109 protein-coding genes and 2 pseudogenes (2 of these 111 cut by a window edge) are annotated in these 112,743 nt (G+C 58.4%); 54 read left to right on the top strand and 57 right to left on the bottom strand.

Going from position 1 to position 112,743, the window contains the following annotated elements; translation table 11 throughout:
* The 6 genes in view from ACA043_RS21140 to ACA043_RS21115 are tightly spaced (at most 12 nt apart) and all read right to left on the bottom strand, a layout consistent with a single transcriptional unit that may run on beyond the window.
* Positions 1-351: the 5' end (the start) of a glycosyltransferase family 4 protein gene (locus ACA043_RS21140; RefSeq protein WP_497657863.1), read on the bottom strand. The gene continues 684 nt to the left of window position 1, outside the view; the window shows 351 of its 1,035 coding nt (coding positions 1-351); its start codon is at positions 349-351; the stop codon falls past the left edge of the window.
* Entirely contained in the window at positions 351-1,454 is a 1,104-nt protein-coding gene (locus ACA043_RS21135; protein ID WP_489879053.1) for a DegT/DnrJ/EryC1/StrS family aminotransferase, read from the bottom strand. The genes ACA043_RS21140 and ACA043_RS21135 overlap by 1 nt, the downstream gene beginning before the upstream one ends.
* Before the next feature lie 10 nt (positions 1,455-1,464).
* A complete protein-coding gene (locus ACA043_RS21130) occupies positions 1,465-2,094 on the bottom strand; it encodes an acetyltransferase (protein ID WP_489879054.1) in 630 nt (209 codons plus the stop codon).
* Positions 2,091-3,389 (bottom strand): FkbM family methyltransferase, encoded by a 1,299-nt coding sequence (locus ACA043_RS21125; protein ID WP_497657862.1) that lies wholly within the window; start codon positions 3,387-3,389, stop codon positions 2,091-2,093. The genes ACA043_RS21130 and ACA043_RS21125 overlap by 4 nt, the downstream gene beginning before the upstream one ends.
* 5 nt (positions 3,390-3,394) lie before the next feature.
* Positions 3,395-4,138 (bottom strand): ABC transporter ATP-binding protein, encoded by a 744-nt coding sequence (locus ACA043_RS21120; RefSeq protein WP_489879056.1) that lies wholly within the window; start codon positions 4,136-4,138, stop codon positions 3,395-3,397.
* A 12-nt stretch (positions 4,139-4,150) separates the two neighbouring features.
* A complete protein-coding gene (locus tag ACA043_RS21115) occupies positions 4,151-4,975 on the bottom strand; it encodes an ABC transporter permease (protein WP_497657861.1) in 825 nt (274 codons plus the stop codon).
* Between the two features lie 322 nt (positions 4,976-5,297).
* On the opposite strand from ACA043_RS21115, the gene gmd reads away from it, so the two are divergent.
* The 5 genes from gmd to ACA043_RS21090 all read left to right on the top strand — a co-directional run bounded on the left by gmd (position 5,298) and on the right by ACA043_RS21090 (position 11,654).
* A complete protein-coding gene (gene gmd, locus ACA043_RS21110) occupies positions 5,298-6,329 on the top strand; it encodes a GDP-mannose 4,6-dehydratase (protein ID WP_489879058.1) in 1,032 nt (343 codons plus the stop codon).
* Positions 6,329-7,225 (top strand): GDP-mannose 4,6-dehydratase, encoded by an 897-nt coding sequence (locus ACA043_RS21105; protein WP_497615088.1) that lies wholly within the window; start codon positions 6,329-6,331, stop codon positions 7,223-7,225. Before gmd ends, ACA043_RS21105 begins: the two co-directional genes overlap by 1 nt.
* Entirely contained in the window at positions 7,226-8,371 is a 1,146-nt protein-coding gene (locus ACA043_RS21100; protein ID WP_497657860.1) for a glycosyltransferase family 4 protein, read from the top strand.
* Positions 8,368-9,486 carry a glycosyltransferase family 4 protein gene (locus tag ACA043_RS21095; protein ID WP_497657859.1) on the top strand — a complete coding sequence of 373 codons (1,119 nt, stop codon included), beginning with the start codon at positions 8,368-8,370 and terminating at the stop codon, positions 9,484-9,486. The genes ACA043_RS21100 and ACA043_RS21095 overlap by 4 nt, the downstream gene beginning before the upstream one ends.
* A gap of 143 nt (positions 9,487-9,629) precedes the next feature.
* Complete coding sequence (locus ACA043_RS21090; RefSeq protein WP_497657858.1) at positions 9,630-11,654, top strand: acyltransferase family protein; 2,025 nt, start codon at positions 9,630-9,632, stop codon at positions 11,652-11,654.
* Between the two features lie 132 nt (positions 11,655-11,786).
* Here the strand turns inward: ACA043_RS21090 and ACA043_RS21085 are convergent, their stop codons facing one another.
* The 6 genes from ACA043_RS21085 to ACA043_RS21060 all read right to left on the bottom strand — a co-directional run bounded on the left by ACA043_RS21085 (position 11,787) and on the right by ACA043_RS21060 (position 19,855).
* Entirely contained in the window at positions 11,787-13,895 is a 2,109-nt protein-coding gene (locus ACA043_RS21085; RefSeq protein WP_497657857.1) for a hypothetical protein, read from the bottom strand.
* 256 nt (positions 13,896-14,151) lie between these two features.
* Complete coding sequence (locus ACA043_RS21080) at positions 14,152-16,353, bottom strand: hypothetical protein (RefSeq protein ID WP_497657856.1); 2,202 nt, start codon at positions 16,351-16,353, stop codon at positions 14,152-14,154.
* Entirely contained in the window at positions 16,350-16,775 is a 426-nt protein-coding gene (locus ACA043_RS21075; RefSeq protein ID WP_497657855.1) for a GtrA family protein, read from the bottom strand. Before ACA043_RS21075 ends, ACA043_RS21080 begins: the two co-directional genes overlap by 4 nt.
* The gene (locus ACA043_RS21070) at positions 16,772-17,728 is read right to left on the bottom strand and encodes a WxcM-like domain-containing protein (protein WP_489879065.1); all 957 of its coding nucleotides are present in this window, start codon (positions 17,726-17,728) and stop codon (positions 16,772-16,774) included. Before ACA043_RS21070 ends, ACA043_RS21075 begins: the two co-directional genes overlap by 4 nt.
* On the bottom strand, positions 17,721-18,665 hold the full coding sequence (locus tag ACA043_RS21065; protein ID WP_497615084.1) for a glycosyltransferase family 2 protein: 945 nt from the start codon (positions 18,663-18,665) through the stop codon (positions 17,721-17,723). Before ACA043_RS21065 ends, ACA043_RS21070 begins: the two co-directional genes overlap by 8 nt.
* Positions 18,662-19,855: a DegT/DnrJ/EryC1/StrS family aminotransferase gene (locus ACA043_RS21060; protein ID WP_497657854.1), complete on the bottom strand. Its 1,194-nt coding sequence runs from the start codon at positions 19,853-19,855 to the stop codon at positions 18,662-18,664. Before ACA043_RS21060 ends, ACA043_RS21065 begins: the two co-directional genes overlap by 4 nt.
* 338 nt (positions 19,856-20,193) lie before the next feature.
* On the opposite strand from ACA043_RS21060, the gene ACA043_RS21055 reads away from it, so the two are divergent.
* The 6 genes from ACA043_RS21055 (at position 20,194) to fabF (ending at position 27,038) form a co-directional block, all read left to right on the top strand.
* On the top strand, positions 20,194-21,162 hold the full coding sequence (locus tag ACA043_RS21055) for a UDP-glucose 4-epimerase family protein (RefSeq protein WP_497657853.1): 969 nt from the start codon (positions 20,194-20,196) through the stop codon (positions 21,160-21,162).
* On the top strand, positions 21,159-22,181 hold the full coding sequence (locus tag ACA043_RS21050; protein WP_489879068.1) for an MraY family glycosyltransferase: 1,023 nt from the start codon (positions 21,159-21,161) through the stop codon (positions 22,179-22,181). Before ACA043_RS21055 ends, ACA043_RS21050 begins: the two co-directional genes overlap by 4 nt.
* Positions 22,182-22,285: 104 nt before the next feature.
* Positions 22,286-24,280, top strand: a complete 1,995-nt coding sequence (locus ACA043_RS21045; protein WP_497659670.1) for a polysaccharide biosynthesis protein — start codon at positions 22,286-22,288, stop codon at positions 24,278-24,280.
* 110 nt (positions 24,281-24,390) lie between these two features.
* Complete coding sequence (locus ACA043_RS21040) at positions 24,391-24,726, top strand: ComEA family DNA-binding protein (protein WP_489879069.1); 336 nt, start codon at positions 24,391-24,393, stop codon at positions 24,724-24,726.
* A gap of 210 nt (positions 24,727-24,936) precedes the next feature.
* Positions 24,937-25,731: an SDR family NAD(P)-dependent oxidoreductase gene (locus ACA043_RS21035; protein WP_497657852.1), complete on the top strand. Its 795-nt coding sequence runs from the start codon at positions 24,937-24,939 to the stop codon at positions 25,729-25,731.
* A 32-nt stretch (positions 25,732-25,763) separates the two neighbouring features.
* A complete protein-coding gene (gene fabF, locus ACA043_RS21030; protein WP_497657851.1) occupies positions 25,764-27,038 on the top strand; it encodes a beta-ketoacyl-ACP synthase II in 1,275 nt (424 codons plus the stop codon).
* Here the strand turns inward: fabF and ACA043_RS21025 are convergent.
* The 3 genes from ACA043_RS21025 to eat form a co-directional block, all read right to left on the bottom strand.
* Entirely contained in the window at positions 27,035-27,592 is a 558-nt protein-coding gene (locus ACA043_RS21025; RefSeq protein WP_497657850.1) for a TetR/AcrR family transcriptional regulator, read from the bottom strand. The genes fabF and ACA043_RS21025 overlap by 4 nt on opposite strands.
* 136 nt (positions 27,593-27,728) lie before the next feature.
* On the bottom strand, positions 27,729-27,896 hold the full coding sequence (locus tag ACA043_RS21020) for a DUF2897 family protein (RefSeq protein ID WP_103305695.1): 168 nt from the start codon (positions 27,894-27,896) through the stop codon (positions 27,729-27,731).
* 129 nt (positions 27,897-28,025) lie between these two features.
* Positions 28,026-29,390: an ethanolamine permease gene (gene eat / locus ACA043_RS21015; protein WP_497615079.1), complete on the bottom strand. Its 1,365-nt coding sequence runs from the start codon at positions 29,388-29,390 to the stop codon at positions 28,026-28,028.
* Positions 29,391-29,790: 400 nt separating this feature from the next.
* On the opposite strand from eat, the gene kdpF reads away from it, so the two are divergent.
* The 6 genes from kdpF (at position 29,791) to ACA043_RS20985 (ending at position 37,969) form a co-directional block, all read left to right on the top strand.
* Positions 29,791-29,880: a K(+)-transporting ATPase subunit F gene (gene kdpF / locus ACA043_RS21010; RefSeq protein ID WP_007899818.1), complete on the top strand. Its 90-nt coding sequence runs from the start codon at positions 29,791-29,793 to the stop codon at positions 29,878-29,880.
* Positions 29,881-29,888: 8 nt separating this feature from the next.
* Positions 29,889-31,583 carry a potassium-transporting ATPase subunit KdpA gene (gene kdpA, locus ACA043_RS21005; protein WP_401269561.1) on the top strand — a complete coding sequence of 565 codons (1,695 nt, stop codon included), beginning with the start codon at positions 29,889-29,891 and terminating at the stop codon, positions 31,581-31,583.
* Positions 31,584-31,607: 24 nt separating this feature from the next.
* Positions 31,608-33,665 (top strand): potassium-transporting ATPase subunit KdpB, encoded by a 2,058-nt coding sequence (gene kdpB / locus ACA043_RS21000; RefSeq protein ID WP_187677700.1) that lies wholly within the window; start codon positions 31,608-31,610, stop codon positions 33,663-33,665.
* 229 nt (positions 33,666-33,894) lie between these two features.
* Positions 33,895-34,440: a potassium-transporting ATPase subunit KdpC gene (kdpC, locus tag ACA043_RS20995; RefSeq protein WP_401269568.1), complete on the top strand. Its 546-nt coding sequence runs from the start codon at positions 33,895-33,897 to the stop codon at positions 34,438-34,440.
* Between the two features lie 130 nt (positions 34,441-34,570).
* On the top strand, positions 34,571-37,222 hold the full coding sequence (locus ACA043_RS20990; protein WP_497657849.1) for a DUF4118 domain-containing protein: 2,652 nt from the start codon (positions 34,571-34,573) through the stop codon (positions 37,220-37,222).
* A 48-nt stretch (positions 37,223-37,270) separates the two neighbouring features.
* Entirely contained in the window at positions 37,271-37,969 is a 699-nt protein-coding gene (locus ACA043_RS20985) for a response regulator (RefSeq protein WP_187677697.1), read from the top strand.
* 70 nt (positions 37,970-38,039) lie between these two features.
* Here ACA043_RS20985 and ACA043_RS20980 read toward each other — a convergent pair whose 3' ends face one another.
* Positions 38,040-39,092, bottom strand: a complete 1,053-nt coding sequence (locus ACA043_RS20980) for a patatin-like phospholipase family protein (RefSeq protein WP_187677696.1) — start codon at positions 39,090-39,092, stop codon at positions 38,040-38,042.
* A 215-nt stretch (positions 39,093-39,307) separates the two neighbouring features.
* On the opposite strand from ACA043_RS20980, the gene ACA043_RS20975 reads away from it, so the two are divergent.
* From ACA043_RS20975 to ACA043_RS20965, 3 genes are all read left to right on the top strand, one after another.
* Entirely contained in the window at positions 39,308-39,586 is a 279-nt protein-coding gene (locus ACA043_RS20975) for a hypothetical protein (protein ID WP_401269573.1), read from the top strand.
* A gap of 79 nt (positions 39,587-39,665) precedes the next feature.
* Positions 39,666-40,430, top strand: a complete 765-nt coding sequence (locus ACA043_RS20970; protein WP_187677694.1) for a CHAD domain-containing protein — start codon at positions 39,666-39,668, stop codon at positions 40,428-40,430.
* Positions 40,431-40,669: 239 nt separating this feature from the next.
* Positions 40,670-41,464 carry an acyl-CoA thioesterase gene (locus ACA043_RS20965; RefSeq protein ID WP_497657848.1) on the top strand — a complete coding sequence of 265 codons (795 nt, stop codon included), beginning with the start codon at positions 40,670-40,672 and terminating at the stop codon, positions 41,462-41,464.
* Positions 41,465-41,468: 4 nt separating this feature from the next.
* On the opposite strand, the pseudogene ACA043_RS20960 reads toward ACA043_RS20965, so the two are convergent.
* From ACA043_RS20960 to ACA043_RS20950, 3 genes and pseudogenes are all read right to left on the bottom strand, one after another.
* Positions 41,469-41,690, bottom strand: a pseudogene (locus ACA043_RS20960) (Mpo1-like protein); the annotation flags it as partial.
* A 183-nt stretch (positions 41,691-41,873) separates the two neighbouring features.
* A complete protein-coding gene (locus tag ACA043_RS20955) occupies positions 41,874-43,355 on the bottom strand; it encodes a methyl-accepting chemotaxis protein (protein WP_401269581.1) in 1,482 nt (493 codons plus the stop codon).
* A gap of 101 nt (positions 43,356-43,456) precedes the next feature.
* Positions 43,457-44,266: a TatD family hydrolase gene (locus ACA043_RS20950; RefSeq protein ID WP_497657847.1), complete on the bottom strand. Its 810-nt coding sequence runs from the start codon at positions 44,264-44,266 to the stop codon at positions 43,457-43,459.
* 235 nt (positions 44,267-44,501) lie between these two features.
* Here ACA043_RS20950 and ACA043_RS20945 point away from each other — a divergent pair, with 235 nt between their 5' ends.
* From ACA043_RS20945 to ACA043_RS20935, 3 genes are all read left to right on the top strand, one after another.
* Positions 44,502-45,923 carry an MltF family protein gene (locus ACA043_RS20945; RefSeq protein WP_497657846.1) on the top strand — a complete coding sequence of 474 codons (1,422 nt, stop codon included), beginning with the start codon at positions 44,502-44,504 and terminating at the stop codon, positions 45,921-45,923.
* Positions 45,924-46,031: 108 nt separating this feature from the next.
* Positions 46,032-46,466, top strand: a complete 435-nt coding sequence (locus ACA043_RS20940) for a DoxX family protein (protein WP_187677689.1) — start codon at positions 46,032-46,034, stop codon at positions 46,464-46,466.
* Positions 46,467-46,715: 249 nt separating this feature from the next.
* Positions 46,716-47,024 carry a class I SAM-dependent methyltransferase gene (locus ACA043_RS20935; RefSeq protein WP_305439018.1) on the top strand — a complete coding sequence of 103 codons (309 nt, stop codon included), beginning with the start codon at positions 46,716-46,718 and terminating at the stop codon, positions 47,022-47,024.
* A gap of 6 nt (positions 47,025-47,030) precedes the next feature.
* On the opposite strand, the gene greB is transcribed toward ACA043_RS20935, so the two are convergent.
* The 3 genes from greB to ACA043_RS20920 are packed head-to-tail and all read right to left on the bottom strand — an operon-like array spanning position 47,031 to position 50,750.
* On the bottom strand, positions 47,031-47,528 hold the full coding sequence (gene greB, locus ACA043_RS20930) for a transcription elongation factor GreB (RefSeq protein ID WP_305439016.1): 498 nt from the start codon (positions 47,526-47,528) through the stop codon (positions 47,031-47,033).
* Between the two features lie 34 nt (positions 47,529-47,562).
* Positions 47,563-50,067, bottom strand: a complete 2,505-nt coding sequence (locus ACA043_RS20925; RefSeq protein ID WP_497657845.1) for an ABC transporter permease — start codon at positions 50,065-50,067, stop codon at positions 47,563-47,565.
* Positions 50,067-50,750 (bottom strand): ABC transporter ATP-binding protein, encoded by a 684-nt coding sequence (locus tag ACA043_RS20920; protein ID WP_187677685.1) that lies wholly within the window; start codon positions 50,748-50,750, stop codon positions 50,067-50,069. The genes ACA043_RS20925 and ACA043_RS20920 overlap by 1 nt, the downstream gene beginning before the upstream one ends.
* Positions 50,751-50,760: 10 nt before the next feature.
* On the opposite strand from ACA043_RS20920, the gene ACA043_RS20915 reads away from it, so the two are divergent.
* From ACA043_RS20915 to ACA043_RS20905, 3 genes are all read left to right on the top strand, one after another.
* Positions 50,761-51,366, top strand: a complete 606-nt coding sequence (locus ACA043_RS20915) for an arylesterase (protein ID WP_489879079.1) — start codon at positions 50,761-50,763, stop codon at positions 51,364-51,366.
* A 57-nt stretch (positions 51,367-51,423) separates the two neighbouring features.
* On the top strand, positions 51,424-51,717 hold the full coding sequence (locus ACA043_RS20910) for a hypothetical protein (RefSeq protein ID WP_007955656.1): 294 nt from the start codon (positions 51,424-51,426) through the stop codon (positions 51,715-51,717).
* 110 nt (positions 51,718-51,827) lie between these two features.
* The gene (locus ACA043_RS20905; protein ID WP_187677683.1) at positions 51,828-52,799 is read left to right on the top strand and encodes a L,D-transpeptidase family protein; all 972 of its coding nucleotides are present in this window, start codon (positions 51,828-51,830) and stop codon (positions 52,797-52,799) included.
* Positions 52,800-52,921: 122 nt separating this feature from the next.
* Here the strand turns inward: ACA043_RS20905 and oprI are convergent, their stop codons facing one another.
* Complete coding sequence (gene oprI, locus ACA043_RS20900; protein ID WP_003199355.1) at positions 52,922-53,173, bottom strand: outer membrane lipoprotei OprI; 252 nt, start codon at positions 53,171-53,173, stop codon at positions 52,922-52,924.
* 636 nt (positions 53,174-53,809) lie between these two features.
* Between oprI and ACA043_RS20895 the strand changes: the two genes are divergently transcribed.
* Positions 53,810-54,091 carry a GNAT family N-acetyltransferase gene (locus tag ACA043_RS20895; protein ID WP_003226804.1) on the top strand — a complete coding sequence of 94 codons (282 nt, stop codon included), beginning with the start codon at positions 53,810-53,812 and terminating at the stop codon, positions 54,089-54,091.
* 65 nt (positions 54,092-54,156) lie between these two features.
* Here ACA043_RS20895 and ACA043_RS20890 read toward each other — a convergent pair whose 3' ends face one another.
* Positions 54,157-55,233 (bottom strand): 3-deoxy-7-phosphoheptulonate synthase, encoded by a 1,077-nt coding sequence (locus ACA043_RS20890; protein ID WP_042560279.1) that lies wholly within the window; start codon positions 55,231-55,233, stop codon positions 54,157-54,159.
* Between the two features lie 130 nt (positions 55,234-55,363).
* Positions 55,364-55,807 carry a PilZ domain-containing protein gene (locus tag ACA043_RS20885; protein ID WP_489879080.1) on the bottom strand — a complete coding sequence of 148 codons (444 nt, stop codon included), beginning with the start codon at positions 55,805-55,807 and terminating at the stop codon, positions 55,364-55,366.
* Between ACA043_RS20885 and ACA043_RS20880 the strand changes: the two genes are divergently transcribed.
* The 5 genes from ACA043_RS20880 (at position 55,806) to cysB (ending at position 59,774) form a co-directional block, all read left to right on the top strand.
* On the top strand, positions 55,806-56,192 hold the full coding sequence (locus ACA043_RS20880; protein ID WP_187677680.1) for a thioredoxin family protein: 387 nt from the start codon (positions 55,806-55,808) through the stop codon (positions 56,190-56,192). The two genes, ACA043_RS20885 and ACA043_RS20880, sit on opposite strands and share 2 nt — an antisense overlap.
* Complete coding sequence (locus ACA043_RS20875; protein ID WP_497657844.1) at positions 56,193-57,146, top strand: putative 2-dehydropantoate 2-reductase; 954 nt, start codon at positions 56,193-56,195, stop codon at positions 57,144-57,146.
* A 32-nt stretch (positions 57,147-57,178) separates the two neighbouring features.
* Positions 57,179-58,084 carry a 5'-nucleotidase gene (locus ACA043_RS20870; protein WP_187677678.1) on the top strand — a complete coding sequence of 302 codons (906 nt, stop codon included), beginning with the start codon at positions 57,179-57,181 and terminating at the stop codon, positions 58,082-58,084.
* 98 nt (positions 58,085-58,182) lie between these two features.
* A complete protein-coding gene (locus ACA043_RS20865) occupies positions 58,183-58,686 on the top strand; it encodes a universal stress protein (protein ID WP_187677677.1) in 504 nt (167 codons plus the stop codon).
* Positions 58,687-58,799: 113 nt separating this feature from the next.
* Complete coding sequence (gene cysB / locus ACA043_RS20860) at positions 58,800-59,774, top strand: HTH-type transcriptional regulator CysB (protein WP_007908591.1); 975 nt, start codon at positions 58,800-58,802, stop codon at positions 59,772-59,774.
* A gap of 9 nt (positions 59,775-59,783) precedes the next feature.
* Here cysB and ACA043_RS20855 read toward each other — a convergent pair whose 3' ends face one another.
* Positions 59,784-60,266, bottom strand: a complete 483-nt coding sequence (locus ACA043_RS20855) for a GreA/GreB family elongation factor (RefSeq protein WP_042607891.1) — start codon at positions 60,264-60,266, stop codon at positions 59,784-59,786.
* A 2-nt stretch (positions 60,267-60,268) separates the two neighbouring features.
* A complete protein-coding gene (locus tag ACA043_RS20850) occupies positions 60,269-60,676 on the bottom strand; it encodes a hypothetical protein (protein ID WP_187677676.1) in 408 nt (135 codons plus the stop codon).
* A gap of 125 nt (positions 60,677-60,801) precedes the next feature.
* Here ACA043_RS20850 and earP point away from each other — a divergent pair, with 125 nt between their 5' ends.
* Both earP and ACA043_RS20840 read left to right on the top strand, forming a co-directional pair.
* Positions 60,802-61,944 carry an elongation factor P maturation arginine rhamnosyltransferase EarP gene (earP, locus tag ACA043_RS20845; protein WP_497657843.1) on the top strand — a complete coding sequence of 381 codons (1,143 nt, stop codon included), beginning with the start codon at positions 60,802-60,804 and terminating at the stop codon, positions 61,942-61,944.
* 48 nt (positions 61,945-61,992) lie between these two features.
* Positions 61,993-62,562: an elongation factor P gene (locus tag ACA043_RS20840; RefSeq protein WP_028619992.1), complete on the top strand. Its 570-nt coding sequence runs from the start codon at positions 61,993-61,995 to the stop codon at positions 62,560-62,562.
* Between the two features lie 74 nt (positions 62,563-62,636).
* On the opposite strand, the gene ACA043_RS20835 is transcribed toward ACA043_RS20840, so the two are convergent.
* The 3 genes from ACA043_RS20835 to ACA043_RS20825 all read right to left on the bottom strand — a co-directional run bounded on the left by ACA043_RS20835 (position 62,637) and on the right by ACA043_RS20825 (position 64,798).
* On the bottom strand, positions 62,637-63,056 hold the full coding sequence (locus ACA043_RS20835) for an organic hydroperoxide resistance protein (protein ID WP_187677674.1): 420 nt from the start codon (positions 63,054-63,056) through the stop codon (positions 62,637-62,639).
* 247 nt (positions 63,057-63,303) lie between these two features.
* Positions 63,304-63,768, bottom strand: a complete 465-nt coding sequence (locus ACA043_RS20830; protein ID WP_401271952.1) for a MarR family winged helix-turn-helix transcriptional regulator — start codon at positions 63,766-63,768, stop codon at positions 63,304-63,306.
* Between the two features lie 73 nt (positions 63,769-63,841).
* Positions 63,842-64,798, bottom strand: coding sequence for a LysR family transcriptional regulator (locus ACA043_RS20825; RefSeq protein ID WP_187677672.1), 957 nt, complete (start codon positions 64,796-64,798; stop codon positions 63,842-63,844).
* A 113-nt stretch (positions 64,799-64,911) separates the two neighbouring features.
* On the opposite strand from ACA043_RS20825, the gene ACA043_RS20820 reads away from it, so the two are divergent.
* The gene (locus ACA043_RS20820) at positions 64,912-65,658 is read left to right on the top strand and encodes a sulfite exporter TauE/SafE family protein (RefSeq protein WP_222944061.1); all 747 of its coding nucleotides are present in this window, start codon (positions 64,912-64,914) and stop codon (positions 65,656-65,658) included.
* On the opposite strand, the gene ACA043_RS20815 is transcribed toward ACA043_RS20820, so the two are convergent.
* The gene (locus ACA043_RS20815; protein WP_187677831.1) at positions 65,648-66,502 is read right to left on the bottom strand and encodes a LysR substrate-binding domain-containing protein; all 855 of its coding nucleotides are present in this window, start codon (positions 66,500-66,502) and stop codon (positions 65,648-65,650) included. The genes ACA043_RS20820 and ACA043_RS20815 overlap by 11 nt on opposite strands.
* A gap of 97 nt (positions 66,503-66,599) precedes the next feature.
* Between ACA043_RS20815 and ACA043_RS20810 the strand changes: the two genes are divergently transcribed.
* Positions 66,600-66,821, top strand: coding sequence for a DUF1127 domain-containing protein (locus ACA043_RS20810; RefSeq protein ID WP_187677670.1), 222 nt, complete (start codon positions 66,600-66,602; stop codon positions 66,819-66,821).
* 64 nt (positions 66,822-66,885) lie between these two features.
* Positions 66,886-68,112, top strand: coding sequence for a winged helix-turn-helix domain-containing protein (locus ACA043_RS20805; RefSeq protein WP_497657842.1), 1,227 nt, complete (start codon positions 66,886-66,888; stop codon positions 68,110-68,112).
* Between the two features lie 43 nt (positions 68,113-68,155).
* Here ACA043_RS20805 and ACA043_RS20800 read toward each other — a convergent pair whose 3' ends face one another.
* Positions 68,156-69,502 (bottom strand): class II 3-deoxy-7-phosphoheptulonate synthase, encoded by a 1,347-nt coding sequence (locus tag ACA043_RS20800; RefSeq protein WP_187681366.1) that lies wholly within the window; start codon positions 69,500-69,502, stop codon positions 68,156-68,158.
* Positions 69,503-69,653: 151 nt separating this feature from the next.
* Between ACA043_RS20800 and ACA043_RS20795 the strand changes: the two genes are divergently transcribed.
* Positions 69,654-70,409, top strand: coding sequence for a spermidine synthase (locus ACA043_RS20795; protein WP_497657841.1), 756 nt, complete (start codon positions 69,654-69,656; stop codon positions 70,407-70,409).
* Between the two features lie 97 nt (positions 70,410-70,506).
* Here ACA043_RS20795 and ACA043_RS20790 read toward each other — a convergent pair whose 3' ends face one another.
* On the bottom strand, positions 70,507-71,298 hold the full coding sequence (locus ACA043_RS20790; protein ID WP_489879087.1) for a crotonase/enoyl-CoA hydratase family protein: 792 nt from the start codon (positions 71,296-71,298) through the stop codon (positions 70,507-70,509).
* A gap of 424 nt (positions 71,299-71,722) precedes the next feature.
* Here ACA043_RS20790 and ACA043_RS20785 point away from each other — a divergent pair, with 424 nt between their 5' ends.
* A complete protein-coding gene (locus ACA043_RS20785; protein ID WP_008088238.1) occupies positions 71,723-73,396 on the top strand; it encodes a DEAD/DEAH box helicase in 1,674 nt (557 codons plus the stop codon).
* Between the two features lie 129 nt (positions 73,397-73,525).
* On the opposite strand, the gene ACA043_RS20780 is transcribed toward ACA043_RS20785, so the two are convergent.
* Positions 73,526-74,293 (bottom strand): DODA-type extradiol aromatic ring-opening family dioxygenase, encoded by a 768-nt coding sequence (locus tag ACA043_RS20780; protein ID WP_497657840.1) that lies wholly within the window; start codon positions 74,291-74,293, stop codon positions 73,526-73,528.
* Positions 74,294-74,395: 102 nt separating this feature from the next.
* Between ACA043_RS20780 and ACA043_RS20775 the strand changes: the two genes are divergently transcribed.
* Complete coding sequence (locus ACA043_RS20775; protein WP_497657839.1) at positions 74,396-75,052, top strand: thiopurine S-methyltransferase; 657 nt, start codon at positions 74,396-74,398, stop codon at positions 75,050-75,052.
* Between the two features lie 125 nt (positions 75,053-75,177).
* On the opposite strand, the gene htpX is transcribed toward ACA043_RS20775, so the two are convergent.
* Both htpX and ACA043_RS20765 read right to left on the bottom strand, forming a co-directional pair.
* Positions 75,178-76,065 carry a protease HtpX gene (htpX, locus tag ACA043_RS20770; protein ID WP_007908619.1) on the bottom strand — a complete coding sequence of 296 codons (888 nt, stop codon included), beginning with the start codon at positions 76,063-76,065 and terminating at the stop codon, positions 75,178-75,180.
* A gap of 304 nt (positions 76,066-76,369) precedes the next feature.
* Entirely contained in the window at positions 76,370-77,581 is a 1,212-nt protein-coding gene (locus ACA043_RS20765) for a pyridoxal phosphate-dependent aminotransferase (protein ID WP_187679570.1), read from the bottom strand.
* Between the two features lie 223 nt (positions 77,582-77,804).
* Here ACA043_RS20765 and msrB point away from each other — a divergent pair, with 223 nt between their 5' ends.
* The 3 genes from msrB (at position 77,805) to ACA043_RS20750 (ending at position 79,246) form a co-directional block, all read left to right on the top strand.
* Positions 77,805-78,200 (top strand): peptide-methionine (R)-S-oxide reductase MsrB, encoded by a 396-nt coding sequence (gene msrB, locus ACA043_RS20760; protein WP_497657838.1) that lies wholly within the window; start codon positions 77,805-77,807, stop codon positions 78,198-78,200.
* 102 nt (positions 78,201-78,302) lie between these two features.
* Positions 78,303-78,788 (top strand): glutathione peroxidase, encoded by a 486-nt coding sequence (locus ACA043_RS20755; protein ID WP_187679568.1) that lies wholly within the window; start codon positions 78,303-78,305, stop codon positions 78,786-78,788.
* The gene (locus ACA043_RS20750; protein ID WP_401267122.1) at positions 78,785-79,246 is read left to right on the top strand and encodes a MarR family winged helix-turn-helix transcriptional regulator; all 462 of its coding nucleotides are present in this window, start codon (positions 78,785-78,787) and stop codon (positions 79,244-79,246) included. Before ACA043_RS20755 ends, ACA043_RS20750 begins: the two co-directional genes overlap by 4 nt.
* Here the strand turns inward: ACA043_RS20750 and ACA043_RS20745 are convergent.
* The gene (locus ACA043_RS20745) at positions 79,230-81,551 is read right to left on the bottom strand and encodes a hybrid sensor histidine kinase/response regulator (RefSeq protein ID WP_497657837.1); all 2,322 of its coding nucleotides are present in this window, start codon (positions 81,549-81,551) and stop codon (positions 79,230-79,232) included. The genes ACA043_RS20750 and ACA043_RS20745 overlap by 17 nt on opposite strands.
* Positions 81,552-81,717: 166 nt before the next feature.
* Here ACA043_RS20745 and ACA043_RS20740 point away from each other — a divergent pair, with 166 nt between their 5' ends.
* Positions 81,718-82,608 carry an ATP-binding protein gene (locus tag ACA043_RS20740; RefSeq protein WP_489879092.1) on the top strand — a complete coding sequence of 297 codons (891 nt, stop codon included), beginning with the start codon at positions 81,718-81,720 and terminating at the stop codon, positions 82,606-82,608.
* A complete protein-coding gene (locus ACA043_RS20735) occupies positions 82,605-83,087 on the top strand; it encodes a GAF domain-containing protein (RefSeq protein ID WP_187679564.1) in 483 nt (160 codons plus the stop codon). The genes ACA043_RS20740 and ACA043_RS20735 overlap by 4 nt, the downstream gene beginning before the upstream one ends.
* On the opposite strand, the gene ACA043_RS20730 is transcribed toward ACA043_RS20735, so the two are convergent.
* From ACA043_RS20730 to ACA043_RS20695, 8 genes are all read right to left on the bottom strand, one after another.
* Positions 83,088-86,033, bottom strand: a complete 2,946-nt coding sequence (locus ACA043_RS20730; protein ID WP_497657836.1) for an HD domain-containing phosphohydrolase — start codon at positions 86,031-86,033, stop codon at positions 83,088-83,090.
* 47 nt (positions 86,034-86,080) lie between these two features.
* Positions 86,081-89,725: a transporter substrate-binding domain-containing protein gene (locus ACA043_RS20725; RefSeq protein ID WP_497615059.1), complete on the bottom strand. Its 3,645-nt coding sequence runs from the start codon at positions 89,723-89,725 to the stop codon at positions 86,081-86,083.
* Between the two features lie 8 nt (positions 89,726-89,733).
* Entirely contained in the window at positions 89,734-90,360 is a 627-nt protein-coding gene (locus tag ACA043_RS20720; protein WP_016985478.1) for a response regulator transcription factor, read from the bottom strand.
* A 390-nt stretch (positions 90,361-90,750) separates the two neighbouring features.
* Positions 90,751-92,079 carry a deoxyguanosinetriphosphate triphosphohydrolase gene (locus ACA043_RS20715; protein WP_187679561.1) on the bottom strand — a complete coding sequence of 443 codons (1,329 nt, stop codon included), beginning with the start codon at positions 92,077-92,079 and terminating at the stop codon, positions 90,751-90,753.
* 70 nt (positions 92,080-92,149) lie between these two features.
* A complete protein-coding gene (locus tag ACA043_RS20710) occupies positions 92,150-93,313 on the bottom strand; it encodes an EAL domain-containing protein (protein WP_401267136.1) in 1,164 nt (387 codons plus the stop codon).
* A 125-nt stretch (positions 93,314-93,438) separates the two neighbouring features.
* Positions 93,439-93,777 (bottom strand): hypothetical protein, encoded by a 339-nt coding sequence (locus ACA043_RS20705; RefSeq protein WP_497657835.1) that lies wholly within the window; start codon positions 93,775-93,777, stop codon positions 93,439-93,441.
* Entirely contained in the window at positions 93,774-94,160 is a 387-nt protein-coding gene (locus ACA043_RS20700; protein ID WP_497615058.1) for a phage holin family protein, read from the bottom strand. Before ACA043_RS20700 ends, ACA043_RS20705 begins: the two co-directional genes overlap by 4 nt.
* A 2-nt stretch (positions 94,161-94,162) precedes the next feature.
* On the bottom strand, positions 94,163-94,477 hold the full coding sequence (locus ACA043_RS20695; RefSeq protein WP_122591936.1) for an ElaB/YgaM/YqjD family protein: 315 nt from the start codon (positions 94,475-94,477) through the stop codon (positions 94,163-94,165).
* A gap of 306 nt (positions 94,478-94,783) precedes the next feature.
* Here ACA043_RS20695 and ACA043_RS20690 point away from each other — a divergent pair.
* A pseudogene (locus ACA043_RS20690) lies at positions 94,784-95,991 on the top strand (ammonium transporter).
* Here ACA043_RS20690 and ACA043_RS20685 read toward each other — a convergent pair.
* Positions 95,988-97,700, bottom strand: coding sequence for a cation:proton antiporter (locus tag ACA043_RS20685; protein WP_187679556.1), 1,713 nt, complete (start codon positions 97,698-97,700; stop codon positions 95,988-95,990). The pseudogene ACA043_RS20690 and the gene ACA043_RS20685 overlap by 4 nt on opposite strands.
* Positions 97,701-97,909: 209 nt before the next feature.
* On the opposite strand from ACA043_RS20685, the gene ACA043_RS20680 reads away from it, so the two are divergent.
* From ACA043_RS20680 to ACA043_RS20670, 3 genes are all read left to right on the top strand, one after another.
* Complete coding sequence (locus tag ACA043_RS20680; protein WP_401267145.1) at positions 97,910-98,146, top strand: glutaredoxin family protein; 237 nt, start codon at positions 97,910-97,912, stop codon at positions 98,144-98,146.
* A gap of 112 nt (positions 98,147-98,258) precedes the next feature.
* Positions 98,259-98,576 (top strand): transcriptional regulator, encoded by a 318-nt coding sequence (locus ACA043_RS20675; protein ID WP_003226726.1) that lies wholly within the window; start codon positions 98,259-98,261, stop codon positions 98,574-98,576.
* Between the two features lie 71 nt (positions 98,577-98,647).
* Positions 98,648-99,538 (top strand): pseudouridine synthase, encoded by an 891-nt coding sequence (locus tag ACA043_RS20670; protein ID WP_497657834.1) that lies wholly within the window; start codon positions 98,648-98,650, stop codon positions 99,536-99,538.
* Between the two features lie 81 nt (positions 99,539-99,619).
* On the opposite strand, the gene ACA043_RS20665 is transcribed toward ACA043_RS20670, so the two are convergent.
* Together ACA043_RS20665 and mobA are read right to left on the bottom strand one after the other, a co-directional pair.
* Positions 99,620-99,841: a YgdI/YgdR family lipoprotein gene (locus ACA043_RS20665; RefSeq protein WP_187679553.1), complete on the bottom strand. Its 222-nt coding sequence runs from the start codon at positions 99,839-99,841 to the stop codon at positions 99,620-99,622.
* A 78-nt stretch (positions 99,842-99,919) separates the two neighbouring features.
* Positions 99,920-100,522, bottom strand: coding sequence for a molybdenum cofactor guanylyltransferase MobA (gene mobA / locus ACA043_RS20660; protein ID WP_187679552.1), 603 nt, complete (start codon positions 100,520-100,522; stop codon positions 99,920-99,922).
* A gap of 81 nt (positions 100,523-100,603) precedes the next feature.
* Here mobA and moaB point away from each other — a divergent pair, with 81 nt between their 5' ends.
* Together moaB and ACA043_RS20650 are read left to right on the top strand one after the other, a co-directional pair.
* Positions 100,604-101,143, top strand: a complete 540-nt coding sequence (moaB, locus tag ACA043_RS20655) for a molybdenum cofactor biosynthesis protein B (RefSeq protein WP_187679551.1) — start codon at positions 100,604-100,606, stop codon at positions 101,141-101,143.
* Entirely contained in the window at positions 101,127-102,353 is a 1,227-nt protein-coding gene (locus tag ACA043_RS20650) for a molybdopterin molybdotransferase MoeA (protein ID WP_497657833.1), read from the top strand. The genes moaB and ACA043_RS20650 overlap by 17 nt, the downstream gene beginning before the upstream one ends.
* Positions 102,354-102,410: 57 nt before the next feature.
* Here ACA043_RS20650 and ACA043_RS20645 read toward each other — a convergent pair whose 3' ends face one another.
* Entirely contained in the window at positions 102,411-102,719 is a 309-nt protein-coding gene (locus ACA043_RS20645; protein ID WP_187679575.1) for a hypothetical protein, read from the bottom strand.
* 314 nt (positions 102,720-103,033) lie between these two features.
* On the opposite strand from ACA043_RS20645, the gene yegS reads away from it, so the two are divergent.
* Positions 103,034-103,951, top strand: coding sequence for a lipid kinase YegS (yegS, locus tag ACA043_RS20640; RefSeq protein ID WP_497657832.1), 918 nt, complete (start codon positions 103,034-103,036; stop codon positions 103,949-103,951).
* On the opposite strand, the gene ACA043_RS20635 is transcribed toward yegS, so the two are convergent.
* The 3 genes from ACA043_RS20635 to ACA043_RS20625 all read right to left on the bottom strand — a co-directional run bounded on the left by ACA043_RS20635 (position 103,935) and on the right by ACA043_RS20625 (position 106,444).
* Positions 103,935-104,594, bottom strand: coding sequence for a response regulator (locus ACA043_RS20635; protein WP_187679548.1), 660 nt, complete (start codon positions 104,592-104,594; stop codon positions 103,935-103,937). The genes yegS and ACA043_RS20635 overlap by 17 nt on opposite strands.
* Positions 104,591-105,484 (bottom strand): sensor histidine kinase, encoded by an 894-nt coding sequence (locus ACA043_RS20630; protein ID WP_401267229.1) that lies wholly within the window; start codon positions 105,482-105,484, stop codon positions 104,591-104,593. Before ACA043_RS20630 ends, ACA043_RS20635 begins: the two co-directional genes overlap by 4 nt.
* A gap of 489 nt (positions 105,485-105,973) precedes the next feature.
* Complete coding sequence (locus ACA043_RS20625) at positions 105,974-106,444, bottom strand: hypothetical protein (protein ID WP_187679547.1); 471 nt, start codon at positions 106,442-106,444, stop codon at positions 105,974-105,976.
* A 453-nt stretch (positions 106,445-106,897) separates the two neighbouring features.
* On the opposite strand from ACA043_RS20625, the gene ACA043_RS20620 reads away from it, so the two are divergent.
* Entirely contained in the window at positions 106,898-107,833 is a 936-nt protein-coding gene (locus tag ACA043_RS20620) for a chemotaxis protein CheV (protein WP_003226705.1), read from the top strand.
* A 92-nt stretch (positions 107,834-107,925) separates the two neighbouring features.
* A complete protein-coding gene (locus tag ACA043_RS20615; RefSeq protein WP_187679546.1) occupies positions 107,926-108,732 on the top strand; it encodes an MOSC domain-containing protein in 807 nt (268 codons plus the stop codon).
* A gap of 74 nt (positions 108,733-108,806) precedes the next feature.
* Here ACA043_RS20615 and ppnP read toward each other — a convergent pair whose 3' ends face one another.
* The 5 genes from ppnP to atuD all read right to left on the bottom strand — a co-directional run.
* Entirely contained in the window at positions 108,807-109,091 is a 285-nt protein-coding gene (ppnP, locus tag ACA043_RS20610; protein WP_169914502.1) for a pyrimidine/purine nucleoside phosphorylase, read from the bottom strand.
* Positions 109,092-109,162: 71 nt separating this feature from the next.
* Positions 109,163-109,705 (bottom strand): 3'-5' exonuclease, encoded by a 543-nt coding sequence (locus tag ACA043_RS20605; protein WP_187679545.1) that lies wholly within the window; start codon positions 109,703-109,705, stop codon positions 109,163-109,165.
* A 70-nt stretch (positions 109,706-109,775) separates the two neighbouring features.
* Complete coding sequence (locus tag ACA043_RS20600) at positions 109,776-111,737, bottom strand: acetyl/propionyl/methylcrotonyl-CoA carboxylase subunit alpha (RefSeq protein WP_497657831.1); 1,962 nt, start codon at positions 111,735-111,737, stop codon at positions 109,776-109,778.
* Positions 111,738-111,804: 67 nt separating this feature from the next.
* Complete coding sequence (locus tag ACA043_RS20595) at positions 111,805-112,602, bottom strand: enoyl-CoA hydratase/isomerase family protein (protein WP_497657830.1); 798 nt, start codon at positions 112,600-112,602, stop codon at positions 111,805-111,807.
* Positions 112,599-112,743, bottom strand: the final stretch of a protein-coding gene (gene atuD / locus ACA043_RS20590) for a citronellyl-CoA dehydrogenase (protein ID WP_401267163.1). Its footprint extends 1,013 nt past the window's final position; the window shows 145 of its 1,158 coding nt (coding positions 1,014-1,158); its start codon lies beyond the right edge, outside the window — the gene reads right to left on this strand; its stop codon occupies positions 112,599-112,601. Before atuD ends, ACA043_RS20595 begins: the two co-directional genes overlap by 4 nt.

Below are 112,743 nucleotides of genomic sequence, written 5' to 3'. Positions count from 1 at the left end.
CAGCGCTTCGCGGATCGCGCGATGCTTGGCGTCATCCGCGAAATCCCGATAGGGGCTGTCCCACAAATCATAAAACGTACGGATATGATGTATGAACCACAAGATCTTGTGCGGGTGCGGAATGAGGTGGGCCTGAGGCCTGAAGCAGATGACCCGGTCAGCTGCTTGAAGGTCAACCCAGCGCAACGCCATCATCTGCTGGAACAGTAGTTCCGGCGCATCCAGTTCGGGCAGATACACCACTTCGACCTCATGTCCGGCTGCAGTCAGAATGGATGCCAGCCAATCGACGATATTCCTTCCGCCTCCCCTGACAAAAGGCACAAATGTGGAGCACAGTGCAATTTTCATCAGGCCGCCAAGACCTCACGCAAGGCTGCGGCAATTCTGATGATGTCTTCCTGAGTCAGATCCTGGTGCGTCGGCAGGTTGATGCCGCGACCAGACCACAAGTCAGCGATGGGGTAGGTTTTGTCTTCCTTGTAAGGTGGCAGCACATGCATCGGATAGAAGACTGGCCGTGTTTCGATACCCGCCGCGTCCAGTTTCTGCATGACCGCGTCACGCTTGTGTTCGTCCCCGTCAGCGAGAAAGATGTTGTACATCCAGAACACCTGCTTTGCCCAAGACGCTTCGCTTGGCAGGACGAGCTTGTCCTGAAGGTCTGCCAAGGCCTCGTTGTACCAGACCGCGATCTGTTCGCGATCAGCCAAGGACTTATCTATCGTTTCCATCTGGGCAAGGCCGATGGCCGCCTGGATGTTGGTCATACGGTAGTTGTAACCGATCACCGGGAACCAGTAGCGCCGCTTCGGATCCATGCCTTGGCCGCGAAACAGTCGCAGCTTGGCGGCCAGTTCGTCGTCGTTGGTTGTGATCATGCCGCCTTCACCGGTCGTTATGATCTTGTTGCCGAAGAAACTGAACGTTGCACATGTCCCCAGACTGCCAACCTTGCTGCCTTGGACTTCAGCGCCATGCGCTTCTGCCGCATCTTCGACAACCCACAGGTTGTGTTTGCGGGCGATGTCGTTGACCACGTCCATCTGTGCCGGGTGACCGTAAAGGTGTACCGGGATGATGCCTTTGGTCTTCGCGGTGATTTTGCTTTCGATGGTCTGCGGATCGATATTCATCGTCTCCGGGCAGACGTCGACCAAAACAGGTGTGGCACCGCAATACTTCACGGCATTGGCGGTAGCAATATAGGTGACGGTCGGGATGATGACTTCGTCGCCTGGCTGCAGGTCGAGTCCGACCAGTGCCAGATGCAGCGCGGTGGTGCCATTGTTGGTTGCGATAGCGTGTTTGACACCACAGAAGGCAGCGAAGCTTTCTTCGAAGGCAGCTATATATTTACCCGCGGAGGAAATCCAGTTGGTATCCAGGCAATCAAGTACGTACTTGCGTTCGTTTCCAGCAAGCTTCGGTTGTGCAACGGAAATACGTTTCATGTCTCTTCCTTCAAATTTTGTTTAAAGCTTTCGCCGGGACGCCCACGACGGTGGTTGCCGACTCAATGTTCGAAATGACGACGCTACCTGCGCCGACCGTGACCGACTCGCCGATGTGGATTTCGGGAATGATCTTGCTGCCTACGCCGACGAAGCTGAGATCGCCTACATGCACATTGCCCGCCAGCGCGCACTGAGGCGCGATGTGAACCGCCTGACCGATCACACAGTCGTGGTCGATGGTGGCCCCGGTGTTGATGATGCAAAGATCGGATATCTTCGCCTCGGCATTGATCACTGCACCGGCCATCACGGCGATGCCGGTACCCAAAGTGGCTGAAGGCGAAACAATGGCTGCCGGACTGATTGCATTGACCAGCTCAAAACCCATGGTGATGGCGTTTCTGGCCAATTTGCTCCTCACCGTATTTGATCCGATGGCGATGAACGCCTTTGCATACCCGTCTTTGCGCAACACCGCCAGGTGTTCGTCGCTTTTGAATACCGTGAAGCCCAGGCAAGTATCAGGGCTGTCCGGATTGCCGACGCAGCAGGCGACTCTGTCGCCCTGTGCCAGAAGTAGTTCAATACAGACTTTCGCGTGACCGCCTGCGCCTATAACGATGATTTCACTCTTCATGCATCGGTACCTCCCTCGCCGAGCGAGTCGGGCGATGAGAACAACAGGTTAATCGAGTCAGAGTTCGCCATCTGCGACAGCGACCACGTTTCCAGCGCGCCTGTCTGTTCATTGATGACACGGTAAGTCAGCCCAAATGTTGCGAATTGTTGCAGCCAGTCTTCGATCGACAACGCGTTCCTTTTCAGGTGCGAGAGGCCAAGCTCAACGATCAAAAACATTTTCGGGTTGCTTGCAAGAAGTTTTTGCGCGCCTCTGATTACGTCGATTTCCGCGCCCTCGGCGTCGATCTTCAGCAATTTGACAGCCTGATCTGGCGGCAAGAAATCGTCCAGCGTAGTGGTATTAATATCCACTGAAGCCGACGTTGAAAAAGCCGGATTATCCAGTTCATAAAGAGAGTGATGGCCGCTCGTGGCGCCCAAATGAAGCTTATGACTTCCCGATCTGTCCGAAAGGGCGAAAGGGGACACTTCACTCATTGCTGAAAAGCCGTTGAGCCACAGGTTTCTCTCGAGAAGCTTGCGGGTCGGTTCAAATGGCTCGAATGCGATGATTTTTCCCTGTCCCGACATGGCTCGAGCGGCGGCGATCGAGTGCAGGCCGATATTCGCGCCAACGTCGACGTAGACATCGCCAGGCTTGATGATCCGCTCAATCACCTGACGTGTACCAGGCTCCAGTTCGCCAGCCTGCAGCAGGCAGCTGAGCAATGCATGGTCTCTGGCATCGCACAGCACGTATCCCACAGTTGATTTGATGAGCGTTTCGTCCGGCCCTGCATTGACGGCCACGCGATTGACATCCAGAAGCGTGTATTGCTCGATCCGATCAAGTTGCGCTTTATTGGAGAGTTCCTGATTGCGGTTTTCCTGCGCTGATAATCGGGCGAAGAGCTTTTGTGACATTGAGGCCTGGATCTTTGCTGAATTTGCCTGACGCTCAAACTCCAGCGTGATCATTTGGTTTTGCTCGCGCTGCAGGTCTTGTAGCCTGCCAAATTCCTCCAGCATTTCCTGACGAAGGCTGGATATCAAGTAGTTGCGCAGGCGAAAAAGTACAGGCCGGGTAAAGGGTCTCATTACATAAGACACGCTTCGGGCTGTCTGCCGCAACATTTGCTTGATGTAGTGACGCAGCATCAGGCTCGTCCTCACTTGGGCGGTTGTTTGGGATTCCTTTCCATCAATGGAAATGCTTGGCACCGGATCAATAACCGTTTTCGCGATCGAACGTCTGGAGGCGAGGTTGAAAGCCGCCTCGATATCCACGCCATTGCGCTTGATGCTATTCATTAGCCTCAAGCTCCAAAATAAGCTGCGGTGACAGTCGCCGGATCGCCATCCATTTTTATTTTTCCGTGCTCCAGCCACAGCAACCGGTTACAGGTGTGCATGGCAAGTTCACGCGAATGCGTGGCAATGACCAGGATGTCTGTGGACTTCACCAGTTCGTCCATACGGGCTTCGGCTTTGTGCTTGAAGTTTTCGTCACCGACCGAGAGCCACTCATCCATCAGCAGGATGTTCGGAGATACCGTAGTCGAAACAGCAAATGCCAAGCGCAGGTGCATGCCGGACGAATAGGTTCGAATTGGCATGTCGATAAAGTCGCCGAGCTCGGTAAAGTCGATGATCTCGTCAATCTTCTCAGTAATTTGCGCCTTGGTCATGCCCAGAATACCGCCCCGAAGGTAAATGTTTTCCCGTCCGGTAGCTTCTGGGTCCGTCCCAAGGGAAAGATCGATCAGCGACCCGATTTCGCCCTCAATTCGGGCGGTCCCTGACGACGGCTCGTAAACCTTGCTGAGCAGCCGCAGCATGGTGCTCTTGCCAGCGCCGTTGTGGCCGAGCAGTCCGACCCGGTCGCCTTTGCGCAAGGTAACGGTAATGTTTTCAAGGGCTCTTACGATGACGCGGCCTTGCTGGTCTGAACCCAGCTGCCCGCCGGTGGCAACCTGAATAAGTCGCTTCTTCAGGGAGCGGCCGTTGGCGTTGTAGATCGGGAAATCTACACAAACGTTATTGAATTCGATCAGGGACATTATTAATTCTTCTCAGAGCCAGTAGGCGATGCGGCGCTTGTAACGGCCATAGACCACCAGCGCAACGAGCCAGCCGACAACGGCCATGCCCAGGGAAACCCACCAGTTGGTCGCGGTCGGCATCTGGCCGATCAGCGGCGAGCGGACCACCGAAATGATGTGATACGCCGGGTTGAGGTCAAGCAGATACAGTCCGGCGCGTTGTGGCAGCAGGCTTGGCATCCACATGATTGGCGTGAGGTAGAACACTACCTGTAACAAACTGGCGACAATCTGTGGCAGGTCACGGTAGCGCGCACACAGGATGCCCAACAGCAATGCAATCCACGTCAGATTGAGCAGGGCCAGGAAAAACCCGGGAATGCTGATGAGCGCGATCAAGCTCAAGGGCTTGCCGACCGCCAGCAACACCAGCGGAAAAATGACGATGTTGTGGCCAAGAATGAGGATGTTGCGCCATATCATGCGCATGATATGGGCGAAGAGCGGGATGGGCAGTTGCTTGATGATGCTTTCGGCCGCAATAAATCCGGTACAGCCCTCACTGATGACTGTGGACATGAATCCCCAGAGGATCATGCCGATGGCGAGGAATGGAAGAAATTCCTGAATGGGCGAGTTAAAGATCTGACCGAATACCACGCCGATGGTGCCAATCATGACGCCCATGCTGATGGTCAGCCAGAAAGGGCCCAATGCTGACCTTCTATAGCGCTGCCGGACGTCTTGCCAGCCGAGCATCCCTACCAAAGAGTACCGTCTTGTCGCAGCGATGATGTCCGACACGGCGATACTTACTGAACCATTGCGCATTAAAAGCACCAGATTGTTGGTCAAAAAAACACGCCATTTTAGGCTGGGGTGAGGGGAGTGTCACTCATTACTAGATGATTTCTTTCGGCGCGCGGCGCTCGCTGTCGGGATCCGATGCCCTGCGGCTGACGAACCCCGATAAAGGCAGCTGCGCGTTGACCCCCGCCTGGCCTCAATAGCTGGCGCGACGAGTATTGAAACGTGTTGCAAGCAGGTTGGGTATCGTCGTTCGGGGCCGCATTCTGTATCATCTGCCAGAATTTGTGGCTCCTCGCGTGGAGCCCAATAGCGCACACAACGCAAAAGTGCCTGTAAAAGGCACTCAAATGGAGTTCAGAGGATTCGCATGAAAGCTATCGTTACTGGCATTACTGGACAAGACGGCGCCTACCTGGCGGAACTGCTGCTGGATAAGGGCTACACGGTATACGGCACCTACCGTCGAACCAGTTCTGTCAATTTCTGGCGTATTGAGGAATTGGGTATTCAGAACAACCCGAACCTGCATCTGGTCGAGTATGACCTGACCGATCTGTCGGCCAGTATTCGTCTGCTGCAAACCACAGAAGCAACCGAGGTTTACAACCTGGCTGCCCAGAGTTTTGTAGGCGTGTCTTTCGAACAGCCTCTGACTACCGCGGAAATCACCGGCCTGGGCTGTGTGAACCTGCTGGAAGCCATTCGTATCGTCAACCCGAAAGTGCGCTTCTATCAGGCGTCCACATCGGAAATGTTCGGTAAGGTGCAGGCGATCCCGCAGATCGAGAGCACGCCGTTTTACCCGCGCAGCCCTTACGGTGTCGCCAAGCTGTATGCGCACTGGATGACCATCAACTATCGCGAGTCGTATGGCATCTTTGCTACCAGCGGGATTTTGTTCAACCACGAATCGCCGTTGCGCGGTCGTGAGTTCGTCACCCGCAAGATTACCGACTCGGTTGCCAAGATCAAGTTGGGCCTGCTGGACAAAATGGAGTTGGGCAACCTCGACGCCAAGCGTGACTGGGGTTTTGCCAAAGAGTACGTCGAAGGCATGTGGCGCATGCTGCAGGCTGATGAGCCGGACACTTTCGTACTGGCGACCAACCGTACTGAAACCGTGCGTGATTTCGTCACCATGGCTTTCAAGGCTGTCGGCATCGCTTTGACCTGGAGCGGTTCGGCAGAAGACGAGCAAGGTACTGATGCGGCCACCGGCAAGGTTCTGGTCACCATCAATCCGAAATTCTACCGTCCGACCGAAGTCGAGTTGTTGATCGGTGATCCGGCCAAGGCCAAGGCCGCACTGGGTTGGGAGCCGAAAACGACGCTTGAAGAGCTGTGCCGAATGATGGTCGAAGCCGACCTTCGTCGAAATGAGCAAGGGTTTTCGTTCTGATGAGTATTGCCGGTAAACGAGCGCTGATCACAGGTATTCAAGGTTTCACTGGGCGTTACATGGCCGCTGAGCTCAAAGCCAACGGTTATGAAGTGATAGGATTGGGTTCTCAGTCCTCGGACGAGCCTGGCTATTTTCAGGCAGATCTGGCCGACGGTGCCGCTCTGCGCAAGTTGCTGGCAACAATTCAACCTGATGTCGTGGTTCATCTGGCGGCATTGGCATTCGTTGGGCACGGCGCTGCAGATCCCTTTTACGAGGTCAATCTGATCGGCACCCGTCACTTGCTGGAAGCGATTGCCGCTTGCGGGAAGGTTCCGGATTGCGTGCTGCTCGCCAGCAGTGCCAACGTCTACGGCAATGCTTCGGCCGGCCTGCTGAGTGAATCCACTGTGCCGGCGCCCGCCAATGATTACGCAGTCAGCAAGCTTGCCATGGAATACATGGCCAGCCTTTGGCATGACCGTCTGCCGATCGTGATCACGCGTCCTTTCAACTACACCGGTGTTGGCCAGGCGGAAAGCTTCCTGTTACCCAAGATCGTCTCTCACTTTCGCCAGCGAGCAAGCAGGATTCAGCTCGGAAATCTCGATGTATCTCGCGATTTCAGCGATGTACGGGCTGTGGTCAAAGCGTATCGCGGCCTGATTGAGGCCAAGCCTTTGGGACAGACCGTCAACGTCAGTTCGGGCAAAAGTCATTCGTTGCGTGAAGTGATCGACATGTGCGCGGCCTTTACTGGTCATCACCTGGAAGTCGAAGTGAATCCGGCATTCGTGCGCACTCACGAAGTGAAGATCCTGTGCGGTGACAACACCCGTCTTTGCGGGCTGGTTAACGGCTGGCAAACTCCAAAACTGGAAGAAACTCTAAGCTGGATGCTTTCGGCGGACTAAATGAAGCTAGTGCTATCTGTTGAGCCGATCCGCTTTCCGCTGACTGGCATCGGTCGCTATACCTACGAACTTGCGCTGAAACTTCAGCAAAACCCAGATATTACCGACCTGCAGTTCTTTGCAGGCCGCAGCTTCCTGCCGCAATTACCCACCGCTGCCAACGAGTCCGGCAGTGGCTATGGGCTCAAGCGTGCCGTTCAGAAGAGTTTCCTTGCCGTGGAAGCCTATCGGCTGCTCATGCCGATGCTGCGCAAAGCCGCGCTGAAAGGGCATGGCGATTTTCTGTATCACAGTCCCAATTATTTTCTGCCGCCCTTCCCTGGGCGCAGCGTGGCGACGTTCCATGATCTGTCGCCTTTCACTTGGGCGCACTGCCACGCGCCTCAACTGGTTCGATACCTGCAAAAAGAACTGAGAACGACTTTGGTAAGAGCTGACGCGCTGATTACCGATTCGGAATTCACGCGCCGTGAGCTCGCCGATTACTTTTCCTGGCCTATTGAGCGGATCCACGCCGTGCCGCTGGCAAGTTCTCCGGAGTTCTACCCGCGCCCTGCAGATGAGCTCGTCGTTACGCTGGCTCGGCATGGGCTGCAGCCGAGCGGATATACGCTGTTTGTCGGCACCATTGAGCCGCGCAAGAATATCGAGACATTGCTTGCCGCCTATGAACGACTGCCGCTGGCGCTGCGTACCCGGTGGCCGCTGATCCTCACCGGCTACCACGGTTGGCGCAACGATGTGATTCATCAGAAACTCGAAAGCGCGAGACGTGAGGGCTGGGCCCACTACCTTGGGTTTGTGCCGGCCGAAGACTTGCCGTTGCTCTTCGCGGGTGCCCGTTTGTTTGCCTTTCCTTCGCTCTACGAAGGGTTCGGTCTGCCGGTACTCGAAGCCATGAATTCCGGCGTGCCGGTGGTCTGCTCCAATAGCTCATCATTGCCTGAAGTTGCCGGCGATGCCGCGCTGATGTGTGCACCGATGGATGTTGAGGAACTGACGAGGCTGATTGAGCGAGGGCTGACTGACGATGACTGGCGTGAGTCCGCCGTGGTCAAGGGATTGCGCCATGCACAAGGTTTTTCCTGGGAGCGTTGCGCTCTGGAAACGCTGCAAGTCTACCGGAAGGTATCAGGCGAAAAATGATCAAGGTTCTGCATTTTTTCAAAACCTACTACCCGGAAACCATGGGTGGTATCGAACAAGTCATTTTCCAGATCGCCCAGGGCGGTGCTGAACACGGCTTTTCGTCGCAGGTGCTCTACCTCAGCGAGCGCGGTGCGGCGCGCAATGAAACAGTCGGGAATCACGTCACTCATCGTTCGAAACTGGATCTGCACGTGGCTTCGACGGGTTTCTCGCTGTCGGCATTCAAGGACTTTTCCGAGCTGGCAAAGAACGTCGATGTAGTGCATTACCACTTCCCTTGGCCATACATGGATCTGGTTCATTTCGCGACACGCCACGGCAAGCCTTCGGTGGTCAGTTACCACTCTGATATCGTCAAGCAGAAGACCCTGCTCAAGTTGTATCAGCCGCTGATGAACCGTTTCCTTTCCAGCGTGGATTGTATCGTTGCGTCGTCGCCCAACTACGCGCAGAGCAGTCCTGTGTTGTCGCGGTTCCGCGATAAAGTCGAGATCATTCCGTACGGACTGGACGCGGCTACTTATCCGATTGTCTCTCCGGAGAAACTCGCTGAATGGCGGGCGAAGGTAGGCGCGAAATTTTTCCTCTTCGTCGGTGCTCTGCGGTACTACAAAGGTCTGGATTTTCTGCTTGAGGCCGCACATATCACAGGTTTTCCGGTAGTGATTCTGGGGGGCGGTCATCAGGAATACGAGCTTAAGGAGCAGGCTTCCAGGCTAGGACTGGCCAATGTGCATTTTTTGGGCGGATTGGGTGATGTAGACAAAGCCGCCTTGCTGACGTTGTGCCATTGTTTTGTATTTCCTTCGCATCTGCGCTCGGAATCCTTCGGTATTTCTTTGCTGGAGGCCGCGATGTATGCGAAGCCGCTGATCTCCTGTGAAATCGGTTCAGGGACGACTTTCATCAATATTGCCAATGAGACCGGGCTGGTGGTTCCACCTCGAGATTCTGTTGCGCTCGCCGCGGCAATGAGCACCCTGTGGATTGATGTGGAGAAGGCCGGTGAAATGGGACGGCTGGCATTTCGGCGTTACCAAGAGGTGTTTTCGTCGAGTGAAATGGCTGCGGCCTATGCAGCGGTTTACCGGAAACTGTGCAGTAGAAGTTAGCGCTCTGTGGCGGGTACCAGCATTGGCATGACCGCTCCTCCGGGGTTCGAACGTATTGATTGGTGGAAAAATCCTTCTGTTGCTCAGGACCTGGACTAGGTCCGAGCCTTCCTTTAAATAAGAACTGGTGCTGGTAAATAACAATGACTGTAAGCGAGACCCATAGCCTGCCGCTATCTCCGCGCATTTCCGGTGACCACATAAGCCACATCGGCTATCGACCTGATATCGATGGACTCAGGGCTATTGCCGTTTTAGCCGTGTTGTTTTTTCATGCCTTTCCCACGCTGCTGCGCGGGGGATTTGTGGGCGTGGATGTATTCTTCGTCATCTCGGGTTACTTGATATCCAAGGTTATTCTGACGACGCTGGAGCGGGGTACTTTCAGCATTGCTGATTTTTACTCTCGACGCATACGACGGATCTTTCCCGCACTGTTTACAGTACTGGCGGTTTGCCTGGCGTTCGGTTGGAACACGATGCTCGCTGATGACCTGGCTCAGCTAGCGAAACATGTCTTGGGTGGGGCTACGTTCGTTTCAAACTTTGTTTTGTGGAGCGAGGCTGGCTATTTCGACAAGGCGTCTGAACTCAAACCACTATTGCATCTTTGGTCTCTTGGAATCGAAGAGCAATTCTATGTCGTTTGGCCGCTCCTGCTTTGGGCTGCCTGGCGGCTGCGTGCTCCAGTGTTGCTGCTCGTCGTCGTTGTCGGTATTGCATCGTTCGCCCTCAACGTGATTGAGGTGCGTGAGCATGCTACGGCGACTTTCTATTCGCCACTTTCTCGCGGGTGGGAATTGATTGTCGGTGCATTTTTGGCATGCTTGAGCACCACGTCGGGGCTTAAATTTGTTTCGCACTACCGGGTTTTGAGTGTCGTTGCGAGCTTTCTTGGCAGACCGAAGGCGCGAACGGTTATGTCGATTGTCGGCATGCTGTTCATCACTTATGCAATTATTCGAATCAAGGATACTTTGCCCTTCCCCGGGAAGTGGGCACTGATCCCCACGATCGGCACGGCATTGATCATTGCTGCGGGATCTAGTGCATGGGTAAATCGGGTTTTGCTGAGCAGCCGTCCGATGATCGCCATCGGACTGATCAGTTTCCCGCTTTATTTGTGGCACTGGCCAATCCTTACTTTCGCCAGAACGGCTTATCCGGAGGGGTTGAGCTGGTCTATGCGGTTGGGGTTGTTGGTATTGAGTGCGATCCTCGCCACTCTCACCTATCTCTATATCGAGCGCCCGTTTCGCTCAGGCTCCAGAACCCGGATCAAGGTTTTCGCACTTTGTGCCTCAATGTGTGTGGCGGGCCTGAGCGCAGGTGTAATTTTCAAGCAGGGCGGCTTCGCTTCACGCTACCCGGACATTATTCAGCGAGCTACTGAGTACGATCTCGACAGCTATCGTGCAGCTTTGCGCAACCATGTTTGCTTCATGGATATTGGTCAGGACGCTAATCAGTATGCTGCGGAGTGCGTCGACAAAGGCGACAAACCTCTTTGGGTCTTGTGGGGCGACTCTGGTGCGGCAGCGGTTTACTCCGGGCTGCGTGGGCTGGCCGATCGTTCTGGTGCGTTCCGACTGGCGCAATTCACGTCTTCCGCTTGTGCGCCAATGGTGGGGTTTCATGGGGGAAATCCGGCCTGCGCGTCCAACAATCAGTGGACGATTGATAAGGTTCGCGAATTGGTGCCCGATACGGTGATTCTCGCTGCCATGTGGGGTGAATACGACAAGTCCCTACTAGCGGCAACCATTAAACAAATACAGGCCGCTGGTGTTCGCAGGGTTATTCTCTTGGGTCCGACTCCTGCTTGGAAAGACACTCCTTCGCGTATCGCGTTCAACTTGTGGAGCAGTGACCCGCTGCATCGTGTTCCCTCTGAGCGGTTGGATTATTCGAAATACGGGCAAGAGTCCGGCTCTGAGTCCCATACCAGAACTGAGGTCGCGGAGCAGAACTTGAGAAATCTCGCACAGCAGTCCGGCGCTATCTATATCTCGGTAGTCGAGAAGATGTGCAACAAAGAGGGATGTCTGATGCGCGAGTCGGCATCGAGCGGGGATGCGTTCTATCTGGATATCGTGCACCTCACTCCTCGCGGTTCGGCGTTCGCAGTCAAGGCCATTGCAGCCGAACTGGGAGTTACCGATCACTAGGCGGTCATAGTCCAAAGGTTCTGGCAGTGGTTCACATTCTGCTGTGTTCAGAGCCTGAGGCGCTGTGGGTAGGTGAGGTAGCCGCTCAAGGGATTTGCCCTTGAGCGGCTGACTTGGACTCTCCCGATCCGGTTACGGCTGGCGCGAGATGTGGAAGCCCTCAAAAATCGCGGACAGACCGAAGTAACTATCGTCAGTCACTGAGTCGAACTCGATGATATTCGAGCCGTCCTTCAGTACTCCTTCATTAATCGTCGCTTTGAAGCTGCCAAGCGCTCCCCACTGAAGTGCAACTGGAGAGCCATTGATCGATATTGCCATGCTCTCCAAGACCGCGTTATTGATGATCAGGCTAAACTTGCCCTTAAGTACGTAAGTGCGTCCGGGTTTGGGCTGGAACTTGAATAGCAGGCTGGATTGCTTCTCGCTTTTCCAAGCAGTTGACTGATGATGGAAATACCCCACATCCCAGCTTGCTTCCCGCCAGCCTGAACCTTGGGTTGGAATCTCCATGCTCCACCACTTCCCGAAAGTCCATTTGTAGTCATCAGTGACCATAGCGTCTCTGAAGCGGATGAAACGCGTTTTCTCGTCGATCACATTCACGACGTTCCGATAGCGCTGCTCAACCACGCCTTCGGGGATTTTCGAGGCGAGCACCGACGGTGCGCCGCTTATGGTGCCGACGCCGTTTTCTCTGCCGATTGCTATCGCGATCACATCTGACTTCGCAAGCACAATACTGTCGGCCGGTGACGTGGCAGGAAGGCTTGGTCCGCTCACAGATGTGGGGTACTGGAACGTCCAGTCATGTGCGTTCTCGATGCACTTGCCCTTACGTTGTACCGAGTCGACTTGCTGCCACTCACGGCTGGGCATGTGACAAACCTGAATATTCGCGACGGGTTTTCCATATAGATAAGACAGTGATCCGACCAGACCGTCGGCGATGAACATCCACGAATGGTTGAGCTGGTTGCCATAGTCAAGAATCAGCAGTGTTTTACCGTCAAGCTTGCCATCGAACTGCATGGCAATGTCTTGTAAAACTGCCATTTGCTTCTTCGAGATTTCAATATAGTGATGGAATTGATAGAGCTGGAAGGACAGACCAGTGACAAAGAAAAAACCCACACAAACATTGGTGATGGTTTTTGACAGGGAGTAGCCCGTATTTAACACGGCTATCCAGAGCAGGACTGCGCCAGGAGCTGTGAACAGGAATGTTCTCTGGCTTATAGCTACGTGAGCTCCTGATAAGAGAAATGGCGCGTAGCCAAGCAGCAGCAGAATAATGCCCGACAGTGCCAGTCGTGCATTCAGAGGCAAGTCGCTGAATCGTCGCTTGTCTGATTGTTGAGCGCAGGTAAATTTGGCAATTGCAACGATGATCAGTATCAGGCAAAGACTGCTGACGATCAGGTATCCGTAATTCACGTACTCGCGCAATGTAATTTGAGCTGCGTCGAACCATCCCCCGAGTGTGCTTCGCACAAATCCGACGCTGAATAGTTTCGAGATGTTGAGCTGCAAGGTGCTCATAATGTTTGAGCCGGCGATGCTGCTTTGATAGCTTTTTACTAGCGGAGCGGTGTAAGCAACGTAAGCGACGTAGCTGAGGACACCTAGTACCCAGACGCTATGTTCGACTGCCTTGTGCTTGAGCCGAGCCAAGAAGGCTTTGAACCCGATCATCGAAAAAATGATCAGCGCAGGGATGCAGGCGAGTAACAAGGATGCTTCGTACATGAAGCACGCCGATGCAAACAGTGCGGCACCGATTGCACTGACCATGTATGCGGCCAGCTTGCGTTCCATCTCCAGCGCGCCAAGGAATATGGCGCTGCCCAAGAGCGCCAGGCTTAGTGCCCAGTTAATATGAATAGCCCTGAACGAAAGCTGCATGGTGTCGGCTGGATAGATGATGACCAGCACGCTTGCAATCATTCCCAGCGTCAGGCTTCCGGTGAGCTTCCTGGTCAGATAACTCAGAGCAGAACCTTTGATTATCAGAGCGACTATCAGCAGTACGTGCCAGTAGTTAAACGAGTTGCTGTCCAGCCAATACCCGGCGGCTTGAGGGAATATCGTCAGCGGACGCAGGGCGTGAGGGGATAACGGACTGTTTATGCCCGTGAAGAAAAACGTACCCTCTTTTATGAAGAGTCCCAGAACACCCCATTCTTCGAGAAGTCCGGTCAAGGCAAAGCCGAAAGGTAGCCACAGGATCAGAACAACCATGGCTGCGGGAACGATGTGAGCAAGCCAGTGGCCTGGCAACGAACGTATTGGCGTTGTTCGTGTTTCTTTGGAGACGGGACAAGGCTGGCTCGTTTCCGTCGAAGGCCTTGTAATCATCAGTGTGCCTTGGTTCGTGCGCCGAGCATTCATAAGTGTCGTATGCGTCGGAGGAGGTTGATTTGAGCGGTAGAGGTTGCTCGTGAGAATCAATCGATCCTCACGAGTAACTCCACCTGGTCAGTGTTTCGACAGGTTATCAGTGCTGCTTGGCAATTCTGACCCAGTCCAGTCTTGCCGATAGTCCGTAATAGTTGTCATCTACTCCCGAGACAAACTCGATGACGTTTTTTCCGGTCTTGAGCAGTTGCGGGTCCAGGTCACCGCCGAAGCTACCGTCTGCACTCCATTGAACGGGCACCGCTGCGCCATTCACCAGTACCTGCATCTCGCCACGAATTTTATCGTTGGCAAAAGCATTGAACAGTCCACTGATGCTGTAAGGCCCAGGTGTTGGCGTCATGTCAAAGATGAGTGAGGCGCGCGGAGCATTTTTCCAGGCCGAAGACATGTGGGAAAACCGACTGCTTTCCCACTCGGTATTACGCCACCCAGAGCCTGCAATCGGTGAGTCCAGGCTCCACCAGCGACCAAAACCCCAGAAATATTCGTCCTTGTGTTCCTGGCTGCGAAACCTGAAAAAGTCGAGCCACGGGGCGGTTTCGGTGAGGCCATGCAAGCGGGCGGTGATGGGTAGTGCTCCCGATGCGAGATTGCGCCGATATGTTTCCAGCGCGGGGCTGGCCGGCGTAATCAGTCCCTTGCCCACAGCAACGGTGACAACCTCGACTTTGGACAGCTTTTTATCTGGCTGTTGGACGGTCCGTTCCATACCGGGGCCCCCTGTCGGGGTAGGGTAGTGGAATGTCCAGCCATCAGCCGTTTCCTCGCAGGTGCCTTTGCGCAATAGCGAGTCTGATTGCTGCCATTCACCGCTCGGCATGTAGCAAACTTCCAGCGTGTCGACAGGTTTTCCGTAAATATGGAAGAGGGTAGAAGCCAGATTCGGATTCAGGAACATCCAGTCATGATTAAGCTCATTGGAGTAGTCGAGTATCACCAGGGTCTTATTGACTGCGTTGCCATCGAAGTTTTCAACAATGTCTTTAAGAACAGTTTGTTGTCTCTTCGAAATATCCACGTAGTGCTGAAACTGGAATATCTGCGCTGCAAGGCCAGTGAAAATCATGCCCGCGGCGATTGCTGTACTGGCGACTTTCGAATAACGATTGATCGCGACGCACAGCGCTACGAAGAGCAGTGTCGCACCAGGGGCGGCGTACAGGAATGTGCGCTGGCTCACAGACATGTGCGCAAGGTTGAAGATGAAGGGCAAGTATCCGAGGCAGATCAATATCACGCCGGCAATTACCATGCGCGCGAGCAGTACCCGACTTGGCGACTTGGGATCTGAGAAAGGCGCAGAGTTAGCAGAGATTCTCGCAACAAACTGGATCAGCGCAAGGAGTGCGAGAGTCGCCAGGGCCAGGTACCAGTAAGTGCTGATTTCCGTGAGTGTGATCTTGATTGCATCGACCCAGCCGCCAAAAATGCTGCGTCCGAGTCCAAGAGTGAAAATTTTCGGATAGTAGGCTTTCAGGGATGCGAGCGCATTGTCACCAACGACAGCCCCTTGATAAGTCTGTACCAGTGGGGCGGTGTGGACGACATAGGCTACATAGGCAAGGACACCCGCTGCCCACACCAGATGCTGGCCATAATATCGTTTGACATGTGCAGCGATGCCCTTGAAACCGATCTGGATGAAGATCACCAGCGCAGGAATGGCGGCCAGCAGCAGTGAGACTTCATACATTGCACATCCGGCAGCAATCAGCAGGCTGCCTAATACACTGAATATGAACGAGCGAACCCGGTTTTTTTGATCCAGGGCATGCACAAACACGACGCTCGCCAACAACGCCAGGCTCAACGCCCAGTTGATATGAATCGAGCGGAAAGACAACTGCATGGTGTCAGCAGGAAAAATGATGACAAGGACGCTAGCCAGCATTCCCCATTTCACCGCGCCGGTTACCCGCGTGGTGAGGACGCTGAGCGCCCAACCCTTGATGACCAGCGCGATGATCAGCAGTACGTGCCAATAATTGAACGTATCCGGATCAAGATAATAAGCTAGAGCGTGCGGGAAAATAGTCAGCGGACGCAGCGCGTGGGCGGGCATCGCGCTGCTCACGTCTGTGATGAAAAACACTCCTATCCTGCTGAATAGGCCGATTACACCCCATTCTTCGAGCAGCCCGGTCATGGCAAAGCCAAAGGGTAGCCACATGAAAATTACTGTCAATAGTGCCGGTCCCAGGTGGGCCAGCCAAGTAAACGCTTGTGTTTTTTCCAGCGAAGACGGGTTGGTCATCGCCGGTTGTGTAGTCGCTGTCATGGGTTGCCTTGTTGATCCTTCGAGGGCTTTGTTTTATGAGTTGCCTTCAGAACGACTTTGTTTAAAAGGTAACTTGATGGCAGAAGTAGCAAGATGACCAGTATTGGCGCGATGGCTTTGTGCAGGTTCAGGTGTTCCACCAAGAGGTTGAGCAACAGCGCTCCGAAAATGTATTGGACCAGATAGATAGTCGGGTAGATGGCCATGCCAATCAGCGACTGCTCTACCTTGAATACAAATTTGGAGTTGAAGAAATACGCAAAGACTATCCCGGCCGCGTACGCAATTGCGTAAGCGACTTGATAGTCGATCCAATGACTCAAAATCAGGTACAGGCAATACGTGAGCCCGGTATTAAGTCCGCCGCCGGCAAGAAAGCTTAGCCAGCGACGAACGTTCGGGTTGTCTTTCAGTCCGCTCACAGCGCAGATTTTTGTGCAGTAAGTTTGGTGAATTCCGAGTAATCGCGAATGTAGTCGGCGTTGTCGTAGTAATCGGAGGTGAACACCAGCAGTACTGCGTCTTCAGAATATTTGTACTGAATGCCCCAAGTCATCGGTGGCAGGTAAATGCCTTTGTTCGGTGCATCAAGAAGAACTTCCGCACGATTGGTACCGTCATCGACCACTACTGCACAACTGCCTTTGACGCAAATCAGGAACTGATGGCACTTGTGATGGGCGTGTTCGCCACGGGTTTTCTGGCTGGGTACGTTGAATACCAGGAAGTAGCGCTTGGGTGTGAAAGGAATCTCTCGGTCAAACTCGCCGACGGAAAGATCACCGCGCATGTCAGGAACGTGCTTGAAGCGATGAGTCGTGACATCGCCCACGCCAATACGTACGACCGCGTCATCCTGCTGTGCAGGTTTTGGTGCGGGGGGGATAGCAGCATCGCTCGAGGCTGAGTTTTCCACGTATCCGGTGATACGTGCGGGGGAGCCGGTAACGATGGCGTAAGGCGGTACTGACTTGGTGACCACCGCGCCAGCGCCGACCATGGCGCCGGTGCCGATGGTGACGCCGGGCAGGATCACTGCGCCGCCGCCGATCGAGGCGCCGTCCTGAATTACTGTTTGGGAAAAAGACTCCGGATAGACTTTCGAGCGCGGGAACTTGTCGTTGGTGAACGTGGCATTCGGGCCGATGAACACGTCGGCGCCGATTCGCAGGCCATCCCACACATAAACGCCGGATTTGATGGTCGTACGGTCGCCGATGACCACATCGTTCTCGATCAGGGAGTGCGAGCAAACATTGACGTCGCTTCCGATTACTGCGTTCTCGAACACCACCACGTATTGCCAGATTCGCGTGTTTTCGCCGATGTTCTTGCTTTTCACATCGGCCGTCGCGTGGATGAAGGCTTCAGTCACTTGGATTCTCCTGGTTATCGAGCTTCATGCAGACAATCGCCAATGGCCGCTGCTTACTGTTTTCGTAGGCGCGCCAGGCATAGGTGCCTACCAGGCCGAGGCCGAGCAGATTTAATGTTCCCAGCAGCAGTACCACCACCATTGTCGCGGCGTAGCCCGGAACTTCAATCGCGCCGGACAGCCGCGCCATGATCACCATCGCGCCAATGAACAGCGAAATGAGCGAGCCCATCGCGCCCATCCTGGTCAGCAGTCTGATCGGGTAGTCGGTGAAGGCGAACACGCTATCCATCATGTATTCGAGCTTTTTCTTGAACGTCCAGGCTGACTTGCCCTCAAGTCGGGTCTGGCGCTCGTACTCGATGAACTTGCGGCGAAAGCCCAGCCAGAAGATCAGGGCAATCAGTGACGAGCGGGATTCGTTGAGTTGCAACAGCTGTTCCCGAAACGCCTTGTTGCAGCCGAAGATGTCCACGCCGCCCTTGGGCATGTCGTGCACAACCAGTCGGCGATACAAGCCCCAGAAGAGCGATGAAGCCATGCGACTGGAAAGCGGGTCCTGCCTGGCATTGCGTGTGCCGATGGCGACATCGCATTCGTCGTTGGACAGCGACTTGAAGAAGCTGATCAGCAGTTCTGGTGGTTCTTGCAGGTCGGCTGCCATCACGCCGAAATAATCGCCTCTGGCCGCCATCAGTCCGGTGCGGATCGCAGGAAATGAGCCGAAGTTGCGCGAGTGAGCGAGCAGTTGTGCGCTGAAGCTCAGTGTGCTCAACGCTTGTTTAAGCATGGCAAACGATTGGTCGGGACTGCCGTCTACCACGAAAACCACTTCGAGCTGGTTCTCGAGCGTGTTGTTCATGTCCGTCAAAGCCTGAAGCAGCCGCGGTATCGAGTCGGCGTTTTTATAGACCGGGACGATTACGGAGTATTTCATGCAGCCCATCCGTTGACGGCCTTGATCACGGCGCTGACCGCTTCATCTGGCATGCCCGGATAGCACGGCAGCGTGAGGATCTCGCTGGCAAGTTGCTCGGTGTTTGGCAGTGACATGTCGGCAAACCGCTGGCCGAAGACCGGCTGCTTGTAGTCCGGAATCGGATAGTGGACGTCAGAAGCAATCTGCGCCGTGCGCAAGTGCTGTTGCAACGCGTCACGCTTCGACGACTTGATCACATACAAGTGTGCAACTGAGGCCGTGTCGTAATCTAGCGGATGAGTGACGTCGGCGTGGTTGATTTCGTTTCTGTAGCGCGCTGCGATCGCGCGGCGGAGCGCGTTTTCTTGATCGAGATACGGCAGGAACTCAGACAGGATTGCCGCTTGCATTTCATCCAGGCGGCTATTGCGGGCGCCATCCAGCTCTACGCAGTATTTCGAGGACCAACCGTACTGGCGTAGTTGTGCCACGCGTTGGGCAATTTTGGTCGAGTTGGTCACAACCGCTCCGCCGTCACCCAATGCACCGAGGTTTTTAGTCGGGTAGAAGCTGAAGCTTGACGCGTCGCCGAATGTGCCGACCCGTTGACCGTCACGTTCGGCACCGTGTGCCTGTGCACAGTCCTCGAGTAGAGGGATATTGCGCTCGGCGCAGAATTGGGCGATGGCTTTGATCTCCGGGATTGCCAAACCATACAAATGGGTGACGACAACCGCCTTCGCCCCGGCATCCACGGCATGTTTCACGCTGTCGAGCGTTACCACCTGGGTGTTCACGTCGACATCCATGAACAGCGGTTCGGCTCCGATCGCCAGAACCGACGTGGTGGTGTACATGCCTGCGTTGGCAACGGTTGCGACCTGATCACCTTTCGCGACGCCGAGTGCCTTGAGTGCCAGTTCAATCGCATCGGTACCGTTGGCAACAGTCACGCAGTGGCTGGCATTCAAATACTGTGCAAAAGCAGCTTCGAAGCGTTTGACTTCCGGCCCCAAGATCACCCATCCGCTCGCGACCACCCGCTGGACCGAAGAATTAATCTGCGATTGAAACTTTTCTATCTTCGCTGCAAGGTCGTTGATTTGCTGCATGGGGCTCTCCATTTCGAAGCAAAAGGCGTGCAATAGCTTTTTATTTCGGCGTTGGCCGAAATTCGATGCGTAGGAAGGGAAGAGGCTGTTTTTCATTTAGGAAAAGCCTTCATTCCATTTCCGCACGGATTCTATCCGTACCCTGAGCCAGCTCCAACCAGCAAAATACTTTTATGCAATTTGTTTGACCGGGCAGAGTGGATTTCGCGAAACAAACGACTCTGAATATCCAGTTGAGTAACGAAGCGCTGGGCAGCGAAATAACGCTGCTCGCTGAAAGTGGTCAAGCGTACGCCGATTCAATAAACTGCTTCCCCAATCCGTCTGCACTGGTGTGTTTCTGATTCACCACAGTCGACCGTCTGGTCTTTACCTCACTGACAGATTTGCTGCTGTTTCTCTGCAGTCATTAATGTTTTCCCAAAGGGTCGCCCATGAACTTCAAGACATTCCTGGTCACTGGTGGAACCGGTTTCGTCGGGCGTGCACTAATCGAACGACTGGTCCATGTTCAATGCTCTGTGCTGGCGCCGGTGCGCGACATGTCAGTGGAATTCCCGCGTGGGGTGCGTTCGATGGCATACGCCGGGCTCGATAACCGGCAGGACTGGACGTCGATGTTGAGCGGTATTGACTGTGTCGTTCACGCAGCCGGGCGAGTGCACGTCATGAATGAAGTTTGCGCCGACCCTTTGAGCGCTTTTCGTCAGGTAAATGTCGACGGTACCTTGCATCTGGCGCGTCAGGCAGCGGCGATTGGGGTCAAGCGATTTATCTTTATCAGTTCGATCAAGGTGAACGGAGACGGCACCACTGGCGGTCGGGCTTACACCGCGGACGATATTCCCGCACCCGGTGATCCTTACGGTATTTCCAAGCTCGAAGCTGAACGGGCGCTACAGGCGCTTGCGGCCGATACCGGCATGGAGGTAGTCATCATCCGTCCGGTGTTGGTCTACGGGCCAGGTGTCAAGGCCAACTTCCTCAGCATGATTCGCTGGCTCCATCGCGGCGTGCCGTTGCCGTTTGGTGCAGTTCGCAATCAACGTAGCCTGATTGCCATCGACAATCTGGTCGATCTGATTCTGACGTGTGCCGAGCACCCCGCAGCAGCCAATCAGATCTTCCTGGGCAGTGATGGCGAGGATGTCTCAACCACGCAGTTATTGCGCAAGCTGGCGGCAGCGCTGGGGCATCCCGCCCGGCTGCTGCCGGTGCCAGTTGGTTTGATGAGCTGCGTTGCCAGCCTGCTGGGGCGTCACGCATTGTCGCAAAGGCTGTTCGGTTCCTTGCAGGTTGATATCGAAAAAAACCGAAAGCTGTTGAACTGGATACCTCCGATTACACTTGATCGCGCTCTGAGTCTGACGGCGCAGCATTTTCTGGATTCTGCTCAACCATGAACTACGGATGGATTATTCCCGTCATCGCTCTGCTCGCATTCAGTCTTACCTGGGTGTTGCGCCATTACGCGCTGTCGCGCAGCCTGCTGGACGTTCCCAATGCGCGAAGCTCGCACTCGGTGCCGACCCCTCGTGGTGGTGGTGTCGCGATAGTGCTGGCATTCCTTCTGGCGATGATGTTTCTGCTATGGCGGGAGTTGATCGCTCCAGCCCATTTTTGGGCCATTGCCGGCTCTGGAAGCCTGGTAGCGTTGCTCGGCTTCATGGATGACCATGGACATATCGCGGCACGCTGGCGCTTGCTGGGTCACTTTGCGGCCGCGATATGGCTGCTGGTGTGGATGGGCGGCTTGCCGGCGATCCGTTTCTGGGGTGTCGAGTTCGACCTGGGCGCCGTGGGCCAGATTCTTGCGGCGTTTTATCTGGTCTGGCTGCTCAACCTTTATAACTTCATGGACGGCATCGACGGCATTGCAAGCGTAGAAGCCATTTGTGTGTGTCTCGGAGCCTGTTTTCTTGGCTGGCTGGGCGGATGGCCCCAATTGGTCTGGGCACCCTTATTGTTGTCGGTATGCGTCGCCGGGTTTCTGTTCTGGAACTTTCCTCCTGCGCGCATATTCATGGGCGATGCCGGGAGCGGTTTTCTGGGGATAGTGCTGGGAGGCTTATCCTTGCAGGCAGCAACGGTCTCGGCGGATCTTCTGTGGGCCTGGTTGATCCTGTTTGGGGTATTTATTGTCGATGCCACTTTTACCCTGTTTCGGCGTGTATTGCGCGGCGACAAAGTTTATGAAGCGCATCGCAGCCATGCTTATCAGTTTGCCTCTCGTCGGTTTGGCAGTCATCTACCGGTAACGCTCGCCGTCGCATTGATCAATATGCTCTGGTTACTGCCGGTTGCCGTGGCTGTATCACATTTCGGACTGGACGGCAGTGTGGGGCTGATAGTGGCCTATGCTCCTTTGCTATTGCTTGCAGTCATGTTTCGCGCTGGCGAACTTGAAAGGATTAATGAATAACTCGCTAACGAATGGGTCATAACGGTTTAGAGTGCAGGGTACGCGCCAGGGTAACCAACGCGATGCAGCAGTTAAAGGGAGGTACTGAGGTGTTTGAGGAGTCAATGGATAAAATCAGAGAGCGACTGTTAGGCCTGCCTAGGCGCCGCAAACGCATGATCCAGGTAGCTACGGACATTGTTCTTGTCTGGGTTGCGCTGTGGTTGGCCTTTATAGTCCGTCTTGGCATTGATGACATGTACAACCCTTTCAAGGTGCATCTCTGGCTGTTCGCTTTTGCTCCGATCGTTGCCATCCCTCTGTTTATTCGCTTTGGCATGTATCGGGCCGTAATGCGTTACTTCGGTAATGATGCGTTGATTGCCATCATCAAAGCCGTGAGTTTGTCATCGTTGATTCTGGCCGTTGTCGTTTATTGGTACAGCAACCATGAAGCGGTGGTGCCGCGCTCGATCATTTTCAATTATTGGTGGCTGAGTCTGGTGATCATCGGCGGACTGCGCCTATGCATGCGTCAGTACTTCATGGGGGACTGGTTTACCGCAGCCCAGCATGTGCCGTTCACTAACCGCGACAACGGTTTGACCAAGGTCGCGATTTATGGCGCCGGGGTCGCTGGTAATCAACTGGTGGCGGCGCTGCGCATGGGCAAGGTGATGCGTCCGGTTGCATTCGTTGATGATGATGCGAGCATTGCCGAGCGTTCTATATCCGGCTTGCATGTTTACAAACCCAAACATATTCAGCAGATGATCGATGTCACCGGTGCTCAGGAGATACTTCTTGCTCTTCCGTCGTCGACGCGTGCCCGGCGCCGGGAAATTCTGAATCTGCTGGAAGGTTTCCCGCTGCATGTCAGAAGTGTCCCTAATTTTACCGATCTGGCGAGCGGAAGAGTGAAGGTCGAGGATATCCAGGAGGTCGATATTGCCGACTTGCTGGGGCGTGACTCCGTGCCCGCGCAGCCTGATCTTCTGGAGCGCTGCATCAAAGGCAAGACCGTGATGGTAACGGGAGCGGGCGGCTCGATCGGCTCCGAGTTGTGCCGGCAGATTTTTGCCTTGGGGCCTACCACGCTGCTGCTGTTCGAACACAGTGAATTCAACCTCTACAGCATTCTTTCCGAACTGGAGCAGCGGAGCTCTCGAGAGTCGGTGCCTGTCAGGCTGCTGCCAATCCTCGGATCGATCCGGCATCAGGACAAGCTCCTTGATGTGATGAAAACCTGGAAGGTCGACACTGTTTATCACGCCGCGGCCTATAAGCATGTGCCCATGGTCGAGCACAACATCGCTGAAGGTGTTCTGAATAACGTGATTGGTACGCTCAACACCGCTCAGGCTGCGCTGCAGTCTGGTGTATCGAATTTTGTGCTGATCTCTACCGACAAAGCCGTTCGCCCGACCAATGTCATGGGCAGCACTAAACGTCTGGCCGAATTGACTTTGCAGGCTTTGAGCCGCGAGGTTGCGCCCGTCCTGTTTGGCGATAAGTCGAATGTTTCCCGAGTCAATAAAACGCGCTTCACCATGGTCAGGTTCGGCAATGTACTGGGCTCATCCGGCTCGGTCATCCCGCTGTTCCATAGTCAGATCAAGTCCGGTGGACCGCTGACGGTGACGCATCCTAAGATCACTCGCTATTTCATGACTATCCCCGAGGCCGCGCAGTTGGTCATTCAGGCAGGCTCGATGGGGCAGGGTGGCGATGTGTTTGTTTTGGATATGGGCGAGCCGGTGCGGATTGTCGAGTTGGCAGAGAAGATGATCCATCTGTCAGGTTTGAGCATTCGTTCCGAGCGAAATCCTCAAGGCGACATATCCATCGAGTTCACTGGATTGCGGCCGGGCGAGAAGCTCTACGAAGAGCTGTTGATCGGTGACAACGTCGCTGCGACCTCCCACCCGATGATCATGTCCGCCAATGAAGATCATCTGCCTTGGGAAGTTTTGAAGGCCAGGCTGAGCGATCTGTTGAGTGCGGTTGAAAAGGATGATTACTCCCGCGTCCGCCAACTCCTCCGAGAAACCGTCAGCGGCTACACCCCCGACGGCGAAATCGTCGACTGGATCTACCAGCAGCGCCGTCTCGAACCCTGATTGTTTCACATCCTGTAACGCACGCATTTTTGACATGCTCCAACCATCACCTACTTTTGAGGAGCAGCTTCGGAAAAGCTGCTTTCTCAAATGATGATGGAGCGTCACTTATGCGTACCGGTTACTTCTACTCCTTGGTTTTTGCCTTCCTCACCAGCGCCTCGATCGCCGCTATTGCCGCACCTGTTGCGCCAGCGGAATCGCCCAAAGCGCCTTTGGTGATGGATACAGCGGTATCTTCCCAGACTGCAAAAATCGATCTCAACGAAGCCGACTCGGCGACGCTGCAAAAGGAACTGTCAGGCGTAGGTGAGGCCAAGGCCAAAGCGATTGTTACGTATCGCGAAACAAACGGGCCGTTCTCCTCGGTCGATGAGTTGCTGGAAGTGAAGGGGATCGGCAAGGCGATCCTGGATCGCAATCGCGATAAGCTGGAAGTGAACTAAGCTGATTGTTCAACGCCAAGGGGCCGGTCATTGACCGGCCTTTTTGTTTTTCTGTTCGCGAGTTTGGCAGGGAAGGCGAAGGGGACGCTCGTCGGATAGCAAAAAATTACGGCTATCATATTGGCTTTGAATTATGCCTATAATAATTTCCACGCGCTCTGCATCAAAAGGATTCAGAGGCGATCCCTCAAGCATTTCAGGAGTACGGTCATGAATTCTGTTGCAGCCCAAGGTACGGCTCTTGTCACGGGTGCATCGTCCGGTATCGGTGCGATTTACGCTGAGCGGTTGGCAGCGCGTGGGTTCGATCTGTTGTTGGTCGCCCGTGATCTGGAGCGCCTGGAAAATGCCGCGAGCCATTTGCGCGAGGCTCATGGCGTTCAGGTCGAAGTGATGAAGGCGGATCTGACGCAGAAAGATGACGTGCTCAAACTGGAGCAACGCCTGCGCAGTGATTCAAGCATCAGCCTGTTGGTCAACAACGCAGGTGTTGCGGCTGACGGTCTGTTGGCCAACGCCGATCTGGATAAGCTTGACCAACTGATTCAGCTCAATGTCACCACGGTCACCCGTTTGGCATCGGCCGCTGCGGCGAGTTTCGCCAAGGCTGGTCGTGGCACGATCATCAACATCGCCTCGGTGGTGGCGCTGTTTCCTGAGCGCTTCAACGCCACTTACAGCGCCAGCAAAGCTTACGTGTTGAGCCTCACCCAATCGCTGAATGCCGAACTCGACGGCACCGGTGTCCAGGTGCAAGCGGTATTGCCCGGCGTGACCCGCACGGAAATCTGGGAACGCTCCGGTATCGACGCCAGCGGCATCCCGGCAGACATGGTGATGGAGGCCGGCGAGATGGTGGATGCAGCGCTGGCCGGTCTGGATCAAGGCGAACTCATTACCATCCCTTCCTTGCCGGATGCAGACGAGTGGCATGCGTTTGTCGCAGCGCGTCACGTGATGGCACCGAATCTGTCGCGCAGTTCGGCAGCCAGTCGTTACAAATAAGTTCTTCTGAATCGGTGAGAGGTATACGCGGTATGGATCAGCGTCGAGTAGTCGTCACGGGCATGGGCCTGGTATCACCTTTGGGCAGCGGCGTCGAAGTCGTTTGGCAGCGTTTGCTGGCCGGGCGTTCGGGATTGCGCAGCTTGCCGGATGCGGTGGTCGCTGATTTGCCGGCGAAAATCGGTGGTGCGGTGCCAACCCTCGAAGAGGATGCCGAGGCGGGGTTCGATCCTGATCGGGCCACGCCACCCAAAGAACAGAAGAAGATGGACCGCTTCATCATGTTTGCCATGGAGGCGGCCCGACAGGCGCTGGAGCAAGCCGGTTGGCATCCAAAAGTGGGTAGAGATCAGGAACGCACTGCGACGATCATCGGTTCCGGTGTCGGCGGCTTTGGTGCCATTGCCGACGCCGTTCGCACGACTGACAGTCGCGGCCCTCGCCGTCTGTCGCCGTTTACCATTCCATCCTTTCTGGTCAATCTGGCGGCCGGTCACGTGTCGATTCAGCACGGCCTCAAAGGTCCATTGGGCGCGCCGGTAACTGCCTGCGCCGCCGGGGTTCAGGCGATTGGCGACGCTGCGCGAATGATTCGGGCCGGTGAAGCGGATATCGCCGTGTGCGGTGGGGCGGAAGCTGCGATTGATCGGGTCAGTCTTGCGGGTTTCGCCGCGGCACGAGCACTGTCCAGCGGCTATAACGACACCCCGGAGCGCGCCTCACGTCCATTCGACAGCGGTCGTGACGGCTTTGTCATGGGCGAAGGCGCGGGCCTGCTGGTGATCGAGTCTCTGGAACACGCCTTGGCACGCCGTGCGAAACCCTTGGCCGAACTGGTCGGTTACGGCACCACCGCCGACGCCTATCATCTGACCGCCGGCCCTGAAGATGGCAGCGGTGCACGGCGTGCAATGGAGTTGGCCTTGGCGCAGGCCGGTATCGCGCCGGATCAGGTGCAGCACCTGAACGCTCATGCCACTTCCACACCGGTGGGTGATCTTGGCGAGCTGGCAGCAATCAAAAGTGTGTTCGGCTCGCAGAACAAAATCGCCGTGACCTCGACCAAATCCGCTACCGGTCATCTGCTCGGCGCTGCCGGTGGGCTCGAAGCGATCTTCACGCTGTTGGCGATTCGCGATCAGGTGGTACCGCCGACGCTCAACTTCGACAACCCCGATCCTGCCAGTGAAGGCGTGGACATCGTCCATGGCCAGGCCCGATCAATGCCGATCGAATATGCATTGTCCAACGGCTTTGGCTTTGGTGGGGTGAATGCCAGCGTGTTGTTCAAGCGATGGCAGGCTTAGCCTTCTGCTTGCTTGAGATGGTCGCGGGTGATGTCGAGAATGCGCTGCGCCAACTCGGCATCCGCGACACTGCGCGACAGTAACAGAGCGCCAACTAAAGTCGACATGATGACGATGGCTCGGTCGGCGCACTTGTCACCTTGCAGGGTGTTCTCGATCTGGCTCAGTCGCGCGTTGAGTACGGCGTCACTGGTTGGGCTGGGTTGTCCGCGCAGTCCCAGTTCCGAGGAGATGGTCAGCAGGGGGCAGCCCTCATGAGGGGATGTCTGATGCCATTCTGACAGGTAGGTGTCGATAAACATCTGCAACGGATTGTCCTGCGCAAAAATTTCAGCGCATAACCCATCGACTTGATCGCTTGCCTCTTGCAGTGCTTTTTCGACCAACTCGTCTTTGGATTTGAAGTGCGAATAAAAGCCGCCATGGGTCAGTCCCAGGGCTTTCATCAAAGGCTGCAGTCCGGTCGCACCGATCCCGTCCTTGCGAAATCGTGCCGACGCTTCCTTGATAATGCGCTGATGGGTCTGGGCTTTATGATCCTGCGAGTAACGCATCGGCAACTCTCCGCAACAATGTCGCCATCTTAACCAAGGAAAATTAAATGGTGACTGTACTTCTACTTCTAAAAAGCATGCGGAAACGCCGATACGGATCTGAAAAACAAACCCCGCCAATCAGGCGGGGTTTTTGTTAACGATCTTGTGCTTCTTTTGCATCCATTTCCGCGTTGCGTTGCGCAACGCGCTTACGTTCTTCATCGGTCAGTTCGACCTTGTTGGCGGTGTCTCTCAACATCATCAATCCGCCAACGATCGAGCCGATTGCAACAACCAGAATCAACCAGGCATACCAAGGCATAACGGCTCTCCTTAATGGCAGATCGACGGACGAGGATTTCGCCGTGCGATGCTGCATACCACATTTGAGCGAAGCGGCTTCGCAGTGGTTCCATTCTAGGCCCGTTATGCCCTGCGCACCCGAAGTCCCTTAGCGCCCGGTCAGCATCGCATCGGCTGGCGCGTTGGCGCGAAGTTGCCCGGTGAGCATGAAGTAGCCGAAACCGACCGCCATGAAGCCGAGGAAAATCAACCCGATCAAGGTGTTGAACCACGCCATCGCCACCAGGCACACCACCGCCAGCACCAGTGCAATCATCGGCACCAGCGGGTAGCACGGTGCGCGAAAGGTGCGCTCCAGATTCGGCTCGGATTTACGCAGTTTGAACAGGCTGAGCATGCTCATGATGTACATCACGATTGCGCCGAATACCGCCATGGTGATCATCGCGGCAGTGAGGGTCATGCCGCCGAGGTTGATCAGGCCGTCGCTGTAGATCGCGGCAATGCCGATGATGCCGCCGACGATGATCGCCCGGTGCGGTGTCTGGAAGCGCGACAGCTTGGCCAGCGAAGCGGGCAGATAACCGGCGCGGGCGAGGGCGAAGAACTGGCGAGAATAGCCGAGGATGATGCCGTGGAAACTCGCCACCAACCCGAACAGGCCAATCCATACCAGCATGTGCAGCCAGCCGGAGTTATCGCCGACCACGGTTTTCATCGCCTGCGGCAGCGGATCGTTGATGTTTGCCAAGGTGCGCCAGTCACCCACGCCGCCAGCAAAGAACATCACGCCCATGGCCAAAAACACCAGAGTCAGGATGCCGCTGATGTAGGCCTTTGGAATCGTGCGTTTCGGATCCTTGGCTTCTTCGGCAGCCATCGCTGCGCCTTCAATCGCCAGGAAAAACCAGATCGCAAACGGGATCGCCGCGAACATCCCGGCAATTGCGGGTGCCCCGAACACATCCGAACCGGCCCAGCCATTGAGCGCGAAGTTGCTGAAGCTGAAGGCCGGCGCGACCACGCCCATGAACACCAGCAGTTCGGCGACGGCGAGCACGCAGACGATCAACTCGAAGGTTGCCGCCAGTTTCACCCCAAGGATGTTCAATCCCATAAAGACGATATACGCACCGACTGCTGCGTGTTTCGGATCGAGGGCCGGAAACTGCACATTTAAGTAGGCGCCGATGGCCAAGGCAATTGCCGGTGGTGCGAAGACAAATTCGATCAGCGTCGCCAGCCCGGCGATCAATCCACCTTTTTCCCCGAACGCACGACGGCTGTAGGCAAACGGCCCGCCCGCGTGAGGAATAGCGGTCGTCAGTTCGGTAAAGCTGAAGATAAAACAGGTGTACATGGTCGCGACCATGAACGAGGTCACCAGAAAACCCAGCGTCCCGGCCACGCCCCAGCCGTAACTCCAGCCGAAGTATTCCCCGGAAATCACCAGCCCCACGGCGATGCCCCACAGGTGCAGCGTGCCCAGCGTGGGTTTGAGTTGTGTGTTCATGCGTTTGCTCCCTGAACGGTTTGGAAAGCTCGGGGGAGGGCGTGTGCAGTGGGCGTGCCATCGCGCTGAAACAAGTCGTAATGAGTTCAAAGCTGTCGCAGCGGGGATGATTGGCGGTGGATGCATGGGTTTTGTGCGCCAGTTGAGTGCGATGTTGTCTGCGCCGCCGCCTTCGCGAGCAGGCTCGCTCCCACATTATGAAATGCGTTCCCCCTGTGGGAGCGAGCCTGCTCGCGAAGATGCCAGCCCAAACACCGCATAAATCGCCCGTAAAGCCCGCATAAACCCACTCTTTACGCTTTCTTTATGCCTCGCCACACCCCTCGCTCTCGTTCCTTTACAGCCTCCTTTCCGACAATGCCTCCACACGCGGCAATACGCCGTAACACGGAGATCTTCCATGAGCGTTCTGGACGGGGTGTCACTGCTATTGGCAGTGGGGCTGTTCATTTATCTGTTGGTTGCGCTGTTGCGCGCGGATCGGAACTAGGAGCGGCTATGCACAGTTATGATTATTGGCTGATCCTCGCGTTTTTCGCGGTGGTTCTGTTGCCGGCGCCGTTCCTCGGGCGCTTCTACTACAAAGTGATGGAAGGTCAGCGCACCTGGCTGACGCCGATTCTCGGCCCGGTCGAGCGCGGTTGCTATCGCATCGCCGGTGTCGATGCGCAGGCTGAGCAGAGCTGGCAGAAATACACGCTGGCGCTGTTGGCGTTCAACCTCGCCGGTTTCCTGCTGCTGTTCGCGATTCTGTTGTTCCAGGATCACTTGCCGCTGAACCCGCAGAACCTGCCGGGCCAGGAGTGGACCCAGGCGTTCAACACCGCGGTCAGCTTTATGACCAACACCAACTGGCAGTCCTACAGTGGTGAAGCGACTCTCAGCTACCTGAGCCAAATGGTCGGCCTCACCGTGCAGAACTTCGTCAGCGCCGCCACCGGCCTCGCCGTACTGGTTGCGCTGTGCCGTGGTATCGGTCGCAAGTCGACCAAGACCCTTGGCAACTTCTGGGTCGACATGACCCGTGCCACCCTCTACGGCCTGCTGCCGCTGTGCTTGCTGCTGGCGCTGTATCTGGTGTGGCAGGGCGTACCGCAAACCTTCGCTCAGTATGTGAACGCTGTGACCATGCAGGGTGTTGATCAGGTGATTCCGCTCGGCCCGGCCGCCAGCCAGATTGCGATCAAGCAATTGGGCACCAACGGTGGTGGCTTCTTCGGCGTGAACTCGGCGCACCCGTTCGAGAACCCGACTGCGTGGAGCAACCTGTTCGAAGTCGCCTCGATCATCCTGATCCCGGTAGCGCTGGTGTTCACCTTCGGCCACTACGTCAAAGACTTGCGTCAGAGCCGCGCGATCATCGCCTGCATGTTGGCGCTGTTCCTGATTGGCGGCGCGACCTCTCTGTGGGCCGAATATCAACCGAATCCGACCCTGAACAACGCCGCCGTCGAACAGACCGCGCCGCTGGAAGGCAAGGAAGCGCGCTTTGGCACCACCGCCACTGTGTTGTGGTCGGTGACCACCACTGCGGCGTCGAACGGCTCGGTCAACGCCATGCATGACAGCCTCAACCCGCTCAGCGGCATGGTCGCGCTGGTCAACATGATGGTTGGCGAAGTGATCTTCGGTGGCGTCGGTGCCGGGCTCTACGGCATGTTGCTCAACGTGTTGATCGCGGTGTTCCTCGCCGGCCTGATGATCGGCCGCACACCTGAATATCTGGGCAAGAAACTGCAGGCGCGGGAAGTGCAATTGCTGGTGGTGACCCTGCTGGTGATGCCGGTTGGCGTACTGGTGCTCGGCGCGATTGCCGCTGTCCTGCCAGGCCCGGCAGCGACCATCAGCAACCCCGGCCCGCACGGTTTCAGTCAGTTGCTGTACGCCTACACCTCGGCCAGTGCCAACAACGGTTCGGCGTTCGGTGGTCTGAGCGCGAACACACCGTTCCACAACCTGATGCTCGGTCTGGGCATGTTGATCGGTCGCTTCGGTTACATCCTCCCGGTTCTGGCATTGGCCGGCAGCCTGGCGATGAAGAAAACCGCACCGATCGGCCAGAACAGCTTCCCGACTCACGGCCCGCTGTTCGTGACCCTGTTGACCGTGACCATTTTGCTGGTGGGCGGCCTGACTTTCCTGCCGACTCTGGCGTTGGGCCCTATCGCCGAACACTTGAGCATGGGCTTCTAAGCCTCTCTATTTAGGAGCTGCATCATGAATATGCCTGCAATCAAACCCGCTGCTGCAAAAGCACCGGAACAAGCGAAAACCGCGATCTCGGCACTGTGGCGCCCGGCGCTGGTGCAAGCGTTCGTCAAGCTCGACCCACGGCAGCTCAAGCGTTCGCCGGTGATGCTGGTGGTCGAACTGACCGCGATCTTCACCACCGTGCTGTGCTTCATTCCGGACGCTGATGTGCCGACGTTCGTCGCCGCGCAAATCGCTCTGTGGCTGTGGTTCACCGTGCTGTTCGCCAACTTCGCCGAAGCCTTGGCCGAAGGTCGCGGCAAGGCCCGCGCCGACAGCCTGAAGGCTGGCAGCGAAGGCCTCAGCGCCCGACGTAAACAGGCCAACGGCAGCTTTCAGGTGGTACCTGCCACCAGCTTGCGCAAAGGCGATGTGGTGCGCGTCGAAGCGGGGGAGATGATCCCCGGTGACGGCGAAGTCATTGAAGGCATCGCGGCGGTCAACGAAGCGGCGATTACCGGTGAATCGGCACCGGTGATACGCGAGTCCGGCGGCGACCGTTCTGCGGTCACGGGTAACACTCGACTGGTGTCGGACTGGCTGCTGGTGAAGATCACCGCCAACCCCGGTGAGTCGACCCTCGACCGCATGATCGCGTTGGTCGAAGGCGCCAAGCGCCAAAAGACCCCAAACGAAGTCGCGCTGGACATCCTGCTGATCGGCCTGACCCTGATCTTCCTGGTTGTGGTCGTGACCCTGCAACCGTTCGCCCGCTTCGCCAACGGCAGCCTGCCGCTGGTGTTCCTGGTGGCGCTGTTGGTCACGCTGATTCCGACCACCATTGGCGGTCTGCTATCGGCGATCGGTATCGCCGGGATGGATCGTCTGGTGCGCCTGAACGTGATTGCCAAGTCTGGCCGTGCAGTAGAGGCGGCGGGTGACGTGCACGTGCTGCTGCTCGACAAGACCGGCACCATCACTTTCGGTAACCGTCGTTGCAGCGCGGTGTATGCCGCGCCGGGCGTCAGTGGTCGTGATCTGGCCGAGGGCGCGCTGTTCGCCTCGCTGGCGGATGAAACTGCCGAAGGCAAGTCCATCGTCGAGTACCTGCGCGGTCTGCATCCGCAGCCCGAGCCGTCGCCGGAAACCCTGACTGCCGTGCCGTTCAGCGCGGAAACCCGCTTGTCCGGTGTCGACTATCAGGGCCGCGTCTATCGCAAAGGCGCGGTGGATTCGCTGCTGAGTTTCATCGGCCAAAAACGCTCCGATCTCGCCCCGGCGTTGTCGCGAGAAATCGACAAGATCGCCCAGAGCGGCGGCACTCCGTTGCTGGTCTGCGTCGACGGCAAACTGCTCGGTGCGATCCACCTCAAGGACGTGGTGAAACCTGGCATCCGCGAGCGTTTTGCCGAACTGCGCAAGCTGGGGATTCGCACGGTAATGGTTACCGGCGACAACCCGCTGACCGCTGCCGCCATCGCCGCTGAAGCAGGCGTGGATGACGTGCTGGCTGAAGCAACCCCGGAGAAAAAACTCGCCCGTATTCGTCACGAGCAAAACGACGGTCGTCTGGTCGCCATGTGCGGCGACGGCGCCAACGATGCCCCGGCGCTGGCGCAGGCTGACGTCGGTATGGCGATGAACGACGGCACCCAAGCGGCGCGCGAAGCGGCGAACATGGTCGACCTCGACAGCGACCCGACCAAGCTGCTCGACGTGGTGCAGATCGGCAAGGAATTGCTGGTGACTCGCGGTGCGCTGACGACCTTTTCCATCGCCAACGACGTGGCCAAATACTTCGCGATCCTGCCAGCGCTGTTCGCCTCGATTTATCCGCAACTGGGCGTGCTGAACATCATGCAATTGACCAGTCCGCAGAGCGCGATTCTGTCGGCCATTGTGTTCAACGCTTTGATCATTGTGGTGCTGATTCCATTGGCCCTGCGCGGTGTGCGAGTGCAGGCGGCGAGTGCGGCGGCGTTGTTGCGCCGTAATCTGTTGATCTATGGCGTGGGCGGGATTCTGGTGCCGTTCGTGGGCATTAAGGCGATCGATATGTTGCTCACGGCGTTGCATCTGGTTTGAGGCTGTGAAGAGCCCCTCACCCTAACCCTCTCCCAGGGGGAGAGGGGACTGATCGAGTTGAATGTTTGAGGTACACCGACCTGAAAAATCGAGCCGAACTCAGGTTTTGAACTGAAAAAAGATCGGCTCCCTTTCCCCCTCGCTCCCCTGGGGGAGAGGGCTGGGGTGAGGGGGAAAGATTTCCCTGACACCCCGCAAAAGTTTGCCCAACGAATTCGAGGATTTTGAAATGTCCACAATGATACGTCCGGCCCTGAGCCTGCTGGTGCTGATGACCCTGGTCACCGGCGTCGCCTACCCACTGGTAGTCACGGGCGTTGCCCAGGTCGCGTTCCCTGCACAGGCCAATGGCAGTCTGGTCCAGGACGCCGCCGGCAAAGTCCGCGGCTCATCCCTGATCGCACAGGATTTCGTCGGCGATGCGTGGTTCCATCCACGCCCATCCGCCGGTGCGTTTGCTACCGTGTCCAGCAGCGCAAGCAACCTGGCGCCAAGTAACCCGGCACTCGCCACGCGAGTGATCGACGAAGCCAACAAACTGCAAGTTCCTGGGCAAGGCCCGGTGCCGTTGGCGTTGCTGACCACCTCCGGCAGCGGCCTCGATCCGCACTTGCCACCGGCGGCAATTGCCTATCAACTGGCGCGAGTTGCAGCCGCACGCAATCTGCCGGTGTCGACCGTGCAGCAGTTGCTCGATGCGCATATCGAACAGCCGCTGGTGGGGCCACCGGTGGTGAATGTGCTGGAGCTGAACATGGCACTGGAAAAACTCTGAATCGGCGGCGCGGCCATTCGCGAGCAGGCTCGCTCCCACAGCTGTACGCGTTCCAAATGTGGGAGCGAGCCTGCTCGCGAAGAGGGCCGAAAGAACACCGCATAACTATCAGGAAGAGAGAGCATCAAGCATGAGCGATTCCGGCCGCGCCGACGCGCTGTTAGCAGACCTGTCCCGCGACGGCCGTGGCCGGCTCAAGGTTTTCCTCGGTGCCGCGCCCGGCGTCGGCAAAACCTACGCCATGCTCCAGGCCGCCCATACCCAGCTGCGCCAAGGCGTGAAAGTCATTGCTGGTGTCGTCGAAACCCACGGCCGTGCCGAGACCGAAGCACTGCTCGGTGGCCTGCCGCAGCAGCCGTTGGTGCGCTCGGAATACCGTGGCGTGATGCTTGAAGAAATGGACCTCGACGGCATCCTCGCTGCCAAGCCAAAACTGGTGCTGGTCGATGAACTGGCCCACAGCAACGCCCCCGGCAGCCGTCACGCCAAACGCTGGCAAGACATTCAGGAACTGCTCGCCGCTGGCATCGACGTGTTCACCACGGTCAACGTCCAGCATCTGGAAAGCCTCAACGATCAAGTGCGCGGCATTACCGGCGTTCAAGTACGCGAAACCCTGCCGGACTGGGTGCTGCAAGAAGCCTACGAACTTCTGCTGATCGACCTGCCGCCGCGCGAACTGCTTGAGCGTCTGCGCGAAGGCAAGGTCTACGTGCCGGAGCAGGCCCGGGCGGCCATCGATGCATTTTTCACCCAGACCAACCTCACCGCACTGCGCGAACTGGCCATGCAAACCGCGGCGGCGCAAGTCGATAACGACCTCGCCCAAGGCTATCGCCAACTCGGCCAAGCCGCGCCAGCCGTGCGCGGTCGTTTGCTGGTCGGGGTTGATGGCGATGCCCACGCCGAGCGCCTGGTGCGTCACGCCAGTCGCGTTGCCCAACGGCGCCATCTGCCGTGGAGTCTGGTACACGTCGACAACGGCACGGTGCGCGACGAGCAATCGCGTCTGCGCCTGCAAAGCGCCCAGCAACTGGCCGAACGCCTTGGCGGCGAAGTGGTGTTGCTGCGCGCCGGTGAGGTGGCAAAAACCCTGATCCAGCATGCCGCCGAACGTCGCGCGAGTCTGGTACTGGTCGGGCAATCCCGGCCGGGTCTGCGTCGTCGCCTGTTCGGTGGCGGTCTGGCTGCACGGTTGCTGCGTCAGGCCCACGGTCTGGAAATCAACGTCCTCGACAGCGATCAAGAGCAGCATCAGCCGCGCCAACGATCAGCGCCGACACTGGTGTGGTTCGACTATGCGCTGGCGCTGGTCGCCACGTTGTTGGCCACTGCTTTGGCGTGGGCGGTGTCGAGTGTGTTACCGCTGCCGAACATCTCGCTGGTGTTCCTCGCGGCGGTGTTGCTGGTGGCGGTGCGCAGCAGCCTCGGCCCGGCGCTGGCGTGTGCGGCGTTGTCGTTTCTGACCTACGACTTTCTATTCATCCCGCCGAATTTTTCTTTCGCCATCCAGCGTGAAGAAGACGTGCTGACCTTGTTGTTCTTCCTGCTGATGGCGGCGCTCACCGGTAACCTCGCAGCGCGTCAGCGTCGGCAGTTGCAGGCGTTGCGCGACACCCAGGAAGAGACCACCGAACTGCTCGATCTGTCGCGCAAACTCACTGCCGCCACCGACCGCCAAGCCGTGGTCAGCGCCGCTGCGCAACACCTCAACGGCTGGAGCGATTTGCAGCTGTGCCTGCTCAACCGCGACGGGCAGGGCGGCTGGAAAGTCGAGACCGGCGGGCCGCTGGAGTTCACCGAGTCTGAACGTGCTGCCGCTGATTGGGCCTGGCAGCACGATCAACCGGCCGGCATGGGCACCGGCACCTTGCCGTTCGGGCGTTGGTGGTGGTGGCCGCTGTCCGTCGAGGACGGGCCGTTGGCCTTGCTCGGCGTCTGCGCCAAAGAAGGCCAGACCTTGAGCGGCCAGCGCCGTCGCTTGCTCACGGCGTTGAGTCAGCCGTTGGCGCAAGCGCTGGCCCGTGCGCAACTGGCGGATGATCTGGAGGCTGCGCGCCTGCACGGCGAAACCGAGCAATTGCGCAGCGCCTTGCTGGCCTCGGTGTCCCATGATTTGCGCACGCCGCTGACGTCGATGCGCGGCAGCATCGACAGCCTGTTGGCCTTGGGCGAAGCGATCCCGCTGGAGGATCGTCGCGAACTGCTCGAAGGCACCCGCGATGAAGCCGAGCGCCTCGACCGCTACATCCAGAACCTGCTCGACATGACTCGCCTCGGCCACGGCGCGCTGAAGCTGGCGCGGGACTGGGTGTCGCCAGCCGACATTGTCGGCAGTTCGCTCAATCGTCTGCGCGCCGTGCTGGCGCCGTTGCAGGTCAGTACTGATGTGCCGGCGGAGTTGCCGTTGCTGTTCGTGCATGCGGCGCTGATCGAGCAGGCGCTGGTCAATGTGCTGGAAAACGCCGCTCGCTTCTCACCCGCCCACGGGCGCTTGGAACTGAGCGCAGGTGCCAATGACGAAGAGATTTTCTTCTCGGTCAGCGATGAAGGCCCCGGGATTCCGGAAGACGAGCGGGCGAAGATTTTCGACATGTTCTACACCGCTGCACGGGGCGATCGCGGCGGCCAAGGCACAGGTCTGGGGCTGGCGATCTGTCAGGGCATGGTCGGCGCTCACGGCGGGCGCATCAGTGTCGCCGACGGCATCGACGGGCGCGGCACCTGCATCACCTTGCACCTGCCGTTGCAGGCGCAACCGGGGATGGACGATGAAGCTTGATTCTGACTGCGCTACTCTCTTGCCAATCTTTTCTGTTGATGTGAATTCATGAGCCAGACCGCGACCATTTTGGTCATCGACGACGAACCGCAGATCCGCAAATTCCTGCGCATCAGCCTCGCTTCACAAGGCTACAAGGTGCTGGAGGCTGGCACGGGGGCCGAAGGCCTGGCCCAGGCGGCGCTGAACAAACCGGATCTGCTGGTGCTCGACCTGGGTCTGCCGGACATGGACGGCCAGCAAGTGCTGCGCGAGTTTCGCGAGTGGGCCACGGCGCCGGTGCTGGTGCTGTCGGTGCGCGCCAGCGAAGGGCAGAAAGTCCAGGCGCTGGATGGCGGTGCCAATGACTACGTGACCAAGCCGTTCGGCATTCAGGAGTTTCTTGCGCGGGTGCGCGCGTTGTTGCGCCAGGCGCCGGCGGGAGAGGCGCAACAAGCGGCGCTGAATTTCGGCCCGCTGACGGTCGATCTGGCTTATCGGCGGGTGCTGCTCGATGGCGTCGAAGTGGCGCTGACCCGCAAGGAATACGCCGTGCTGGCGCAACTGGCGCGGCATCCGGGGCGGGTGATCACCCAGCAGCAATTGCTCAAGGATATCTGGGGGCCGACGCATACCGAGGACAGCCACTACTTGCGGATTGTGGTGGGGCACTTGCGTCAGAAACTGGCGGATGATCCGACCCGGCCGCGGTTTATCGTGACGGAAGCGGGGGTTGGGTATCGGCTGATTAGCGAGAACAGCCTTTAGTCTTGTGTCGACCAGACTGACGCTATCGCTGGCTTGCCAGCGATGAGGCCATATCAGTCAGCCGTGATCTTCAGGGCTCTCTGCTCTGCTCACTCTCATACCGATCCAGCGTATCCCGAGCAATCTCCCGCCCCAGCGCGATCAATTCCGGCGCTTTGTAAAACTCGAAAAACCGGCACACCCGCTTCGGCACGTTGATCAGGATGTCCGGTGGATACCCGGCAATCTTGTACTGCGCCAGCGAGGTCTGCATCACCTCGAAACTCTGGTTGATCAAGTCCAGCAAAGAGGCCGGGCCGACGTTATCGATGATGAACGAGCCGGTGGCGGATTTCGGTGCGCCTTCGCCTTCGCGTTCGGGGGCGGCGGCGGGTTGCTGGGCTTCAGGCTCGGCGCCTTCGAGCCACGGATTGATGGCCGCCGCTTCGGCCCTCAGGGCTTCCTGTTCCAGGCGCAGTAATTGTTCGGCCTGGGTGCGACGGAACGGCATCTTTGAACCGAGCGAACTGATCAGGCTGTCGAAGCGTGAACGAAAGGCTGGCGGGCGCTGGATCACCGGCAATTTGTAATGCCGCTGGTTGGTCGAGTTGAGATTGACCGCAATGATCAGATCACAGTGGCTCGACACCACTGGCACAATCGGCAGCGGGTTGAGAATGCCGCCGTCGACCAGCATCCGGTTGCCTTGCATCACTGGAGTGAAGAGGCTGGGAATCGCTGCCGAGGCGCGCATGGCCTGATGCAGGCAGCCTTCCTGAAACCAGATTTCCTGTTGATTGGTGAGGTCGGCGGCGACCGCGGTGTAGGGGATGCGCAGATCCTCAATGTTGATATCGCCAACGATCTTGCGGATCTGCCCGAAGACCTTTTCGCCACGAATGGCGCCGAGACGGAAACTCACGTCCACCAGGCGCAGCACGTCGAGATAATCCAGGCTTTCGATCCAGTTGCGGTATTCATCGAGCTTGCCGGCGGCATAGATTCCGCCGACTACCGCGCCCATCGAACAACCGGCAATACAGGCGATGTCGTAACCGCGGCGTTCCAGTTCTTCAATGACGCCGATATGGGCGTAGCCCCGGGCACCTCCGGAACCCAGCACCAGTGCGACACGCTTTTTCATCAAACTTCCTCCCGACAAGGTTGCACAATGCACCCATCGAGCGGACGGCTCAATCGCCAAGGTCGCCCTGTGCGCCGGTGACGTCGTTTTTTCGATACTCCATGGCCGCTCGGCGCTATCCTCTTGCCACCGCAGATTCAGGCAGGGGCAAGGCACTTTTTCGCCGCCCGACCGTCTTACCTGCACGACTGTTGACCTATTTTGAGGTGTAAGTGATGAAAGCCTGGATCTGTGTGCCGTTGATGGCCCTGGCATTGGCCGGTTGCGCCGGTAAAACCGCCTACCGTGACAGCTGCGGCAGCCAGCTCGACACCGCGTGGCATGAGCTGGACCTGGCCAAGGCCGAAGGCTTTGCCGGCACTGTCAGTTATTCCAAAGCCTTGTCGTTGCTGACGGCAGCCAAGACCCAGCAGCAATTCGAAGGTTTCGAAGGTTGCGCGAGCAAGGCCGAGAAGGCGCGTTTCTATATTCGCGAATCTCGCGCCGGTCGCTAAGCTGCTGACATAGCGCAAGCGGGTTGAGGCTGCGAAGTTGCAGACTCATCTCTGAAGCCATTTGAATCAGGAGCAAGTGATGTCTGCGTTGGTTGACCGGTTGGTGGCTCATGTCCTGAGCCTGGAAGTGCGGCTGCTGGCCTGTCAGGCGCGAATGACAGCGCGCACCGATCCCGAGGCGCTGCATGATCTGCGCACCACGGTGCGGCGGCTGCGCAGTCTGTTGCGGCCGTTGCGCGGTTTGCCGGGTGTCGAGCAACTGGAAGGCGCGGCGTCGGCGGTCGGCCAACTGACTACGCCGTGGCGCGATCGCGAAGTGCTGGCGGCGTATCTGCTCCAGCACGCTCAACCCGAAGCTGCGCAAAAACGCATGGCGCAAATGGCCGAAGCCTATCCAGCGCTGGCGGCGAGTCACGAGGTGGTTTCGCTGCTGATGATCCTCGACGCTTTCCCGCGTTTCCTGCGTGCGTCCCAGCGTCAGGGTTTGCTCAAAGGGCTGGATAAGCGCATCGAAAAACGCCTCGGCAAGCAATGGCAGAAACTTGATGAGGCACTTCACGATCCAGCCCACGACCGGCATCGCCTGCGTCTGCTGATCAAGCGTGTGCGTTACGGCATCGAGGCCTATCCCGAACTGGATCGCTTACCGAAGCCGGCGCTGGAGCGCTTGAAGTCGGCACAAGGTGCGTTGGGCGACTGGCACGATTGCTGGCAGTGGCTGGCTCGGGCTGAGCTGGAAACAGATCTGCAGCCGTGTGTCGCGACGTGGCAGGCGACCATGGTCAAGGCTGAAACCAAAGCGGATCGGGTCTTGGAAAAGCTCAGCTCCAGTTGCTTCAAATAATCTCGAATCGCCCTGAATCCCTGTGGGAGCGAGCCCGCTCGCGAAGAGGTCATGTCAGTCGACATCATTGTTGTCTGACCCACCGCATTCGCGAGCAGGCTCGCTCCCACAGTGGTTTTCATTTGGTTTGAAATTGGCGTAAGGCCTATCTGTCAGCCCATTTGACCGGAATAGACGCTGCGGCGCTTCGCAGGGCTGGTTAAGATCCTCGCATTCACTTTTCGCTTTTTGAGGTTGCCATGCGCTTTTGCGATTTGCTCGATGCCGTCCGCCGCCAACCGGAGCTGACCATTCCCGCCGAATGGGCGCAGGGCCGCGCCAGTTTCGGTGGCCTGGTCGCCGCGCTGCAATACGAAGCCATGCGCGCCAAGGTGCCGGCTGATCGCCCGGTGCGTTCGCTGGCGATCACCTTTGTCGGCCCGGTCGAGCCAGAAGTGCCGGTGAGTTTTGAGGTCGATGTGTTGCGTGAAGGCAAAGCCGTCAGCCAGGTGCTGGGCCGGGCGATGCAGAACGGTCAGGTGGTGACACTGGTGCAAGGCAGTTTTGGCGCCTCGCGCCCATCGGAAGTGGCCGTGCCAGCGTTTCCTGCCCCCGAGATGAAGCCTTGGGACGATTGTCAGGAACTGCCGTATATCAAAGGTGTGACCCCGGAGTTCATGCGCCATTTGGCAATGCGCTGGAGTGTGGGCGGTCTGCCATTTACGGGCAACACGTCGCGCGACATGGGCGGTTGGGTGCGTTTGCGTGGGGACGTGAAAGAAGAGCCAGTCACTGAGTCGCACATTCTGGCACTGGTGGATGCCTGGCCGCCGTCACTGTTGCCGCACCTGAAGAAAGTGGCAGCGGGCAGTACGCTGACCTGGACTATCGAATTCGTTCAGCCGTTGCGCGATGTGAGCACGCTGGACTGGTGCAAATATCGGGTTGAAACCGAGTACGCCGTCGACGGCTACGGCCATGCTGCTGCCAAGCTTTGGAGCGCTGAAGGAGAACTGATCGCCATGAGTCGCCAGACTGTCACGATCTTTGCCTGAGTCAATGCCCAGGCCGGCGCTGCAAACCCAGCGCCGCGACGATGCCGATCACACCGATGGCCACACTGGCCAGGCTCAGGCTGAACACCCCGGACACGATCAGCAGAAACGCGACGATAAACAGCGGCACGGCAATCAGGTGCAATACCAGGTTGGTCGGATGCTGGTGGTTGTTCGGGTACGCGCGCCATTGCCACGCGGGAAGGTTGGGGTGACGTTTGCCCATGTTGACTACTCCTCGATCCATGTTGAACACATGGGTTGAAGAATAGGCCGGGTCGGGGAGGGCGGCGAATCAAGGTTGGCTATAGGTGTGATAGGTGTGATTGTGCAAAAAGATCGCAGCCTTCGGCAGCTCCAGGTTCGCATTCCAATGTAGGAGCTGCCGAAGGCTGCGATCTTTTGATCTTCACAGTTTCAACTGACCTATAGCCTTGCTCAACTCCCCAGCCAACGTCGCCAGCTCATTACTGGTCGTCGCCGAATCCACCGTCTGCTGCACGGTGTTCTCGGTCACATCGCGAATACTCACCACCGCGCGATTCATCTCCTCGGCCACCTGACTCTGTTGCTCCGCCGCCACGGCAATCTGTGTGTTGCTCTCGCGCATCTGCGCCACCGCTCCGGTGATTTCCGCCAGCGCCTCACCAGCCTCCTGCGCCTGCTGCACGCAGTCGTCGGCCTTGTACGAACTCTCCTGCATGAAATCCACCGCATCGCGCGTGCCGGCCTGCAACGCCGAGACCATGGTGGTTATCTCATCGGTCGACGTCTGCACTCGCTTGGCAAGATTGCGCACTTCATCGGCGACCACCGCAAAACCACGGCCCATCTCGCCGGCCCGCGCGGCTTCAATGGCAGCGTTGAGTGCCAGCAGGTTGGTCTGCTCGGCGATGCTGTGAATCACGCTGACCACACCGTTGATCTTCTGACTGTCTTCGGCCAGCCGTTGAATCATCTCGGCGGTCTGCTGCACGCCGCTGGACAGTCCGGCAATCGAATGCTGCACCCGCGCAACTACCTGCTGACCGCTGCCGGCCAGGCCGTCGGCGGTCTGTGATAAATCGCGGGTGGCGCCAGCGTGTTGGGCGATGTGGTAAACGGTGGCGGTCATCTCGTTGATCGCGGTGGCGGCCTGATCAGTTTCGCTTTGCTGGCCGAGCATGCCGTGACGCACTTCGTTCATGCTCTTCGCCAGGCGCGCCGCACCGATATCCAGTTGCCGTGCGGTGTTGGCGACGGTAGTCACCACTCGCTGATAACCCGCTTGCATGGCGTTGAACGCATTGGCCATCTGCCCGACTTCGTCCTTGCCGGCCAGTGGCACACGGGCCGACAAGTCGCCGCTTTTCTCGACGTGCAGCATTACGTCCTTGAGCGTGTTGAGTTGGCTGAGCAGGAAGCGGATCAGCAGTTGCGAGGCGCCGAGCATCGCCAACATCAGGATAAATACCGCCACCGCATAATTGGCAAAACGCTCGCCGAACACTTGCGTCAGGCTTGGTCCATAAGCGATGACCGCTACTTGTTGGCCGTCGGCACGGCTGAACACTTCGGCGCCCATCAGCGGGTTATCGCCGAACAGTGGCAGGTGATTGATCTCGTTCCAGCCGTTACTGTCGGTGATCTCCAGCAGAGGTTGGTCATTGAGACGTGGGGCTTCGCCGCGTTTAAACGTCAGCACCTGATCAGTCTTGGGCAGCACCGCCCCGGCCGGCCAAACCTTGAGCAATTGCGCCTGGGCTTGCGCCGAGGCTTGTGCGGCGTGGCTGCGAGCCTGCTGTTCGAGTTGCACGGCGTACAACACCAGCAGCAGGGTGGTGACGAAGGCGACCGCATTGACCGCCCAGAATTTGTATTTCAGCGAGATATTGCTAAGCCAGGCACCCATGGAGGTTTTCTCTGATAGCGGAAACAGCATTGGCAAGGTGCCAGCATTGTGCCGCTATGCAACGAGGAAGAACTTGATATGGGTCAACAGGCAACGTAGTCCTACACTGGAAGATCGGGGAGGCCATAGAACGCGCGGGCGCACACGGTGGTATGCGCCGCCAGATCTTCCTCGGTCTCGCCCCGATGCAACGCCACTTCGCGCAGCACTTCAGTCAGGTACGCCGGCTCATTGCGCCCGTTCTTCGGCTTCGGCCTCAGCGTGCGTGGCAGCAGATACGGCGCATCGCTTTCCAGCATCAGTCGTCCGCGCTTGATCTCCTTGACCAGCGGATGCAAATGCGTGCCCCGGCGCTCGTCGCAGATCCAGCCGGTAATACCGATGTGCAGATCCAGATCGAGGTAGCTGAACAACGCCTTTTGCTCGCCCGTAAAGCAATGCACCACGGCGGCGGGCAGTTGATCGCGGAAGTCCTTTAAAATCTCCAGCAGGCGCTGACTGGCATCGCGCTCATGCAGAAACACAGGCAATTGCAACTCAACGGCCAGCGCCAGATGTTCTTCGAGGACTTTTTCCTGCTGCGGGCGCGGCGAGAAATCACGGTTGAAATCCAGTCCGCATTCACCCACCGCGACCACATTCGATTCGCTCAGCAAACTGCGCAGACGTCTGGCGCTGTCAGCGTTCCAGTCACTGGCCGAATGCGGGTGAATTCCGGCAGTGGCGAACAGTCGTTGGCCGCTCTCATCCAGTTGCTGGCACAACTCCAGAGCCTGCTCGCTGCCTTCGACGCTAGTGCCAGTCAGCACCAGTTGGCAGACCCCGGCGGCGTAGGCGCGGTCGAGCACGGCCTGGTGTTTGTCGGCGAAACTTGGGTTGGTCAGGTTGACGCCGATATCGATGAGTTGCATGGTTGCTACCTCGGGCCGAAGGCCGGGAAGCATACCAGAGCTGTAGATTCATAAGAAAAGCCAAGAACTACAACGGCTTATGACTGTCTGTTGAGGCCGCGAGACCGCTCGTGTTGGTGTAATGGCCATCACTGTGCCAGTCTCTCGCACTTTATCAGCGCTCAGGCGCTCTGTTTTCGTCGGTGATTTCGACCGTTCAATGGTGAATTCACCCCGCATTCTTTCCGGAGAGTGGATGATTCGTCCCTCGGTTTTGTTGCTGTTGTGTGGAACGTTGCTGCTGCCGATGACGGCGGTCGCGCGCTTGCCCGGGCCGTTGCAAGCCGTGCCGGCGGCGAAGGTGCGCGACCTTTCGGAGATTCGCAGCAGCCGGGTGTTGCGCGTACTGGTCAACCAGAGCCGTAACAGCTCCGGCGAAGTCCAGGGTCAGGCCATCGGCGTCGAATACCATCGCCTGCGCGCCTTCGAGCAATACCTCAATGGCCACGCCCGTGACGGTCAGGAAGTCACCCTCAAGATCATTCCCAAAGCCAAGGATCAACTGCTCGGCGCCTTGCAGCGCGGCGAGGGGGATCTGGTTGCGCCTGGCGAATTACTGCAACTGCAACCGGGTTATGCGGTAGTCAGCAGTGAGCCGATTGCCAGCAATGTTCCGTTAGTGCTGGTCGGGATCAAGGGCGAGCGGCGCTACACAAAGGTTGAGCAACTTTCCGGGAAAACCCTCGCGTTGCCAACCGGCAGTGCAGCAGGGGACGCGGTCAGTCAGATCAACCAGAAACTGGCGCTGCACAAACTGGCACCGATCAACATCGAATGGGTCGATCCGACGCTCGCCGTCGAAGATGTTCTGGAAATGGTCCAGGGCGGGATCTTCCACCTGACCATCGTCGAGCAACCGATTGCCGAACGCTGGGGCAAGATCCTGCCCAAGCTGCGCTTTGATCGGCAGTTGATGATCAGCGAGCCCGGCGAGGAGTACTGGTTTGTGCGCCGTGATGCGTCGATGCTGCGGGCGAGCATTGATCGTTTCCTGACGGGGTACAAAAAACCTTCGAACGAAGACGCGGCGTTTCTGCGCATCTATCGCCGTCTCTATCAAGTTCACTATCCATTGGCCAAGGCCGATCGCCAGCGTCTGGAAAAGCTGCGGCCAACCCTGCAGAAACATGCCGAAGCGCAAAACATGGACTGGCTGAACCTGGCCGCACTGGCTTTCAAGGAATCCGCCCTGCAACCCAATGCCCGCAGTGGCAGCGGCCCGACCGGGCTGATGCAAATCACCCCATCCGCGGCGCAACGGGTCGGCGTGAATAACATCCAGAATCTCGATGCGAACGTGCAGGCCGGGGCCAAGTACCTGGCAATGATCCGTCGCAAGTTTTTCAGCAGTCCCAAGCTCAATGAGCGCGAACGCATGGCCTTCACGCTGGCGGCCTACAACATCGGCCCGGAGCGGGTGCAAGGCATGCGTGCCGAAGCGCGGCGGCGGGGGCTGAATCCCAATCAGTGGTTTTTCCAGGTCGAGCGCATTGCCATGGAGCAGGTGGGAATGGGCGCCGTCAGCTATGTTAATAGCGTGAACAAGTATTACTTGGCGTTCGACCGGGAGCGAGAGTCGTTGGAGCCCCGGGGACAGAAAGTTGTCTCACGCAAATGATCAAATAAATTGATTGTTATGGCGCATTATTTGCGCTTTTAACATAAAATTAACTGATTAATATAGCGGCCAACCAACACACACTTCTCGCAAAACAAGGAATACACAATGAGCACTCTGATCAACAAGGTACTGTTTACCCGCGCCGGTTACGGCCTGACCATTCTGCGCATTGCGGTCGGCGTGATCTTCGCCGCTCACGGTGCGCAGAAACTCTTCGGCATGTTCGGTGGCTACGGTCTGGCCGGCACCGCGCAGTACATGGAAAGCATCGGTTTGACCCCGGGCTATCTGATGGCCACACTGGCCGGTGGTACCGAGTTCTTCGCCGGTCTGGCCTTGATCATCGGCCTGCTGGTTCGCCCGGCGGCATTGGGTCTGACCTTCCTGTCGCTGGTGGCGATCTTCACCGTGCACATCAGCAACGGTCTGTTCATGGCCAACAACGGTTACGAGTTCGCCCTGGCACTGCTCGGTGGCAGCCTCGCGGTATTGATCGAAGGTGCCGGCAAGCTCTCGGTGGACCGCGCCATCGCCGGTTGACCGCTCTGGCTCAAGCAAAAGGCCCGCATTGTGCGGGCCTTTTTTGTTGCTGCCGATTCTTGACACTGATCGGTCACGTTCTCTAGGATGTTGCTCATGCGCCGATTTAAACAGCTACTTGCGGGGCGCCAGGTGACTTCAACAGTTGCCGTCAGAAGCCGGAACAGGGCTTCGAAATACCGCTAAAGCGCTGGTTCGGTGTTGCCTCTCACCTGCCATGCAGACTTTTTGAGGCTGAGACACGACACGATGAATGCACTACGCCCTCCAGCACGTCCCGCGCCGATCACGGCACATATCACCCAGCGCAATCCAAAAATCCTCCTTGGCGGTAAACATCAGCCGACGCTGTTGCGTTATCTCGATGGCTGGCCACGGCGCAGCGGCGGTCCTGCCGCGTTTTTGATCCAGTTTGTTGAAGACGGTGAGTCGCTGGCGCGTTTTGCCAGTGACAGTTTCGATCTGGCCGTGATTCAGGCGCCCAGCCAGGAAGACGCCCCGCAAATGATCAAGCAACTGATCCGCGTCGCGCGGCAGGGATTGATTACTCGTCGCTGATCCCGATTACGGATAATCGATCGCCACGATGTACACGAATTGCTCGCCGGTCGGCGTCTGCACGCGCACTTCGGCATCCAGCGCCTTGCCGATCAAGGCGCGCGCCAGAGGTGAATCGATGCTGATCAGGCCCAGCTTCAGATCCAGTTCATCCGGGCCGACGATGCGGTAGCGCGACTGCTTGCCTTCCTCGTTTTCGATGGTCACCCACGCGCCGAAGTAAACCTTGTTCGGATCGCTGGGTTTTTCGCTGACAACCTTGAGCGCTTCCAGGCGTTTGGTGAGAAAGCGCACGCGACTGTCGATTTCGCGCAGCATCTTTTTGCCGTAGGTGTACTCGGCGTTCTCCGAGCGATCACCCTGAGCCGCCGCCTCGCTGACCGATTGCGTCACCTGCGGACGGCGCACATGCCACAGCTCATGGAATTCGGCGCGCATCCGCGCTTCACCTTCTGGGGTGATCAGCGCGGTGCCGGCGGTGCGGGGAGGGCGATAACGGCTCATGGCAACTTCTTGTGAGAGAGACGGCTGGAGTCTATCAACCCTCGCGCAACACTGTCAGCGGACTTGCATTGAGCGCCCTGCGCGTGCCGAACACGCCGGCGCCGCCAATCAGCGCTGCGCCAATCAATGGCAGCACCAGCAGCCACGGATGCGGGTGCCACGGCAGATCGAATGCGTAGCGATACAGCACCAGACTCACCACTTCCGAACCAATGGCCGCGAGCAAACCGCTGACCGCGCCAAGCAAGCCGAACTCGATGCGCCGTGCCTTGATCAGCAATTGCCGCTCCGCCCCCAGCGCACGCAAGAGCGCGCCTTGGCGAATGCGCTCATCCAGCGTCGCCTGCAACCCGGAAAACAACACGGCCATCCCCGCCGCCAAAACAAACAGCAATACATATTCCACGGCCAGGGTGACCTGGGCGAGGATGCTACGCAGCTGTTCAAGAAGGGCTTCGACTTGAAGGATGGTCACAGCCGGGAAGGTGCGCGACAGTTCGACTATCTGCTGGTCGTGTCCGGGGGCCAGATAGAAGCTGGTGAGGTAGGTAGCCGGCAGATCCTTCAGAGTGCCGGGCTGGAAGATCATGAAGAAGTTCGGCTGGAAGTTGTCCCAGTTGATCTCGCGCAGGCTGGTGACTTTTGCTTCACGGTTGACTCCACCGACGTTGAACACCATGTGATCGCCGAGTTTGAGTTTGAGGCTCTCGGCGACTTTGCCTTCCACCGACACGCCCGGTACTTCGTCCGACGGTTGCGAGCTCCACCATGAGCCGGCAGTCAGTTTATTGCCTGCGGGCAAGTCAGCAGCCCAAGTCAGGCTCAGATCCCGTTGAACTGCGCGGTCACCCGCCGAATCCTTGCTGACGATTTGCTGTACGGGGTCGCCGTTGATGCTGATCAACCGGCCCGGCACTACCGGGTACAACGGCGCCGCTTGCGCCGACACCTTGATCAGGTGATCCGTAAAGGCCTGTTTGTCCGCGGGCAGGATGTTCAGAGCGAAGTAGTTCGGTGCGTTTTTCGGCAATTGGTTCTGCCAGGTATCAAGCAGTTCGCCACGCAACAGCGCGATCAATGCCATGGACAGCAAGATCAGACCGAACGCCAACGCTTGGCCGGCAGCCGCCAACGGATGGCGCAACAATTGGCCGAGGCCAAGACGCCACGGCAAGGAAGCCCGGGCCAACAGGCGGCGCAAGCTGTTCAGCAGCAACAGCAGCAATCCACCAAGAATGACTGCCGCCACGACACCGCCGCCCAGCAGGGCAAACGTCAGCAGCAGATCCAGACTCAGACGCCACATGATCAGGCCGAGCGCGCCCAATGCGGCACCGTAAACCATCCAGGTGCTCGACGGGATTGGCAACATGTCGCGGCGCAATACTCGCAGCGGCGGCACTCGACCCAGCGCGGCAAGTGGCGGCAGGGCGAAGCCGGCCAGTGCCACCAGCCCGGTGCCGATCCCGGCGATCGCTGGAAACAGACCGCCCGGTGGCACATCACTCGGCAGCAGGTCGTTCAGCAATGCAAACAAACCCAGTTGCGCCAGCCAGCCCAGCAAGGCACCGCTGAGGCTGGCGAGCAATCCGAGGACAGTCAGCTGCAAACTGAACAGCACCATGGTTTCCCGGCGTGACAAGCCGAGGCAGCGCAGCAAAGCGCTGGCATCGAAGCGGCGGCTGGCGAATCGGTTTGCCGAAAGCGCGACCGCGACCCCGGCCAACAACACCGCGACCAGACTGGCCATGTTCAGATAGCGCTCGGCTTTGCCCAGCGCACCGCCAATCTGCCGGTTGCCGTCGCGGGCGTCTTGAATTCGCTGATTCGCCGCGAGTCCGGGTTTGATCAACTGCCGATAGGTTTCCAGCGCTTGCGGTTCGCCGCGCCACAGTTCGCGATAGCTCACCCGGCTGCCGGGCTGCACCACGCCGGTCGCGACGAGGTCGTCGAGGTTGATCATCACTCGGGGAGTGAGGCTATAAAAGTTGGCGGCGCGATCCGGCTCATAGGTCAGCACCCGTGTCAGCTTCAACGTCTTCATGCCGACATCGATGCTGTCGCCGATCTTCAGATCCAGCGCAGTCAGCAGACGTGCCTCGACCCAGGCTTCACCGGGTTGTGGTTCGCCGCCGGGCTCCTCAGTGGCGAATGGCGCCGGAGCGCTCTTCAGTTCGCCACGCAATGGGTAGGCGCGATCGACCGCTTTGATACTCGACAACTGAATGGCGTTGTCGGTGGCGATGACGCTGGAAAATTCCACCACTTGCGCGTGGTTCAGGCGCAACTCGGTACCGCTCCTGATCTGTTCCTCTCGGGCCGGCGAGCTGCCTTCCAGAACCAGATCGGCGCCAAGAAACTCAGTGGCGCGCAACATCATCGCGCCGTTGAGGCGGGCTCCGAAGTAACCGATGGCGGTACTCGCCGCCACCGCTACCACCAGAGCGAAGAACAACACCCGCAATTCTCCGGCGCGGGCATCGCGTATGAGTTGGCGAATGGCGAGACTGAACAGACGCAACAGCGGCAGGCGTGCCATCAAGGCTCCAGAGGGGCGACCAACAGCCCGGCTTCAAGACGGATCAGGCGCCGGCAGCGATGCGCCAGGCGTTCGTCATGGGTCACCAGCACCAGAGTGGTGCCGCGTTCCTTGTTCAATTCGAACAGCAGGTCGCTGATGCGTTCGCCGGTGTGGCTGTCGAGGTTGCCGGTTGGTTCGTCGGCGAACAGCACGTCAGGCTCGGCGGCAAACGCCCGGGCAATCGCCACGCGTTGTTGCTCGCCACCGGAGAGCTGGCGCGGTGAATGCGTCAGACGCTGGCCGAGGCCAACCCGCTTAAGCAACTCGGTGGCGCGCTCGCGGGCGTCTTTGCGGCCATCGAGTTCCAGCGGCAGCATGACGTTTTCCAGCGCGTTGAGACTGTCGAGCAACTGGAACGATTGAAAAACGAAACCCACATGCTCGGCGCGAATGCGCGCGCGCTGGTCTTCATCGAGATTGCTTAACGCCTGGCCGGCGAGAATGACTTCGCCGCTGCTAGGCAAATCGAGTCCGGCGAGCAGGCCGAGGAGGGTGGATTTGCCGGAACCGGACGCGCCGACGATGGCCAGGCTGTCGCCCTTGTTCAGTTCCAGGCTGAGTTCGTGCAGGATAGTCAGTTCACCTTCCGCGCTGGGAACCACTTTGCTGAGGTTCTTCGCGGTGAGAATGCTTGCGCCCATGGAGAATCCGATGCGTGTGTGGTTTTTGAGTGCTGGCCTGGCCTTGATGTGCATGGCCCAGAACGCAGCGGCGGGTACTGTCCTGATCGTTGGCGATAGTATCAGCGCCGGTTTCGGACTGGATACCCGCTTGGGATGGGTATCGTTGCTTGAGCAACGGCTCAAACAGGAGGGTTTCGACGACAAAGTAGTGAATGCCTCCATCAGCGGCGACACCAGTGCCGGAGGCCAGGCGCGCCTGCCAGCGCTGCTTGCAGAGCATAAGCCTGAGCTGGTGATTCTCGAGTTGGGAGGCAATGACGGCTTGCGCGGAATGCCGCCAACGCAATTGCAACAAAATCTTGCCTCGATGATCGACAGCTCTCGCCAAAGCGGCGCCAAGGTGCTGTTGCTCGGTATGCAATTGCCGCCTAACTACGGTAAGCGCTACACCGATGCCTTCGCCAAGGTCTACGGCAATCTCGCCGAGGATAAAAAGATCCCGCTGGTGCCGTTTTTTCTCGACGGTGTAGGCGGTCATCCAGACCTGATGCAGGCCGATGGTCTGCACCCGGCGGCCGGGGCTCAGGGCAAGTTGCTGGAAAATGTCTGGCCTACGCTAAAACCCCTGTTATGAGGCTTTTCTAGCGGCAGGCTTTCGGCTAATGTGGCGCCCCCTTATTTGGAGCCCCCAATGCCGCGTTCTGCCTGGTCCCTGTTTGCCTACCAACTGATCGAGCCTGACGAGCAGTTGGATCTGTTCGCCTGCCAGGAAGTGCGGGTGCATCTGGTGACCCGTCAACTCGAATTGGGCGGCTCGGCCGATCGCACCCTGTGCGGCAGTCTGCTGCCGGCACAGCCGCGCTGGTCGAGCGTGGATCGCCGGGTGTTCCAGGACCAGCGTCTGTGTTCGCTGTGCCGGGCAATCCTGGAGTCGCAGAAGCGCGGCACTTCGCCGATCTGGCCTGAGTTGCGCTTCGAGCTTTAAAGCCATTCAGGCCGCTTTGCACGGTCTATCGGCGCATCTCCCCGAATTCCCGAGGCGCGGTGTACAATCGCGCACTTATACCCTTGTTGATCATGCGAAGGATTTTCCGGATGTTGCCGCGCTTTCCTGCCGTCACCCGCTGCCTGTCACTTGCCGCCCTGTGTGTGGCCGGTCCCGTTGCTGCATTGGAGCTTCCCCTGCCACCTCCCGGTGAGGACATCATCGGCCAGGTGCAGGTGATCAAAGCCAAGTACGAAGACACTTTCGCCGATCTGGGCACAACCTACGATCTGGGTTATTCGGAAATGGTTGCGGCCAACCCGGGCGTCGATGCCTGGTTGCCGGGTGCCGGTACCGAAATCGTCCTGCCGACGCGTTTCATTCTGCCGCCAGGCCCGCGTGAAGGCATCGTCATCAACCTTGCCGAATATCGTCTCTACTACTTCCCGAAAGGCCGGAACGTGGTGTACACCTTCCCGCTGGGTATTGGTCGTGAGGGCTGGGGTTCGCCCATCGCGCACACCTCGATCACGGCGAAGACGCCGAACCCTACCTGGACGCCTCCAGCGTCGATCAAGGCCGAGCACGCCGCTGATGGTGATCCGCTGCCAAACGTGGTGCCGGCAGGTCCAGACAATCCTCTGGGGCCGTTCAAGTTCACCCTGGGTACTCCGGGCTACCTGATTCACGGTTCGAACAAGAAGTTCGGTATCGGTATGCGCACCAGCCATGGCTGTTTCCGCATGTTCAACAACAACGTGCTGGAGATGGCCGGCATGGTCCCGGTCGGTACCTCGGTGCGTATCATCAACGATGCGTACAAGTTCGGTCGCAGTGGTGGCAAGGTCTATCTGGAAGCGCACACGCCGATCGACGACAAGGGCAACCCGTCGGTGGTCGACAAGCACACCGCGGTGATCAACGCGATGCTCAAGCGTGAAGACGTCACCAACAACCTGCGCATGAACTGGGATGTGGTACGTGATGTGGTCGCGGCCGAAGACGGCCTGCCGACGGAAATCGGTACGCCGAGTACTTCGGCACCGATTGTTTCGACTGCGCCGATCGACCTGCAACAGTAAGCTGAAAAACAAAACCCGCCGATGTCAGCATCGGCGGGTTTTTTTATGACCGGACAAAAGCGTCGGGCACAAAAAAGCCGACCCAAAAAATGGGTCGGCTTGATAACAATCCCGAGGGATTATTACTTGCGGCTAGCTTTGTCCAGCATGCGCAGAGCACGCTCGTTAGCTTCGTCAGCAGTCTGTTGTGCTTTTTGAGCAGCAGCCAGAGCTTCATCAGCTTTACGGTAAGCTTCGTCTGCACGAGCCTGGGAGCGAGCAGCTGCGTCTTCAGTAGCGGTCAGACGTGCTTCGGTTTCTTTCGATGCGCTGCTGCAACCGGTAGCCAGAACTGCGGCCAGAGCCAGAGCAGAGAATTTCAGAACGTTGTTCATCGTGTTCCCCTTCAAGGACTTTCAATTAAGTGGCTGTCTCCTCCGATTGAGGAAATAGCCGGCGTACATACTACCCATTACTTGTAGTAAGTAAACTGACGTAAGGCAAGAAGCAAAAAAAATTGTAGGCGTTGATTCTTTTTCGAGCAACTTTTAACTGAGCTGTTTAAAAAGTATCCAGCTGCAAGCCCCGCGCAGAGCGAGTTATTGAGAAAAAGTTCCCGGTGTCTCGTGCTGTATTGCAGGTAGTGGCTAAAGTCTGTCTATATGACTTCGTCCATACTTTTGTTCCGGATTTGTGTGCTGCTTCGCTTATCTTTGTCCATGTTGAGGTGACTTTAAAAAAGGTCGCACGTCTTAAGTCTCAACATCCGGCAATGTTCAGGTAGTCGGCCGGGGAGATCTTCTCCCCCAGCCACCCTGCGTCCATCGGAGCAACCCCGGTCTTTGAGCGTGATGACGAGCGCACCTTGAGCAATTTCGCCAATGGTGCCTACTATTTATTACGTGCTCGGTTGTGCGAGATCGGTGTGTCTCTTCTCGGTGTCCGACAGGCACGGGGTGGCGTAGATGTTCCTTCGCCGGAAAAACATCGGTAAGGTAGGGGTCAGAATTCAAGACCCGCGAGGAGTAGTGATGAGCGAGGCGTTGTCCATCCACCATGACCAGGCTGGTCATCAGTTCGAGACCAATGTGGACGGTCATCGTGCCTACCTGACCTATATGGATCTGGGGAAACAGACCCTGGACATCTATCGCACGTTTGTGCCCAACGCCCTGCGCGGCCGTGGTATTGCCGCAGCGCTGACCGAAAGCGCGCTGCAATACGCCGAAGAAATGGGCTACACGGTGATTCCATCGTGCTCCTACGTCGAGCGCTACATGGAGCGTCATCAGCGTCGCGCCGCGAAGATCTGAGCCATACGCCACACACAAAAACGCCGGGCAATGCCCGGCGTTTTTTTATGCCTGTAAACCGCGTATCAACTGCGCTGGCGTTTTGGCAGAACATCCTTGAGCTTGGCGTGCATGCTGCGCAAGGTGTTTTCGGTGGCGGACCAGTCGATGCAAGCATCGGTGATCGACACGCCGTATTGCAGATCGGCGAGGTCTTTTGGAATCGCCTGGCAGCCCCAGTTCAAGTGGCTCTCGACCATCAGGCCGATGATCGACTGGTTGCCTTCGAGGATCTGGTTGGCGACGTTCTCCATCACCAGCGGTTGCAGGGCCGGGTCCTTGTTGGAGTTGGCGTGGCTGCAATCGACCATGATGTTCGGCTTGATCTTCGCCTTGTTCAACGCCTGCTCGCACAGGGCAACGCTGACCGAATCGTAGTTCGGCTTGCCATTGCCACCGCGCAGCACTACGTGACCGTAGGCGTTGCCTTTGGTGGTGACGATCGACACGCCACCTTCCTGGTTGATGCCGAGGAAACGGTGCGGGCTGGAAACCGACTGCAAGGCGTTGATCGCCACAGTCAGACCGCCATCGGTGCCGTTCTTGAAACCGACTGCCGAGGACAGGCCGGAAGCCATCTCACGGTGAGTCTGGGATTCTGTGGTACGCGCGCCGATGGCCGACCAGCTGATCAGGTCCTGCAGATACTGCGGGGAGATCGGGTCGAGGGCTTCGGTAGCGGTCGGCAGGCCTTTTTCCGCCAGGTCCAGCAGCAACTGGCGACCGATGTGCAGACCGTCCTGAATTTTGAAGGAGTCGTCCAGATACGGATCGTTGATCAGACCTTTCCAGCCGACAGTGGTGCGCGGCTTTTCGAAATACACGCGCATGACCAGATACAAGGTATCGGAGACTTCCGCAGCCAGCACCTTCAGGCGCTCGGCGTATTCGTGGGCAGCCTTGATGTCGTGGATCGAGCACGGACCGATCACTACGAACAGACGGTGGTCGGTGCCATCAAGAATGTTGCGAATGACTTCGCGGCCCTTGGTGACGGTGCGCAGGGCAGCGTCGCTCAGAGGAATATCACGCTTGAGCTGATCGGGAGTGATCAGGGTCTCGTTAGAGGCGACGTTTAGGTCGTTGATCGGTAAATCAGCCATCGTTTACTCGTCAGGTCACGGGTGCCGGCCGCCAGCGATCCCCGCGCGGCGGAGCACAGCAGATTTTAGCGCGTCGGGGGAACGGAACCTTAGCGCGTCAGGCGCTGCTCGACAATGGGCAAACGCCGCTTTAATCCAGCACTGGCTGGGCAAAAGCCTTGCGAACGCTGTCCTGGGAGAACTCGTCGGCGTGCTGTTCGACCCATTGCAGGGCCAGCGCCTGAATATCCTGCAGGTCGTCGTGGGTGTCGTTCATGCGGCAGTAGCGTTCGATCTGACACACCTGCTCACCCATTCGCGCGCTGAACAGCGTTTGTTCGTCGGTGAAGGCGATACCCAGCAGATAGCCTTTTTTGCGGCGCAAACACCACGCCACGTACCCCGGAAAACAGATGTCGGCATTGAGCGTCGGCAGGCGCACTTGCAGGGCCGTACCGTGGCGCCAGGCACGGTGGTAATTGCAAGCGATCCCGCCGAGGCTGATAGTGTGCAGCCGTTGCCTGGAAATACACTCAGGCTTGAGTAAGGTTAATTCAACCGGCACTTCGTCCGGATGAGGAATGAAACGTCCCATGAGCACAGACTCCCTGTGTCGGCCATTTGACATTGTTTCCCCCAGTATAGTGGTCGAATCCGAACTGACCGATTTCGACGCCGACCAGCGGCTGCTGGCGATGAGTGGCGTTTCTCTGGTGATTTTCACCAGCGTCGGCTGCGCCAGTTGCCGCTATGCCCGTGAGGTATTGCCCGGTTTCGACTTGGCGGTGGATCGGCTGTGCTGGATCGACGCCAGTGACAACGGCGGGCTGGTGGAGCGTTACCAGGTCTTTCATTTGCCGGCGCTGTTTGTGGTGCGCGACGGTGAGTTCTTTGGGGCATTGCATACGCGCCTTACGGCCGAAGAGCTGAACGCGTCGCTGGCGCAGGCTCTGGGTCGAATTGCAGAGGAGTTGCCATAAATGGGGACAATCAACAAACCGCTAGTGGGGATCATCGGTACTGGCGCCATCGGCGGGTTCTACGGATTGATGCTGGCACGCGCCGGATTCGATGTGCACTTTCTGTTGCGCAGTGAGTTTTCGGCTGTGGCCGAGCGCGGCTTGCAGGTGGACAGCGCGGTGCACGGCAAGCTGACGCTGAATCCGGTGCAGGCTTATTCTGCTGCTGAAGACATGCCCAAGTGCGACTGGCTGCTGGTCGGCGCCAAGACCACCAGTTCGGCAGGCCTCGCTCCGGCGATCATTCAAGCGGCCAGGCCCGATGCGAAAGTGCTGGTGCTGCAAAATGGTCTGGACGTCGAGGACAGTCTGCGTGAGTTGTTGCCTGAGTCCCTGCATGTGTTGGGTGGTTTGTGTCTGGTCTGCGTGCATCGCGACGGGCCGGGGCAGATTACCCACCAAGCCCTCGGCGCAGTAAACGTCGGTTATCACAGCGGCCCGGCAGTCGATGACGCGGCACGCATGGCGTTGGTCGAAGAGGGCGCCGGACTGTTCCGCACCGCGGGTATCGACTCCCAGGCAATGCCCAATCTACATCAGGCACGCTGGCAGAAACTGGTCTGGAATATTCCCTACAACGGTCTCTCGGTGTTACTCGGCGCCAGCACTACGCCACTGATGGCCGACGACGACAGCCGCGCATTGATCCAGGCGCTTATGGCCGAAGTGGTGCAGGGCGCGCGGGCTTGCGGTCACGAGATCCCGCCCGGTTATGCCGAGTACCTGTTCATGATGACCGAGAAAATGCCCGACTACTGGCCGAGCATGTACCACGACTTTTTGCATAAGCGACCGCTGGAGCTGGAGGCGATTTATGCCCGACCACTGGTGGCGGCGAGAGCGGCAGGCTGTGAGCTGCCGCGCATCGAGGCGCTGTATCGCAATTTGAGTTTTATCGACCGACGTAACGTTTAAGTCGGTTTTTTGTTGTGGGGGCGGGGGAAGGCATGGCGAAGAACATCGATGACAAACTGGTGCTGGCGATTTCGTCACGCGCCTTGTTCGACCTGAGCGAGAGCCACAAGGTCTACCTGTCGAGCGGCGTCGAAGCCTACCGGCAATACCAGATCGAGCACGAAGACGAGATCCTCGCGCCCGGTGACGCCTTTCCACTGGTGGAAAAACTCTTGAGCCTGAACAGTCGCCTCGGCCGCGCGCGGGTCGAGGTGATTCTGGTGTCACGCAACAGCGCCGACACCGGGTTGCGCGTGTTCAATTCGATTCATCATTACGGCCTGGCGATTTCCCGCGCGGCGTTTGTCGGCGGGCGCAGTCCTTATCCCTATCTGAAGGCGTTTGGTTGCGACCTGTTTCTCTCCACCCATGCCGAGGACGTTCGCGCGGCGCTGGATGCCGGCTTCGCCGCCGCGACCATTTTGTCCGGGGGCGCCAGCCGTGCGGCCAGCGACGAACTGCGCATCGCCTTCGACGGTGACGCGGTGATCTTTTCCGACGAGTCGGAACGCGTTTATCAGTCAGGCGGGTTGGAAGCGTTCCAGGCCAAGGAGCGCGAATCGGCGCGTGAGCCATTGCGCGGTGGGCCATTCAAGGGCTTCCTGGCGGCGCTCAATCTGCTGCAACGCGAATTCCCCGACGATGACTGCCCGATCCGTACCGCGCTGGTGACCGCTCGTTCGGCTCCGGCCCATGAACGAGTCATCCGCACGTTGCGCGAGTGGGACATCCGTCTCGATGAATCCCTGTTTCTCGGCGGCCTGACCAAATCGGCGTTTCTCGAAGCGTTTGCCGCCGACGTGTTCTTTGACGATCAGGCCGGCCACTGCGAGCTTGCCCGCGAAGTGGTTGCAACCGGCCATGTGCCACACGGCATCAGCAACGAACCATCGATCTAAAGGCCCTGTGCTTCAAGACGTTGCGTCACACGTCGTACTCGCCAAGGCACTGCTAAGCTGAATCAAATCTCCGCCATGTTGGCTTGCGAGGAGGTCATATGATTCGTTCGATGCTGTATGCCACTGACCTCGGTCTGTACGCGCCGTTTGTGATGCAGCATGCCCTGGCCTTGGCGCGAACGTTCGATGCCGACTTATATGTAGTGCATGCGGTGGAACCAATGGGGCTGTTTGCCGAATCTGTGTTGCAGAGTTATCTCGACGAGCAGGCGTTGAACGAATTCCACAGCCAGGGTCTGAAAACTGTCATCGCCAATATCGAGCAGCGGGTGCTCGACAGTTTTCGTGAAGAACTGGGCGAGGAGGGCGAGCAGGATCTGCAGCGGATTTGCGCGGTGCGCGTGCTACAGGGCGATCCTTCGCAGGTGATTCTCGACCAGGCGCAGAAACTCTCTGTCGATTTGCTGATCGTAGGAAGTCACAGCCACGGGGTAGGCGCGGAAACACCCTTGGGGCGCACGGCGGCGCGGGTACTGCAATTGGCCAAGGTGCCGGTTTATCTGGTGCCGCTGGTGGAGCGTCGGCGCCGGGAGGATCGCTGAGGCAGGAATAATGGCACTTTGACAAAAAAGTTCTAGATTTATTCTTCAAACCATTAATATAGTTATATACCGTCGCTGATGCCCGTGGCGTCTACCTGCTTTGAGGGATACATATGAAGCTTCAACAATTGCGCTACATCTGGGAAGTGGCGCACCACGACCTCAACGTTTCCGCTACAGCCCAAAGCCTTTACACCTCGCAACCGGGCATCAGTAAACAAATCCGTCTGTTGGAAGATGAGCTCGGCGTTGAAGTGTTTGCCCGCAGCGGCAAGCACCTGACCCGCGTCACGCCAGCCGGCGAGCGCATCATCACCACTGCCGGTGAGATTCTGCGCAAGGTCGAAAGCATCAAGCAGATCGCCCAGGAATTCTCCAACGAGAAGAAAGGTACGCTGTCGATCGCCACGACTCACACCCAGGCGCGTTATGCGTTGCCGCCGGTGATCAGCAATTTCATCAAGCAATACCCTGACGTGGCGCTGCACATGCACCAGGGGTCGCCGATGCAGATCGCCGAAATGGCCGCTGACGGCACCGTCGATTTCGCCATCGCCACCGAAGCGCTTGAGCTGTTCGGCGATCTGGTGATGATGCCGTGCTACCGCTGGAACCGCTGCGTGGTTGTGCCCCAGGGCCACCCGCTGACCAAGCTGCCGAAGCTGACCCTCGAAGCACTGGCCGAATACCCGATCGTGACTTACGTGTTCGGTTTCACCGGCCGCTCGAAACTCGACGAAGCATTCAGCCACCGTGGCCTGACGCCGAAAGTGGTGTTCACCGCTGCCGACGCCGACGTGATCAAAACCTATGTGCGCTTGGGTCTGGGTGTGGGCATCGTGGCGAAAATGGCCGTCGATACCAAACTCGACAACGATCTGGTGGTGCTGGATGCCAGCGAGCTGTTCGAATCGAGCATCACCAAGATCGGTTTCCGTCGTGGCACCTTCCTGCGTGGTTTCATGTGCGACTTCATTGAGAAGTTCGCGCCGCACCTGACCCGCGAAGTGATGGCCAAAGCCATTCAGTGCCACAACAAGCAAGAGCTGGAAGAACTGTTCGACGGCGTCGAACTGCCAGTCCACTAAGTCCCTGCTTCAGAGCACCTCGGTGACAGCAAACTGTTGCCGGGTTCCCGCCACCAGAATCTCCACCTCATCACCTTCGAACTTGCCCAGCAGACTTTTGCCCAGCGGCGAGCGCGGGGTGATGACGGTAATCGGCTGGCCGACCACGTCGACCTTCAGGCCCGCCGCATCCGGCGCCAGAAACAGCCATTGCTCACGACCCTTTTCGTCTTCCAGACCGAGCAGGGCGCCGACCTCAATTCCACGGTTTTCGTCATAGGCACGCAGTGTCAGGTTCTGGCACAGCGCAAGCGACTGACGAATTTCCTCGACGCGTTTCGCTTGCCCGGCCGCCAGATACGAAGCTTCCAGCCCAAGGGTGTCGTACTTGTTTTCGGCGATGTTCTCTTCGTGGGTCGCGGTTTCGTAAGCGGTTTGTGCCGCACGTTCGGCGATATCGAGGTCGATGCGCAATTTGTCGAGAATCAATTGGTGGACGCTGTGCTTGTTCATGATCAATCGCAGAATTGTAAAACGTTGGCGCGGCTCTTTTCGCTTGGCGCGGTTTGGTCCTGTTGCAGCCAGAACTGGCATTTCGGGTTCGACTGATTGCGGTTGCTGCTACGCGCCTGATCCAGACGATTCTGCTGCTCGTTCTTGCGCAGGTTTTCTTCGTACTGATCGAACAGAGGGCTCTGCGGCGGTATCTCCGGAACGGCTTGCACTGCTGGCGGATTGGCCAGTTGCTGCACCGCCTGGGCAACCGGCGCGAGTTGTTCGTTGAACATAAAACGCGAGAGTAGCCAGCATGTCAGCGCAATCGCGAGGAAGCCCAGCCACATGCCCAGGGCAATGCTGCCGGTCAAATGCAACGCGCTAAGCTGAACGGGCAAGGGGCGACGCGGGTTAGGACGGTAGGGCATGGCTGCCTCCTGGCGGATGGGTGCGGGCAAGTGGCGATTGTCGCACGAAGATTAATCGCCGTCGGCTCTTCTGCACGACGTCATTTATGCGGACAATCGCTGCTTTTGCCAACGGGGAGTCTTGAATGCCGCCATTGAAAACCCGCTGGGATATTTTTTGCACTGTGGTCGACAACTATGGCGACATCGGCGTGACTTGGCGTCTGGCCCGGCAACTGGTCGCCGAGCATTCGCTGACGGTGCGGCTGTGGGTCGATGATCTGCGCGCGTTCGAGCGCATTTGTCCGGAAATCGACGTCAGCGCAGCGCAGCAATGGCAGCAGGGCGTCGAGGTACGCCACTGGCCGAGCGAGTGGCTCCATGCTGACGCCGCCGACGTGGTGATTGCCGCGTTTGCCTGCCAACTGCCGAGTGCTTACATGGACGCCATGGCCGAGCGCGAGAAGCCGCCGCTATGGATGAACCTCGACTATCTGAGCGCCGAAGACTGGGTCACCGGCTGCCACGGCCTGCCGTCGGTGAAGTACAAATCGGTGCAGAAAGTCTTCTTCTTTCCGGGCTTCCAGCCAGGCACCGGTGGGCTATTGCGTGAACGAGGATTGCTTGCACAGCGTCAGCAGTTTCAACAGGATGCCGCAGCGCAGCGACAATTCCTGCAAGGTCTGGGGATTGAACGCGCGCCTGACGCCCAGTTGATTTCCCTGTTTGCCTACGAGAACGCCGGGCTGGCCAGTTGGCTGGACGTGTTGGCAGCAGACGCCACACCGACTCACTTACTGGTGCCGGAGGGGCGGATTCTCGGCGACGTCGCGCGATGGCTCGGTGTTGAGACCCTCTCTGTCGGGGCGATTCATATCCGTCAGGCGCTGACCGTGCAGGTGTTGCCGTTCGTCCGTCAGGATCAATACGATCATTTGCTCTGGTGCTGCGATTTCAACGCGGTGCGCGGCGAGGATTCGTTTGTCCGGGCGCAGTGGGCCGGGCGGCCGATGCTCTGGCACATCTATCAGCAGGACGAAGACATTCATCTGGACAAGCTCGATGCCTTCCTCGCGCTCTATACAAAGGGACTTTCGCCGGCTGCTGCCGAGGCGATGAACGGTCTGTGGCGCGCCTGGAGTGCCGGCCAGCCGATCGGCGAGCACTGGCTAGCGGCCCGCAAGCACTGGCCGCAACTGCAGGAAAATGCAGAAGCATGGTGCCTGGAACAGGGCTTGCAAGCCGATCTTGCCGCGGCGCTGGTACAGTTTTACCTAAATTGGATATGATACGCGGCCTAGATTTTTGTAAATCCCATCCAAATTCGGATATTCGCAATGAAAACTGGTAAAGAACTGAAACCCGGTACCGTGATCCGTCTCGAAAACGATCCTTGGCTGGTTCAGAAAGCTGAATTCACCAAGTCGGGCCGTAACAGCGCGATCATGAAGACCAAGCTGAAAAACCTGCTGACCGGTTACAAGACCGAGATCGTTTACAGCGCCGACGACAAACTGGACGACGTAATCCTCGACCGCAAAGAAGCGACCCTGTCCTTCATCAGCGGCGACACCTACACGTTCATGGACACCACTGACTACACCATGTACGAGCTGAACGCTGAAGACATCGAAGCTGTTCTGCCTTTCGTTGAAGAAGGCATGACCGATGTTTGCGAAGCGATCTTCTTCGAAGAGCGTCTGGTTTCCGTAGAGCTGCCGACCACCATCGTGCGCGTAGTTGACTACACCGAAGGTTCGGCTCGCGGCGACACTTCCGGCAAGGTCATGAAGCCAGCCAAGCTGAGCAACGGTACCGAGCTGCAAGTTGCTGACTTCATCGAAATCGGTGACAAGATCGAAATCGACACCCGCGAAGGCGGTTCCTACAAAGGCCGTGCCAAATAAGCACTGCTTTTTGCGGAAAGAAAAAGCCCGACCATTGAGTCGGGCTTTTTTGTGCCTGCGATTTTTTGCTTTATTTACACGGTGACGTGCAGACGTACATCGACATTGCCACGGGTGGCGTTGGAGTACGGGCAGACCTGGTGGGCAGCGTCGACCAGGCTTTGCGCGTCGGCTTGTTCAAGACCTGGCAGGCTGATGTGCAGGTCGATGTCCAGACCGAAACCACCAGGGATCTGGCCGATACCAACGTGAGCGGTGATCGCCGCGTCGTCCGGGATTTTGCGCTTGGTCTGGCTGGCTACGAATTTCAGCGCGCCGATGAAGCAGGCCGAATAACCGGCAGCAAACAGTTGCTCAGGGTTGGTCGCTGCGCCGCCAGCACCACCGAGTTCTTTCGGGGTGGCGAGTTTGACGTCGAGGACGTTGTCACTGGAGATCGCACGACCGTCACGGCCGCCGGTGGAGGTTGCGATTGCGGTGTAGAGAGTTTGCATGGTGTGGGCCTCGTTTAGTGTCATTGATTGCGCTAACTGTTTGCGCGCTAAGTAAGTTCGAGGTGAATATAGTCCGCAAATATTTAGTGCGCAAGATAATTTTTTAAGAAAAGTGAAGGAGCGCGCCCAAGTGGAGGGATTCAGCGCGCTGGATGTATTGATCTAGAGAGGTTGAAGGGTCAAAAGCCGACAGCAAAAAATGTTCAGGTCGGGCGAAATCTCAGCAGAAAAAGAGATTCCTTGGGTTCTAGATAAGGCTGTCTTGCAGATGACTGCGCAGCACTTGCAGCTCAGCCTGCAGATTTTGCAGGCGCTCAAGGGTAAAGCCGCTGGCACCGAGAATGCATTGCGGAACGGTTTTGGCCTTTTCCTTGAGTGCTCGGCCTTTCGCAGTCAATTCAACAATCACCACGCGCTCATCCTCACGACTGCGGGTCCGGCTCAACAAGCCTTCACCTTCCAGACGTTTGAGCAACGGCGTTAGGGAGCCGGGATCAGTCAACAGTCGCGTGCTGATTTCTCCCACCGTCAAACCATCCTTCTCCCACAACACCATCATCGCCAGATACTGCGGATAGGTCAGGCCCAGCGCTTGCAAAAGCGGCTTGTAGACCTTGGTCAGCATCAGCGAAGTGGAATGCAATGCGAAGCAGGCCTGATTATCCAGCAACAGGTCTTCGCAGTGGTCTGGGGTGTTGCGTTCGGTGCTCATGTGTAAACCTTGATCAATGATGCTCATGAATCTAGCGCTCGAATCTTTAATGCGCCAGATAATTCTCTGAAACCTAGTGCCGGCCCAAGTCCCGTTGCAGCGCCAGATCCCAGGGTGGCACCGGGCTGAAGCGGGTCTTGAGATACTCCAGCAATAAACGGCTGCGCGAGTGGGTCTGCTGCTCCATCCGCAAGGCGTAGATGCCGGTGGATTCGGGTCGTGGCAGGCCATTTTCACAAAACAGCGGCAATAATTCGCCACGCAGCAGGTATTCGCTGGCCAACCAGGTTGGCAGGTGCGCGATGCCCAGCCCCGCCAAAGCACCGCACACCAGAGCCTCGGCGTTATTGGCGCTCATGCGGATGCGCGCCGGGCGGTGTAATTGCATCTGCCCGTCCTGTTCGAAGCGCCACGCAAAGGGTGGGGCGAGACCGTCCCAATCCAGACCGTCATGTTCGCTCAACTGCGCAGGATGATTCGGTACACCGCGACGCTTGAGGTAGTCGGGACTGGCGCAAGCGATGCGCACCATGCTCGCCAACGGGGTGGCGACCAGTCGGGTATCGGCCATTTGTCCGGCACGCAGCACCAGATCGACTTTGCCCAGATTCGAGCCGTGCATGTCGACGAAACTGTCGATCAGGTGCAACTGCACGTCGAGCCCCGGATACAACACCAGAAAGTCGGCAATCACCGGTGCCAAGTGTCGGCGCCCGAATGCAGCCGGCGCATCGATGCGAATCAAACCTTCCGGCGCACTGCTCAGCGACACCGCTTCGGCGCGGGCCAGTTGCAGTTCGGCAACGATCCGTCGCGCCCGTTCGGCAAAGGCCAGACCTGCCGGCGTGGCGCGTACGGCATGCGTGCTGCGAATGAACAACTGGCTGCCCACCGCGCTTTCCAGGCTATCGATGCGCCGGGCAACCGCCGACGGCGTCAGCGGATGACGGCGTGAGGCGGCGGAAAAGCTGCCACTCTCCAGCACATCGAGAAACAGTCCGAGTTGATCGGTCAATTGGTTGGGATTCATGTCGGTTCAATGCTTGTGCGAATTCGGCATAGCCATTGTGCGTTGCTATGCGTTTCCCCGCCAGCCGCGACTGCGTAGGATGTTTCGCCTGACGTAAGAGGAATTCGACTGTGATGGAGTTTTTGTTGTACCTGCTGTTCGGCGCCGCCCTCGGCACGCTCGGTGGCATCTTCGGCATCGGCGGTGGCTTGATCGCGATTCCATTGCTCGGCGTCTGGTTTGGCCTTGATCAGCAGATCGCTCAAGGCACGGCGCTGGTGATGGTGGTGCCGAACGTGATGCTGGCGCTGTGGCGTTATCACCAGCGCAATCGCATCGAACTGCGTCATGCGTTGCCGCTGGCGGTGATGGGGTTCTGCTTCGCGTGGATCGGTTCGATCTGGGCCGTGGGCATCGATGCGCAAACCATGCGTATCGGTTTTGTCGCGTTCCTGGTCGCATTGTCCGCCTATAACTTGCTGAAGATGTTCGGCAAGCGCCCGGCGCCAACGTCCGAGATGCGTTATTCCTGGCCGTGGCTGGGTGTACTCGGTGCGGCGTCCGGGACCATGGGCGGGTTGTTTGGTGTCGGCGGGGCAGTCGTGGCGACGCCCGTACTCACCAGCCTGTTCGGCACTACTCAGGTGGTCGCCCAAGGCTTGTCGCTGGCGCTGGCACTGCCGAGCACAGGCGTGACGCTGGTGACCTACGCGGTGCACCACGAAGTGGACTGGATGATTGGTCTGCCGCTGGCCATCGGCGGTCTGGCCAGCATCAGTTGGGGCGTGAAAGTTGCCCACGCGATGCCGGAAAAACTCCTGCGTGGGCTGTTCTGCGGGTTTCTGGTGCTGTGCGCGGTGATGCTTGCCTTTAAAGTTTGAAGCCTTCGACGATGTGCTCGGCGAGGCATTCAGTGATCGGCGACGGATTGTTCAAGTTGCGGATCAGCATGATGCTGGCCTCGGGCAACAGCGGCAGATCCTCGTTGGCTCCCAGAATGCGCATGTCCGGGGTGATCAGGCTTTCCAGTTGCGCGGTGATCGCCAGACCCGCGCTCACCACCGCCATCAGCGCCGACAGGCTGGTGCTGTTGTAAGCGATGCGATAATCGCGACCCATTGCGTCCAGCGCATTGCAGGCCCACAAGCGGCAGAAACAATCACTGTTGAACATCGCTAGCGGCAGCGGCGTCTGCTCATGGGCGCTGAAGTTTTGCGCTTCAGCCCAGACAAACCGTTCTTTGCGCAGTAACTGGCCGATCTCGTTACCGGGTTCGCGGGTGACGATCGACAGATCAAGATCGGTGCGCTGCAACAACTGTTTGGTCGATTCGCAATGCACTTCGATCTGGATCAGCGGATAGAACTGCGCAAATCGCGACAGGATCCCCGGCAGAAAACGCATCACGTAATCATCCGGCGTGCCGATGCGCACGGTGCCGACCATGTGCGGCTCGCGCAGAGTGTTGAACACTTCGCTGTGCAGCTTGAGAATGCGCCGCGCGTAACCGAGCAGCACCTGGCCTTCGGCGGTCAGGCGAACCTGCCGGCCGTCACGCTCGAACAACTGGCGCTGCAGCACGTCTTCTTCCAGACGTTTCATCTGCATGCTCACCGCCGATTGCGTGCGGTTGACCATCTCTCCAGCGCGGGTGAAACCGCCCTGATCGGCAATTGCGACAAAGGTGCGCAGTACATCGGTATCAATACTGGGGTAGGCCGACAATTGATGAATCTCCGTGATGCATGCCATCAGAAACATTCGTTGGATTGATCTTAGCGCCGGCGCGAGACTTGAGCCATCCACAACGGAGGTCAAGACGATGAAAGGTCAAAGAGAGTCTGTAGGTGAAGAAGCGTTTTCCGGCCATGGCCATATGGTTTCGGACCTGCTGCACAAGTTTAGCCGCTGGTACGAACTGCACCGTGAACGAGAGTTGCTTGCCAGTCTGAGCGACGAAGCGCTGAAAGACATCGGGGTCAGTCGTGCCGACGTCGAGCACGAGTCAGTGCGGCCGTTCTGGGACGATCCGATGCATAAATGATGAGGCCATTGCTACACAAACACTTCTGGACTGAGGTAGGTTGCGAGCAGACAAGGAGATGCTCATGCCCGCGACACTGTCCTTTTCCCTTAAACAGGCGCGACGTCTGGCGCTGGCTGCCCAAGGGTTCAACGGGCGCCAGCCGCCGACCGTCAAGGCGCCGCACGTCAACCGGCTGATCGAACGGCTGGGCCTGCTGCAAATCGATTCCGTCAATGCCGTGGTGCGCTCGCACTACCTGCCGCTGTTTTCCCGTCTGGGTTCCTATTCTTCTGACTTGCTCGACCAGGCCGCCTGGAGTTCGGGGCGTCGTCGTACGCTTTTTGAATACTGGGGGCATGAGGCGTCGCTATTACCGCTGTCGATGTATCCGTTGCTGGGTTGGCGCATGCAGCGGGCCAGGCAAGGTAAGGACATCTATCAGCAACTGGCGAAGTTTGGTCTTGAGCAGCAGGATGTCATTCGCCGGGTTCTGAGTGCGGTCCAGGAGCGTGGGGCATTGGGCGCGGGCAGTTTGTCGACCCGTGAAGACAAGGCCGGACAGTGGTGGGACTGGAGTGCGGAAAAGCATGCGCTGGAATGGTTGTTCGCCGCTGGTGAAGTGACGGTGGCCGGGCGACGGGGCTTTGAGCGTTTGTATGATTTGCCGGAGCGGGTGATTCCTTCGGCGATCCTGCAGCAGCCTTTGCCTGGTGAGGCTGAGGCTCAGCGCGGGTTATTACTGCATGCGGCGCAGGCGCTGGGCGTAGGCACTGAAAAGGATCTGCGTGATTACTTTCGTCTGAATCCGGCTGATGCGCGTCCGCGTCTGGCCGAGTTGGTTGAGGCCGGACAATTGCAGTCCTGCGAAGTCGCTGATTGGCGGCAAATCGCCTATTGCCTGCCGAAGCCGAAAATCCCGCGCAAAGTGCCGGCCAGTGCGCTGTTGTCACCGTTCGATTCGTTGATCTGGGAGCGCAGTCGCACCGAGCGGTTGTTTGATTTTCGCTATCGGCTGGAGATCTACACGCCGCAGGACAAGCGGGTTTACGGCTATTACGTGCTGCCGTTTTTGCACAATGAGCGGATAGCCGCACGGGTGGATCTGCGTGCCGAGCGGGCGGCGGGGCGGCTGGTGGTGCATGCGGTGCATGAAGAGGAATCAGGGCTGGATGAGGAGGGGATGCTGGCGCTGGCGGTGAATTTGCGGCGCATGGCGGACTGGCTGGGGTTGGAGAGGGTGCAGCTTAATTGCCAGCGCGAGAGTGCGGGGCGGTTGCGGGCGGCATTGGCTCAGATCGGTGGTGACTGAGCAGACACCTTCGCGAGCTTGCTCGCGAAGGAGGTGACGCAGTTTAGCGGCGGACTTGCTTGAGTGTTTCGGCGATCAGGAACGCCAATTCCAGCGACTGATCGGCATTCATCCGCGGATCACAGTGGGTGTGATAGCGATCCGACAAGCCATCTTCAGTGATCGGCCGTGCGCCCCCGATGCACTCGGTGACATTCTGCCCGGTCATCTCGATGTGAATCCCGCCGGCGTAACTGCCTTCCGCTTCGTGCACCTGGAAGAACTGCTTCACTTCGCCGAGGATCTGCGCAAAGTCGCGGGTCTTGTAGCCGCTGCTGGCCTTGATAGTGTTGCCGTGCATCGGGTCGGAGCTCCACAGCACCTGCTTGCCTTCACGCTGTACCGCGCGGATCAACGCCGGTAAATGATCGCCGACCTTGTTCGCGCCCATTCGCGCAATGAGGTTAAGGCGCCCCGGATCGTTGCTCGGGTTGAGCACGTCGATCAGACGAATCAGATCATCGGGGTTCATGCTCGGGCCGACTTTCACCCCGATCGGGTTGTTCACCCCACGCAGAAATTCGACGTGAGCACCGTCGAGCTGACGGGTGCGGTCGCCGATCCACAGCATGTGCGCCGAGCAATCGTAGTAATCGTTGGTCAGGCTGTCGCGGCGCACGAAGGCTTCTTCGTAGTTGAGCAGCAGCGCTTCGTGGGCGGTGAAGAAACTGGTTTCGCGCAATTGCGGCGAGCTGTCCATGCCGCAGGCGCGCATGAAGGCCAGGGTTTCATCGATGCGATCGGCGAGGTGGCTGTATTTCTCGGCCAGCGCGGAGTTGGCGATGAAATCGAGGTTCCACTTGTGCACCTGATGCAGGTCGGCAAAACCGCCCTGGGCGAAGGCGCGCAGCAGGTTCAGGGTCGCGGTGGACTGGTGATAGGACTGCAGCAGACGCTCCGGATCCGGCACGCGACTCTTTTCGTCGAAGCCGATGCCGTTGACGATGTCGCCACGGTAGGCCGGCAGGGTCACGCCGTCGATGGTTTCGTCGTTGGCCGAACGCGGCTTGGCGAATTGACCGGCCATGCGCCCGACCTTGACCACCGGGCAACCGGCGGCAAAGGTCATGACGATGGCCATTTGCAGCAGCACCTTAAACGTGTCGCGAATCTTGGCTGCTGAGAATTCAGCGAAGCTTTCAGCGCAATCGCCGCCCTGCAGCAGGAACGCCCGGCCTTGAGTCACCTCGGCAAACTGACGACGCAGCTCACGCGCTTCGCCGGCAAACACCAGCGGCGGATAACTGGCCAGGGTTTGCTCGACCTGGCGCAGATGCGCGGCGTCGGGGTATTGGGGTTGTTGCTGGATCGGCAGGGCGCGCCAGCTGTCAGGGCTCCAGGGTTGGCTCATCACGGTCTCTAAGGTTCTACGCACGGAACGCCATGGTATCAGCAAATTAGTGCGTGACCTGTTCCCGCCCCATCGCCGACAATCGCCGCTTTGCCACGGTGCCATAGCGGTGCCATCGCGTCACCGCGCCCGGTGACCATCAGGAGACGAAATGACTGAGGAGCGCGTCGAGCTATTGCTCGCCGAGGTACAGGACGAGTTCGGCGTGATTCGCGTGCTGGAGGTGGCCGATTACCGCTTTCTGGAGTTCGGCGATGCGATCGAGCAGAGCTGCGTGTTCACTGCCGACCCGAGCTGGCTGGAATACGACTACACCCGGGCGATGCTGATTGGCGCGCTGTGCCACGAGCATCCGGAGAGTGCGCTGTTCCTCGGATTGGGCGCAGGTACGCTGACTCAGGCTTGCCTCAAGTTTCTGCCGCTGGAAGATGTCGAAGCCATCGAACTGCGTCCGGACGTGCCGCGTCTGGCCATCGAATACCTTGGCCTGGATGACGATCCGCGCCTGTACATCCGCGTCGGCGATGCCCTTGAATTGCTGCCGAGCGCCGAGCCTGCGGATCTGATCTTCGTCGACCTTTACACCGACGTCGGCCCCGGTGTCGGGCATCTGGCCTGGAGTTTTCTCGGCGCCTGTCAGAAACGCTTGAATCCGGGCGGCTGGCTGGTGATTAACCAGTGGGCTACCGATGATGGCAAACCGTTGGGCGCGGCGTTGTTGCGCGGGCTCTATCACCGGCATTACTGGGAATTGCCGGTGAAGGAGGGCAACGTGATTCTGATTGTGCCAGCGGATCTGGATCAGGCGCTGGACATGCAGGCGCTGACTGCCCGGGCTGAAGCGCTGGCGCCGCAGTTGGGGTATTCGTTGCAGTCGTTGATCAAGGCGATTCGTCCCGCGACTTGAGCAGTAGGAGCTGCCGAAGGCTGCGATCCTTCTTTTAAAAAATCAAAGTCAAAAGATCGCAACCTGCGGCAGCTCCTACAGGATTTGGTGCGTTTCATCAGATGCCTTTGAAGACCCCGGGCCGCCGCTCAACCAGCGACCGTACACCTTCCTTGGCATCCTCGCTGGCCAGCAACTTCTTCACCAGCGCCGGCAAGCCCTGTGCTGCCGCCGTCTCACCTTCATACCGCGCCTGGCGCGCCGACATCAACGTCGCCTGCACCCCTAACGGCGCCTGTTGCGCAATCCGTTCGGCCAGTTCAATGGCCCGGGGCAGCAGATCCTCGCTGGCCATCACTTCCTGCACCAATCCCAGGTGCAAGGCATCGTGTGCATCGAATTCGTCTCCGGTCAGCAACCACCGCATGGCATTGCCCCAACCGGCTACCTGATGAAAGCGCAGAGTCGCGCCGCCAAAAGGAAAGATCCCACGCTGCACTTCCATCTGGGCGAACCGGGTATTGCTCGCGCAAAGGTTGATATCAGCGGCCAGCATCAGCTCGATGCCGATGGTCAGGCAGTAACCCTGTGCCGCGACAATTACCGGTTTGCTCACCCGTGGCCCGACGAAAACACCCCACGGATCACAACCGCCGGTCGGAACTACCCAGCCTTGGGCAAGTGCCGAGCTGGCATTGACCAGATCCAGGCCGGCGGTAAAGTGTTCGCCATGGCCGAACACCACTGCCACCCGCGCCTCGCTATCCGCCTCGAACTCGCCATACGCCAGGCTCAGCTCATTGAGCAGGTCGAGGTCGAAAGCATTGCGCTTGGCGGCTCGGTCGAGGCCGATCAGGTGGACATGGCCACGACGTTCACGGCTGACGCGGCCGGGGCAGGGCTGATTCATGGTTAACTCCTCGGGCGGGAAGGGCGGGTGCAGCGACGGTATGCCGCAGATCGATGAATCGTTTAAGCGTCATCACCTGCGTGGCCGGGCCTTTGAAAAATAGACCTTCGCACGATTATCCGCAAAACCCCGTTACACAGCGGTGACACACGCATTCAGGCAATAAAAAAAGCTCCCTATTTGGGCGAAATCCGGTATAGTGCGCGCCGGCCTTTAACCGGGCCGCGTTTAGGTAGCGCAATTCCCCGAAGTCAGCTTCGGCTGCACGTCCGCATTGCGGGCTCTTCCCGGACGATTCTTTTTTTTCATTCATACGTTTTCGCAAATCCCCGCCGACAAAGCTGCCAGGGCGACTCTTGAGTCTCAACACGGCATGCGCAGCTTTGGAGCATGGGTCTTTGCGGATGCACTTAGAGGCAGACCCATGACCCAGGAAACCGGCGGATTCGCCGCTTTTAATCTTAACCCGAATATTCTTGCAGCCGTCGCAGCGACCGGCTACGAAGAGCCTTCGGCGATTCAGCAGCAATCGATCCCGATCATCATGGCCGGCCAGGACATGATTGGCCAGGCGCAAACCGGTACCGGTAAAACCGCCGCGTTCGCTCTGCCTATTCTGCACCGCATCGATCCTGCCAAGCGCGAACCGCAAGCCCTGATCCTGGCGCCAACCCGAGAGTTGGCGCTGCAAGTAGCAACCGCTTTTGAAACCTACGCCAAGCAAATGCCAGGCGTTACCGTTGTGGCCGTTTACGGCGGCGCGCCGATGGGCCCGCAACTGAAAGCAATCCGTAATGGCGCGCAGATCGTTGTCGCTACCCCGGGTCGTCTGTGTGACCACCTGCGTCGCGACGAGAAAGTGCTGTCGACCGTGAACCACCTGGTCCTCGACGAAGCTGACGAAATGTTGAAGCTGGGCTTCATGGATGACCTGGAAGTCATCTTCAAGGCTCTGCCAGCGACCCGTCAGACCGTTCTGTTCTCGGCTACCCTGCCGCAGTCGATCCGCGCCATTGCCGAACGCCACCTGCGCGATCCGCAACACGTCAAGATCCAGACCAAGACCCAGACCGTTACCGCGATCGAACAGGCTCACCTGTTGGTTCACGCTGACCAGAAGACTTCGGCCGTTCTCAGCTTGCTGGAAGTGGAAGACTTCGACGCTCTGATAATGTTCGTGCGCACCAAGCAAGCGACCCTGGATCTGGCCAGTGCCCTCGACGCCAAAGGCTATAAAGCCGCTGCGCTGAACGGTGACATCGCCCAGAACCAGCGTGAGCGCGTGATCGACTCGCTGAAAGATGGCCGTCTGGACATCGTTGTTGCGACCGACGTTGCTGCTCGTGGTCTGGACGTTCCGCGCATCACCCACGTTTTCAACGTGGACATGCCGTACGATCCGGAATCCTACGTTCACCGTATCGGCCGTACCGGCCGTGCCGGTCGCGAAGGTCGTGCGCTGCTGCTGGTGACTCCGCGTGAGCGCCGCATGCTGCAAGTGATCGAGCGTGTAACCGGTCAGAAAGTGGCTGAAGTTCGTCTGCCGGACGCTCAGGCTGTTCTCGATGCGCGCATCAAGAAACTGACCAACAGCCTGTCGCCGCTGGTCGCTGATGCCGAATCGACTCACGGTGAACTGCTCGATCGTCTGACCGCGGACATCGGCTGCACCCCGCGTGCTCTGGCTGCTGCTCTGCTGCGCAAGGCCACTAACGGTCAAGCGCTGAACCTGGCTGCAATCGAGAAGGAACGTCCACTGGTGCCGAACAACGCACCGCGTGGCGACCGTCCTGAGCGTACCGGTGATCGTCCGGATCGTGGTGACCGCGAGCGTCGTGCGCCAATGCCTTTGGGCGAAGGCCGTGCTCGTTGCCGTACCGCGCTGGGTGCGCGTGACGGTATCGCCGCCAAGAACCTGCTGGGCGCCATCCTCAACGAAGGTGGTCTGGCCCGTGAAGCGATCGGTCGCATTCAGGTGCGTGACAGCTTCAGCCTCGTTGAGCTGCCGGAAGATGGTCTGGACAAACTCCTGACCAAGCTGAAGGACACTCGCGTTGCCGGTAAGCAGCTGAAACTGCGTCGCTATCGTGAAGATTGATCCGCCCTTGGGCTGATTGATCGAACATAAAAAATCCCCGACTGGTTCGGGGATTTTTTTTGCCTGTTTGAAAGATCAAAAGATCGCAGGGTAGGAGCTGCTGAAGGCTGCGATCTTTTGATTTTGCCTTTAGCCGAAGCGGTAAATATCCATACCCAGTGCACCCATGGTGAATCCCTTATGCGCCACACTGAATTCACCCCCGGCACCCCGGGCAAAGTACAACGGCAACAAGTGCTCATCACTCGGATGGCTGCGCACCGCGTTCGGTGCCTGCTGGCGGTAGTCATGCAGCGCCGCTTCATCATCGGTCGCAAGCTTTTCGATCACCCAGTCACGGAAGTCTTTTGCCCACGGCTCCACGCTTTCCGGACCGGCATGCCAGTCCAGCTCGCGCAGGTTGTGGGTGATGCTGCCCGAGCCGATCAACAAAATCCCTTGTTCACGCAAGCCTGCCAACGCACGACCAACACGGGTTTGCAGCGCTGGACCGCCGCGACTCGGCAGCGAAACCTCCACCACCGGAATGTCAGCTTGCGGGTACATCAGCGACAGCGGCACCCACACGCCGTGGTCGAACGGCCGTTGCGGATCGAGGCGTGCCGGCAGGTCGTTGGCGCTCAGCAACTCGGCGACTTCGGCAGCCAATTGCGGATTGCCCGGCGCCGGGTACTGCACTTCAAACAACGCCCGAGGGAAGCCGCCGAAGTCATGCCAGGTCTCGGGCTGCGGATGGCTGCTGACCAGCAATTCGTGGCTCTCCCAGTGTGCGGAGACGATCACGATAGCTTTAGGTCGGGGCAGTTCAGCGGCCAGTCGGGCTAGCGCCGGGCCACTCGCGCCAGGCTCCAGCGCAAGCATGGGTGAACCATGGGAAATAAACAGGCTGGGAAACATGATGGGTTCCTGAGCGTTAAGATGGCTCATCTTCAGTCACATCATTGATCTAAATCTAATATAAGTTTTAACGCTTTTTGATCGAGTTTTTAGGGGGGATTCATGCAGCCTGAGTTTTGGCACAAGAAGTGGGCTTCGGACCAGATCGGTTTTCATTTGCCTGAGGTGAACCCGCATCTACAACGGCACTGGCCTGACCTCCCGATTCCTGCGCAGGCGCGGGTGTTGGTTCCGTTGTGTGGGAAAAGTCTGGATTTGCTGTGGTTAGCTGGGCGTGGCCATCAGGTGCTCGGGATTGAGTTGTCGGAAAAGGCCATTGAGGCCTTTTTCAGTGAGCAACATGTACAACCGCAGGTTAGCGAGAAAGACGGGTTCAAGATCTATCGCGCCGACTCCATTGAATTGTGGTGCGGTGATGTCTTCACGCTCACGGCAGAGGATGTGGCTGATTGCACGGTGCTGTACGACCGGGCAGCGCTGATAGCCTTGCCGCCGCCGATGCGTGAGCGCTATGTGGCGCATCTTCAGCAGATCCTGCCGCAGGGAGTGCAAGGGTTGCTGATTACGCTGGATTACGATCAGGCGCAGATGCCCGGGCCGCCGTTTGCAGTGGTGGATGATGAGGTGCATCGGTTGTTGGGCGGTGCTTGGCAGGTGCAGGTGCTGGAAGAGCAGGATGTGCTGAGTGAGAGCGGGAAGTTTCTGCAGGCCGGGGTGACGCGGCTGGAGGAGCGGGTTTACCGTATTTCGCCTCGTTAGTTTGTGTTGGCTGTTCCGGCCTCATCGTTGGCAAGCCAGCAATCAGGCCAGTGGGAACAACCCATTACTCTAAGCAAAAAAAGGCCCGCATCACTGCGGGCCTTCTTGTTTTTACGCCAGTCTGATCAACCGCGACGACGCAATGCGTCGATACGCTCTTCCAGCGGCGGGTGGCTCATGAACATGCGGGCGAAGCCCTGTTTGATGCCACCGTTGATGCCAAAGGCGTTCAGGGTGTCCGGCATGTGCACCGGCAGACCCTGCTCGGCGCGCAGGCGTTGCAGGGCGCCGATCATTGCGCTGGTGCCAGCCAGACGCGCACCGGCTTCGTCTGCGCGGAATTCGCGTTTGCGCGAGAACCACATGACGATCGCGCTGGCCAGAATACCCAGTACCAGCTCGGCGAAGATGGTTGCCACGTAGTAGGCAATGCCCTGGCCTTCTTCGTTCTTGAAGATCACCTTGTCGACGAAGTTGCCGATGATCCGCGCGAAAAACATCACGAAGGTGTTCACCACGCCCTGGATCAGCGCCAGGGTGACCATGTCACCGTTGGCGACGTGGCCGATTTCGTGGGCCAGCACGGCTTTCACTTCATCGGGCGAAAACCGTTCGAGCAGGCCCTGGCTGACTGCGACCAATGCGTCGTTCTTGTTCCAGCCCGTGGCGAACGCGTTCGCTTCGTAGGCCGGGAAAATACCGACTTCGGGCATCTTGATCCCGGCTTCGCGGGACAATTGCTCAACGGTTTGCAGCAGCCATTGCTCATGCCGGGTACGTGGCTGGCTGATGATCTGGGTACCGGTGCTCATCTTCGCCATCCACTTGGAGATGAATAGCGAGAACAGCGAGCCGGCGAAACCAAAGACCGCACAGAAAACCAGCAGCTGACTAAGGTCGAGATCAACCCCGTTGGCCGCCATGAACCCGTTGAAGCCGAAAAGGCTCAGGGTGATGCTGGCTATCAGCACGACCGCCAGGTTAGTGGCCAAAAACAGCAGGATGCGCATCATGGTTGTAGAAATCTCCTCAAGCTAAAGATGTAGCGTACTGCGGGGTATATAAGGTGCGGCACCCGGCTATTCAACTGGGTGACTATTTCAAACTGTGTCCTACAGCAGTTTCCTCGGCGCGCGACCTGTTTCCCACGACAGACACCGACACGGACGACGGGCAGTCGCGACCCGTCGCCATTGCGTCAGACGCAGGTAACCGGTACGAAACGCAAGTGTAGAAGGCATGTGGATGTGGGTAATGCAGAAGTGTTGCTGAATCAGACAGTGCGCAACGTTTGGGTCGTTGCGCACTGCTGGCCAGTTACTGGCGGTATGACTTGAGAAAGCTGCCGATACGGCCAATCGCCATTTCCAGATCATCGACGCGGGGCAGTGTGACGACGCGGAAGTGATCCGGCCACGGCCAGTTGAACGCTGTACCTTGCACCACCAGCAGCTTTTCGGAGAGCAGCAGGTCGAGGACGAATTTTTCGTCGTTATGGATCGGACAGACCTTCGGGTCGATCCGTGGGAAGGCGTACAACGCACCCATTGGCTTGACGCAGCTCACGCCGGGAATGTCGTTGAGCAGCTCCCAGGTGCGGTTGCGCTGCTCCAGCAGGCGACCCTGCGGCAACACCAGATCGTTGATGCTCTGATAGCCGCCCAGTGCGGTCTGAATGGCATGCTGGCTCGGCACGTTGGCGCACAGGCGCATGTTGGCCAGCATGTCGATGCCTTCGATGTAGCTCTGGGCATTGTGCTTCGGCCCGGAAATCGCGATCCAGCCGGAGCGGAAACCGGCCACGCGATAGGATTTGGAAAGACCGTTGAAGGTCAGGCACAGCAGGTCCGGAGCCAGCGAAGCGGTGCAGATGTGCACGGCGTCGTCGTACAGAATCTTGTCGTAGATTTCGTCGGAGAACACCACCAGATTGTGCTGACGGGCCAGCTCGAGCATGCCCAGCAACACTTCTTTTGAATACACCGCGCCAGTCGGGTTGTTCGGGTTGATGATCACCATGGCCTTGGTGTTCGGGGTGATCTTGGCCTTGATGTCGGCCAGGTCCGGGAACCAGTCGGCGCCTTCGTCGCACAGGTAATGCACGGCGTTGCCGCCGGCCAGACTGACGGCGGCGGTCCATAGCGGGTAGTCCGGCGCTGGCACCAGCACTTCGTCACCGTTGTTGAGCAGTGCCTGCAAGGACATCACGATCAGCTCGGACACGCCGTTGCCCAGGTAGATGTCTTCGATACCGACACCTTCTACCTGCTTTTGCTGGTAGTACTGCATCACGGCCTTGCGCGCGCTGAACAGACCTTTGGAGTCGCTGTAGCCTTGCGCGGTCGGCAGGTTGCGGATCACATCCTGAAGGATTTCGTCCGGCGCTTCGAAACCAAACGGCGCCGGGTTGCCGATGTTCAGCTTGAGGATGCGCTGGCCTTCCTCCTCCAGACGTTTGGCGTGCTTTAGCACCGGACCGCGAATGTCGTAGCAGACGTTGGCGAGCTTGTTCGATTTGCTGAACTGCATGGCGATGTGATCCCGAAAATGAACGATCCAGGCGGCGGATGGACAACCGTACTGGGATTCCTGCGTCTTCACACAGGCGGACGTCTGAGCCGTGGCTCCGAGAATCCGTTTGAATGCGCCCGGTCTGGCTGCCAGACTGGCGCGTGACGAGGCGCAATCATACGTGCCGCCCGATCCGTGGAAAAGGTACAGATCGGGCTTTTTCAGCCGCTGAGGTGTGATGATGGAAAAGTTGGAAAAAACCCTGGAAGAGTGGAAAGCCATGCTCGATCCGCAGCAGTACGAGGTTTGTCGCCTCAGTGCGACCGAGCGACCGTTCTCCGGCAAATACAATGCCACCAAAACCGCTGGTGTTTACCACTGCGTGTGCTGCAACGAGGCGCTGTTCGATTCCAATACCAAATTCGATTCCGGCTGCGGCTGGCCGAGCTTTTACGCGCCGATCGGTGAAGGCGCCATGACCGAGATTCGCGACATCAGCCACGGCATGATTCGCACCGAAGTCAAATGCGCCCGTTGTGACGCGCACCTGGGGCACGTGTTCCCGGATGGCCCGCCACCGACCGGTTTGCGTTACTGCATCAACTCGGTGTGCCTGGATCTGGTGCCCCGCGAGTAGGTGATCGGGTGGCCCTAGAGTCGCCTTTCTGATAATTAAATTGCACGCAATTTAATTGCTCGCTATGTTTGGCCTTTCCCGATGATCTGAGGAGCCCGTCTCATGAGCGACAACCTGCTGAATATCCCGTGCACCACCATCAAGGGGGAGCAAAAGACCCTGGCCGATTTCGCCGGCAAAGCCGTGCTGGTGGTCAATACCGCGAGCAAGTGCGGCTTCACTCCGCAATACAAAGGTCTGGAAGCGCTGTGGCAGACCTACAAGGATCAAGGCCTGGTGGTGCTGGGCTTTCCGTGCAACCAGTTCGGCAAGCAGGAGCCGGGCAACGAGGGTGCGATCAGCGAGTTCTGCGAATTGAATTTCGGTGTCAGCTTCCCGCTGTTCAAGAAGATCGAAGTCAATGGCGCCGGAGCCCATCCGCTGTTTGTGCAATTGAAGAAGCGCGCTCCCGGCGTACTGGGCTCGCAAGGCATCAAGTGGAACTTCACCAAATTTCTGATCGGCAAGGACGGCCAGTTGGTCAAGCGCTTCGCCCCGGCCACCAAGCCGCAGGATCTGAGTCGCGAGATCGAAGCCCTGCTCAAATGAACAACCTGCCCGTTGATTCGCTGAAGCTCGACAGTCAGTTGTGCTTCAAGTTGTATGCCGCGTCCCGGGCGGTGATTCGCGGCTATAAGCCGATGCTTGATCAGCTTGGCCTGACGTATCCGCAGTATCTGGCGATGCTGGTGTTGTGGGAATGGCAGGAGTGCGGGCCGGAGCAACCGACCGTCAAGGCTTTGGGTGAGCGTCTGACGCTGGATTCCGGAACGCTGACGCCATTGCTCAAGCGTCTGGAGCATTTGCAACTGGTTCAGCGTCAGCGCTCGGTGCGCGATGAACGTGAAGTGCATTTGAGTCTGACGCCAGAAGGGCAATTGCTGCGCGAGCAGGTCGGGCCACTCAAGGCCCGCCTGCTGTGCGACAGCGGGGTCGATCTGGACCGACTCAACGCATTGCGCGACGGTCTCGATCAGTTACTGGGGCAGATCAAGGCGCTGTCGTAGTCCGGATCCACTGATCCAGCAGCGCCGCCAGTTCTTCTCGGCGAAACGGCTTGGCCAGATAGTCGCTCATGCCCGCGGCCCGGCAGCGTTCGCGTTCTTCAGACATGGCATTGGCCGTCAGGGCAACGATTGGCAGGTCCGGCCATCGACCGCTCTGGCGGATCTGCCGGCTCGCCTCGTAGCCGTCCATGACCGGCATGTTGCAGTCCATCAACACCAGATCGAAGGCGTGATATTCCAGTTGATCCAGTGCTTCGGCGCCATGGGCGGCGACGATGACATCACAGCCGAGTTTGCCGAGCATGCCTTTGGCGACCAGTTGATTGACCGGGTTGTCTTCGACCAGCAGCACCCGACCGCGTCGTATGGATGGCGACGTATCCACCTGTGCGTCGCTGATAGTGGCCACGTCCGGTTGCAGGGTCCGTCGCAGGTTCTGGTAGAGCGCGTTACGCGCCAGCGGTCGTGCCTGCTGTTGCAGTGGGGCGAGGGCTGCCGCCTCTTCGCTGGGCAGAAAACTGCCATAGGCCGTCACCAGCAGAATGGGCGCGCCGAGTGCAGGACGCAGCCCGAACAGACACTCCGGACAGTCGGTAATCACCACGTCCGGCGTCACGCCCAACAGTGAGTCGTTGAGGGTGCGTTGCTCATACTCAAGCCCCCAGACCGGCAGCAAGCTTCTTAACAACTCGGCCAGGCCACTGCTGGCCGGGGTGATGGCGAGGACTTTGCCCTGCAGAGGCGCCGGAGCCAGCGCGCGCGTATGGCAGGGCAGTGGCAGTTCGGCGCAGAACTGACTGCCGAAACCGGTCTCTGAACTGATGGTCAGGCGCCCGCGCATCGCTTCGCAGAGGTTGTACGTCAGCGCCAGCCCCAGTCCTGTGCCGCCGTACTGACGGGTGATACCTGCGCCCGCCTGAGTGAACGGCTGGAAGATTCTCACCTGGGCTTCCTGTGCGATGCCGATACCGGTGTCGCAGACTTCGATACGCACGCCATCCTGGTAGGCCGACAAGCGCACATCGACCCGACCGAAGCGAGTGAATTTCAGTGCGTTGGACAGCAGGTTGCTGACGATCTGTCGGACCCGGGTCGGATCCCCCAGTACCAGCGCCGGAAAATGCGGATCGATCAGGCAGGTCAGCTCGACGCTCGGCGCCGCGTTTTGCGAGAGCAGGTTGGCGGTGTCTTCGATCAATGAGCCGAGATCGAACGGAATGTGTTCAAGCTCCAGTTGCCCGGCATCGAACTTCGACAGGTCGAGAATATCGTTGAGCAACTCCACCAGCACTTTTCCCGAGTCGTGGGCGATCGACAGTTGTTGCTGCTGCTCGGCGTTCAGTGGCCCGTCGAGCGACAACGCAATCATCCCCAGCAGTCCGTTGAGCGGCGTGCGGATCTCATGGCTCATGTTGGCGAGGAACGCCGAGCGGGCTTCGGCCATTTCCAGTGCCGTGCTGCGGGCGACTTCGAGTTCCTCATTGGACTGGCTGAGCCGCGCGTTGATGGCCTTGAGTTCGGCGGTTCGCGCCGAGACGATGGTTTCCAGTTGGCCGAGGTAGTCGGTCAGACGGTTTTCCGCGTTGCGCCGCTGCTGGATCTCGGTGGCGATGTTCTCGAATTGCTGATTGGCGACTTTGACCAGCACGCCGATTTCATCGTTGGCGTGTCCGGCCGGACACTCCAGCGTGGTCGCTTCGGCGCTGCGCGGATCGCGCCCGCTGAGTTCGCGGATCACCCGCACCAGCGGTTTGGTGAGCATCACGTAGAACAGCGCCAACAGGAGCCCGGTCAGGATCAGGCTGCGGGCGAACCCGTTGAGCAGGGTGATCTCGGCCCGGCGCAGGAAGCGGCTGCCGAAGGCATAGGTATCCACTTCCAGGCTCAAGACACCCAGCGATTCGTTGGGTAGATGGTCCAGATACAGGCGATCTTCGAACTGGCGTTTGGCACCGAACAGGAAGTCGCTGATCATTCGATAGCTGCTTTGCAGCTCAGGGCGTTTGACGCTGGCCAGCACGGTATTGTTGTTGTCGGTCAACTGCGCCGAAATGATTGCCGGTGAACGCAACAGGCCCAGGGTGAGTTCCTGAGCCAGTTCGGCATCGATGTTGTAGGCGATACGTGATGCCGGGTTATGGCTGATTTCCAGCAAAGACAGGATTTCACGGTTGATGGAGGCGTCTTCGCTGGCATAATCGATGCCGATTTGCAGCAGGCTGAGCAGCGTGCCCAGAATGAACCCGACCAGCACAGTAAGCCTGGCTTGTTTGTACGACAGCCGGTGGGTGAATTTGATATCCATGGGGTGTTGAACCACTTCCGTTTCCCTTCGCTGCTCAAGCATAGTCGATCATGTATCGATACCGAGGTTCCCGAATCGCCTTGTAACAAGGCACGGGGCGGGAATTTTGATCCGCGAGTCGTCGCTGGATCGCCATCATCACTGTGAACGTGCCCGAGGAGAAGATGTGGATTCCCGATTGAATGCTTTTCTTGAACGTGCCGAGTCGGTTCTGGCGCGGATCGAACCGTTGTTGCCGGCGCCGCGCCCGGTGATCGACTGGGGCACTTGCCTGGCCGCGCGCTGGCAGCGTGACGGCCGCAGCGGATATTTGCTGCCGCTGGAAGTCAGCCTTGATATGCGTTTGTCCGACCTGATCGGTGTTGACCGGCAACTGGAACAACTGGGCCGCAATACCCAGCAATTTCTTGATGGCATGCCGGCCAACCATGCGCTGCTCTGGGGCTCGCGCGGGACCGGAAAGTCCTCGCTGGTACGGGCGTTGCTCGCTGAACACGCCGAGGCGGGCCTGCGTTTGATCGAGATCGAGCGCGACCATCTGGCCGACTTGCCGCGGGTGGTCGAGCAAATCGGCAAACTGCCGCAACGTTTTGTGTTGTTTTGCGATGACTTGTCGTTCGAATCCGGTGAGGGCGATTACCGCGTGCTCAAAAGCGTGCTCGACGGCTCGCTGGAACAGGCGCCGGACAACGTCTTGCTGTACGCCACTTCCAACCGTCGCCACCTGGTGCCGGAGAAGGAAAGCGACAACGAAAACTGGAAACGCGTCGACGGCGAACTGCACCCCAGCGAAGCGGTGGAAGACAAGATCGCGCTGTCGGACCGTTTTGGTCTTTGGTTGTCGTTTTATCCGTTTACTCAAGAACACTTCCTCAACGTCGTCGAACACTGGATCGGCCAACTGGCCGCCAAGGCTGGTCTGAGCTGGCAGCGCGACGAAGAGCTGGACATCCTCGCCGTGCGTTGGGCCACCGGCCGCGGTAATCGCAACGGACGTTGCGCATACCAATTCGCCCGTTACTGGGTGGGACTGAAATTGTTGGAGCACAAGCCATGATTGATTTGCAACAAAGCGGCCAAGGCCTCGAAGGCTATGGCATGTTGGCTGCACAACTGGAATCGCTGCTGGCGGACGAGCGCGATTTTATCGCCAACGCCGCGCAGTTCTCGGCATTCCTGTTCAACCAGCTCGATGACCTGAACTGGGCCGGTTTTTACCTCAATCGCAACGAAGAGCTGGTACTCGGCCCGTTCCAGGGCCAGATCGCTTGCGTACGCATTCCGTTTGGGCGCGGCGTATGTGGCGCGGCGGCGGCCAGCCTGCAGACGCAGCGGGTTGAAGATGTGCATGCGTTTCCCGGCCATATCGCCTGCGACAGCGCCTCGAACAGTGAGCTGGTGGTGCCGTTGGTCAAAGAGGGTCGCCTGATCGGCGTGCTCGATCTCGACAGCCCGAAGCTCGCCCGTTTCGGTGCACAGGACCAGGCAGGAATCGAGCAACTGGCGGCGATTTTCCTGCGTCTGACCGACTGCTGATCACGCGCCAAGGCCAGCCTTGTGCAACAGGCTGGCCGTGTCCACGGCATCGATCTGCCGAGGATCGAGAAAGCGCTCGGCGTACTGCATATACACGCCGTCGTTGATGAACAATCCAAACAACTGCGCATCGATGTGCGCCTCGCGGCACATGGTCGCCATGATTCCCAATGCCTCGCTCAATGACTTGGCTTTCTTGTACGGGCGATCGGCAGCGGTCAGCGCCTCAAAAATATCGGCGATCGCCATCATCCGTGCCGGCAGGCTCATTTCTTCGCGCTTCAGGCGTTTCGGGTAGCCGGTGCCGTCCATTTTTTCATGATGCCCACCAGCGATTTCGGCAATGCTGTCGAGGTGGCCGGGGAAGGGCAGGTGACTGAGCATCATGATCGTCTGCACCATGTGGTGATTGATGATGTAGCGCTCTTCGCGGGTCAGTGTGCCGCGGGCGATGCTCAGGTTGTACAACTCGCCGCGATTGTATTTGTGGCGTGGCACATCCAGCTTGAAGCCCCACGGATTGTCTTCAGGGATCAACTCGTTTTTATCGCGATCGAGCAAATGTTCTGGCTTGTCCGCCAGCAGCTTTTCACTGACCGGCAAGTTTGGCGCAGGGGTTTGGGCCTGACGCTTGTTTTCTTCCCACGACACGCCCAGGCGGTCGTCCAGCGTGCGCAGCCAGGTGCGTTGGGACAGATCATTCAGGCGTTGCAAATCTGCCTCTGCCATCGCTTCGCTGCCCAGGTTGCAACGGGCGACAAAGGCAAAGTCTGCGTCCAGTGCGCACAAGGTCTGCTCGCGCATTTCGGCCAGCGTCGCTTCGTCTCCACCCAGGGCCAGCGCCTGCCAGTAATTGATCCAGGCATCGCGCTTGAGCACTTCGAAACGGGTTCGGATCTCGTGGATGCGATCGTTGATGGTTTCCAGTTTGGTGGCTTTGTCGACCACGTATTCCGGCGTCGTGACCTTGCCGCAGTCGTGCAGCCACGCGGCAATGTGCAAGGCTTCCCATTCGTCCTCGCTGGGTTGATAAGTGCTGAAGGCGGGCGCCTGACTCGCTGCCGCGGCTTGAGCGAGCATCAGCGTCAGTTCCGGTACGCGTTGGCAATGTCCGCCGGTATACGGGCTCTTGGCGTCGATGGCCCCGGCGAGCAACTGAATGAAGGCATCGAGCAATTGCTTCTGTCTGGCTTGCAGGCGCTGGCTCTCGATGCTCACCGCCGCAGCGCCGGACACCGCTTGCAAGAAGGCGATACGGTCGGGGCGCAGTTTTTCCAGATCGGCCGGGGTGCCGCTGTCGTTGATCAACAGGATCAAAAGGCCGATGGTTTCGTTGTGGCGGTTGCGCAGACGGATACCGATGAGATGGATCCTCGGCGCTGCCATTGCCAGCAGCACTTTCTGCAAATCCCCGGCGTTTTCGAAACCTAAGTTGCTCACCACGTTGTCGGCGCTGACCAGTTGTTCAAACCACGCCGGACCCGCGCGCTCTTGCAGGTCGTGGCCCTGAATGTCGAACGCCTCCAGTGCTTGTGGCGCGCCATCGATTACCAGACCGTAAGGCTCCATGCGACTGCCGTCGTGTTCACGCAGATAAATCAGCCCTGCCTGAGCCTGGGCGATCTGCACCGTTTCAAACAGCACCCGTTGCAGCAGCGGTGCGAATCGGGTTTCGGCGCACAGGCTGTCGGTGATCCGGAAGAAGCTCGCCAAGGTGTCTTTCATCCGCGCCATCGACACGCTCAACTGGTCGACTTCCAGCACCGGCGAGCGTCGAGCCAGCGGAAAATTGAAGTCGAAACTGCGAATCGCATCGGCTTCCTTGACCAGCGCGTGCAAGGGCTTGACCAGAATTCGTGAGATCAGCCAGCCCAGTGGCAGGCATAGCAGCAAGGTGGCGAGAGTGATCAGCGCACCTTGCCAGCGCATGTGATAGGCATCGGCCAGCAATTCGTCTTCCGGCACCAGCAACGCCAGCTGCAAACCTTTCGGACCGCCTTCCTGAATGCTGCTGCGGGCGACAATCCATTGCCGGCCATCGGCATTCAGACGATTGCCGGTGTGCTCAGCGGACAGCAGCCTATTGAGGCTCGGACTCAAGTCAGCCACTTTGGCCAGGTGTGCGGTGCTGTCATTGACGATCAGTCGGCTACTGTCGGGGTAGGCCACGGCGTTGCCGTCGGAATCGAACAGGGCGATTTCGGTGGACGGTGTGACGACATGTTTACGCAAGGTGGCAGACAGGGCTACCAGCGTCAGATCGGCGCCAATGACCGCGTTTTCGCCACTGCGTCGGGCCAGCGTAGTGCCGACGTTGCGGGTTGAGAAAAAGACGTAGGGCTCTGTGGTGATTTGTTCGGTTTGCTGGCGGGCATTGATGTACCAGGCGCGGTCGCGCGGATCGTAGGGATCCCGGGGATTGTCCTGCCGGCTGATCGGCGTCAATGCCTGATCGAAGAACAGTGACTGCGAGCGCACTTCGCCGCGCGGGTCATGCTCGATGCTCCAGACCTGATACGCCGCCGTTTCGGGGGCGCTGAGCAGTGTTTTCAGGGCCGCGTTGCGTAGTGGGCGCACCATGAAGAAATCGCCGTTGGCATAACCCAGGTACAGCGAAGCGAGATTCGGGTTGTCCGTGAGGGACTGGCTGAACGGCCTGAGCAGCGGCAATCGTTGTTCAAGCCCCGAAGCCCGGGTAGCGGGATTGTCCGCCAGCAGGCTCAGCAGGTGACGGATCGGCTGATAGGTGGCAGACATGTCCAGGCGCACTTCCTGCTCGATCCGATCGAACAGCTTCTCGCTACTCGACAGGATGATCTGCGTCGTCTGGCGATAGTTGAACAGCCCCAGCACCACGCCTGTGAGCAACAGGAGAAACGTGAACATGACACTGATGTGTACGTGCAGCGGAAACCGGCGTTGCTCCGGGTGCAGTGGGCTGGGCATTTCGGGTTCTCCATGATGGTTAACTCACTGCTCAGCGCCAAGCATAGTTAAGGCAAGCTCATTGTGCTTTGGTCAGACAACGCCAATTGTTGTTGCAAGGCTTGCTCCAGGTCGAGCATTGCCCTGTTGCTCGCCTCGCAGAGGCGGGCGATCTCATCTGTTGGCAAAGCCTGCGCGCAGGCCTGTTCAAGAGCATTGCAACATTCGATCACCTGCGTCGCCTGCGCGATGCGCGCGGCGCCCTTGATTTTGTGAGCGACTACGGCCAACGCCCCGCGATCTTGTTGCGGCGATAGCGCGAGCAGTTCCTGTCGGTCGAGACGGCTGCTTTTTAGCAGCTCGACCAGCAGTCGTCGGGCCTGTGTCGGGTTGCCGCCGGTCAACAGGTTAAGGCTTTGCAGGTTGAATGCCGCAGGTTGCGACGCTGGAGTGATGCCGTCGACCCACTGGCTGAGGAGACTCAGGCTCAAGGGTTTGAACAGGCAGTCGTCCATGCCGGCCTGTTTGCAGCGTTGTATTTCTTCGGGTTGCGCATTGGCCGTGAAACCCAGCACGGTGCAGGGCGGCCAGCGGTTCTGCAGCTCCTGCTGGCGAATGGCACGGGTCAGCTCATAACCGTTCATCACTGGCATGTTGCAGTCGACAATCACCAGATCAAAGCCGCCATCCATCCACCGTTCAAGTCCGCTGCGGCCGTTCTCGGCGAGGCTGAAATGATGGCCGAGGAATTCCAGTTGCTGACACATCAACAGGCGGTTGGCCGGGTGGTCATCGACCACAAGCACCCGCAGAGGCGTTAGCGAAGTCTTGAGCGCGGGTTCGTTTCTGGTCGTGCTCACCTGGACAGGCAGAGTTTCCAGCGGCAGCGAAACGCAGACCTGAGTGCCGATTCCGGGCTGGCTGCTCAATTGCAGCTGGCCGCCCATCATTTCGCACAGGTTGCGACTGATGACCAGGCCCAGACCCGCGCCGCTTCTGGCTTGCTGATGGCTGTTTTCCGCTTGCGCGAAAGGTTCGAACAAGCGTTGCTGATCCTCCGCACTGATACCCACGCCGCTGTCCTGTACGGTCAGTTGCATCAGTGCCCGTGCAGGCATCTCCGTGTTCATGAGATCGAGGGTAATCCTGACGTGACCGTGCTCGGTGAACTTGATGGCATTGCTGACTAGATTGGACAGCACTTGTTTGAAGCGCAGCGGGTCCAGATCGACATCGACCGCCAGGTCCGGCGGGTTGACGATGACTTGCAGGGCGAGATTCTTCTGTCGGGCGAGGCCGTCGAAGATTCTGGCAACCGACGCCACCATGTCGACCAGATTGACCCGTTCAGGACAAAGACTCAGGCGCCCCGACTCGATCCGTGCAATGTCGAGAATGTCGCCGATCAGGCCCAGCAGATCCTTTGCCGAATGGTAGGCCGTATCGATCGACGAACGATCCGGATGCTGTGTGTCCATGCGTTTGAGCGTCAGTTCGAGCATGCCGATCACGGCGTTCATCGGGGTACGGATTTCATGGCTCATGGTGGCCAGAAACGTGCTTTTGGCGCGGTTGGCTTCATCCGCCTGTTCCTTGGCCGCGCGAAGGTCTTCGAACAGCTGGCGGCGTTCACTGATGTCGATCCAGCCACCGATGATGCCTTTCACATCGCCGCTGGAGTCGCGATAGGGAAGTATCCAGTGATAGATCGTCAGGCGGCGGTTGCCGATGTGCAGCGGCCGGTCGAGCACCAGCGGAGTGCCTTCTGCCACGACGCGCTGATAATCGGCTTGAAAGGCCTGTGCCTCGAAAGCGTTGCTCAGGGTGCCCTGCATGACGCTTTTGCCGATAACGTCCTCACGCTTGGCATTGAAGGCTTCGAGGTAGCTGTCATTGCAGCTTTGCAACAGGCCCTGGCGGTCGCGAACGTAGATCGGATGCGGCGTACCGTTGACCAGCGAGCGCATGAATTCGAACTGGTCGTTAAGGGCACGTTCGGCCGCCTGGCGTTGTTTGATCTGGTGTCGCATATAAGCATTCCAGGCCAGCAACAGCAGCAGAACCAGGCAAGCGGCAGTGATCATTTGATAGAACAGACGCTGGTAGTTGTGCCAGATATTCTGGGAGGCGGTGGAGTAACCGCGCCACCGGCCATTGATCACACCCAGCTCTTCCGGGGCAATGCTCAGCAGAGCTTTGTTGATGATCGAGCCCAGCTCCTTGTTGTCGCGGGCGGTCGCCAGAGAGAACGCGGCCTGACCGGTGCCGATGGTGGTGGTGATCTGCAATGGATGGTCAAAGATCCGCGAAGAAATGAAGTAATTGGCGATCACCAGCGAGTTCACCGCGCCGTCGACATGCCCCTCGGCAAGCAACGAAACGGCGCTGAAGGTATCGGCCGTTTCGATCAACTGAATGAGTGGAAACTCTCGGCGCAGGTACTCGACCATCGGGTTGCCCTGGGCGATAGCCAGCGGCTTGCCTTTGAGCTGGCCCAGATTGGTTGGGCCATCGGCGCTTTTGCGGGTTAGCAAAACATAGGAGTTTTCCAGGTAAGGGCGACTGAAGTTCAGGGCTTTTTCCCGTTCGGCGGTCGGCAGCAGTGCTGCAATCAGATCGGCTTGATGGCTGTCGAGTTGCTTGATCATGTCCGCGTCGTTGCGACTGCGGCGGATCTCGAAACGCAGGCCGGTGCGCAATCGGATCAGTTCGAGCAGGTCGGCGCTGATGCCGCGGAAATTTCCATCATTGTCGAAGAAGGTCAGCGGCGCAAACGCCTCATTGACCACCACGCTCACGACAGGGTGCTGTTTGAGCCACGCCTCTTCGCGCTGGGTCAGTTGCATTTTCTGATCGGTGAGCAACAGGTCGCTGCCGGCACTCCAGCGTTTGGCGATGTTGTCGCGTTCGCTGCTTGGCACCGCTTTGAGTACGGTGTCGATGATGCCCAGCAGGTGCGGATTGTTTTGGCGTACGGCGAAGCTGAACCCCTGGGCTTCCTGTTTGCCGAAATTGGCCATACGCACGTTGTTGAGGTAGCCCTTGTTGATCATGTAATGCGTGGAAATGGTATCGCCGAGAAACACATCGGCCTGATCGAATGCCACGGCGTTGATTGCATTCTGGTAGGAGGGATAGCAGGTAATCAGCGCTTTTGGATACAGCGCCTTGACCTCGGGCAACGGCAGATAGTGATAGACCATGCTCAGTCGCAGCCCCGCCAGACCTTCGCTCAGTGAGCGGGTTTCGTCCTCGCGGGTGACGAGTACAGGCTGATCAATGGCATAGGGTGTGGAAAGCGCGAGGCTGGCGTTGCTCGCCTCGAAGCCGTTGGCTGTGCCGAGCAGGTCGACCTGGCCGTCGACCAGCGCGCGAATCGCAGCATCCCGGGAGGGGAAGCGCTGCACCCGGATTGGCAAACCGGTGGCCTGACTGAGGATTCCGGCGTAGTCAGCCGTCAGACCTTCGTAATCCTTTCCGCTGACGGTCATGTCAAAGGGTGGGTAGTCGGGCGCGGAAGTGCCGAGTATCAGTTCGCTGCGCTCATGCAGCCACTGCCGTTGGGACTGTTCGAGCGCGACCGGGACCGACTCGCTTGCCGACCGGCTGAGCAAGACATAATCCGCCGAAGCGCCAGGCATGGCGAACACGTTGGCGCTCAAGTACAGACCGGCGCACAACGCAATTAAATAGTCCTTTAAACGACTGGGCATGCGGGCTCTCACACGAGTGCGTTACGTTTGGCCATCTCGATAAGTTCTACAAGTGATTTGGCTTTGAGTTTTTGCATCAGGCGTTTTTTGTAGGTGCTGACGGTTTTATTGCTGAGGAACATGCCCTTGGCTATTTCCTTGTTGGTACGGCCCTGAGCAAATAGTTGCAATACCATCAACTCCCGATCATTGACGGATTTGAAAAGTTCCAGTTCTGCGTAACGAATATCGTCGCTGCGCACCGGATTCAACGCCTGGCTGGGGAAATAGTTGTAACCGGAAAGTACTGCCTTTATCGCGCTGACCAGTTCGCTCAAGTCTTCTTGTTTACAGACATATCCTGACGCGCCGGACTGCATGCAGCGAATACCGAATAAAGTCGGGCACTGGGCGGTCAGTACCAGGGTCTTCAATGGTGAACTCATGGCGTTGAAGCGGGCCAGCACTTCCAGGCCGTCGAGCTTGGGGATACTGATGTCGAGAATGATCAGATCAGGCATGCACTCGCGCACCATCTGCATGGCATCGACCCCGTTATCGGTTTCACCGACGACCTTATAACCTTCATGTTCCAGCAGCATGCGAACGGCGAGACGGATGACCGGGTGATCGTCAACAATAAAAACGGAGTTCATAATCAAATCCCATACAAGCACGAATAAAGCGCGCACCTTAGCTCAGATGAATGAACACTCGCATGAACTGACTTGGCTCCAGTCGCGTTATCGGATAATTCCTACAATTAATGAGGAAAGGGACTACGGCCAAACTAGGATCAACGTAAGGAAGTGCAGGGATGGTATCGGCTTATAGTTGGCTGTGTTTGTTTTGCAAGTGCTGGATGTCAATAGTTATTTCATCACTGTTTAAGTGTGCTGATTCGTCGCTTTTTTGTTGTTGGTTGTTTTGCCGTTATATCCCGGCATAAAACTGCTAAATGCACTCGTCGAAAATGACATTGCAGGTAGAAAACGATCGACAGGTAATCAGCCTGCCGGCGGTACCGGCCGGCTGAATACGCTGGATCAGTGGCTGGAGCGCCCAGTCATTTCCAGCGCCATGTCGCTGGCGTAGCTGTCGGTCATGCCAGCGATGAAATCGATCATGCGCAAAAACGATGCGTGCAATGAACCTTGTGGGTCCGGCGCATTGTTGCCCAGCAAATCGAGGATGCGTCGGCTTTTGAACGACGGAGTACGCCCATTGTGCTGTTCCAGCGCGGCGCCGCAGAACGAATTGAGCAGAATCTCCAGCGTCGTATAGGCGCCGATTTCGTGCAGGGTTTTGCGTTTGTCCTGAAAGATCTTCTTGCGCGCAATGTCCTTGGCGTTCAACACACACCGCTTGGCCGGGCCGTGCATGTGCTCGACCAGATCGCCGTGCAACGTGCCGGCGAGCAGTGCGTCCTGTTGCTCGACAAAGGCCCGCGCGGCGGCGTTGGTCAAATGCTCGATGGCTTTGCCGCGCAGGATCGCCAGTTTGCGCCGCCGCGAATCCTGCGGACCGAGTTGGCGATAGGTTTCCGGTAAATCATCGCCCACGAGGCCGAGCAGCAGGGATTCGACTTCGGCGTACTCCAGCAACTCCATCTCAAGACCGTCTTCGAGGTCGATCAGCGCATAGCAGATGTCGTCAGCGGCCTCCATCAGGTACACCAATGGATGGCGAGCCCAGCGTTGGTCTTCCAGTTGCGGCAGGCCGAGCTTGTGGGCAATTTGCTCAAGCAGCGGCAGTTCGCTCTGATAGCAGCCGAACTTGTGCTTCTTGTAACCGAGGGAGTCGGCGTGACGAGCCGTCCACGGATACTTCAGATAAGTGCCGAGGGTGGCGTAGGTCAGGCGGGTGCCACCGTCGAACTGATGGTACTCAAGCTGCGTGAGCACGCGGAAGCCCTGGGCATTGCCTTCGAAGTTAAGGAAGTCACCGCGCTCGGCTTCGCTCATGCCGTCCAGCCAGCCACGCCCGGCCGCTTGCTGAAACCAGTGGCGAATGGCGTCTTCACCGGAATGGCCGAAAGGCGGATTGCCGATGTCGTGAGCCAGGCAGGCCGACTGCACAACCATCCCCAGGTCGGCAGGATCACACCAGTCCGGAAGGGCACTGCGCAGGGTTTCGCCAACGCGCATGCCCAGCGAACGGCCCACGCAGCTGACTTCCAGCGAGTGGGTCAGGCGTGTGTGGATATGATCATTACTGGTGACCGGGTGCACTTGGGTTTTACGGCCCAGGCGACGGAAAGCTCCCGAGAAAATGATGCGGTCATGGTCTTTATGAAAAGGGCTGCGGCCAAGTTCTTGCGGGCTGTACAGCGGCTTTCCGAGGCGTTCGCGGTTGAGCAGGGTTTGCCAATCCAAGGCTGATTCTCTCCGTCAGGTGACTGAATTGACCTAGCTTCCCGGTTCAGCCGTATGCCTGCAAGCGGAACTATAATCCTGCAGCATCGATATCGATCAACAGCAGGCGTTCGCCATTGTCGAAGAACTGCCCGGCCGTCAGGCAATACTGATTGCTGGTGGCATCTCGGTAGGTATTGGAAAGGGTCAGACGCCGTTCGTCCCAACCTTCGGCCAACAGATGATAGAAGTACGGACGCCACGACCAGTTGTGTCCCAGATAGCGGTTGTCGGCGATCCAGCCGTTGTGGCGCCATTCCAGATTGGGGGTCAGTTGCGTGCCGTGGCGGTCGCACTGATAAAACCGCAGCAGCCATGGAAATGCTTCCAGGTGGGGCAATGCACTGAGTGGCGCACGGGCTTGCGCCCATTTTTGCAGGATCGCCATCAATTCACTGAGTTGCTGGCGCATCTGCATCAATCGCCCACGCTCGGCGAGCTTCTGCTGAACGTAACGCTGGCGCAGCTCGGCAAAGCGCTGCACAAAGGCGTCGGTGGCAAAGAACGCCTCCTGCGCCCGAGCGAACAGGAAACCCTGTACGTAGCGCGATCCGCATTCCAGAGCGAAATTCAGCTGCGCCTCGGTTTCGACCCCTTCGGCAATGATCCAGCAGCCGGTTTTCTCGGCCATTTGCGCGAGGGCCTTGACCACATCACTGCTCGGCCCGCCCAACGCGGCGGCCTGAAACAGTCGCATGTCGAGCTTGAGGATGTCCGGTTGCAGCGCCAGCACTCGATCGAGTTGCGAATAGCCGGCGCCAAAATCATCAATGGCAATCCGCGCCCCAGCCTCGCGATAACGCGCAACCACTTCGGCCAGACGTTGGCCATTGCCGCCCAGTTCGGTGATCTCGAACACAATGCGCTGTGGATCAACGTTGTGTCGCGCCAGTTGCTTGAGGCTGGGCAGGGCCTGGTCGGGGCGCAGGCGACTGATCCAGCGCGGCGACATATTGAGACTGAGAAACCAGTCAGCCGGGGCTTCATGCAGACGGCTCAGGGCGTTGTCGCGGATCTGCCGGTCGAGGCGGCGCAGGGCCATGGCCGGCGTGCGCGGGTCAGCGAACAGCGGCCCGACCGAGGTCAATTGTCCATCGCTCTGGCGCAGGCGGCCCAAGGCTTCGACGCCGGCGATGCGTCCAGTGGCGGTATCGATGAAAGGCTGAAAACAGGCGAGCGGTTGCCCGTCGATCACGGGGCCTCCTTAGTCGTTCTTGTTCTGGTTGAAACCTGCCGACCGGGTAGGCGTTCAGGATTGAACCTCTTCTAGAAAGAGGTTCATCCCGAAGGTATTGCAAGAATGTAGCCAGTTGCGAGAGGTCAGCGTTTGCCCGAACTCTGCATGACCAGTTTGATCAGTGGCCCGAGGCTGGTACCGAGGCGAACCAGTCGGCTCAGGCCACCGACGCCGCCGCTTTTCGCGCCCTTACCGGTGATGAATCCCAGCAGGGTGACAGCGGCCACGCCCCACAACGGCGCGTGTTTGATGCCGAATCCGCCTTGCAGGTTTTGCGACATGCCGCGCATGCGCTGCAAGGGTTGCAGCACTTGCCCGGCTTCGTGACGGATTTCCTGACGATGCATTTCCATGCGCAGGCGGATCAGTGCCTTGCGCATTTCCCGACGAGAGCTGTTATGTGGAAGTTCAGGCAGGCTCATGGCAGCAGACGCTCCCGGTCGTTGGCCAGCTCTTCGAGCGTGCCGTGGAAGGGTGAGGATTCATCGAAGACCGCAGCCTTGAGGCGCAATCCACAGAAAGCGGCCGCGAGCGTATAGAACACGCACAGGCCGATAATCGCGGGCAGGCGATAGGTATCCCAGAACACGATCAACACCAGCGTCGACAAACCTACCAGCAACAGAAGGGCAAACACCAAGGCCAAGCCTGCGAACAGCAACAGGCTGACGGTACGTGCTTTCTGCTCCTGCAATTCGATGCCGAACAATTCGACATGACTGTGCAGCAAGCCAAGGACAGCGGCGCCCAGACGCCGCGTGGAGGAAGTGGTGCCCGCAGCCGGGCCGGATTCACCGATCGACATAATCAGCGCCGAGTAGCCAGCAGGCCGATCAGAAAACCTACACCGGCAGCGATGCCGACGGATTGCCACGGATTGGCCGACACGTAGTCTTCAGTGGCGGTGACCGCCGCCTGACCGCGCTCGCGCAGGGTGTCTTCGGTCAGCTTCAGGGTTTCCCGTGCACGCAGCAGGCTGTCGTGGATCTGTTCACGCAGCTCATCAGCCTGATCGCCGGCCAGAGTGGCGGTGTGCTCGAGCAACCGTTCGGTGTCGGCGACCAATGTCTGGAAGTCGTTCATCAGGATTTCTTGAGCAGTCTTTGCCTTGATGCTGGCCATGGGTGGATCTCCGTAAGTGGCGTCTGAAGCGTTCGAGTATGAGCCTTGCGCGAAGGTTCAGTACAAATGACTGGTACAGCTTTTGCTACGTCGTGGTGCGTCGCCCGACAGTCGTGCGCTGTTGCCGAGCGTACAAGCGGGAAAACCTTAACTCAAATAACCACGGTTCGTATCAGGGCATCGACCTTGTGCGCCAAAGCGGTTCATCGGACAGCCTGATCCATGACTGCGCGGTCGCAACTTGGTGCATGAAATGCTCGTATGAACTGATTTGGTGCTCTATTTACCTGCCAGGTCTGCCTCTTTATGGAAAATCTGCAAAGCGCTGTGGACACGTTGGTTCACAGCTCCAATACGTTGTTCATTCTGATCGGTGCGGTGATGGTGCTGGCGATGCACGCCGGTTTCGCATTTCTGGAAGTCGGTACGGTGCGCCAGAAAAACCAGGTCAACGCCTTGTCGAAGATCCTCAGCGATTTCGCCGTCTCGACCCTGGCCTATTTCTTATAGGCTATTGGATCTCCTACGGCGTGACGTTCATGCAGCCGGCGGCGGTGCTGAGTGCCGATCATGGCTATGGGCTGGTGAAGTTTTTCTTTCTGCTGACCTTTGCCGCAGCGATCCCGGCGATCATTTCCGGCGGCATTGCCGAGCGGGCGCGTTTCGTTCCTCAGTTGTGTGCCACAGCGCTGATCGTGGCGTTCATTTATCCGTTTTTCGAAGGGATGATCTGGAATGGCAACTATGGCCTGCAAGCCTGGCTGACGGCGCAGTTTGGTGCGGCGTTCCATGATTTCGCCGGCTCCGTGGTGGTACATGCCATGGGCGGCTGGCTGGCGCTGGCGGCGGTGCTGCTGCTTGGCCCGCGCAATGGGCGTTATCGCGATGGTCGACTGGTCGCGTTCGCTCCGTCGAGCATTCCGTTTCTGGCGCTGGGCTCGTGGATTCTGATTGTCGGCTGGTTCGGCTTCAACGTAATGAGCGCACAGACGCTGCAGGGTGTCAGCGGACTGGTGGCAGTCAACTCGTTGATGGCGATGGTCGGTGGCACGGTGGCGGCGTTGATCGTCGGGCGCAATGACCCGGGCTTTCTGCACAACGGCCCGTTGGCCGGGTTGGTGGCGATCTGTGCAGGTTCTGATCTGATGCATCCGGTCGGCGCACTGGTGACCGGCGCCATTGCTGGTGCTCTGTTCGTCTGGTGCTTTACCGCCGCGCAGGTCAAATGGCGCATCGACGACGTCTTGGGCGTATGGCCGTTGCACGGATTGTGTGGCGTGTGGGGCGGGATTGCCTGCGGGGTTTTCGGCCAGACAGCGCTCGGTGGTCTTGGTGGCGTCAGCCTGATCAGCCAGTTGATCGGCACTGCGCTCGGCGTGGCGGTGGCGCTGATCGGCGGCTTCGTCGTTTACGGCGTGATCAAGGCGCTGCATGGCCTGCGCCTGAGTCAGGAACAAGAGTATTACGGCGCCGATCTGTCGTTGCACAAAATCGGCGCGGTGAGTCAGGACTAATTTTCAACATCGTCGGCCCCGGGATAAAAACCGTGCAGCAGGCGATAGCGATCAATGCGCACCTGATCGACTTTCTCCTGTACCTGATGCGCTGGCAGGCCGAGCATGATCAAGGCATGCGAGGCGAGCATCAGGCTCGATTCCAATAGTTCCGGCACCACTTCGGTGGCGCCGGCGGCCTTCAGTTCGGCCCATTGGCTGTCGTCACGGGTGCGCACCAGAATCGGCACGTGCGCATTGAGTCGGCGAGCTTCCTTGAGGATGCGCAGGGCGACATCGCTTTGATCCACGGCAATCACCAGCAATCGCGCACGCATCAGGCCGATGGCGGTCAGCAGTTCGCCGCGAGAGGAGTCGCCGTAATGCACGTCACTTTCCCCGCTCGAGGCTTCCTGTACCCGCACCGGGTCGTTGTCCAGAGCGATGTAAGGCTGCTTTGCGTTGCGCATGAAACGGCCGATCGATTGACCGACGCGGCCGTATCCGCAAATCACCACATGCTTGTCGAGACTGGCGTTGAGCGCGCTGATCTCCTCGATCTGTGCTTCCTGATTGGGTTTGCGGTGCAGGACCGCGGCGATACGTGGTGCCGCACGCAGCAACAGCGGTGTCAGCAGCATTGAGCAGAACGTCGCCGCGAGCAGCAGGGCGCCCAACTCTGCCGGCATCAGGCTGTTTTGTTGCATCTGCGCCATCAGTGCGAAGCAGAATTCTCCCCCTTGGGCCAGCGCCAAACCACTGCGCCACGCGGTTTCACTGTCACTGCCGCGCCACTTCACCAGCAGCGCCACCACGATGCCCTTGATCACCATCAAACCGAGGGTCAGGCCGAGGATCAGCAGGCTGTGACTGACGAACAATTGCAGGTCGATCAGCATGCCGATGCTGACAAAAAACACCCCGAGCAGAATGTCGCGGAAAGGCCGGATATCGGCTTCGATCTGATGTCGGTAGTGGCTTTCACCCAACAGCATGCCGGCGAGAAAAGCGCCAAGGGCAGGGGACAGGCCGAGCAAGTGAGTCAGCCATGCGGTCAACAGCACGATCACCAGCGCCAACAGTACGAATAACTCAGCCGAGCGCGACGCAGCCACTTCATGGAACAGCCGAGGCAACAACCAGCGACTGGCGAGCAGCAGACCGACAAACAGCACCACGGTTTTCGCCAGGGTCATCGGCAATGCCCAATACCAGACCTGATCACTGCTTCCGGCGAACACCGGCACCAGGGTCAGCAGCAAGACCGCGACCACGTCCTGAAACAGCAGAACGCCGACGGCATTCTGGCCGTGACTGCTGAACACTTCGCCGAGGCTGCCCAGCTCTTTGGTCACGATCGCCGTGGACGACAGCGACAGTCCTGCGCCAAGCAACAGTGCAGAAGTCATCGGCATGCCCAGCGACATCAGCAGCAGACCCAACAGCGCCGTGCTGATCAGAACCTGCTGGCTGCCCAGACGAAATACGACCTGGCGCAGCGCAATCATCTTCGACAGGGAAAACTCCAGGCCCAACGAAAACAACAGGAACACCACACCCAGTTCAGCCACGTCGGGGAGGTGTTCACTCTCGTTGACCCAATCGAAGGCACTCGGCCCGACGAGCAAGCCCACGCACAGGTAGCCCAACACCGGCGGCAATCGCAGGCGACGGAACAGCGCAATCACCACGAGGGACGAGGCGAGGATGATCAACAGGTTGGCAAACACTGGACACTCCGATGTCAGGGCTCTGGCTTCTCAAGCGTAGAGGCAAAAAGACCGGGAGCATTGCGTAATTGGTTTTTCAGCGGGCTGATTTGCGTCAGGGTTTTGCGAGTGAAACGCCACAAATACGCTTAAGCCTTCGGGCTGCGGTGGCTCGACGGGTTTTCAGGGGCGGCATAGAATAGGCGCACTCATTTCTGGTCGAAGCCATCATGCCTCCTGAATGTCAGCTGTTCGGCACCTTGGGGTGTCATCTGTGTGAAGTCGCGGAAGCTGAACTGATGCCCTTTGTCGAGCACGGCTTGCTCGTTGAGCTGGTTGATATCGCCGAGGACGAGCGCTGGTTTGAGGCTTACGGCCTGCGGATTCCGGTACTGCGTCGAATCGACACCGGGGCTGAACTGGACTGGCCGTTCAGCGCCGATGAGGTCGTGGCGTTTCTCCGTTAATCAGCTTTCATGCAGCATTCCGCTGGTCGCTCACGAGCATCCAGCCCTTGGCACTTCCCGGCTTGTTCGGTTACTGTATGTTCATACAGTAATTGGGTCAGAGGGATGAACCGTGGTCAATGTCGAACAGTTGAAGAACAGCGTTAACCGGATGTCGGTTGATGTGGTGCGCGAGGCCGTTCTCGAATTGCGCCTGGACGGGTTGGTCACGGAGGGCAAGACGCCATTCAACAAACTGCATTTCAATACCTGTTTTGCCGAGATCGAAGCCCTGTTTCAGCGCGCCGGTTATCACAAGCAGTTGGATGTGGTCGGTTATCAGGGTTTGCTCTACGCCTTGTACGACCCGGGCCGCTGGGAGGCGGTCGACGTGTTGCGCTGGCTCAAGGAATTCACCGAGGCGGCGGCGCTCAAGTCGATTCCCGCCTGAGGATTCAGCGCTAGGTTCGTTTCCCCCAGTGTTGGATAATGCCGGACTGCTTTAATGGTTCGAGTTTCCGTATGTCCACATCAACATTTTCCGCTGCACACAATCAGGCCAGCACACTGTACCTGCCGCCGGGTACTTGGCTGACCGTACTTGATTGTTTGTGCGAGCATTTCAGTGCCATTGGGCGCGAGCAGTGGCTGGACCGGATTGCCCGGGGGCGGGTGCTGGATGGCCAAGGTCAGCCGATTGCGTTGGACTTGCCCTACAAGGAAGGCCTGCGGATTCACTACTTTCGCGAAGTGCCGGACGAAAAACCGATACCGATGGTCGAGTCGATTCTTTATGCCGACGAACATCTGGTGGTGGCTGACAAACCTCACTTTCTCCCGGTGACCCCGGCCGGCGAGTATGTCGAGCAAACCTTGCTGCGCAGGCTGATTCGTCGGCTGGACAATCCTCATCTGGTGCCACTGCACCGCATCGACCGGCATACGGCGGGGCTGGTGATCTTCTCGGCTAATCCGCAAACCCGTTCCGCGTATCAGTCGCTGTTCCCGACACGGCAGATCGACAAGCGCTACGAAGCGATTGCTCCGGCATTGCCTGAACTCAGTTTCCCCTTGGTGCACAAAAGCCGCCTTATTGATGGCGAGCCTTTTTTCCGTATGCAGGAGGGGCCGGGCGTCAGCAACACCGAAACGGCTGTGGAAGTCCGGGAAAAGAACGGCGATCTCTGGCGCTACGGCCTGTATCCGGTGACCGGCAAGAAACATCAACTGCGCGTGCACATGACCGCGTTGGGGGCGAGCATCTGCAACGATCCGTTTTACCCGGATGCACTGAAAGACGTCGAGGATGACTACGCCAATCCACTCAAATTACTGGCACAAGGGCTGCGCTTTATCGATCCGGTGACCGGTGAGGAACGTGAATTCGAAAGTCGCATCACCCTGCAATGGTGACATCGGTGCCATTTTTCGAGCGCCCATGAAAAAGCCCGCATATCTATGCGGGCTTTTCTGTATCCGGTGTCGACCCAGAGCTTACAACTCTTTAACGGTACGAACCTGATCCTTGTTGATGCGGGTTTCTTTGCCGTCGAGCTGTTTGAACTCGTAGAAGCCCGAATCATCATCGTATTGCGGGGTGTCGACGGCCTGGATTTCGCGACCGTCATTCAAGGTGATCACTGTTGGCGACGAGCAACCGGCGAGGGTAGCTAGGCCCAGTGCGAGCATGAAAGTGGCGAGGGTCCGTTGAGTCATGAGTGTGTCTCCGAATGGGAATTCTTTTGGTTACTGAGCTTGAGACGTATACAAGGCGTGAGAGTTCCTTGAATAGTGTCAGTCTGACACAGTGTTGTGCGCATTTAACAGGTCGGGGGTGTTCAGGTTGGCCAGCCGTGGGTCGTTGTCGGGACAGTGCAGCGCGGTGGCGCCGAGACCGCGCATGACCCGCCCGGGGCTGCGTTCCCCGGCATTCCATGCGTCTTCGAAGGCCGGTAAGAGGGCGACCGGGATCACGCACAACAACGGTTCCCAGTGCTCGTCATGGCGCAACATTAATGGTTTGTCATGATGCAGATTCGCGGTCTCGCGCATGCTTTGTAGCAACGCACCATCAATACGCGGGACATCGCAGGGCAATACCAACAGATGCGAATGGCGTGCGGCTTTCAGGCCGGCGCGAATACCGGCCAACGGACCGGGAAAGTCACCCTCGTCGTCCACCACCAACTGATCGGCGAACGGCGCGTAACGCTCACGATTACGGTTGCAGGAGATGATCAGGTCATCGGTGAGCGGACGGGTCTTGCGCTGTAGATGCGCAATCAACGGCTCGCCCAGCCACTCCACCAGACCTTTGTCCTGACCGCCCATGCGTTGCCCGCGTCCACCCGCCAAAAGCAAGATGGAGCAGGGCGGCAGTTGCGTGTCAAAGGTCATGGCAGCTCTCCGGAGGGGCGGCGAAAAAAGGGGGCGCTGTGATATAACACCGGGCTGTTTTCCCTACAACTGGAAGAGCCTATGAAAGCCAAGGCTGATGTACCTTTCGTGCCGCTCAATATTGCGGTTCTGACTGTCAGCGATACCCGAACCCTGGAAACCGACACTTCAGGCCAGGTCTTCGTCGACCGACTGGCGGCCGCCGGCCACAATCTGGCAGCGCGGGTCCTGCTCAAAGATGACCTCTACAAAATTCGCGCGCAAGTCGCCAACTGGATTGCCGACGATGTCGTGCAGGTGGTGCTGATCACCGGTGGCACCGGGTTCACGGGCCGCGACAGCACCCCTGAAGCCGTCACGTGTCTGCTCGACAAGCAAGTGGATGGGTTTGGGGAGTTGTTCCGGCAGATATCGGTGGCCGATATCGGCACCTCGACCGTGCAATCCCGAGCGCTGGCCGGTCTGGCCAATGGCACGCTGGTTTGCTGCTTGCCGGGTTCGACCAATGCCGTGCGTACGGGGTGGGATGGGATTTTGGGTGAGCAACTGGACGCTCGTCACCGTCCGTGCAATTTCGTTCCTCATCTGAAACAGGCAGCGCCTTGTGAATCCCGTGGGTAAGCCGGGCAAGACGGGCTCGTTGATGCCCGTCGAAGTGGCGCTGGCGCGACTGCTGGAAATGGCTGAGACCTCGCCAATCGTCGAGCACGAATATTTGCCACTGGCTCAAGTCGAGGGTCGGGTACTGGCCGAAGATCTGGTTTCGACCCTGGATCTGCCACCTTGGCCCAACAGTGCCATGGACGGATATGCCTTGAACCTCTCGGATTGGGCGGGCGAACCGCTGCCGGTTAGTCAAAAGGTGTTTGCCGGGCAGTCTCCGGAAGCTTTGAAACCCGGTACCTGTGCGCGAATCTTCACGGGGGCGCCGATACCACCTGGTGCCAATTGCGTGGAAATGCAGGAAAACGCTGACGTTCAGTCCGATGGAAGCGTGCGTTTCGTTGAAGCTCTGAAGATCGGGCAGAACATTCGCCCCCAAGGCCAGGAAACAACCGTCGGGGAACTGATACTTCCCGGCGGAACGCGACTTGGTCCGATTGAACAAGGCTTGTCCGCGTCGCTGGGGTGCGCCGGGCTGAAAGTTGTGCGCAAGGTTCGAGTTGCGGTGATTTCTACTGGCGACGAACTGGTCGAACCGGGTCAGCCATTGGGGCCGGGGCAGATTTACAACAGTAATCGGGTGTTGCTGTGCAGCTGGTTACTGCGTCTGGGCTGTGAGGTGATCGACGCTGGCATTCTTCCTGATGACCTTGCCACCACCCGTGCCCGGCTCGGTGAGTTGCAGAATGTTGATCTGATACTTTCCACCGGTGGTGTATCAGTAGGTGAAGCGGATTTTCTGGGTATTGCCCTGCGAGAAGAGGGCGAACTGGCTCTTTGGAAACTGGCCATCAAGCCCGGAAAACCGCTGACATTCGGACATTTCCGCAATGTGCCGGTCATCGGTTTGCCTGGTAACCCGGCGTCGACGTTGGTGACCTTTGCTCTGCTGGCTCGCCCCTACCTGTTGCGCCGGCAGGGAGTGCGGGATGTCGAGCCTCTGAAGTTCCCGGTGCCGGCAGGCTTCACCTGGCCGGTTGCCGGCAATCGCCGTGAATACCTGCGTGGGCGTCTCGAGCAAGGGCGGGCGACGATCTATCGTAACCAGAGTTCCGGTGTGCTGCGCAGTGCCGCGTGGGCAGATGGATTGGTTGAAGTGCTGGAAGGCCGCACTCTGAATGTAGGGGATGAGGTCGTTTTCATTCCACTGAGTGATCTACTGGGCTGATCGAGCGTAAATGCAGGCGTCGGCTGAAACAGTCGAAGCCTGCAATGTTTCTCTGAGTCAATGGCTGATCAGCGTAACAAGCTGGTCGAATCGGCTATTGGCCACCCAACCCAGCAGAGCCAGTACTACTGCTGTTGCACCCGCCGAATAGGCAAGACGGTGTTTGATTGTTCTGACGTCACTACGAACTTCGTCCATGTCCCGTCGAATGTATTTGAGGTGGGTTTCCAGCTCGGTAACACGAGGTTCCATATCAACTTCTCCAGTGGTCTTGGCGTTGCTTTTGAACTCGGACTTGGGGTTCGCGCGACTTTCGGCGAGAGGGCCAACCGGACTCACTGGCATTCTGGCTTCAAGGCTCTGCATGGAAAAATCCAACAGCGGCTGTTTCGGATAGAAGCCAGTAACCTTTTCCATCTGTCGAGCTGTTAAAAAAACTCGGGGTGTATCGACTCATTACATGCACGTCCTTGTGTTATTGGGATGATTGATACCGCCGACACACGGTGAACCAATGGCCGAGCTTGGTCAATTAAGCCGATTCCTCTTGTTTTGTAAGAAAAAATACCGCTGTGTAAGACGCCTCGTCCGGTCGCTTGAATTAATTGTCATTCTTGCGGCTTTTTTAGGTGCCGCTGCGGTCAAGATGTTTCAACCGATTCAATTCAGGGAGTGACGCTATGAGTGAACGCCGGGCACTGTTGATTCTGCATGGCAAGCAGGCACTCAACGAGGCGGTTCGCGCCGCAGTCGAGGACAAACGCAAGCAAGGCTGGGAATTGGCAGTGCGTCTGACCTGGGAGGCAGGCGATGCCCAACGATGGGTGGAGCAAGCGCTGGCGGATGGCTATCGGCAGATCATTGCCGGTGGCGGAGACGGCACTTTGCGCGATATCGCCGAAGCTCTCGCGGCGCATCCGGGGAAAGCCAGTCTGGTACTTTTGCCCTTGGGGACTGCCAACGATTTTTCCCGCGCAGCGGGAATCCCGCTGGAGCCGGCCGAGGCGCTTGAGCTTCTCGATGTACCAGCGCGTGATATTGATCTGGGTGAAGTGGGCGGGCAGATTTTTCTCAACATGGCCACCGGTGGTTTTGGCAGTCAGGTCACGGCCAATACTTCAGAGGATCTGAAGAAAGTGCTGGGCGGTGCGGCCTATCTGTTCACCGGTCTGTCACGATTCAGCGAGTTACATGCCGCATATGGCGAGCTGCAGGGGCCGGATTTTCACTGGAGCGGTGAGCTGCTGGCATTGGGGATCGGTAATGGTCGTCAGGCGGGAGGCGGGCATGTGCTGTGTCCGCAGGCACTGGCCGACGACGGATTACTGGATGTCAGCATCTTGCCAGCGCCACAGGAGCTGGTCGGCACGTTGAAGAGTCTGCTGAGCGACGGTTTTGGCATCGACAACATGTTTGTGCGAACCCGTTTGCCGTGGGTCGAAATCAAGGTCGCCGAGGGGCTGTACATTAATCTTGATGGTGAACCGCTGGAAGGCGAAAGCATGCGATTCGAGGCAAGACCTGCGGCGTTGCAGGTGCACCTGCCGAAGGACTCGCCTCTGTTGACCGTCAAGCAGCCTCTCAATCGTCCAGACTGATGATCTGTTCGCGCACGGCGAACAGCACCAAGCCTGCCACATCGTAGATTTGCAGACGCTTCATGATTTGCGAGCGGTGGGTCTCGACGGTCTTGATGCTCAAGCCCAGGCCGTTGGCAATTTCCCGGGTCGATTTGCCCCGCACGATCAAGCGCAGGATTTCCAACTGTCGGGCGGTCAGATTGTGCGAGTCGGCGATTTCCGGCTGTTGCTTCTGATTGCGGGTCAGCGCTTGGGTGATCACGGTGTGGGCGATGGCCGGACTCAAGTAACGCTCGTTGTTGCGCAAGGCTTCCAGCGCGTGCTCGAGTTCGGTGGCGGTGGTGTCCTTGAGCAGATAACCGTGGGCGCCGGATTCCAGTGCCTGCATGATCAGCGCGGGGTCCGTGTGCATCGACAGGATCAGCACTTTGCTCTGCGGACGCACCCGCTTGAGCCGCTGCAGGGCTTCCAGGCCGCCGGTTTCCTTCATGGATATGTCCAGCAGCACGATATCGGGGCTCAGTTGCTCGACCATCTCGAGCAACTGCGAGCCGTCGTTGGCCTCGCCAATCACCGCGTAACCGGGAATATCCAGCACCAGAGCGCGCACGCCGGCCCTGATCAGCGAGTGGTCATCCACCAGAAGTAAGTTACAAGTCAACGCATAACCTTATTCGTACTGGCCCGCTCGAGTGCGCGGGGCGCCCAGGGGAAAAGTGCTTCGATTTGAGTGCCTTTGCCCGGTTCGCTAATGACGCTCAGGGTGCCACCCAATTGTTCGATCCGTTCGGCCATCCCGGCCATGCCGCGTTGTCCTTCACGACCCGGATTCGCGGCCGGAGCGAATCCCTTTCCGTCATCGCTGATCAGCAATGTCAGGCCTTTTGGCAGGCGTTGCACGCGTATCAACAGATTTCTTGCCTGCGCGTGTCGCAGGATATTGGTCACGGCCTCTTGGGTAATGCGAAAGGCAGCGACCGCCATTTCTTCCGGAATGCCGTTGAGGCGCTGCTGGCAATCGAGACTCCAGTGCACGCTGGTGTTGGTTAAAGTCTTGAGCAGATGCGCACGCAGGCTGGCCTCAAGACCGAGGCTGGTCAGTTGACGTGGATTGAGAATGGCCGAGACATCGCGCACCTTGTTCAATGTTTCTTCAAGGGTGTCGCAAAGCGCCGTGCATTGCTCCTGCAAGTCTTCCGGCATGCGCCGTTTAAGCCAGTCGCTCTGAAGTTTGGCGGCCGTCAGCAGTTGGCCGATATCGTCGTGCAGCTCCCGGCTGAGGCGATGGCGTTCGTTTTCCTGGACTTCCAGCAGGCGGTCAGCGAGTTCTTGCGGCTGGAATTTGATCGATTTGCGCGACAGCCGATATTGCACCCAGACGCAGGCGGTGGCGGCGATGTTCAGCAGCAACAGTCCCAGGCCGATCTGTGTGGAAAAACCATAGGTCAGCAGGCTGCCAAGTGTGGCCGCGATACACAGTATGAGCGTGAACCGGCGTGCATTTTCCCGGGAGGGTGGCCATGTTGTGATCGACTTGAGGCTGGCGTACATAACGGATGGAGCCAATGGATTTTCGCTGCGGGCAGACCGGCCGGTGGCTGGCGGGTCTCTGTCTGAAAATGCTGTCAATTATGTTATTGATTTCAACGTGGTTCAGTGTACGTATTTTGACTGCCAACTTCGTAGGATGTCTTTCTCTGAAGTCACTGTGCCATTAACTAGAAGGCAACTAGTGGGCGGCATAATACCACTTAAGATACCGTTGGTCGCGTTCGCTATATATGTCCAATGAGCCAGCAAATACGCCATGTTGGACGCGAGTTCCATAACTGGGGGGAATCGATTTATTGTCATCGATAGATATCGGTGTTGCCTGAAGTTGGGTTCTTTAGACACAGGCAAACCCTGAGCCCGGCTGGAAATATTCGCCTCTGTCAGGTGTGATTATTTAATTCGATTTGTCGCTGGCAGGTATGAACTGTTCAATTGCGACATTGGACGATGCGAACGGCGATCTTGTCAGCGGTGGATCACACCCTATCAGGCCTGGCGCTCCGAAAAGGACAAGAGGGGCAAGCGTTTGGCTGTGAGCGCTGGTTGAAACTCGGGTTGACCAACTTGAAAGGCGAAGGCCTCGATCAGCAAGGTTTGTTCACTGTTATCGAGGCTCAGTTGTCCGGTGTTCTGGTCGACCAGTTCAAGTTGCCAGGCCATCAGTGTGAAGCAATCCTTCAATGCATCCAGGGCCTGTTGGTGCAGGTCGACGTGGTCCTGAGCCAGATTGAGCAAGCCGTAAATATGCAGGGAAAACTCGGAAATCGCTTCAAGCGCCAGGGCTTCAGCTCTGCTGGCAAGCTTGAGGAGCGTGCTGAGCATGCAGTCGATGGCGTCCTTGTCGTTGCTGATCAGTTGCAGATGACTGAGGCATTCTTCGGACTTGGCCAGGAGCGTTTCAGCTTCGACAAGAAATTCGGGGAACCGTTGCGCCCACTCTTTACGGTCGATTGGCATGCTTATCTCCACAACGTCATGTCTGATGAGGGAATGCCGTGTGTGACGACGATCGTGAATCGTCGGGAGATCGCGCCCAGACGTGCAGGTACACAGGCTGAGAGGTTCCAGAGGGTTTGTTTCCGCTGAACTGCGATCGCACACAATAGCCTGACTCCGTTCATGCAATGAGAATGGCGTCACATTAATGGCTATTGGATATTGCGAATATCAGGTTGGGCCTGATTGTTACTAGGGGAATCCCTTAGGCGCGGGAACCTACCGTGCAAACCGAGGTCGCGCCGCGAAGACTTTAGCAGATGAAAAACACGGGGCCAGTAAAGCATGATGTTAATGTGACATCAATGCCCTGATGTGGCATTTTGATAGTGATTTCTGCGGGGATCAAGATTCAGCATTTACAGCCGATAACACCTCTTAGTGAATTCATCAGAACAAGCCCAGGAGTCATTGATGGCCGGCATTCTCGACACGGTAGACCAACGCACGCAACTGGTGGGTGAGAATCGCCTGGAAATTCTCATGTTCCGCCTGGCCGGACGGCAATTGTTCGCGATCAACGTGTTCAAGGTTCAGGAGGTTCTGCAACTGCCAAAGTTGACCCTCATGCCTCAGCGTCACCCGTTTGTCTGCGGTGTGGTCAATCTGCGCGGGCAGACCTTGCCGGTGATCGACCTTTCGCAAGCGATCGGCATGCGTCCACTGGTACCCGGTCCGAACAGCACCATCATCGTCACTGAGTACAACCGCTCGGTGCAGGCCTTCCTCGTCGGTGGTGTGGATCGCATCGTCAACATGAACTGGGAAGCCATTCTACCGCCGCCAACCAGTGCTGGCCGCCAGCACTATCTGACCGCGATCAGCAAAGTTGACGATCAGTTGGTGGAAATCATCGACGTCGAAAAAGTGCTCGCCGAAATCGTCCCGTACAACGCCAAGGTATCGCGCGACAAGCTTGATGATCCGGTGCTGGAACGTGCCCGTGGCCGAGAAGTGCTGCTGGTGGACGACTCCAACGTGGCACTCTCGCAATTGCGTGACACGCTTGGCCAGCTCGGCGTGAAAATGCACATTGCCAGCGATGGCCTGAAGGCGCTGAACATGCTCAAGGCCTGGGCCGACACCGGCGTGAACATGACCGACAAACTGCTGATGGTGTTCACCGACGCGGAAATGCCGGAGATGGACGGCTATCGCCTGACCACCGAAATCCGCAACGATCCACGCCTGCGTGGGCTGTACGTGGTGTTGCACACCTCGCTGTCCGGCAGTTTCAACGACTCTATGGTGAAGAAGGTCGGCTGCGACAATTTCCTCTCCAAGTTCCAGCCGGACAAACTGGTCGATGTGGTTCGCCAGCGTCTGATGCTCGATGAAGTGCCGGCCTGATAGCCCTGCTCAAAGGCTGACTTCATGTCAGCCTTTGATTCGTTGATGAAGCTCGTATAGGGTGGCGTTTTTTACCCATCAGGGAGCTGGCCATGCTGCGTCTGAGCGCGCTTTATCGTTACCCGTTGAAATCCGGCAAAGGCGAGGTTCTGCAAGGGATCAGCCTGGACAAGCTGGGGCTTGAGGGTGATCGACGCTGGATGCTGGTGGACGAAGCCAGCGGGCGTTTCCTGACTCAGCGCGCAGAAGCGAAGATGAGCCAGTTGTCGGCACTGTGGAATGCCCACGGCGGACTGACGCTCAGCGCACCTTCGCATGCGTCGATTGAAATCGCCGTGCCGGACAGCGGTGCCGAACTGCGTGGTGTGACCATTTGGCGTGACACCTTGCGGGTGCCGGACGCTGGCGATGACGCAGCGAAGTGGGTCAGTGATTTCATCGGTAAGCCGACCCGTCTGGTGCAGGTGCCTGTGGATCGTGCGCGTACGACGCAGGCTGGTTACGGCAAGGAGGACGATCAGGTCGCATTCGCCGATGGTTTTCCGTTGTTGCTGATCGGTGAAGCGTCGCTGCAGCACCTGGCGCAACAGGTCGGACGGCCGCTGGAAATGCTGCGTTTCCGGCCGAATCTGGTCATTGAAGGCAGCGACGCGTATGCCGAAGACAGTTGGAAGCGTATTCGTATTGGCGATGTCGAGTTCCGCGTAGTCAAGTCGTGCTCACGCTGCATCCTCACCACCATCGACCCGCAAACGGGCGAGCGCAGCGCTGATCGCGAACCGCTGGCGACGCTGCAAAAGACTCGCGCGCAGGCCGATGGCGCGATGTTCGGGCAGAATCTGGTGAATGACAGCAATGGTCGTCTTGAGGTCGGGATGCCGGTGGAAATTCTCGAGTAACCCAACCCTGAAATGAAAAATGCCCGTGTCTTTGGACACGGGCATTTTTATTACGCCGGGGGAAAGCCGTGGACTCAGCCGCGGTATTCGCACAGGTAAGCGGTGTCGACTGCGACTTTCAGCTGGAACTTGCTGTTGGCCGGTACGTTGAACTGGCTGCCGGCGGCGAAGGTTTCCCAATCGTTGCTGTCGGGCAATTTGACGCTCAGTGCGCCGGAAACAACGTGCATGATTTCACGCTGGGCCGTGCCGAATTCGTATTCGCCCGGAGCCATGACGCCGATGGTCGCCGGACCTTCAGCAGTGCCAAAGGCGATCGACTTGACGGTACCGTCGAAGTACTCGTTGACTTTAAACATGGGCGATTCCTCGAAAAGGGCTAAAAAGTGGGGCGGCCAGTATGCACAAGGCCATTAACGCCGTCACGCCCCTAAAGCGGCAGAACCAGCGGCAGCAAGCGTGCGGTATTGCGCGCATCCTCCAGCGCCCGATGTTGCTGACCGCTGAACTGCATGCCGGCCAGTTGCAGCGCGCCGTTGAGCCCCAATGGCCGTTCCAGGCGCCGGGCCTTGGCGAAGCGTTGCTTGAGGTTCATATGCGGCACCCGGCTCAAGGCGCTGTCAAGTTGTAGCCGCTGCCATTCCTGCAATAACTGTTTGCGGTCGTAATCGCCCCAACTCGCCCAGCCTTCAAGACGTGTCTGATGCTGACCAAGCCAGCGCTCGAACGCTGGCCAGACCTCCGTCAAAGGCTGCGCCGTGTCGATATTGGCCTGGGTGATGTGCGTGAGTTCACGACAAAACGGCGTCAGCAATGGCCGACGTGTGGGTTTGACGAAACGCTGAAAGTGATCCTGTTCGCGCCCCGCACGATCGACCAGCGTGGCGCCGATTTCGATGATTTCCATTTCCGTAACCGGCCAGCCACCCTCGTCGGTGGTGGCTTCCAGATCAATGACCAGCCAATGGGGCATCGCAGGGTTCCTGATTTCCGCGTCCTGATAGATCAGAGCGTAGTCAAACCCTGCGTTTGCGCCTGGCGACTCACTCTACCTGCAACAGAACCTGACGATTTTTTACCTGATCGCCGACCTTGACCTGCACCCGCTTGAGCACGCCGTCGATGCCGGCCTTGAGCGGGTGCTCCATTTTCATTGCCTCCAGCACCACCAGCAATTGACCCTTGCTGACCGCGCTGCCTTCGCTGACCAGTACGTCGACGATGGCGCCATCCATCGGCGCCTTCAAGGTGCCGGAGCTGACGCTGGTCTGACTGCCGATCACGGCATGAGTTCGATCCTCCAGGCGCAGGCTGCCGGGATGGGTGAACAGCCAGAGTTGCCCGACATCGAGGCGATAGGCGTGACGTTGGCGCAGGCCGTCGATTTCCAGCGTGACCGATTTTTCGCTGTGATTAATCAGTTTCAGTTCAAGGGAGCGTTCCGCGGTTTGCACCTGAATCACCTCTCCCGCGAGCTTGAGCAGTTGCACGGTCCAGTTCTGCTCATCGAGGCCAAGCCGATAGTGCAGCGGTACATTGGCGTTGTTGCGCCAATGGCTCAAGGGCGCTCGGTGCTGTCGAGCGGATGCCTGGTAAAACAGCACAGCGGCAATGGCCAGTTCTTCGGCACTCGGTGTGTACGGGTGCAGGCTTGGGTGATCGCTGAAGTGCCGAGGAATGAATCCGGTACTGAATTCGCCACTGATGAACTGCGGATGTTGCAGCAGGTTGTCGAGTAATCGCTGATTGCTTTGCACGCCCAGCAAGACGGTGTCCTGCACCGCACGCAGCAGTTTGCGCCGCGCCTCTTCACGAGTAGCGCCGTGAGCGATCAGTTTGCCGAGCATCGGGTCATAGAACGGGCTGACCGATTGCCCTTCGAACAGGCCGTGATCGATTCGTGCGCCGTGCTCAAGCGCCGGTTCCCATGCTTCGATGCGGCCGGTTTGCGGGAGAAAATCTTGCGTCGGATCTTCGGCGTACAGCCGTACTTCCATCGCATGACCATGGAGTAGCACTTGCTCCTGGGTCAACGGCAGCGGCTGCCCCTCGGCGACCGATAATTGCCAGGCGACCAGATCCAGCCCCGTGATCAATTCAGTCACCGGATGTTCCACTTGCAAGCGGGTGTTCATCTCCAGAAAGTAGAACTGCCCGCGCGCGTCGAGCAGGAACTCCACAGTGCCGGCGCCGACGTAACTCACCGCGCGCCCAGCCTTGAGCGCCGCTTCGCCCATGGCCTGGCGCAACTCGGCGGTCATGACCGGGCAGGGCGCTTCTTCAATGACTTTTTGATGGCGCCGCTGGATCGAGCAGTCGCGTTCGCCAAGGTAGATCAGGTGGCCGTGGTGATCGCCAAACAGTTGCACCTCGACATGTCGCGGTTCGATCAGTGCTTGTTCGAGGATCAATTCGTCGCTGCCAAATCCATTGAGGGCTTCAGAGCGGGCGGTACGCAGTTGTGCAGGCAGCTCGTCAGCGTTGTGCACAAGACGCATACCGCGCCCGCCGCCGCCGGCGCTTGCCTTGATCATCAGCGGGTATCCGATGCGTTCGGCTTCGCGCAGCAACGTTGCGTCGTCCTGTTCTGCACCTTGATAACCGGCAATGCACGGTACGCCGGCATCGAGCATGGCGAGTTTCGACAGGCGTTTGCTGCCCATCAATTCGATGGCGTCGGCGCTCGGGCCGATGAAGATCAGCCCGGCCTGTTCGCAGGTTCGGGCGAATTCGGCGTTTTCCGAGAGGAAACCGTAGCCGGGGTGGATTGCATCGGCCCCGCTGCGGCGAGCCGCGTCGAGGATGGCGGGGATGTTCAGATACGACTGCTGCACCGGCGCCGGGCCGATGTGCACGGCTTGATCGGCCATTTGCACGTGCAGTGCATCGGCGTCGGCATCGCTGTAGACGGCGACGGTGCGATAGCCGAGGGCTTGGGCGGTGCGCTGGATACGGCAGGCGATTTCACCGCGGTTGGCGATCAGGATTTTGTGGATGGCGGGCATGGGCTGTTCCCTCGAAAGTTGCGGTGTATGTGCTGGCCTCTTCGCGGGCTAGCCCGCTCCCACAGGGTCAGGTGGCCCACCCGGGTTTGCGTTTTTGCATGAACGCCATGGTTCCTTCGATTCCCTCGGCACCCGTCACCGCTTCGCTGAACCACTGCGCCGCCTCATCCAGCAGCTCACTCGATGGCTGCCCGGCACTGGCCAGCAGCAGTTGTTTGGTCATGGCATTCGCCTCTGGTGCACAGCACAAAACATGTTGCAGCACCTCATCCAACCGCTCGGCCAACGCTTGTGCATCCTGCTCGACAAAATGCACCAGCCCCAACCGCCGAGCCTGATGGCCGTCGAAACGCGCAGCGGTGAGGGCCAGGCGTCTGGTTTCAGTCAGGCCGATGCGTTGCACCACAAACGGGGCGATCTGCGCCGGTAACAGACCGAGACTGGTTTCCGGTAAGCCGAACTGCGCTTTGTGGTCGGCAATTGCGATGTCGCTTACGCAGGCAAGACCAAATCCGCCGCCCATGACCGCGCCTTGCAATACGCAGATCAGCACTTGCGGCGCGTGCTGAGCTTCTTCGAGCAGCGCGCCGAACGTCCGGTTCAAATCACGGTAAGCGTCGGCTCCCTGGGCGCGGGCACTGGCCATGTCCTTGATGTCGCCACCGGCACAGAAATGTCCGCCGCTACCGCTGAGCACCAGGGCCCGAACAGTCCGGTCATCGTGAACGGCCGCGAACACGGCGCGCAATTCGGTGACCATCTGCAGGCTCATCGCATTGCGGCTGTCCGGGCGATTGAGGGTGATGTGCAGTACGCCGCCGTGCAGCTCCAGCAGCAGCGTCTGGCAAGCGGGCAGGGTGCTCATTTCTTTTTCCCCGGCAAAATACCCATCAGTTTGCAGATGATCCCCAGCATGATTTCGTCGGCGCCGCCGCCAATCGACACCAGTCGCACATCGCGATAGGCGCGGGCCACCGGGTTGTCCCACATGAAACCCATGCCGCCC

Source organism: Pseudomonas sp. LBUM1648, assembly GCF_059716145.1.
The sequence above is the reverse complement of the archived record's forward strand: the minus strand, read 5'-3'. Positions and strand labels throughout refer to the sequence as shown.

Bases quoted from the DNA above. Each gene is read 5' to 3' on its own strand.
- ACA043_RS21135 (WP_489879053.1), bottom strand. From the start codon at position 1,454: ATGAAACGTATTTCCGTTGCACAACCGAAGCTTGCTGGAAACGAACGC.
- ACA043_RS21130 (WP_489879054.1), bottom strand. From the start codon at position 2,094: ATGAAGAGTGAAATCATCGTTATAGGCGCAGGCGGTCACGCGAAAGTC.
- ACA043_RS21125 (WP_497657862.1), bottom strand. From the start codon at position 3,389: ATGAATAGCATCAAGCGCAATGGCGTGGATATCGAGGCGGCTTTCAAC.
- ACA043_RS21120 (WP_489879056.1), bottom strand. From the start codon at position 4,138: ATGTCCCTGATCGAATTCAATAACGTTTGTGTAGATTTCCCGATCTAC.
- gmd (WP_489879058.1), top strand. From the start codon at position 5,298: ATGAAAGCTATCGTTACTGGCATTACTGGACAAGACGGCGCCTACCTG.
- ACA043_RS21105 (WP_497615088.1), top strand. From the start codon at position 6,329: ATGAGTATTGCCGGTAAACGAGCGCTGATCACAGGTATTCAAGGTTTC.
- ACA043_RS21100 (WP_497657860.1), top strand. From the start codon at position 7,226: ATGAAGCTAGTGCTATCTGTTGAGCCGATCCGCTTTCCGCTGACTGGC.
- ACA043_RS21095 (WP_497657859.1), top strand. From the start codon at position 8,368: ATGATCAAGGTTCTGCATTTTTTCAAAACCTACTACCCGGAAACCATG.
- ACA043_RS21090 (WP_497657858.1), top strand. From the start codon at position 9,630: ATGACTGTAAGCGAGACCCATAGCCTGCCGCTATCTCCGCGCATTTCC.
- ACA043_RS21085 (WP_497657857.1), bottom strand. From the start codon at position 13,895: ATGGTTGTTCTGATCCTGTGGCTACCTTTCGGCTTTGCCTTGACCGGA.
- ACA043_RS21080 (WP_497657856.1), bottom strand. From the start codon at position 16,353: ATGACAGCGACTACACAACCGGCGATGACCAACCCGTCTTCGCTGGAA.
- ACA043_RS21065 (WP_497615084.1), bottom strand. From the start codon at position 18,665: ATGAAATACTCCGTAATCGTCCCGGTCTATAAAAACGCCGACTCGATA.
- ACA043_RS21060 (WP_497657854.1), bottom strand. From the start codon at position 19,855: ATGAAAAACAGCCTCTTCCCTTCCTACGCATCGAATTTCGGCCAACGC.
- ACA043_RS21055 (WP_497657853.1), top strand. From the start codon at position 20,194: ATGAACTTCAAGACATTCCTGGTCACTGGTGGAACCGGTTTCGTCGGG.
- ACA043_RS21050 (WP_489879068.1), top strand. From the start codon at position 21,159: ATGAACTACGGATGGATTATTCCCGTCATCGCTCTGCTCGCATTCAGT.
- ACA043_RS21045 (WP_497659670.1), top strand. From the start codon at position 22,286: ATGGATAAAATCAGAGAGCGACTGTTAGGCCTGCCTAGGCGCCGCAAA.
- ACA043_RS21040 (WP_489879069.1), top strand. From the start codon at position 24,391: ATGCGTACCGGTTACTTCTACTCCTTGGTTTTTGCCTTCCTCACCAGC.
- ACA043_RS21035 (WP_497657852.1), top strand. From the start codon at position 24,937: ATGAATTCTGTTGCAGCCCAAGGTACGGCTCTTGTCACGGGTGCATCG.
- fabF (WP_497657851.1), top strand. From the start codon at position 25,764: ATGGATCAGCGTCGAGTAGTCGTCACGGGCATGGGCCTGGTATCACCT.
- ACA043_RS21025 (WP_497657850.1), bottom strand. From the start codon at position 27,592: ATGCGTTACTCGCAGGATCATAAAGCCCAGACCCATCAGCGCATTATC.
- ACA043_RS21020 (WP_103305695.1), bottom strand. From the start codon at position 27,896: ATGCCTTGGTATGCCTGGTTGATTCTGGTTGTTGCAATCGGCTCGATC.
- eat (WP_497615079.1), bottom strand. From the start codon at position 29,390: ATGAACACACAACTCAAACCCACGCTGGGCACGCTGCACCTGTGGGGC.
- kdpF (WP_007899818.1), top strand. From the start codon at position 29,791: ATGAGCGTTCTGGACGGGGTGTCACTGCTATTGGCAGTGGGGCTGTTC.
- kdpA (WP_401269561.1), top strand. From the start codon at position 29,889: ATGCACAGTTATGATTATTGGCTGATCCTCGCGTTTTTCGCGGTGGTT.
- kdpB (WP_187677700.1), top strand. From the start codon at position 31,608: ATGAATATGCCTGCAATCAAACCCGCTGCTGCAAAAGCACCGGAACAA.
- kdpC (WP_401269568.1), top strand. From the start codon at position 33,895: ATGTCCACAATGATACGTCCGGCCCTGAGCCTGCTGGTGCTGATGACC.
- ACA043_RS20990 (WP_497657849.1), top strand. From the start codon at position 34,571: ATGAGCGATTCCGGCCGCGCCGACGCGCTGTTAGCAGACCTGTCCCGC.
- ACA043_RS20985 (WP_187677697.1), top strand. From the start codon at position 37,271: ATGAGCCAGACCGCGACCATTTTGGTCATCGACGACGAACCGCAGATC.
- ACA043_RS20980 (WP_187677696.1), bottom strand. From the start codon at position 39,092: ATGAAAAAGCGTGTCGCACTGGTGCTGGGTTCCGGAGGTGCCCGGGGC.
- ACA043_RS20975 (WP_401269573.1), top strand. From the start codon at position 39,308: ATGAAAGCCTGGATCTGTGTGCCGTTGATGGCCCTGGCATTGGCCGGT.
- ACA043_RS20970 (WP_187677694.1), top strand. From the start codon at position 39,666: ATGTCTGCGTTGGTTGACCGGTTGGTGGCTCATGTCCTGAGCCTGGAA.
- ACA043_RS20965 (WP_497657848.1), top strand. From the start codon at position 40,670: ATGCGCTTTTGCGATTTGCTCGATGCCGTCCGCCGCCAACCGGAGCTG.
- ACA043_RS20955 (WP_401269581.1), bottom strand. From the start codon at position 43,355: ATGGGTGCCTGGCTTAGCAATATCTCGCTGAAATACAAATTCTGGGCG.
- ACA043_RS20950 (WP_497657847.1), bottom strand. From the start codon at position 44,266: ATGCAACTCATCGATATCGGCGTCAACCTGACCAACCCAAGTTTCGCC.
- ACA043_RS20945 (WP_497657846.1), top strand. From the start codon at position 44,502: ATGATTCGTCCCTCGGTTTTGTTGCTGTTGTGTGGAACGTTGCTGCTG.
- ACA043_RS20940 (WP_187677689.1), top strand. From the start codon at position 46,032: ATGAGCACTCTGATCAACAAGGTACTGTTTACCCGCGCCGGTTACGGC.
- ACA043_RS20935 (WP_305439018.1), top strand. From the start codon at position 46,716: ATGAATGCACTACGCCCTCCAGCACGTCCCGCGCCGATCACGGCACAT.
- greB (WP_305439016.1), bottom strand. From the start codon at position 47,528: ATGAGCCGTTATCGCCCTCCCCGCACCGCCGGCACCGCGCTGATCACC.
- ACA043_RS20925 (WP_497657845.1), bottom strand. From the start codon at position 50,067: ATGGCACGCCTGCCGCTGTTGCGTCTGTTCAGTCTCGCCATTCGCCAA.
- ACA043_RS20920 (WP_187677685.1), bottom strand. From the start codon at position 50,750: ATGGGCGCAAGCATTCTCACCGCGAAGAACCTCAGCAAAGTGGTTCCC.
- ACA043_RS20915 (WP_489879079.1), top strand. From the start codon at position 50,761: ATGCGTGTGTGGTTTTTGAGTGCTGGCCTGGCCTTGATGTGCATGGCC.
- ACA043_RS20910 (WP_007955656.1), top strand. From the start codon at position 51,424: ATGCCGCGTTCTGCCTGGTCCCTGTTTGCCTACCAACTGATCGAGCCT.
- ACA043_RS20905 (WP_187677683.1), top strand. From the start codon at position 51,828: ATGTTGCCGCGCTTTCCTGCCGTCACCCGCTGCCTGTCACTTGCCGCC.
- oprI (WP_003199355.1), bottom strand. From the start codon at position 53,173: ATGAACAACGTTCTGAAATTCTCTGCTCTGGCTCTGGCCGCAGTTCTG.
- ACA043_RS20895 (WP_003226804.1), top strand. From the start codon at position 53,810: ATGAGCGAGGCGTTGTCCATCCACCATGACCAGGCTGGTCATCAGTTC.
- ACA043_RS20890 (WP_042560279.1), bottom strand. From the start codon at position 55,233: ATGGCTGATTTACCGATCAACGACCTAAACGTCGCCTCTAACGAGACC.
- ACA043_RS20880 (WP_187677680.1), top strand. From the start codon at position 55,806: ATGAGCACAGACTCCCTGTGTCGGCCATTTGACATTGTTTCCCCCAGT.
- ACA043_RS20885 (WP_489879080.1), bottom strand. From the start codon at position 55,807: ATGGGACGTTTCATTCCTCATCCGGACGAAGTGCCGGTTGAATTAACC.
- ACA043_RS20875 (WP_497657844.1), top strand. From the start codon at position 56,193: ATGGGGACAATCAACAAACCGCTAGTGGGGATCATCGGTACTGGCGCC.
- ACA043_RS20870 (WP_187677678.1), top strand. From the start codon at position 57,179: ATGGCGAAGAACATCGATGACAAACTGGTGCTGGCGATTTCGTCACGC.
- ACA043_RS20865 (WP_187677677.1), top strand. From the start codon at position 58,183: ATGATTCGTTCGATGCTGTATGCCACTGACCTCGGTCTGTACGCGCCG.
- cysB (WP_007908591.1), top strand. From the start codon at position 58,800: ATGAAGCTTCAACAATTGCGCTACATCTGGGAAGTGGCGCACCACGAC.
- ACA043_RS20855 (WP_042607891.1), bottom strand. From the start codon at position 60,266: ATGAACAAGCACAGCGTCCACCAATTGATTCTCGACAAATTGCGCATC.
- ACA043_RS20850 (WP_187677676.1), bottom strand. From the start codon at position 60,676: ATGCCCTACCGTCCTAACCCGCGTCGCCCCTTGCCCGTTCAGCTTAGC.
- earP (WP_497657843.1), top strand. From the start codon at position 60,802: ATGCCGCCATTGAAAACCCGCTGGGATATTTTTTGCACTGTGGTCGAC.
- ACA043_RS20840 (WP_028619992.1), top strand. From the start codon at position 61,993: ATGAAAACTGGTAAAGAACTGAAACCCGGTACCGTGATCCGTCTCGAA.
- ACA043_RS20835 (WP_187677674.1), bottom strand. From the start codon at position 63,056: ATGCAAACTCTCTACACCGCAATCGCAACCTCCACCGGCGGCCGTGAC.
- ACA043_RS20830 (WP_401271952.1), bottom strand. From the start codon at position 63,768: ATGAGCACCGAACGCAACACCCCAGACCACTGCGAAGACCTGTTGCTG.
- ACA043_RS20825 (WP_187677672.1), bottom strand. From the start codon at position 64,798: ATGAATCCCAACCAATTGACCGATCAACTCGGACTGTTTCTCGATGTG.
- ACA043_RS20820 (WP_222944061.1), top strand. From the start codon at position 64,912: ATGGAGTTTTTGTTGTACCTGCTGTTCGGCGCCGCCCTCGGCACGCTC.
- ACA043_RS20810 (WP_187677670.1), top strand. From the start codon at position 66,600: ATGAAAGGTCAAAGAGAGTCTGTAGGTGAAGAAGCGTTTTCCGGCCAT.
- ACA043_RS20805 (WP_497657842.1), top strand. From the start codon at position 66,886: ATGCCCGCGACACTGTCCTTTTCCCTTAAACAGGCGCGACGTCTGGCG.
- ACA043_RS20800 (WP_187681366.1), bottom strand. From the start codon at position 69,502: ATGAGCCAACCCTGGAGCCCTGACAGCTGGCGCGCCCTGCCGATCCAG.
- ACA043_RS20795 (WP_497657841.1), top strand. From the start codon at position 69,654: ATGACTGAGGAGCGCGTCGAGCTATTGCTCGCCGAGGTACAGGACGAG.
- ACA043_RS20790 (WP_489879087.1), bottom strand. From the start codon at position 71,298: ATGAATCAGCCCTGCCCCGGCCGCGTCAGCCGTGAACGTCGTGGCCAT.
- ACA043_RS20785 (WP_008088238.1), top strand. From the start codon at position 71,723: ATGACCCAGGAAACCGGCGGATTCGCCGCTTTTAATCTTAACCCGAAT.
- ACA043_RS20780 (WP_497657840.1), bottom strand. From the start codon at position 74,293: ATGTTTCCCAGCCTGTTTATTTCCCATGGTTCACCCATGCTTGCGCTG.
- ACA043_RS20775 (WP_497657839.1), top strand. From the start codon at position 74,396: ATGCAGCCTGAGTTTTGGCACAAGAAGTGGGCTTCGGACCAGATCGGT.
- htpX (WP_007908619.1), bottom strand. From the start codon at position 76,065: ATGATGCGCATCCTGCTGTTTTTGGCCACTAACCTGGCGGTCGTGCTG.
- ACA043_RS20765 (WP_187679570.1), bottom strand. From the start codon at position 77,581: ATGCAGTTCAGCAAATCGAACAAGCTCGCCAACGTCTGCTACGACATT.
- msrB (WP_497657838.1), top strand. From the start codon at position 77,805: ATGGAAAAGTTGGAAAAAACCCTGGAAGAGTGGAAAGCCATGCTCGAT.
- ACA043_RS20755 (WP_187679568.1), top strand. From the start codon at position 78,303: ATGAGCGACAACCTGCTGAATATCCCGTGCACCACCATCAAGGGGGAG.
- ACA043_RS20750 (WP_401267122.1), top strand. From the start codon at position 78,785: ATGAACAACCTGCCCGTTGATTCGCTGAAGCTCGACAGTCAGTTGTGC.
- ACA043_RS20745 (WP_497657837.1), bottom strand. From the start codon at position 81,551: ATGGATATCAAATTCACCCACCGGCTGTCGTACAAACAAGCCAGGCTT.
- ACA043_RS20735 (WP_187679564.1), top strand. From the start codon at position 82,605: ATGATTGATTTGCAACAAAGCGGCCAAGGCCTCGAAGGCTATGGCATG.
- ACA043_RS20730 (WP_497657836.1), bottom strand. From the start codon at position 86,033: ATGCCCAGCCCACTGCACCCGGAGCAACGCCGGTTTCCGCTGCACGTA.
- ACA043_RS20725 (WP_497615059.1), bottom strand. From the start codon at position 89,725: ATGCCCAGTCGTTTAAAGGACTATTTAATTGCGTTGTGCGCCGGTCTG.
- ACA043_RS20720 (WP_016985478.1), bottom strand. From the start codon at position 90,360: ATGAACTCCGTTTTTATTGTTGACGATCACCCGGTCATCCGTCTCGCC.
- ACA043_RS20705 (WP_497657835.1), bottom strand. From the start codon at position 93,777: ATGAGCCTGCCTGAACTTCCACATAACAGCTCTCGTCGGGAAATGCGC.
- ACA043_RS20700 (WP_497615058.1), bottom strand. From the start codon at position 94,160: ATGTCGATCGGTGAATCCGGCCCGGCTGCGGGCACCACTTCCTCCACG.
- ACA043_RS20695 (WP_122591936.1), bottom strand. From the start codon at position 94,477: ATGGCCAGCATCAAGGCAAAGACTGCTCAAGAAATCCTGATGAACGAC.
- ACA043_RS20680 (WP_401267145.1), top strand. From the start codon at position 97,910: ATGCCTCCTGAATGTCAGCTGTTCGGCACCTTGGGGTGTCATCTGTGT.
- ACA043_RS20670 (WP_497657834.1), top strand. From the start codon at position 98,648: ATGTCCACATCAACATTTTCCGCTGCACACAATCAGGCCAGCACACTG.
- ACA043_RS20665 (WP_187679553.1), bottom strand. From the start codon at position 99,841: ATGACTCAACGGACCCTCGCCACTTTCATGCTCGCACTGGGCCTAGCT.
- mobA (WP_187679552.1), bottom strand. From the start codon at position 100,522: ATGACCTTTGACACGCAACTGCCGCCCTGCTCCATCTTGCTTTTGGCG.
- moaB (WP_187679551.1), top strand. From the start codon at position 100,604: ATGAAAGCCAAGGCTGATGTACCTTTCGTGCCGCTCAATATTGCGGTT.
- ACA043_RS20645 (WP_187679575.1), bottom strand. From the start codon at position 102,719: ATGCAGAGCCTTGAAGCCAGAATGCCAGTGAGTCCGGTTGGCCCTCTC.
- yegS (WP_497657832.1), top strand. From the start codon at position 103,034: ATGAGTGAACGCCGGGCACTGTTGATTCTGCATGGCAAGCAGGCACTC.
- ACA043_RS20630 (WP_401267229.1), bottom strand. From the start codon at position 105,484: ATGTACGCCAGCCTCAAGTCGATCACAACATGGCCACCCTCCCGGGAA.
- ACA043_RS20625 (WP_187679547.1), bottom strand. From the start codon at position 106,444: ATGCCAATCGACCGTAAAGAGTGGGCGCAACGGTTCCCCGAATTTCTT.
- ACA043_RS20620 (WP_003226705.1), top strand. From the start codon at position 106,898: ATGGCCGGCATTCTCGACACGGTAGACCAACGCACGCAACTGGTGGGT.
- ACA043_RS20615 (WP_187679546.1), top strand. From the start codon at position 107,926: ATGCTGCGTCTGAGCGCGCTTTATCGTTACCCGTTGAAATCCGGCAAA.
- ppnP (WP_169914502.1), bottom strand. From the start codon at position 109,091: ATGTTTAAAGTCAACGAGTACTTCGACGGTACCGTCAAGTCGATCGCC.
- ACA043_RS20605 (WP_187679545.1), bottom strand. From the start codon at position 109,705: ATGCCCCATTGGCTGGTCATTGATCTGGAAGCCACCACCGACGAGGGT.
- ACA043_RS20600 (WP_497657831.1), bottom strand. From the start codon at position 111,737: ATGCCCGCCATCCACAAAATCCTGATCGCCAACCGCGGTGAAATCGCC.
- ACA043_RS20595 (WP_497657830.1), bottom strand. From the start codon at position 112,602: ATGAGCACCCTGCCCGCTTGCCAGACGCTGCTGCTGGAGCTGCACGGC.